Raw genomic sequence first — 115,343 nt, forward strand, 5'->3', positions numbered from 1 at the left:
AATTCCAATCTCTAAAAACTACTTGTCCAGTATCTTCGTTGAGCCATCTTCGGCGTGTGATATGCAGATAAACTTGATGACCTCGAATGGGAAAGTCTTGAACTGTTATCTGGTCAAAAAAACCTTTTGAGCTTAATTTACTCTCCCGATATTCTTTAGGAATAGAATTGATTTCTTTTAAGTATAGATGAAGTATTTCTTGGTCTTTTTCATAAGAAGTTAACTCAAAATAATCCACAATAATCTCTGGTAACAACAACTTGATAAGTTCTTTAAAAGAATCCTGCATTTCTGTATTTTTTAAAATACAAATAACCGGTTTTTAATATTTCCCCACAACTTTCAGACTTGATCCATATTCTTCGGAGAGCGGGGGTTAGACAATGATTTAGATGTTGTAATGTTGGACTTATTTTAGATTGTTGATGAACTTTGTGAGCACGGATTGCAAATCCGCGCTATCGGGTTTTATTATTTAAATCCTGCATTTTTGATTTTAGCGATATCTATAATCTCCTCATCAATCAAAATTTTTGAATTTTCAGGATTTTTATTTGATAAAATAACTTTATAATATCTATTTACACATTGTTCACCTTCAGCATAACTGATATCCTCATAATTTTTAAATTCTACGCCATTGTGATGGTACGAAAAATAGTAATACTTAAAACTTTTATTCCAAGTAAATTTATAAATTTTCCCTACGGTTTCTAATGTATTTAATTCAATATCCTTTTCAGCCTCTCTCTGCAAATAAGTAGATTTGACTGTACAAATAATAGCCATTAAAAACACAATAAGAACAACTATAAATCTAAAAACCTTTCTTTTTTCCATTACCTCCAAATTAAAAACCACCACTTCTTGAAACATTTAACCCCGATCGCTCTGATATGTAATTTAGTCTCTACTATACGATATCGCGAATTTGCAAACCCGATCTCTCGGATATGTAAAATATTTTTAGGAGCGATAGCACGGATTTGCAATCCGTGCCCACAAAGCAAATCTACAGGAAAAGAAAATAAATTAAAACGTTATGATTGTTTTATTTGTAGTCTTTGTTGTATTTCAAGTAAAAAACATCTAAAAAATAGAAAGTAATTTATCTTATATTAAAGACGTACTGTAGGCTTGGTTTCCGCCCTAGCGAGGCTATCTTAGATTTAATAAAGCTTGATGCTGATTACGGATTCGAAGGCGGAGACATTCGCACAGCTTTTGTTTAGACACTTTTCTGAGAGAGTTGTAATTATTAAGAAATCACCATTTGAAAAAGCTGGTGTTTTTGCTTTTTAAAAACCTACAACAACTCTAATTCACTTGACTTTAAATCCAAAATTTGATTCTCGAAAAAAAATTAAAAAAAAAAATGCTTTTTTGAGGTAACAATTAATCTAGTACTGTATCAAAAGGTAAACTTTAAAAAAATATATCTTATGAAAACGAAATCTATTTTAATTATTGCATTATTCCTTTTGATCTCAAAATCTGTTTTTGCTCAAACCGCCTTCAAAGTAGAGGTAAAAGGAAAAGGAGCTCCTGTAATGTTTTTTCCTGGTTTTGGCTGCACCGGTGAAGTTTGGAATGAAACAGTGGCCGAACTTTCTAAAACTAACGAATGTCATATTTTTACTTTTGCGGGATTTGGGAATGTCCCTCCAATTGAAGGTCCTTGGTTGGCTACCATCAAAGATCAGGTCATTTCTTATGTAAAAACAAAAAAAATAAAGAATGCTACATTAGTTGGTCATAGTTTAGGAGGAACTTTAAGCTTGTGGTTAGCCTCTCAGGAAACTAATTTGTTCAAAAAATTAATTATCGTTGATGCTTTGCCTGCAACTGCCGCTTTGATGATTCCTAACTACAAGGGAGAAATTATACCGTATGACAATCCGCAAAGTAAAATGATGCTCAACATGGACCAAAAAGCGTTTTACGGGATGAATTCGCAGTCAACTTCTTTTATGTGCATGAACAAAGAAAAACAAAAAACTATCAATGAATGGATGCGTCTTGTGGATCGAAAAACTTACGTTCACGGTTATATCGACATGCTAAATTTAGACCTGCGAAAAGAAATTTCTAAAATTAAAATTCCTGTTGTAATTTTAGTTGCTTCAAATCCAGATCTTACCACAGTACAAAAAACCTATAAAGCACAGTATGAGAACCTGCCTTCTGTTAAAATTGAGTATGCAGCAAACTCCGCTCATTTTGTTATGTACGATCAACCAGATTGGTTTATGGATAAAGTAAAACTTGAATTAAAATAAAGTGGCTAAAAAAGAACTATTCGACGAGATCTATTACAAGTATTACAATAAAGCATTTCGATTGTGTAAAGGATATTTTTGTGGCGATACCGCATTGGCCTCTGATGCAACTCAGGAAATCTTCATCAAAGTCTGGGAGAAATTAGACACTTTTAGAAATGAATCCAGTATCAGCACTTGGATTTACAGAATTGCAGTAAACACCTGTCTTCTCTATTTAAGAAAATCATCTACAAAGAAAGAAATCAGGACCGATATTCTTCCTCAGGTTGTTGCAGAATCCTATTCGAGCGAAAAAGATGAGCAGCTTAGACAAATGTATCAATGCATACAAAAATTGGAAGAAACGAACAAGATGATCATCCTGATGACTTTAGACGGTTTAGAATATCAGGAAATATCAGAAGTAATCGGGATAACCGAAGAAACCCTTCGCGTTAGAATTCATAGAATCAAAAAAAGTTTAACTCAATGTGTACAAAATGAAAACATTTGAAGAATTACAAAATATCTGGGATCAGCAGACAGCATCTGAATCACAACCAACTGCTACCGAAATTATAAAAAAAGCGGAGTCACATACTAAAAAAATTAAACGTAATCATTTTTGGACCAGAGTAATTTTAAGCTTGACCTCAATAATATTAATCTCCTATTATATTTGGGCTGGTGCTTATAGAAACATACAGTTTAGTATCGGCTTGTGCATTATGATTGTAATGCTTGTGAGCCGCGTAGCTTTAGAATGGATCAGCGTAAAAAAGCTAGCCGATTTAAATACTGATCTCACATTAATAGAATACTGTAAACTAGCACATCAGTTTTACAGTTGGAGAAAAAAAATACATTACATCCTTACTCCTATCATTTACCTCACGTATACTGCCGGGTTTACATTGCTTTTACCAGTTTTTAAAACTATTTTCTCAAGAGGCTTTTATCTTTACATTCTATTAAGCGGATATATTTTTTTATTTCTATTTGCATTTTTTATGATACGATTCATCCAAAAGGAAATAAAACTTTTACACTTCTTGAAAAACATTTCGTAAAGAGAAAAAATAATTGGTATCTATTTTACCGTTTACCACTACTAGAAAAGCTTCAGAGAAATCTGGAGCTTTTTTTTGTTATCTCGTTCAAAGGACAAAAATATTTAGATTGTGCGCACAAAGGAGACCTTTGTCTATTCAATGAAACCCTTAGGATAGCTTGTCCTTTTAGTTAATCATTTCATAATCCCATAAGAAAGTTAACTGTATTGCTATAAATTCGTTCCGTGAATTCGTATGAAATAAGTTATGTTTTAAAAAACGACTCCTTTCAATGGTATCCCAAAACAGATTAGAAAAATAACTTTTATAATAAGAAATTGATTTATACTACACTTTTAAATATCGCCATTTTTCAGGGAATCATCTTGGGATTAGTTATTTTAAGGTCTTCCTTATTTAATAGTAATTCAAATAAACATGTGGCATACTTGCTATTTACACTTTCTATTCTTTTACTGAATTATGTCTTTGAATTAGAAGAAGCTTATACTCCCTATCCTTTTCTACATTTTATTGACAATGTCGAGTGGGCATTACTATTGCCTGCATTCCTATTCCTATATATTGTAAATCGGATTGATGATACTGTAAAAAGCAAACAAAAAATATATTTATGTTTTGTTCCATTTGCATTTTCCGCTGTACTTAACATTACAAACGATCTTGATCGTGTAGCAGGAATTTATACTATTCCAGAGCCAGGAATTATTATCATTGAAATACTGAGTCTATTTCATCTTTTTTTAGTCCTTACATTCATCCCTTTTCTGTTGATTTACTCTTATTTTATGATAAGACATTTAAAGGATTCAGAAGAAAAAAAATGGGTAGTTACGTTATTAACCCTTTTTACATCTTTGTTATTCTCTTGGATTATTACCTGGTTAGTCGGCATATTTCTTCAATATGATATTTCTTCTACTATGAGTATCGTGGCTTTATCTGCAACTTTCATTATTCATTGGACAGCATATGTAGGCATTTACAAGTACAAACTCGCAAAAAACAAGGATGCTATCTATACTTTTCTAAATAACGATTTATCTATTTCCTACAGTAATTCGGAAATTATTGAAAATGACAGCCCAGAAGAATATCGGGAATCGATCACAGTAGATAATCTTTATTTTCAAAAACTTGATCTTCTTTGTAAGGAACATCATATTTATACCGATTGTACCTTGAACAGAGAAAAAATTGCTGAAAAACTAGGCATAAGTGCTGGATATGTTTCACAAATTGTAAATACGGTAACAGGAGACAACTTTGCCAATTACATCAATCAATATCGGGTTGAAGCTGTGAAGGAAATGATCTCTAATTCTGAATATGAAAATTATAATCTATTGACTATGGGACTAGAGTCTGGTTTTACTTCAAAAACCACTTTTTATAAAGCTTTTAAAAAAGCTACTGGTCAAACCCCAAATGAGTATCGGAATTCAAATAAATAAGTACCGATTTATACAATTTGAAGTTTTTGGCACCTTTTCTAGTTCTTCTTGTGTGAGTTTTGCACTTCAATAATTAAAAAACAATTTTTATGAAAAAAATTTTAGTACTAGCTGTTCTTACAGTTTTAGGATTTACAAATGCAAACGCGCAAAAAATTAAATTTGGTGCAAAATTAGGTATTAACATTAGTAACATTACTGGTGATAACACCAGTAGCCTTGAACCTGTTTCTGCCTTTAATTTCGGATTAGTAACTGAGATTCCAATTGCGAAAAAATTTTCTTTTCAACCAGAACTTATGCTTTCCGGTCAAGGTTACAGCTTTAAAGGAAGTGACGGAAACATTGTTGGATTAAATTATTTAAACGTTCCGTTAATGGCAAAATATTATGTAACAAAAGGGTTGAGTCTTGAAGCTGGACCACAAATTGGGTATTTACTTTCGGCCAAAAATGAAAGCACAAACGTAAAAGATACGTTTAAGAAAGTTGACTTAGCTGCTAATTTAGGAATTGGTTACAAACTAGAAAACGGACTTAATTTTGGAGCAAGATATAATTTTGGATTATCAAACATTAATAATTTAGATAATTCTTCTAATAAAAATAGAAACGAAGTATTTCAAATATCTGTAGGTTATTTCTTTTTCTAAAACCAAATAATTCTATAAAAGATTTTACAGACTGAATTGTAAAGATATTAACCTAGCATTGCTGGAAAATTCAAAAATTTTGAATTAATCGTTTTGACAGTTTCAATATCTTTAAATTTTTATAAAACGGTTCGGGAATAATACTATAAGGACTATTAAGAAAACACCAGTTGAAAAAGCTGGTGTTTTTTTGTTTCAGACTACTTTGAAAAAACTCTTTAAATCACGAAATATTTATACAATAGCCTCAAAAGAAGTTATACCTTATCAGATCGTTACCTAAATGCACACTAAAATCCATTTAAAATTATAACAAAAGCATAGAAACTGATGACACGTATTTTAAAACTACTCCATAAAAAAACCTGTAATTGCTTACAGGTTTAATTCAACTACGTTTATTAAATATAAAACCAACTAACTTATTTATTTACTAAACTTTAATCTTCAGATACTATTGCAGAATTTCTGTCTGAAACTACCTTTAAAGCCACAGCCAAACCTTTTTCATTCAGCATAGTCATGTTCATAATATCTAATACTGCTAAATCTTTGGACACAAATCCATTAAATTTATTATAAGATAAATTCATTTCCTTTAATCTATTTAATTTTTTCAATTCCATAGGAACTTGTCCATTCATATTGTTATCAAACAAACTTAAGTTTTCTAAAAAAATCATATTTTCAATCTCTTTACTCAAGCCTCCCACTAATTTATTACTGTTTAGCATTAATGTTTTTAAACCTTTAAGTTCATAAAGTGAGCTAGGAATCTCCCCTGTGATTTCATTATTAAAAAGCGACAAGTTTTCTAACTGTGTTAACAACCCCAACTGACTTGGTAGAATTCCAGATAAATTATTCATATACAATTCAAGAGAACTCAATTTATCTAATTGACACAATGAAGTAGGAATAGGACCAAACAATTGATTGAACGAAAGGTCCAAAATTCTTAATAACTTTAACTTTCCTAAAGATTGAGGTATGTTACCTGAAAGTTGATTTTTGTGTAAATTTAAAACCTGCAAATTCACTAAATTAGAAATTTCATTAGGAATCTTACCTGTTAAATTATTATCCGATAGATCTAACGCAATAACTTTATTATCCTCAATTTTAACACCAAACCATGATGTTTCTGAAGCACTTAAATCCCACTTCACTTTCCATTGTGGACCAGCTGTGACATGGTACAATTTTATCAAAGCCTCTTTTTCCTTTGGAGAGATTGCTGCAATAATTACATTGCTGCTCAAAAGAATCAAAAATAATAGTAAAGCTTTTTTCATACCCTGATTATTATGTTACATATTAACATAAAATTAGTTTCTTTACAGTTGTTCAGCAAATAAATCCGACGAACTACATGTTTTTTAGTTTTTAATAAGACAAAATCTTACATTTATGTAATTTAATTTAGGGAAATACAATTTAAAACAGCCTACATAAAATATTGAACTAATGAAAATTCATTATTCGCAAATCAATTACAGGATTGCATTTATAGCTGTTGCAAGCTGGATGTCTTTAAGTGTTACTCCGCCAGCATCATGTGTACTGAGTTTAAGATGCACTTTATTATAGGAATTTGACCAATCAGGATGGTGATCAAAAGAGGTAGCAATAATACCTACTTGAACGATAAACCCCATTGCTTGAGTAAAATTCTTAAAAACATATTTTTTCTCTAATGCATTCTCTATAAAGTTCCAATCTTGCAATGCAACCAATTCATTTTGAATAGTCGTTTCAGTATATGTTTTCATAAATATTTTATTGATTTATAATCCCTAAAAGTGTACAGCTAAAGGTACAACAATTCTATACCACTGAGTAACAATGTTAAATATTGTTTAAGCATCCCTTTTTAAACTTTTCAAATGAACTTCTGGTTTCCTGTAATAAATTTAGCTATATACGTGGTTCAATTTTTAGAACAATACTTCAATGCTTTAATGTAAATCATTGAAAATAAATAACTAATTTTGTATAAATATTTACACTCAATTTGGATTCATCATATTCGTTCAAAATTTTCGATAATACCACATCTTTACCTGCAAATTGGGATACCCTTGCTAATACGACTGTTTTTTTATCTAAAAAATACCTGCAAGTGCTTGAGACTTCTAGCCCAGCAAATATGAAGTGTAACTATATTGGTATCTTCAACCAAGATGACTTAATTGGGATTGCTATTTCTCAATTTATTGATTTAAATGCACTTGATACTTTTGGGGAACGTGATAAAAGTATCAAGAATAGGATACGGAATTTTGTTTTTAAAAAAATAGCCTCGCATGTACTGATTATTGGTAACAATATGCTTACTGGTCAAAATTCATTTGCATTAAGTGCAGATGCAAACCCTGAAAAAGCAATACATACTCTTAACATAGCTGTCCAGAAATTAAAAAATACTTTTTCCCAACAAGGTATAAAAATACATATTACATCTTTTAAGGATTACAATTCGAAAGAATTTGAACTGTTTAAAGTACCCGCTTTTCGAAAAGATTTCAAGTTTTCTACTCAACCCAATATGATTTTTACAATTGATGAAAATTGGCATCATGAGGTGGATTATATCAATTCATTATCGAAAAAATACAGAGATCAATATAAAAGAGGTCGTAAAAGGGCAAGTGGAATTGAAAAAAGAAAATTGCCTCTAGAGGAAATCATAGTCCTTGAAGACACTATCTACGAATTGTATCTTTATGTGGCTAAAAATGCGCCTTTTAACACTTTTTTTCTACCCAAAAATCATTTTAGTGTTTTTAAAGAGCAGTTTAAGGATAAATTTCTTTTTTATGGATATTTCTTGAACGGAAAACTCATTGGTTTCAACACATTAATAAAAAATGGATCTATTATGGATACCTATTTTTTAGGTTATGATGAAACCATTCAACGAGAAAAAATGCTTTACTTGAATATGCTTTATGATATGATAGCCTATTCTATAAATAAAAAATTTAAATCAATTGTATTTGCCAGAACAGCATTAGAAATAAAAAGTTCAGTAGGTGCTAAACCGGAGATAGTATTTGGTTTGATGCGCCATGAATCTTCTATATTTAATCTTTTATTACCAAAAGTATTCAGATACTTAGAACCCGAAACCATTTGGCAAGAGCGTAATCCTTTTAAATAATTGAGAGATCGGTATAAGGAATAGCCACTTTCATTTGTCCTTTAAGTATTTCAATATTTAATTTGGTTTCTTTACCACAATACTCACCATCTATTTGAAAGTCTGCTGGAACATTAAGTGAAATTTGAGCTTTATTTGTTGATATAATAGCAACATCGTCATCATCAAGAGGCATATTTCCCGTTATTATTTTACCCAACAAGAGTAAATCCATATTTTTCAACACTACTAATTCAAATTTTCCATCATCCATAACTCCATGCGGATTTATAGTAACACCGGTACCATATTTTTGAGAATTAGCTATAACCACCATTCTAGCTTCGCTCACAATAGTTGGAAAATCTCCCGTAATAGTGGCTATAAAAGGATCATCAAGATCCATTAACGTTGACACGGTTTGCAAGGCATATCCCCACATGCCTCTTACGTTACTGCTTTCATAATTTTTTACCAGTGCTGCATTAAGACCAATATCACTTAAATGAATACTTTTTTTTCCGTTGATTGAAATCATATCAATAGCTAAGTAATTATTCAAGAATGCAATTGAAAGATTCTCCTCTACAGTTGTGGGTAAATTGAGATCAACAGCCAAACCATTGGCAGAGCCTGCTGGTAATATTCCTAATATCACATCCTCTTTTTCCATGGCTTCAGCAACCATTTTGATGGTGCCATCACCACCTGCAACGATTATGCGTTCAGGCTTATTGGTAGCATATAAGTCTTTTATATTTTGAATATCGTTTTCACCAGTAGTAGTATAAACTATTAGATTCAAATTTTCTTTTGCGGCAAATTGGGATACAGATTCTATTAAGGCTGATTTATCGATATCTCCAGAAATAGGATTTACAACAAATAAGATATTCTTTTTCAAATTTCTTTTCTTTTTTTCGATTAAAACCTCTACTTTAACTTTTTTCAAAAATACAAAATTTATGAAGCCTATTTTAAAATTATACCGTGGTTATGCAAATGATCAAGAACTAATTGTCATGGGGCATGTGTTTAAACCCACAACTAGAGAAGAGTATAATTTTCAAAAGAAAAACCTCAAAAATGCTACATCGGTAATCAAAATGTTTCAGATGAAAACACAAGCCAATGCCGATGTTTACTTAGAACTAAATGGTTCTAAAATTCACACTAAAACGCTTGATGATGGCTATTTTAAGTTTTGTATTCCACTAGATCCCAACAGCAATTACGGATGGATTGACTATGAAGTAAGCATGACTTATGAAAAAGAAACCATCATAAAAAAAGAAAGCTACATCAGGCCTCACAAGGGAAATCTTGGAATCATATCAGATATTGATGATACCTTTCTTGTTTCCTATACTTTCAATCCTTTATTGAAGTTGTATGTCCTTCTTTTTAAAAATATTAACAAACGTAAAATCTACGATGATGTAGTTACTCATTACCAAGCGTTGAGCACTGCGGGAAGAAATAACGAATCAGAATTCAATGCTTTTTTTTATGTTTCCAGCAGTGAATGGAATCTATACCGTTTTATTATCAATTTTACGGCAATTCACAAACTCCCAAAAGCTGTATTACTATTAAAAGATATCAAAAGTAGTTTAACTGATTTTTTTATGACTGGCAGAGGTGGTCACAATCACAAATTCGAAAAAATTAAACACATTCTTGAATTTTACCCGAATCTAGAATATGTACTGCTTGGTGATGACTCTCAGCACGATCCCTATTTATACGAATCTATTTGTAAAATATTTCCAGTAACAGTAAAAGCGGTTTACATCAGGCAAACAGGCAGTTCAAAAAAAGAAAAAGTCAGTTTAGTTTTAAAAAACCTAACTACACTAAACGTTGCTGTGTGCTATTTTAAGGAAAGTAGCGAGGCGATTTCTCATTCTAAATCAATTGGTATTATCAACTAGAAAAAAGAGCTCCAAAAGGAGCTCTAAGTAACATTATAAATTATCAATTTCTTCTTGAATTATTTCCCAGTCTAATAATAATTGATCTAGATCTGATTTCTTTTTATTATAAGCCGTAAAAAACTTAGCATCTTCAATATGTTTGTCATAATTAGAAGTAAGCATTTTATCGTCCTGCTGAATGTCGCGTTCTAATTGCTTAATTTGACTCTCTATTTTACTCAATTTATTTTGAAGTGCTTTCCCCTTTTTTTGATCTTCATAAGAGGTTTTGTTGCTTTCCTTTGGTGAGGTTGCCTTTTCAATATCTTTTTTCTCCACCTCACGCATATTTTCCAAATTGCGCTGTTCCAAGAAATAATTGATATCCCCTAAATACTCCTTAATTTTTTGATCTTTAAATTCATACACAATATTAGACATTCCTTGTAAAAAATCACGATCGTGAGATACCAATAATAATGTTCCTCCAAATTTTTGTAAGGCTGCTTTTAAAACATTTTTAGACTTAATATCTAAGTGATTCGTAGGCTCATCCATCAACAACACATTGATTGGCTGTAACAATAATTTACAAAGCGCAAGACGGTTGCGTTCACCTCCTGAGAGTACTTTTACTTTTTTCTCAACATCGTCTCCTCTAAACAAAAAAGAACCCAACATATCCCTAACCTTCATACGGTTAGTATCTGCAGCGGCATCTTCCATAGTTTGAAGCAATGTAATCTCACCATCAAGATATTCTGCCTGATTTTGAGCAAAATAACCCAATTGCACATTGTGTCCTAGTTTAATAGTCCCTTGATACTCAAACTCGTTTACGATTGCTTTAATGAATGTAGATTTACCTTGACCATTTTGACCTACAAAAGCTATTTTGCTGCCACGTTCTACTAATAAACTAATGTCTTTTAAAATAGTATTGTCACCATAACTTTTGGTTACATCTTCGGCCTCAATAACAACTCTGCCCGGTTCTTTAGAAACTGGAAAAGAAATATTCATTACGGAATTATCATCTTCGTCAACCTCTATACGTTCAACTTTATCTAATTTTTTTATTAAAGACTGAGCCATCGATGCCTTAGAGGCTTTGGCACGAAATTTTTCGATCAATTTTTCGGTCTCTTCAATTTTCTTGGCCTGGTTTTTTTGAGTAGCCAATTGCTTTTCTCGAATTTCATGACGAAGTTCCAAATATTGTGAATACGGTTTATTGAAATCATAAGCCTTCCCTAGAGAAATCTCAATAGTTCTATTCGTAACGTTATCAAGAAACATTTTATCGTGAGAAACAATTACAACAACACCTGGATAATTTCTTAAAAAACTTTCTAACCAAATGATACTCTCAATATCTAAGTGATTCGTTGGCTCATCGAGTAACAATACATCATTCGCCTGAAGCAATAATTTGGCTAGTTCAATTCGCATTCTCCAACCTCCAGAAAAAGTTTCAGTTTGATTGTCAAAAACTTCTCTTTTAAAACCTAATCCCAACAAGATTTTTTCGGTGTCTCCCACATAATTATATCCTCCTAAAAGTTCAAATCGATGGGTGTAATCTGATAAATCTTCAATAATTTGGCTGTAAGCGTCACTTTCGTAATCTGTCCTAGTAACAAGTAGATGATTTATTTCTTCAAGCTTTTTTTCAACAATTTTAATTTCAGTAAAAGCTTCATACGCTTCTTCAAGAACTGTCCTTCCTTGCTCAAAATCAATATCTTGACGTAAGAAACCCATTCTAATATCTTTCTCTTGTGAAATCACACCAGAATCAGGTGCAAAATCTCTAGCCAACATTTTAAGCATGGTAGACTTCCCCGCTCCATTTTTCCCAACTAGGCCAACTCTGTCCCCAGCACCAAGACGAAAAGTAACTTCTTCAAACAAATAAGTACCACCAAAAGAAACAGATAAATTGTGTATATTAAGCATGTATTATGATTTATTTCCTTAATGAATGTGTAAATTTGTAACAACAAACACTGCTTTTCAAAAAGAAAAAATTAATTTTTTGCAAATGTTAAAAAAAGGATCCAAATTATATAGTATTTTAACAGGAACTTGTCCTAAATGCCAGAATGAGAGCATGTATTTGGAAAAAAATCCATTTCAATTGACAAAAATTCTAAAAATAAAAGAAAATTGTAGTCATTGTGGATTGCGTTACCAAATAGAGCCTTCTTTTTTTTATGGAGCCATGTATGTTAGTTACGGGCTTAATGTTGCTTTAGGAATAGCAGCATTTATCGTCTCTTTTATTTTTTTTAAAACGAATTTAAAAATAGCTTTCGCGGCTATTATAATTACCCTCGTTGTGACTTTTCCATTTGTCCTTAGATGGTCTAGAAATATATACATCAACATGTTTATTTCTTATGATCCAAATGCAGCTACAAAAAAGAATTAAGAATAGTATTTAGCTTCATATCGCTTAATATCAATTACGGGATCTAATATTTTTTGATTTTCAATATGGTTATATAATTCTTGAGCCATAGCAGGTCCCAACATTACTCCACGTGTTCCAAGACCATTTAAAACATGAAAACGCTTGTATTCTGGATGTGTGCCTATAAGTGGTCTCCTATCCTTAACCGTAGGCCTAACTCCTGCAAAATGCGCTTCTATAATAAAATCACAAGATAATATCTCCTTAATCCGATCAATGAGTTCTATTTTACCATCTTCTGTGGGAAAATCATCTTTCTCTCGCCAATTGTAAGTAGCTCCCACTTTGAATAAATTATTTCCTAAAGGCAAAATAAAAACACTGGTATTAATAATTACGTCTAGATCTAGATCACTTGCTTTTATAATAAATAGTTCACCCTTAGTTCCATCTAAAGGTAAATAATTAAAATAAGGATTAGCATGTAACCCAAAACCTTCCGCAAATACAATATGTCTTGCTTTCAAGCCTTTATAAGAAACCCCCTCTTGATCTTGAATTAATTCATTGTAATCAAAACATTCTGGGATAAATACGTCTAGTTTTTTTAAATAAGTACAGAAAGATTCTAAAAAAGAAGCAGTGTCAACATAACCCGTTTGTAAAACTTCTCCATAGCCAAAAGGAGCATCTATTCCATTTACATTTTTATATATCAAATTAGTGGAAAGAAAAGGCTCTAAACCTTTTTTATCTGCCGCTAAAAACCAATTATTTTGTTCTTCAACGGAATAAAACTTCCTTAAAATAGGAGTTTTAAAATCAAATTGTTTTTCGAGTGTTTTTTCTAAAATGGTATAAAATTCATTCATCACATCTAATTGTTGTTGCGCATTCCAAACTTCACTGAATCGCTTTAAAATAACAGGATTATATAAACCACCTGCGATTTTAGATGAGTTTTGAGAATTATTGTCATAAACCATAATAGATTTTTGATTGCGTAAAGCATATTCAGCAAATGACAAACCAGCTAAACCAGAACCAACTATAATATAATCTAACATTTAAATAAAATAAATTTTAAAGAAAAGGGCTTCAAACAAAAAACTCTTACCAAAAGGTAAGAGTTTTTTATGTTTATTGAAAAATACTAGTAGTTCCACATATCTGATTCAAAGTTTCGAATTTTATCTTTCACTCTTTCAGATTCTAATAATTGATTTTGAGCATTGTCTTTCATGTACTCATCAATTCTTCTGTCTCCGTATACATTTTCTTCTTTATATATAAAGGCATTAAAACGTCTTGAGTTTAAAATTTGATCAAATGAAATTGGCAATGCAGAGTTTTTATCATTAAAAGCTTTAGCATCATGTAAAACCTCTCTAGCCGCTGGGAAAAAGATCCAAAACAATTCTATGTAATCTTTCTCGTCACTATTCATGGTGTAAACATCAGGAGTAACAGGACAAATACCTAACAAACGATACTTCAATTCACTTTGACGTTTGTCAAAATACCAATATCCTTTTATTTTGTATTGGGTTACATCTTGAGCAGCAAGATCTTGTCTTAAGATATACTCGTCAGAAACTTTGCTACCTGAGTTTATTTGCTCTCTACCTGCATCCGTTGTATCAATTCTTGTTAAAGATGCCTGAATATCCTGAAGCGATTTTTTAGTATTAAAATAACTATCTGTATATACTTCAGTAATTTTTCCACTTTTAATAGCCTTAGACAAAACATCATACAAAGATCTTCTGTCATTACCTATGTTAGCAGTATCAATAGGGAAATACAAAGAAAAATTAATTTTTTCACTAAGATCTATAATTTCCCACGTTGTTTTACCCATCAACACGTCTCTATCGTGAACATAACCATAAGCAAGTGGCTTATCATTATCCGAGTCAAGTTGCGCAGCTGTTTTTAATCCAATTTGATCTGGAGTTTTCGCATTCAATAAATTGGATTGTGCACTTGACACAAAACAACCCGATAAAGCGACGATTGCGATAAATAAATTTTTGATATTCATAGTGGTATTCTTATTGATATTGAAAAGGATTTATAAAATCCAATTTATTATTGTATTTCAAAAATAACTGGAGCAGTTCTCGGTAATAAATAACTACCAGCACCGTCAAGTTTTGTTTTTATTTCAGAAATGGTAACTTGATCACCTCTACCTGCTTTAGAAAGTACAGCTTTACACTGAGCATTCAATTTATTACCTTGAACAACCACTGTAGGCTGACCAGTAACTTTAAGGTTAAAACCAATAACACTTAAACCTACTTCAAAATCAAAATCAACAAGTTTAGCACCTACTGTAGATACTTCTAAGTTAGATTTAGGCCCTTTAACAACACCCATTTCACCTCTAATCGTACCCGTTGGTCCAGGAATTCCTTTTATTCTGAATACTTTTTTATCAGATGCAACTTTACCATCCGCCATTTTACCAGAAACATTGATGATAACTTCATTACCAGCTCCAGGAGACATCACGTATTTACCGTTACCTACTTTTGACAATCCAGGTGCTGATGCATTTACCTGATTATCTGGAATACCTGCAAATGAAATAGTAATAGGGTTTTGAACACCTCTATAAACCACATTCATTTTATCAGCAGAGATAGTAGCCGAATTAGGTCTAGGAACTACAACATATTTACCAGCGAACTTCAAAGGAATGTTTTTACCATCCTCAAGGAAAGTAAACTGTCCATTAATAGATTGCTCACCCACATTTCCAGCAGTCATCGCAATTACAGCTTGACCATTAACAATTTTACCTGGTCCTGAAAATGAAGTTGGTTTTGTGTTTTCATCATAACGTCCTAAAACTACTTTTCCAGTAACTTGCTCACCTTGAAAATATGCGCTTTTATCTAAAACAACTATTGCTTGATAATTACTATAAGATGCAGCAGCAACAGCAGCTTTTCCTAACAACGTATTATAAACATCAGTCTCCATTTTCTTAACATCATTTTGCCAAGCAGATAATTTGGCCAATGAAGCAACAGCAGGAAAACCTTTAAAATTGTAATCTAAATAAGGAATTGAAATTCCGTCTTTATTTTTCACAGGCAACAAAGAGAATTTAGATTCAACTTCTGAAACAATAGAAGAAAGTTTTTTGTTACTTCCTAATGCAGCTTTCATGTCTGCTTTGTATTGTTCAACTGTTTTTACAACTTCATTCCCTTTTGCAGAATAACCTGCAGGGCTAAACCAAGATTGATCTAAATTATCACCCTTGTCCATAGACTCATAAGGTAATTTACCAGTTTCTGCATCAATTTCAGTTCCTTTTAAAACATCCGTTTTTATATTAGCGATATAATCGTAAAATTTCTTTGTAATCGCTTCTACTTTATGAGCAGTTCCAGATGCAGCAGCAAATTCTCCACCGGCCTCAGCAGCCTTAGCGTCTAAGCTCATCAACATTTGTGCGTTTGATTGCTCAGCAGCACTATTAGAACCTTCAAATTTTTCATTCATTATTCCAAAAGCAGACAATACTTCTTTGGACATATTTAATGCTAACATTGAGATGAAAACCAGGTACATCAGGTTTATCATCTTCTGTCTAGGGGTTAGTTTTCCTCCTGCCATATTTTCTAATAATTAGTTTAAATTAATAATAGTTCGAAACTAATTATCCTTTGTTATTCATTGCAGAAAGCATTCCTCCATAAACTGAATTCAAAGAAGATAAATTTGAAGTCAAAGATTGCATTTGCTCTTTAAGCTTCATATTGTTTTGTGCTACTTCATCATTTATTTGAGCATTTCTAGAAGCGCTTTCTAATTGTACCTTATATAAACTGTTTAAAGATTCCATTTGAGATGCTGCAAGAGTTAACTCTTCACTGTATTTTTTTGTAGAAGCAATAGAATCTACTGTAGGAGCAATTCCTTTAGCAGCTGATTCAAAATTCTTTATACTACTACCTAAACTTGCCATCAATTCACCATCAATTTTAGCATCCTTAAGCATTGCATCTAACTTTTGAGATAATAATCCTTGAGTATCAGCAACAGGTTCAGCTTTTTTAGTGGCAGCTTTAGCTTGACCGTTAGCCAATTCAGGATATACTAAGGTCCAATCTAATTCATCATCGACCGGCTCAAAAGCAGATAATGCAAAGATCAAAGCTTCAACAACAAGACCGATAGTAAGCATCAAATTCCCTGTTATAACACCGAATTCAATGTGAGTAATTTTAAATAATGCTCCAAGGATTACAACTGCAGCCCCCATACCGTAAGCGAAATTCATTGCTTTTTTTCCTAATAATGCCATAATAATAAATTTTAAATTTTAATAGATTGGGTTTTTGTTTAATTTATTTCTTTTTTTTACCGTTACCTGTAGTTTGAAGTCCCATATAATCTTGCACGGTTCTGAAGCCAATATAACTTCTTGCAGAATCAGCATATTCATAATCTCTTGTACTAACTTGTAAGAAGTAAGCAACATCTTTCCATGATCCGCCACGCAACACTTTACGTTTGTTAGAAGCATCTAACACATTAGGATTCATTGAAGAAACGTATTCATAAGCGTTTGAATCATATGCAGAGTCAGTCCACTCTGATACATTTCCAGCCATATTGTATAAATTATAACCATTAGGCTCATAAGATTTAGCCTCAACTGTATACAAAGACTCATCAGCAGCATAATCCCCTCTATTAGGTTTAAAATTAGCTAAAAAACAACCTCTATCATTTTTAGTGTAAGGACCACCCCATGGATAGGTTGCTGATTCTAAACCACCTCTTGCGGAATATTCCCACTCAGCTTCTGTAGGCAATCTAAATTGATTAATTAAATCTTGACCTTTAGTTTTAGATTTTATGTAACTATTTTTATTTAATGTTCTCCAAGCACAAAAAGCTTTTGCTTGCGTCCATTTTACACCTACAACTGGATAATCACCATATGCTTTGTGCCAAAAATAATCATTATGCATAGGCTCGTTATAAGAGTATGCGAAATCTTTAATCCAAACAGTAGTATCAGGGTATACGTTCACCTCTTCTGTTTTAATAAAATCTTTTCTACGACCTACTTTAGCTTTTGCAGCTGCTTGTATATCCATCCAAGAGTAACGAAACTTTAATTTATTAACGTCAATTGTTCTCAAACCATTATATGATTCTTCACTTGGAAGATACATAGAATCCATTACCTCAGTATATGCTGCGTCAGGATATTCTTTCGGTCCTTTAGCAAGCTTTACTTTTCTATTTAATTTTCTACCAGCATATTGATCATCATCAGTACCAATACTATAATAATTGTCATACATATATTTGTCATATGCAGTCATTTTAGTAGTATCTGAATCGCTAAAAGCATAATCAGCTATACTTCCTGATTTACTTCCTTTACCAGATCCTGTTGTAGCAGGTTGACCACTTAAATCAGCCATTATTGCTAATTTAACTCTTATAGTTGAATCTTTAACCCATTCTACAAACTGACGGTATTCACTATTTGTAATTTCAGTTTCGTCCATATAAAATGAACGCACCGTTACTGTTTTTGTAGGAGCATCCTCAACATTCGCTAAATCTGCATCAGATTTACCCATAATAAATGAGCCTCCAGGGACTAAAGTCATTCCGTATGGCTTCTCAGGGTGCCACTTTCCACCATTAATACCAACTAATTCCCCTTTATCACTTGATTTAGCACAGCTAATCAATAGGGTTAAAATCGTCGTAAAAGCTATGAACTTATTCATATAATTTCGGTTATCTATTCATTAAATTTGAGGGTGTAAACCTATTTATTATTTTTAACAAAAACAATTTTTTTATACTAAACAAATCGCTTTTTATAAAAAAATCATATATCTATGTTAAATATCTCTAAATAAGATTTTTTCTTTGTGCTTTCCACCACCTTTCTGGCAATTCATTATTGCATGCAAGAAGGTATTCATCGTATGAACATGGTAATAACGTATTTCTTTTTAATTTATTATTAACATTTGAAATAAATGGTATTTCAATCCACCATCTTTCTGTTTTATCGCTTTTATAAAAAATCAATTCTTCTTCATCTAGTGGCACAATGTACTTTAAATAAGACTCTTTACTGCCAAAAGGATATTCATTTGATCTATATTGAACTCCCTCAATAAAATACCAAATTATTTGCGCAACAAGTATTGATTCTTGATGAGTTCCATTAAAATTAAAAACACCAAAAGAACTTACCTTATCGCTAATGCCAGCATAGCGGGCCAAAGAACATATTTCTTTACCATTAAAACCATTTGGCTGAAACGAAATAAAATTCCCAGAATCCGAAGATTTAACAGCATTTAAATCAATACTTACAAGATCAGCATCCCTAAAAACAGGCTCTGTGATCAAAATATTATTTGAAACCTCACCAAGACGATAGGCATCAAAAAATAATTTTTCGATTAAATCAATTTCTTCCTGAGAGTTAAAATACGTTTGATAGCCTAAATTACTAAAATTAAATAAATTATTTGGCTCATCGACAATAATTTTTGTTAAATACGATGTAGACGATAGTTCTTCTTCATCTTTTCCAAAATCAAACTTACTATCAATGGAAACTATATTAACCATTTGTTCCAACACGTCATAAGCTCTATACAGACCGTAGGTTATATCTTGAGAACCTCCCAAGATAATAGGAATAACTCCTGATTTCAATAGTTCTGATGCAATTTTTTTGACAGCAAAATGTGTATCGGATACTGTATTTCCAGCTAGAATATTTCCTAAATCAGCAATTGACGTTTCCCAGTTGCCAGGGAATAAGCTATAAAGTTCTTTTCTTAAAGAAATTAAACTTATATTTTTAGTTTCAATAGATTGCCCTCTATTATCTAAAACACCTATGATTGCTAATTTGATTTTGTTTACATCTGGAAATTGATCTTGGGTATGCATCACAACCTTACTCCCAAGTTGCTGTGAAGTCAATCCAAAACAATATTCTAGAACCTCATCCTCAACGGGGTTTAAAAAATCAAATTCCATTTATTCTTTTTTCATCTTCACTACACTGTTAACTTAAAATTGTGTAGCGAACAAATTAAATTATTAATTATTTCTTTTTAACGGCCGGTTTTTTAACGGCGGCTTTCTTTGTTGTTGCCTTTGTTGAAGGTGCTTTTTTAACTGCTACTTTTTTAGCAGGTGTTTTTTTAGCAATCATTTCTTGAACTTCTTCAAGTGTTAGTTTTGACGCATCAACATCTTTACTTAACTCGATTTTAATTTTGCCTTTTGTAATCACAGATCGACCCCAACGTGCTTTTTCTACAAGAATTCCTTCCTCTTCCCAATTGTGTAATACTTTATCAATATTTTTTTGAAGCTTATCTTCTATCAAGGCTTCAATATCTGATTGAGATAAATTATCAAAATTGTATTTTTTGCTCACATTGATAAACAATCCACTCCACTTGATAAAAGCCCCAAAACGACCAACACCTTTTTGAACTCCCTCACCTTTATAAACAGCTATAGGCGCATCTGCCAAGGCTTTTTCATCAATTAATTCTTGAGCTCTTTTATAATCAACATCTAATGGATTCTCTCCTTTTGGTAAAGACACAAACGCTGCACCATGACGAATATAAGGACCATAACGACCATTACTCACCTCAACTTCTTCTCCTTTATACTCTCCTAAATTTTTGGGTAACAAAAATAAATTCAAGGTTTCTTCAAGGGTAATGTTACCAATATTTTGATCGTTCATCAAACTGGCGAACTTTTTATCTTCATCATCAGGAGCACCTATTTGAGCCATCGGTCCAAATTTCCCTAAACGAACCGAAACTGGCTTTCCTGTTTTAGGGTCAGTGCCTAGAATTCTTTCGCCACTTTCACGCTCAGCATTCGCTTCTACATCTTTCACCGTTGGATGAAATTGATCGTAAAACTCCTGCATCATTTTGGTCCAAACAATATTTCCCTCGGCAATTTCATCAAAGTCCTGCTCTACTTTTGCCGTAAAATTATAATCTAGAATATTTCCGAAATTCTTGACAAGGAAGTCCGTTACAATGGTTCCGATATCAGTAGGTACTAATTTCCCTTTATCTGATCCAGTATTTTCTTTAAGTGCTTTCTCATCTACCTTACCAGATTGCAAAATCAACTGCGTATAATTACGCTCTTGACCGTCTAAATTTCCTTTTTCAACGTAATTCCTGTTAATAATGGTAGAAATTGTAGGTGCATAAGTAGATGGACGACCTATTCCTAGTTCTTCTAGTTTTTTTACCAAGGAAGCTTCCGTAAAACGAGCTGGAGCTCTAGAATACCTCTCGGTTGCTGTGATATAATTGTTTTGTAATTTTTCGTTCACTTTCATTGCGGGCAATATTCCCTCCTGCTCTTCCTCATCATCATCATGACCTTCCAGATAGACTTTTAAGAAACCTTCAAAAAGCAATACCTCTCCAGATGCGGTGAATATTTCATTGTGATTGCTCGCTTCAATTTTCACATTGGTACGTTCCAATTGCGCGTCACTCATTTGCGAGGCCAATGTTCTTTTCCAAATTAAATCATACAAACGTGCTTGATCACGGTCAATGTCTACCGTATGGCGAGACATATCCGTTGGACGAATTGCCTCGTGCGCCTCTTGTGCTCCTTTACTTTTATTAACAAATGTTCTTGGATTAGAAAACTCTTTACCATAAGATTTGATGATTTCGGCTTGAGCAGCTTCCATCGCATCTTTTGACAGGTTAACACTATCCGTTCTCATGTAGGTAATCAATCCCGCTTCATATAGGCGCTGTGCAAGTTGCATGGTTATACCCACCGGTAAATACAGTTTACGCGCAGCTTCTTGTTGTAAAGTAGAAGTAGTAAAAGGACCTGTTGGAGATTTTTTGGTAGGTTTTGTTTCTAAATCTGCAACCTTATATGTAGAACCAATATTTTTGTTTAAGAAATCTTGAGCTTCTTGTTTTGTATTAAAATTTTTAGGCAATTTAGCCTTGAATATTTTTCCAGACTCGTTTGTAAACTCGGCAACAACTGAGTAGGTTGCAACGGCTTTGAAATTTTGAATTTCTCGTTCGCGTTCTACAATTAAACGTACAGATACCGACTGAACACGACCCGCAGATAAACCACCCTTAATTTTTCTCCACAATACAGGAGATAATTCATAACCAACTAAACGATCTAAAACACGTCTCGCTTGTTGTGCATTAACTAAATTGTAGTCAATCTCTCTAGGATTATCAATTGCTTTAAGAATAGCTGTTTTTGTAATTTCGTGAAAAACAATTCTTTTGGTTTTGTTTTTATCTAAATTAAGCTCTTCGGAAAGGTGCCAAGAAATAGCTTCACCCTCACGATCCTCATCACTTGCTAACCAAACCATATCGGCTTTCTTAGCTAACCCTTTCAGCTTGGTGACCAAGGCTTTTTTATCTGCAGAAACCTCATATTTAGGCTTAAAATTATGATCTACATCTACTCCTATTTCCTTTGAAGGTAAATCAGCTATGTGCCCGTAACTGGACTCCACTTGATAATCTGCACCTAGGAATTTTTCGATTGTTTTTGCCTTTGCTGGGGACTCTACTATAACTAAATTCTTTGCCATTCGTCTATTTTTCTGGGACAAAAGTATCTATTTTTTTTAAATATTAAGCTTTTGAAATAACATTTGAATTAATTGACCCTTAATAATAGTGACTTCCATTTAGTCAATAAACCCTTTTAGGTATGTTTAGTGAATACTACATATATTGCATTTAAGGTTAATCGAATTTAAATTAAACACTAAATAAGTAAGCAAAAAAGGTGGTATTTCCCGTTTAAAATAATCATCAGAGAAAGATCTATTTATTGGCAACCGATAAGAAAAAGAATAAATTGAAAAACTGGAATAGCTATAAAAAATCAAACATAAAATACTGTTAATTCTTAATCTGACAAGTTGTCATATTTATTTGTTTTAGCTTATCTTTGTGCTTTGAAAAAATAGCATGGAAAAGATTATTGAAGAAAGCAAACAAGGCGAAAGTCTTGTTTTAGAAAATAAACCTGAGAATACAAAGAAACTTTTTATAGAAAGCTACGGCTGCGCGATGAATTTTTCGGATAGCGAAATTGTAGCTTCCATTTTATCTGGAAATGGGTATAATACCACACAAGTTCTCGAAGAGGCAGACTTAGTTCTAGTAAACACCTGTTCTATTCGCGATAAAGCAGAGCAAACCATTAGAAAACGTTTAGAAAAATACAATGCCGTAAAACGTATTAACCCTAAAATGAAAGTTGGGGTTTTGGGCTGTATGGCAGAACGTTTGAAAAGTCAATTTCTTGAGGAAGAAAAAATTGTAGATCTTGTTGTAGGTCCTGATGCTTACAAAGATTTACCCAATTTATTACAAGAAGTTGAGGAAGGTAGAGATGCTATAAATGTTATTTTATCAAAAGATGAGACCTATGGCGATATTTCTCCAGTTCGATTGATGAGTAACGGGATTACGGCTTTGGTTTCTATCACTCGTGGTTGCGATAATATGTGTACTTTTTGTGTGGTTCCTTTCACTCGTGGACGTGAACGCAGTCGTGAACCCCAAAGTATCATGGCAGAAGTTCAAGATTTATGGGACAAAGGTTTTAAGGAAATTACGCTTTTAGGTCAAAATGTAGACAGCTACCTGTGGTACGGTGGTGGACTGAAAAAAGATTTTGAAAATGCTAGCGAAATGCAAAAAGCTACAGCTGTTGATTTTGATCAATTGCTTGAGATGGTTGCTGTAGGTTTCCCAAAAATGAGAATTCGATTTTCAACTTCTAATCCACAAGACATGCATGAAAGTGTATTGCATGTTATTGCTAAGCATCCTAATATTTGCAAGCACATTCATTTACCGGTTCAGTCTGGAAGTAATAGAATTCTAAAAGAAATGAACCGTTTGCATACTCGTGAAGAATACATGAATTTGATAGATAGAATTAGGACTATAATTCCGAATTGCTCTATTTCGCAAGACATGATTGCAGGATTTCCAACAGAAACTGAAGAGGATCATAAAGACACAATGAGTTTAATGGAGTACGTGAAGTATAATTTTGGTTATATGTATTCGTATTCGGAGCGTCCAGGGACATTGGCTGGAAGAAAAATGGAAGATGATGTTAACGATGAAACTAAAGCCCGTAGATTACAAGAAATTGTAGATTTACAACAGAAACACGCTTGGTTCCGTAGTGAAGAATTCATAGGTCAAACTGTAGAAGTTTTAGTCGAAAAAGTTTCTAAAAAATCAACAGAAGAATTCTCTGGAAGAAATTCGCAGAGTATAACGGTAGCGTTTCCAAAAGAGAATTACAACATTGGAGATTTTGTTAATGTAAAAATTGAAAGCTGCACCTCTGGAACGTTAAAAGGAATAGCAGTTGGTTTGAGTGAGATGAATTAAGAAAAGTTTGAAAAGTTAAGATTTAAGTTTCATTGTGAAACCTGAAACTTGAAACTAACAAAACTTGAAACAAAAATAAAATGGAATCAGTTCAGTCAATAAAACAGCGCTTTGAGATTATTGGGAATGACCCAAAACTCAATCGTGCCATAGAAAAAGCCATACAAGTTGCCCCTACTGATATCACTGTGTTGGTAACCGGAGAGAGCGGCGTGGGTAAAGAAAATATACCTAGAATCATACACTCACTTTCGCATAGAAAACACGGAAAATACATTGCCGTAAACTGTGGAGCAATTCCCGAGGGAACTATAGATAGTGAACTTTTTGGTCATGAAAAAGGAGCATTTACGGGTGCTACAAGTACCAGAGAAGGCTACTTTGAAGTGGCTGATGGCGGTACCATTTTCCTTGATGAAGTGGGCGAATTACCCCTTACCACACAAGTACGTTTGTTGCGTGTTCTAGAAAATGGTGAGTTTATTAAGGTGGGTTCCTCTCAGGTTCAGAAAACTGATGTTCGAATTGTGGCTGCAACCAATGTCAATTTATTTGATGCCATAGAAAAAGGAAAATTCAGAGAAGATTTATACTATCGTTTGAGTACCGTTGATATCACCTTGCCTCCTTTAAGAGATAGAAAAGACGACATTCACTTATTATTCAGAAAGTTTGTCGCTGATTTTGCACACAAATACAAAATGCCACCACTAAAATTAGAGGAAAGTGCTGTACTAGTGTTGCAAAAATTTCGCTGGAGCGGTAACATTCGCCAGTTAAGAAATGTGGCTGAACAAATTTCAGTTTTAGAGACAAGCAGAGATATTACAGCTACTACATTGCAATCTTACTTGCCAGAACAAGGCAGCAACTTACCATCCGTAATCAAGGATAAAAAAAGTGAAAACGATTTCAGTACGGAAAGAGAAATTTTATACAAAGTCCTTTTTGATATGAAAAGTGATTTGAATGATTTGAAAAAACTGACTTTAGAACTGATTCAGAATGGGAGTTCGAAAGTGCAAGAGACGAATCAAAGTTTGATCAAAAAGATTTACGGATCAAACGAAAATGATAATGAAATAGACTTTGAAGAATCTCCTAGAAACAACCAAATTACAACTTTGAATAACGAAAGTTTGTACCAAGAACCAGAAGAAAACTATTTATTTGCCGAAACAATCGAGGAAGAAGAAACCTTGAGACTAGAGCAGAAAGAAATAGAAATGATCAAAAAATCATTAGAAAAAAACAAAGGAAAACGCAAGGCAGCAGCCGATGAATTAGGAATATCGGAGCGTACTTTATATAGAAAAATCAAACAATTTGACTTATAATTTAATGTTATTAGACTTAACAGGTCAAACAAACAGAAATTAACTATTACTCTTTTACATGAAATACTTAAAATTTATATTTGTCATACTACTCGTTTCCTCGTTACAAGGATGTTCTGTTTACAACTTCACGGGAACCGGTAAAATTGATGCCGAAACGTTTCAGGTAGGTTTTTTTCAAAATAATGCTGAACTTATAGAACCCGGTATTGACAGAACTTTTACACTTGAACTCCAGGATTTAATTCAAAATCAGACTAATTTAAACTTAGTAAAAAATGGTGCCGATTTGACTTATGAAGGAGAAATTGTAGAGTATAGAATTAGTCCAATGACAGCAACTGCTGATCAACGTGCTGCTCAAAACCGATTAACAGTAAGAGTTAATGTGCGTTTTACAAACAAGAAGAAAGAAACAGATAATTTTGAAAAACCATTCTCCTTCTTTTTTGATTATCCCGCAGACCAACAGCTTACCGGAGCAACTTTGAATAATGCCTTGAAAGAAATTTTTGAAAGAATTACACAAGAAATATTTAATGAGTCATTAGCTAAATGGTAAATTAGGATCTATTAAAAAATTAGTTCATAAATCCATTTTGAGCACTGAATAATAACTTTAGCAAAAAAGAGATTACCGAACATTGAACAATTAAAAAATGAATGTAACTGACTTTATCCACATCATAAATAAACCGGATACTATTCATGTGCAACAAACACAAGATTTAGAAAAGGTAATAGATGAATTTCCGTATTTTCAAAGTGCACGAGCGTTACAGCTTAAAGGGCTTTACAACCAAGACAGTTACAAGTACAACAATGCCTTAAAACGAACTGCAGCATATACCACAGACCGAACTATATTGTTTGACTTTATAACATCCGATACTTTTATTTCAATACATACTAGTTTGTATGAAAAGAAAGCTAAAGAAATGCTAGAAATTCAAGTAATTGACAGCGAAACAATTGTTCCTGAAAAAAAATTAGATCAAAAAATTAATACTCTTGAAGAATCGATTTTAACCTCAATTTCTAAATCTAGCACTGTAGCGCCCGAGGAAAGGTCCCATCAAATAGAGGAAAAACTAGCCATAGGAACTCCACTTGATTTTTCAAAACAAGAACAACATTCGTTTCAGGAATGGCTTCAATTATCTCGTACCGAGCCAATAAAACGTGACGAAACAGCACCAGAACCAGAAACTTTAATGGATGAGGAAAAAAGAAAAAAACTAGAACTAATTGACAAGTTTATAGAGACCAGTCCCAAAATCACACCTGGAAAGCATGGTGTATCAATACCCATTACCATTGATATCAATACTACTGATAATTCATCATTAATGACAGAAACGCTCGCACGAGTATATTTAGAACAAAAAAAATATCAAAAAGCAATTCAAGCTTATGAAATATTAATTTTGAAATATCCAGAAAAAAGTAGTTTCTTTGCGAACCGCATTTCGGATATTAAGATTTTACAACATAATAATAATTAAACAATGAGCACATTTTCAATTTTTTTAGTTTTAATAACTATAGTATGTTTTTTATTAATCGTAGTCATAATGGTTCAAAACCCTAAAGGTGGAGGATTATCTTCAAACATTGGAGGTTCTCAAATGCTAGGTGGAGTTCAAAAAACAACTGATTTTTTAGATAAAAGTACATGGACTTTAGCAACGGTTCTTATATTATTGATTTTGTTTTCAAGTTTAAGTTTTACAGGAACGCTAAGTGATACTGATTCTAAAATAATTGAAAACACAAGTACTACTGCGCCTGCTGCACCAGTACAAAACGCTCCAGCAGCTCCAGCTCCAGCAAAATAAATAATATCACATATATATAAAATGCCAGCCTGTCAAAGCTGGCATTTTTTTTAGGAAAATATGTCAGTTCAAGCAAGATGGCACAATTTCTGAAAAACGTTAATCACAACTTTTTAATTTTATATAAAAACATACGACCATGAATTTAAACATTAAACCACTTTCGGATAGAGTTCTAATTGAACCTATGGCTGCTGAAACAAAAACTGCTTCTGGTATCTATATTCCTGATACAGCAAAGGAAAAACCTCAAAAGGGAACCGTTGTTGCAGTAGGAAACGGAACAAAAGAGCATACGATGACAGTGAAAATTGGAGATACCGTACTTTATGGCAAATATGCTGGTACAGAATTGAAACTAGAAGGTGTTGACTACTTAATTATGCGTGAAGACGATATTCTAGCAATAGTATAGACTAGAGAATCCCATAAAGGGAATAAAAAAATTGAAACTTTCAATACTTAAAACAATTTAACAATTTTTGAAAAAATGGCAAAAGATATAAAATTTGATATAGAAGCACGTGACGGATTAAAACGTGGTGTTGATGCATTAGCAAATGCTGTAAAAGTAACCCTTGGTCCAAAAGGACGTAATGTAATCATTGGAAAAGCATTCGGAGGTCCAAACGTAACCAAAGATGGTGTTACCGTAGCCAAAGAAATTGAATTGAAAGACCCATTAGAAAACATGGGAGCTCAAATGGTAAAAGAAGTAGCCTCTAAAACAAATGATTTAGCAGGAGACGGAACTACAACTGCAACTGTTTTGGCACAAGCAATCGTAAAAGAAGGCTTGAAAAACGTAGCTGCTGGAGCAAATCCAATGGACTTAAAGAGAGGAATTGATAAAGCTGTCGAAGCTATCGTTGCCGACTTAGCACAGCAAGCAAAAGTAGTAGGAAGTGATTCTGAGAAAATCAAACAAATTGCTTCTATTTCTGCTAACAATGACGAAGTAATTGGTGAGTTAATCGCTACTGCTTTCGCAAAAGTTGGAAAAGAAGGAGTGATTACGGTTGAAGAAGCTAAAGGCACTGATACGTATGTTGATGTAGTAGAAGGAATGCAATTTGACAGAGGATACCTTTCTCCTTATTTTGTAACTAATTCTGAAAAAATGGAAGTAGAATTAGAGAATCCTTACATCCTTTTATACGACAAAAAAGTTTCTTCACTGAAAGAATTATTACCAGTTCTTGAGCCCGTAGCTCAATCAGGTAAGCCATTATTGATCATTGCTGAAGATGTAGATGGAGAAGCATTATCTACATTGGTAGTAAATAAATTACGTGGAGCCTTGAAAATCGCTGCTGTAAAAGCACCTGGTTTTGGTGACAGAAGAAAAGCAATGCTAGAGGATATTGCTATTCTTACTGGTGGAACAGTAATTTCTGAAGAAAGAGGATACACTCTTGAAAACACTACTATTGAAATGTTAGGTACTTCAAAAAAAGTAACTATCGATAAAGACAATACAACTATTGTAAGTGGTGCTGGTGATGCAGACATGATTAAAAACCGTGTAAATCAAATCAAAGGTCAGATGGAAGCAACAACATCTGATTACGATAAAGAAAAATTACAAGAGCGTTTGGCTAAATTAGCTGGTGGTGTTGCTGTCCTTTACGTAGGAGCTGCATCTGAAGTAGAAATGAAAGAGAAGAAAGACAGAGTTGATGATGCTTTACACGCTACTCGTGCTGCAGTAGAAGAAGGTATTGTTGCTGGTGGTGGTGTTGCATTATTAAGAGCTAAAAATGTTCTAAGCACCATTATTGCAGACAATGCTGATGAAGCTACAGGAATACAAATTGTATCCCGTGCTGTAGAAGCTCCGTTGAGAACTATTGTAGAAAATGCTGGTCTTGAAGGATCTGTTGTAGTAGCGAAAGTAGCTGAGGGTTCAGGAGATTTTGGATATAATGCTAAAACTGACGAATATGTAGATATGCTTGCTGCAGGAATTATTGATCCTAAAAAAGTAACTCGTGTAGCCTTAGAAAATGCGGCCTCAGTAGCTGGTATGATCTTAACTACAGAGTGCGCTCTAATTGACATTAAAGAAGAAAACGCTGGCGGTGGTATGCCAATGGGCGGTGGAATGCCAGGGATGATGTAGTCTTTGTTTAAGAATTATCATTAAAAAACAACTAAATCCGAAGCAAATTGCTTCGGATTTTTTTTAATACAAAGAGAAATGAAAAATATAGTATCTCATAGATTAGAACATACAATTTCAGATAATTTTTATCTGTGGAAATTCTAGAGATTTCTTCTTGAAAATATTAAACTCTTAAACTCCTAAAATTTGAACATAAAAAAAGGATGTAGTGTTCACTACATCCTTTTTTTATTTAAATCAATTGTTGCTAAAGTCCCAATTAAATTACTCTTCTTGAACCTTTGATTTTTTACTAAACTTATAAATAACCGGTACAACTGTTATACCAACTAGTGCTAATACAATCAACTCTATATGCTCTTTTAGATCGATTTGATAATTCTCTAACAGAAAACCATACAAATAATGTCCTGCGAAAATTAAAGTGAATGACCATATAAAAGAACTTACGATGTTATAAAACATAAACTTGTTCTTATCCATAGATACGATTCCTGCCACTATAGGCGCAAATGTTCTGAAAATTGGTAAAAAACGAGCAAAAATAATTGCCTTGCCACCATATTTTTCGAAAAAATCTTTAGACTGAACCAAGTATTTGCGTTTGAACCAAAAGCTATCTTCTTTGTTATACAAATAATAGCCGCTTTTTGAACCAAACCAATATCCCACCACATTTCCTAAAATTCCTGACAACGCAACCAATGTAGATAACAAAACTACATTCAAAAAATCATTGTCAATTATGAATATATTTTCAATTAATTCTCGACTGTAGATCCCAGCCAAAAACAACAAACTATCACCTGGCAGAAAGAAACCTGCAAAAAGACCGGTTTCGGCAAAAACAATAAATAAAACTATATAGATTCCCAACTTGATTCCGTTTATGTCAAAATGGATATAAAAAAGCGGGTCAATTAAATTTTTCCAATCAAATTCGTTCATTCTAAAAATATTTTAAACCTAAATTTATAGTGTGTGAAAGTAAGCATAATAAGTTTCTGGAGCAATATAATGACTTATTTTAAAGTTTTATTAACTATTTAAATTATCTAAATTTACTTTCTTTTATCCGCAATGAAATTTTGGTTTTGCATTTCGAGATTGTAGTCACTTAAAAACATCCTTTTTAAGTGTGAACAACCCTCATTTCTTTCCCCAATATATTTGGGCATTAAAAAAACCAAAGCTTTCACTTTGGTTTTTTATAAAATTATTTTCGTTCGTATTGGCAACAGGTATGAAGCTTTTCATAATCTTCTTGTAACGCCTTGACTTCATTTGTATCATGACCTACTTTTGCAATCGCTTTTTGAATAGTAAGAAGATCGGTTTTCTGCTCGTTCACTATCAAGTATAATGTGCCGCAATCCATATGCCAATCGGCAGATTTCACTCCTGAAACACTCAAAGCCGCTTTCTCGATTCTCTTTTTACACATTTCACAATTCCCACTTACGTGAAATTCAACCTTAGCATTTTTATTTTTTATCTCCTGAGCTTGAACTGTAAATCCAGTAAATACCAGTATCAATACTACTATTATTTTTTTCATCATTTATTTTTTTAAGATTATTTAATTTTAAAACGTAAACCCACATAATACATTTGTCCAAAAACTGGACCATAAACTATTGATGCGTCAAAAGTAGGTCCAAATGGGTTTTCATTACCCAAAATAACATTTTCCTGTTTGTAATTTCCAATATTTTCTCCGCCAACGTACATTTCAAAAGTAGAAGAAAAAGTTCTACTCACTTGAATATTCATCACAGAAAATGACGGCGAAAATTCAGGTAGCCTGTCACCTTCTGGATTTGTTGAACTAGTCGGCAATTGCTGTTTCCCGAGCCAATTAAAAGTATAATCAAACTTCCATTGTTTTCCCTTATCAAGAACATGAGTTTCATATCCTAAATTTCCAAAGAAACGATGTTTTGCCTGCAATGGTCTTTGATAAGCTCCTGATAAATAATCTGTTTGAATGTCATAGAATTTGTATGCTGTTCTCAAATTAAAATGCTTTTTCAGTTCATAATTAAACTCTACTTGCAAACTATTCGCATACGAATTCCCTATTAAGTTATAAAACAAAACCTGTTGCGGACTTTGCAATACATCAACAACAGCTTGATTTTGAAAATCGGTTCTGTAAAAATCAAAACCAACATCAGCACTTTTACCAAAAAGCAAAAAACCCTGCATAAAACTAACTCCGTAATTCCATGCAATTTCAGGATTCAAAACATATATTTTTCCATTCGTATCTAAAAAACTAAACGTTCTTGAACTTGCCAAAAGCTGTTGATTTTCGGCAAAAACATTAGCGCTTCGTTTCCCTCTTCCTGCCGAAAATCGAAAAACTCCTTTCTCCCAAGGATTGTATCGCACATGCAATCTTGGCGTAGCAAAAGTCCCCAAACGATTGTGATTGTCTATTCTACCTCCAAGTACTACGCTAAAGTTATTCGTATTGTCGTACGTATATTCGAAAAAAACACCCGCCGAATTATCAATTCTGCTGTAATCATTTACATTGACAAACTCACCGTATTTATCATACGTGAAGTTCAAACCCGTTGAGAATTCATGTTTCGTATTATTGATAATCGAATTAAAAATCAGATTCGAGTAATAACTTTTTTGTTTAATATTATATTGGTTTAACCCAAAATAAGACTTTTGATCATGGCTATTGAAAGCATTTTGAAAACCTATACTCTGGTAGGGCATCTCCGGAAAAACATATCCTAATTTAGTGGAAACATCAAAACGTTCTGTATTAATTTCGGAACCCCAAGAATTAGTTGTTCCCTTATCCCTCTCTGGATTAAAATTTAATTCTCCCGTTTGTTTTTGATCATTCATATACCGGAAATTGATAAAACTCACCCACCCTTTTGCAGCGTCGGTGTATTGCCAGCGATTCAAAACATTAATTTGTTTTGCTAATGGATTGTCCAGAAAACCATCGTCATTCATATCGTTTTTTGAAACCCTCGTGTTTCCATGAACGAACAAGCTACTGCTCCATTTATCAGAAATTTTCTTGTTGAAATGGGTATTTAATTCAAATCGGGAATCTGTGGAACCATAGAAATTCAGAAAAAATGGAATATCACTGATTGGCTTTATTAATTCGGTATTAATTTGTCCTGAAATACTTTCGAAGCCATTGACTACACTTCCGGCACCTTTGGTAATTTGAATGCTTTCTACCCAAGTTCCAGGCGTAAATGACAATCCATAGGCTTGAGAAGCCCCACGAACCGAAGGAATATTCTCCTCCGTAATCATTAAATAAGGACTTGTTAATCCTAACATTTTTATTTGCTTCGTTCCCGTTAATGCGTCCGAAAAATTAACATCAATTGAAGGATTTGTTTCGAAACTTTCTGCCAAATTACAACAAGCAGCTTTGAGTAATTCTTTGCTTGTCATTGTTGTAGTATTTGCCGTAAGGCTGTATGATTTTTTTAAACTTTTACGTTCATTCTGCACTTTAATCTCCTGCAAAGTATCTTGCGAAAACGAATTATACCCAGAAAATAAGAACAATAAAAGTATTGAAATTTGTTTTTTCATTATTGATTTTTAATGTTTTAAAAAATACAAAACCACAAAAAATATGATTTAACTTTTGTAAAAACATTAAAACTAAGCGTAGAAAATATATTGGTGGTATAATTTAAAAAAAGGAGGCGCATTTGCATCGCAGTAATACGAAGTAAATGCGTTTTTTTTAAAATTTGAAACGAATGAAAACACGGAAGAATTCCATTCATTTGATTGCAAAATAAAATCCGAATGAAAGAGACTGTTTTTTGGATTAAAGTATCTGTTTTCTTTTCAAATTTAACCTCTTTGTCTTTGCAACAATGTGATTCTTTTTCAACAAAACCACAACAATCTTTCTCTAATTCTTTATCTTGAATAGGTGTCTTAAGAGTAACCGAAGTAATATCATTACCACAATAACGAACATTAAATGCGAATCCAATATTGGAAACCAATACGAAAAAAGCAAGAAGTAAACTTATATGTCTATTAAATTTCACCTTGCAAAATTAGTGATTTTATCATATCAAAAAATCAAATTATTATAAAAAAAAGAATCTCACCTTCTCTTTTGATAGTAAAAACCAGCAACAAACAGCAATAAAAAAATCGGTTGTATGATAAATCTCCGAATGTAAAACAGATGCCATTTTTGATTCTCGTACGAAATGTTGGCAACAGTAAAAAAACCAATGATCAAAACCGCAAAAAACAACAAATACAAAACCAAAGATAATTTTACCAATTCAATTTCATTAAATACAAAATAAATAATACCTAATGACAACACAGTATTTATGGCATATCGAAAAAACAACACTATAAAATAAGCATAATTTGAAACATCGGGTAGACTCAAACTAGAAAAATCTTTTTTAAAAAACTCCAACAAAGGATCATTAAACAATTGATTTTCGTAGGCTCTAACTAGAATTATTAGAAAAAGCAATATTACAATGGCTAAGATTCTAAATATTTTATTTTGTTTTTTTTGACGCATACTTTGAATGTTTTTGAACCCAATAAATCCATAAAATAAAAACAACACCATAAATATAAAGCGGAAAAATTACCCCATGCAATAAAGGTTCTTGTTCAGGATAATGAAAAATCAACGAACTTAACAATGCTATTCGTATCACATTGAGTACATAAATAAACAAACTACCCAAGACAATATATAAAATCGTTGGTTTGAATCTTCCTGAAAAAGCAATTATAAATGAGGCAAATAAAATAATGACACTCATAGCATTGCATCCCTCCACAATTTTAGCTACGTATTTTCCACAATAAATCAATTTGATATAATCTTGAGATACATCTTTAATCACATAAGATCCCTCAGTGAATACTTGAAGTATTTGGGCCGTATTTATACTTACAACTCTAGTAAAACCATCAACTTCATTATTTTCATAAGTTCCAAGATAATATTGATAACACAATGTAAAAATCAAATAACTTATAAAAAACAAACCTAAGAATTGTAAAAAGGGTTTGTAGCGTTCTAAATATTTTTTCAAAATAAAATTTTTAACAAATTTATGTAAAATAAAGAAATCTCTTTAAATACTTTTGTACTAACTAAAATTTAAGAAAAATGACATTTCAAGATTTAAAACCAAAAGTAACCGAAATCATAGCACGTCCTGAACAAACAAGAGACGAAAAATTATTAGAAATTTGCCAATTATTAAGTAGCTCTATTTCCTACTATAATTGGGTTGGATTTTATTTTGCTAATCATGAAGCCAAAACTTTACATTTAGGCCCTTATGTAGGCGCAGAAACAGATCATACTGTAATCCCTTTCGGAAAAGGAATTTGCGGACAAGTGGCTGAGTCAAATGCTAATTTTGTAGTACCCGATGTAAGCGCTCAAGACAATTATATTGCTTGTAGTTTTACCGTAAAATCTGAAATTGTTGTACCCCTTTTTGTAAACGGACAAAACATAGGTCAAATTGATATTGATAGCCATGTTATAGATCCTTTTAGTGAAGAAGATGAACGTTTCTTGGAATTTGTAAATCAAGAAGTGGCTAAATTGTACTAAAATAACTATATTAGCTTTTATTAAACTCCTATATGTCTAAAAATCTATTCATTGTAGTACTACTTTTAATAACTTTCAGTTCATTTTCACAAAAATCTAAAGACGGAAAAGTGTTTTTAGATTCAACCTGGAATGAGACTACTGAAGCAAATCATAAATATTTTAGAATAATCAAGGATTATTATTCTGACAAAGACAACTACAGTATCTCTGATTATTACAAATCAGGGAAATTACAAATGAATGGCACCTCAAAATACAAAGACCGTTTAATAAAAGAGGGGCAATTTGTATATTATTATGAAAATGGTAAAAAAAAATCTTTAGAGAACTATGTTAACGGCTTACAAATTGGCAAACAATATAATTGGTATCAAAACGGACAAGTAAAATCAGAAACTGAAAATTTCATAGATGAAAACGATCATTATCCTAATTACAAAATTATTCAATTTTGGGATTCCGATGGTAACCAAAAAATAATTGACGGAAATGGTGAATATGAAACTAAAAATAATGAATTCTATGAAATCGGCAAAATAGAAAATGGTTTAAAACACGGAATTTGGCAGGGCGCTATTAAATCATCTAATCTTACTTTTCAAGAAACTTATGACAAAGGAAAACTTATAAAAGGAACCAGTACTGATTCTCAAAATATAAAATACGAATATACAGCGATATCAAGCATGCCAGGACCCAAAAAGGGAATAAAACACTTTTATCAATTTTTTGGTTATAATTTTAAAATATCTAATGAAGCGAGAAATAAAAATATTATTGGACGACTGCTATTAACTTTTAATATAGAAGGCGATGGGAGCGTTTCTGAAATAAAAGTTATAAATGGATTAGGTTACGGATTGGATCAAGAGGCGATTCGATTAGTCAAGCTTTACAAGGAATGGACACCTGCTAAAAGCAGAGGTATTGGATATAAAGTACCGTATACTCTTCCCATTAGTATTCAATAAAAATAAAATTACATCTACCAAACTAATATGTGATTCAATCCTTATTAAAATAAATACCGATTATTGTTTCCTTATTGATAAATATTTTTTACTTTTGCACCCGTCTACCAATAGATGGCAGACATACATAAGAATCATTAAATAATATTGGAATGTATTTAACTAAAGAGATTAAAGAAGAAATCTTCGCACAACACGGAGAAAAAACGAATACTGGAAAAGCTGAAGCGCAGATTGCTTTATTCACTTTCAGAATTAGCCACTTAACGGAGCACTTGAAAAAAAATCGTCATGATTATAACACAGAGCGCTCATTAGTATTACTAGTAGGTAAAAGAAGATCGTTGTTAGATTACTTGAAAAAGAAAGAAATCAACAGATACCGTGAAATTATCAAAGTATTGAATATCAGAAAATAATCAATAGAAAAGAGGTGCGAAAGTGCCTCTTTTTTTATTTTATATATTATTGTCTTAAATCACTTCAGAAGTCCTGACACAAAAGGGATTAGAGCTAAGACAAAATCACACAATCAATTCATTTGAATTGATCATTAAAAAAAGTTTGGTTTTTCATTGGGTTTTAGGCATTAACTACGCAAAACAACAACTACAACACAACTAGAACCCATGTTTAACTAAAAAATTAAATTTATGATTCCACAATTATTTGTAGAAAGTATCGATTTAGGTGATGGCAGAAGCATCACAATCGAGACAGGTCGTTTAGCCAAACAAGCTGATGGATCTGTAGTAGTAAGAATTGGAAAAACTGTTATTTTAGGTACAGTTGTTTCCGCAAGAAAAGCAAGTCCTGGTATTGATTTTTTACCATTAACGGTAGATTATCGTGAAAAATTTGCCGCAGCAGGTCGTTTTCCTGGAGGTTTCTTTAAAAGAGAAGCACGCCCTAGTGACAACGAAGTATTAACCATGAGATTGGTAGACCGTGTTTTACGTCCGCTTTTCCCAGATGATTACCATGCTGAAGTTCAAGTTATGATTCAATTGATGTCTCATGACGAGGATGTGATGCCAGATGCATTAGCAGGATTAGCAGCTTCGGCAGCACTTGCATTGTCTGATATTCCATTTGAAACTTTAATTTCTGAGGCTAGAGTTGGACGTATTGATGGTAAATTCATTATCAACCCTTCTCGCGCACAATTAGCATTGTCAGACATTGACATGATGATTGGAGCTTCAACCGATTCTATCGCCATGGTAGAAGGTGAAATGAAAGAGATTTCAGAAGCAGAAATGCTAGAAGCAATTAAATTTGCTCATGAACACATCAAAGTACAAATTGCTGCACAAGAAAGATTAGCTGCCGCTTTTGGAAAAAAAGAAGTGCGCACTTACGAAACTGAAAAATCTGATGAAGCTATTTACGCTAAAGTAAAAGCTGCGTCTTACGATAAAATATATGCTATTGCAAGCAAAGGTTCTTCTAAACAAGAACGTACTGCTGCATTTGCAGAAGTAAAAGAAGAAGTAAAAGCTTTATTTACTGAAGAAGAATTGGCTGAAAATGGAGATTTAGTTTCCAAATATTTCTACAAAACCAATAAAGAAGCAGTTCGTAACGTAACCCTAGATTTAGGAACTCGTCTTGACGGAAGAAAAACAACTGAAATCAGACCAATCTGGTGTGAGGTAGATTATTTACCATCAGTACACGGATCTGCATTGTTTACACGTGGAGAAACACAAGCTTTGGCTACAGCTACTTTAGGAACTTCTAGAGAAGCTAACCAAATTGACTCTCCATCTGAACAAGGTGAAGAAAAATTCTACTTGCATTACAACTTCCCTCCTTTCTCAACTGGTGAAGCTCGTCCTTTAAGAGGAACTTCAAGAAGAGAAGTTGGTCACGGAAACTTGGCACAACGCGCCTTGAAAAACATGATTCCTGCTGATTGTCCTTATACAATTCGTGTAGTTTCTGAAGTATTAGAATCGAATGGTTCGTCTTCTATGGCTACCGTTTGTGCTGGTACATTATCATTAATGGACGCTGGTATCCAAATGATTCGTCCAGTTTCTGGAATTGCAATGGGATTGATTACTGACGGAGAACGTTTTGCTGTATTGTCTGACATTCTTGGTGATGAAGATCATTTAGGAGACATGGACTTTAAAGTAACTGGAACTTCTGAAGGAATTACCGCTTGTCAAATGGACATCAAGATTGATGGTTTGAAATACGAGATTATGGAAGCTGCATTAGCTCAAGCTCGTGACGGTCGTTTGCATATTCTTGGAAAATTAATTGAAACTCTTGCTGCTCCAAAAGAAGATGTGAAACCATACGCTCCAAAAATCATCACCAGAACTATTCCTGGTAACTTTATTGGTGCATTGATTGGACCTGGTGGAAAAGTGATTCAAGAATTACAAAAAGCTACTGGAACAACTATCGTAATCAACGAGGTAGACGAGCAAGGTGTAATTGAAATTTTAGGTACTGATCCTGCTGGAATTGAAGCAGTATTGGCTAAAATTCAATCTATTACCTTCAAACCACAAATGGGTGAAGCTTACGAAGTGAAAGTAATTAAAATGCTTGATTTTGGTGCCGTAGTAGAATATACAGCTGCTCCAGGAAATGAAGTATTGTTACACGTATCTGAACTAGCTTGGGAAAGAACTGAAAACGTTACTGATGTTGTAAACATGGGCGATGTGTTTCAAGTGAAATACCTAGGACTTGATCCAAAAACTAGAAAAGAAAAAGTATCTCGTAAAGCACTTATCGCTAGACCTCCACGCGAGGAGAAAAAAGAGTAATCAGATCTTAGTTTACTAAAGGTTTATTTATAGAAAATCCCGTTCGCAATGCGAACGGGATTTTTGTTTTAGGATTGAATTTATAAATAAAAAACCCAGAGCAAGTCTGGGTTTATCTTATTTTTTTATAGTGCAGCACTAAAGCAAATGAATAGTAGGGCACTTAATAGGGTGCAAAGATACAAATAAAACTTTATTTTGTTACAATAATTATCATTAATATTGGTAACCTACCTTATTAATGATAATCTCTTTGATTGCCTCGTTTTCAGAATGCTTAAAAAACAAAGCATTCAAATCATTTTCTAAATCATTTTTTCTCTCGTTAGAAATTGATTTCAAAACAAATGAAATTATTTTTATGGCGGAATCTAATGAATGTCTATTATTACCATTAAAACTTATACTTGGCAATAACGCAATTCCTTTTGGTGTCATAAAATCAAATAACACACCTCCGTGCGCACATGTATTCCTCACATACACAATGGTATCAAACAAATTTATAAATTTTGATAAATTCAAAACACCGTATTGATTAGCAATTTTTAATTTTAACTCATTATCAAGTAATGATTTGAAAGTTTTGAGTACTGCACCAAATGTAAAAAACTCTAATGTTTTCCAAGCAGGTGCATACAAATCATTTATATTATTTGAATGGTGCAATTTTATAGTTTTATTTGTTCTTTTAAAATCATCATTGTAATATTTTCCAATTGTTTTGATATAACTGTGATTGATAACTCTAGGATTGATAAACCAAGTTGGAGAAGATTTGTATTTATTAGAAACATAATAAACTAATTTTGTCCTAAAATTAATTTCTATTCTGTTCAAGTATTTCAAAAGTAAATTTCTCAAATCGACATCCAAGTAATATAAAGTAACAGCATTAGAGAATAAAGTACCTTCTTGAAATTGATGGCTTGCATTTATTTCAAAAGGATGCCAATAAAATCCTAATCGATAATAACCAATATCCAGCAAAATTTCTTTCACTTTTTCAGGCTCTAAATCTAAAATCATTCCTCTTTCTTGAAGTTTTAAAATCTGATTATCAACATCTGTCGCAATACCTGCCATCGTTTTTTCTCACAAAGATGGACTTTATTTTGATAATAAATAATCAAACTTATACACAAATAAACCTAGTTTTTAACAATGCATTCTTTTTATTACACTTTTAAAAAACTATATTTGTTACATAACTAAAATCAGTATTGAAAAGATAAATAGATAATATATAACAACATATAAAAATTAGCGTTTAGCGAAAATTCCTGTATCTGAAATCGACCAAATTTTAAATACCTACAGGAGAGTTTAAGTTAACGTTCATGCCAAAGGCGTGGGCGTTGCTTTACTTTGTAGGTAGGGTTCTTGGTCGGACCTCAGATACGAGTATTGCAATTAGCCTACGCTTCTTTTTTGTTACTCCAACAAAAACATGAAACTATACGCAACGGTCGAATCCCTCTTAAAAAATGAACCCAATTTTGTAACCGATGACGGTGACTTGAAAAAGTGGGTCATCATTAGCAAAGCACAAAATTGCGATACAGAATTAATCTCCTTATTACTGGAAAATCCAGAAATTAAAACTCGTTTTTTTATTCCTGTTAAAGATATCATGGTTTTTAATCAAGCCTTATTTATTGAATTTATGGAGCAAAAGAATTATCTGAACGATAGTTTTACGGCTTATAAAAACAAAATAGGATTAACAATTGACGGCAAATTCTTAAACCAACGAAACGAAGTAGCTTTAGTCTGGCCTTATAAAGATTGTATTCTCGAAGGAGGACAAAGTCGAGAAGAAGACAAACGAGAAGAAATTTTCTTTAATGAAATCTTGGCACAAGACGAAATCAACCAATTGTTAGACCCAAAAGTTTTTACCAATGCCAAAACGTATAGCCCTCTAACCCCCGAAGGGGGAATCTTTGAAGGATTTACAAGAAATGAGCAAGGTACCATAACCGATAATTTGATTATAAAAGGGAATAACTTGTTGGCTTTGCATTCTTTAAAAGAAGAGTTTGCTGGAAAAGTAAAGCTCATTTATATCGACCCACCCTATAATACAGGTAGTGATAGTTTTGGGTATAATGACAATTTTAATCATTCTACTTGGTTGACTTTTATGAAGAATCGATTGGAAGTTGCGAAGTCTTTATTAAGTTCTTCGGGTATTTTTCTTGTTCAATGTAGTTTTCATCAATTTGCCTATTTAAAAGTATTAATGAATGATATTTTTGAAAAGCATTTATGTGATTTTAATATTCAAGTTAGACATCCAGATAGAGCATTGACAGGAGATAAAGAATATAATGATGTAGTTGAATATTTACTTATCTATTCTAATGATATTCAGCGTAAAATGCCTTTCCAAGAAGTCCTAAAAACTATTGATGATTATACTTTAGAAGTTATTATTAATGACGATGTTGTTCCTGAAATAATTAAATGTGATAACAAACTAGTTGAAGTTTATTATCCCAATCAATACAAAGTAAATAATATTAATGCGAACGAAAATGGATTAAAAAAAATTAGTATTAGGGGATCAATAAGAGAAAAAAATAGTAGTGGTAGATTTTTTGTTAAACATCTAGAGCATTTAAAAGGCTATCCATCAGAAACATTATTTAAAGTTCCTGATATGGGAGATGATGCTGTTAGTTATAGGTATTTCTATTCAGCACCAGATAAAAAGAAAAATGGAGGTTATTTTCAAGGAATGCCAACGAGTTCAAATATTACAAAGAAACAATATTCCAATTTCTATAATTTTGAAAAGGAATATAATAATGTTTCTAAACAAGGAGGGGTGGAATTTAGAAATGGTAAAAAGCCAGAAGAATTATTGAAATTCATAATTGAACTTTTTACAAACACAGATGATTTGGTTTTAGATTATCATTTAGGAAGTGGAACTACTGCTTCCGTTTGTCATAAATTGAATAGGCGATACATCGGAATTGAGCAAATGCAAAATCAAATTGATTTGTCTCTTACAAGATTAAATAATGTGATTTCTGGAGACTCAACTGGAATTTCAAAATCCGTCAATTGGCAAGGTGGTGGTTCTTTCACTTATATAGAACTCAAAAAATACAATCAAACTTTTTTAGATAAAATTGTAGAAGCTAAAGACAGCAAGACTTTGTTAGAGATTTGGGAGGAAATGAAAAACAAATCTTTTTTGAATTACAATATCGCTATTCAAAAACAAGAAGAACACATAGAAGACTTCAAAAAATTGGAGTTCTCAGCACAACAAGCACTCTTAATTTCTTTATTGGATAAAAATCAATTGTATGTTAATCTTTCTTCTTTAGAAGATAAAGATTTTGAGTGTACAGAAAGTGAACTCAAGGTAACTAAAGATTTTTATCAACTGAAAAAGTAACCCAATATTGATATTTCGACAAAGGAGAAATCACATCCGATTGATTAGTGTGATGAGATTCCTCCTTCGTCGGAATAACAAAACAACAACAATCATTTATGGCTTATTTATACGATACATTAATAGAAGAGTTTGGCAAAAGAGCTATTACTAAAATTGAAATCCCTAATTATATTTCTGGTAATCTTAAACCCAGTTATGGAGAAAGAGAGTATCAAAAAGAAGCTTTTCAGCGTTTTATACTTTTTTATAACGAAGATTTTGAAGGTAAGCCCAGAAAACCATTTCACTTGATGTACAATATGGCGACAGGAAGTGGTAAAACACTTATTATGGCTGGATTAATGCTTTATCTGTATGAAAAAGGATATCGTAACTTTTTGTTTTTTGTGCATTCTAATACCATTTTGGATAAAACAAGAGAGAATTTTTTGAATGCTTCGGCTAGCAAATATTTATTCAATCAAGATATTGTTGTCAATGGACAGAAAGTATATATAAAAGAAGTCAGAAACTTTGATGAAGCCGATGATAGAAATATCAATATTCATTTTACTTCGATTCAAAAACTACATTCGGACTTGGTGCAAAGCGAGAAAGAAAACGCTTTGAGTTTGGAGGATTTTAAAAATAGAAAAATAGTTTTATTAGGAGACGAAGCGCATCATTATAATGCCAATACACAAAGCCAAACGCAATTGTTTCAAAGTTGGGAAAAATTAATCGAAGATATTCATCAGGCAGATTTGAATAACATATTGTTAGAATTCACGGCTACTTTAGATTATGAAAAATCAGATATAGTCAAGAAATATGAAGACAAAGTGCTTTTTAAATATGATTTAAAACAGTTTCGATTGGATAAATTTTCAAAGGAAATTAATTTAATTCGATCTAATTATGATGAAAAAGAGCGCATCATTCAAGCCATTATTCTCAATCAATACCGACAGGAATTAGCAACCAAACAAAATATCAATTTAAAACCTGTAATTCTTTTTAAGGCAAAACAAACCATAAAAGAGTCAGAACAAAACAAACAAAATTTTCATCGATTGATTGAAAGTTTAGATGGAGTTAGTATTGATGCGATTCGAGAAACTTCAACGGTAGCGATTGTTCAGAAAGCTTTTTCTTTTTTTGATAAAATTAATTTGTCTTCAAACGAATTGGCTAAAAGGCTAAAATCCAATTTTCGTCCAGAAAATTGTTTGAGTGCTAATGATGAAAAAGAGGCCGAAGCCAATCAGATAAAATTGAATACACTTGAGGATGCCAATAATCCGATTCGAGCCATATTCGCTGTTCAAAAATTAAATGAAGGTTGGGACGTTTTGAATTTGTTTGACATTGTGCGTTTGTATGAAGGACAAAATTCGGGAGGATCCAATAAAACTTTCGGAAAAACGACTGTTGCCGAAGCCCAGTTAATAGGTAGAGGAGCACGATATTTTCCATTTACCTTAGATATCGACCAAGACAAATACAGAAGGAAATATGATGATCAAATAGATAATGATTTTAAGGTTTTGGAAGAATTATATTATCATACAAAAGACGAAAGCAAATATATTTCGGAACTCAAAAAAGCATTAGAGCATTTTGGCAGCACAGAGAAAGAAGAGGATATGATTCAATTATCCCTGGAATTGAAAGATGCTTTCAAAACAACTGATTTTTACAAAACAGGAACGGTCATTTTTAATAAGAGAAAAGAAAAGAGCTACGCCAATGTGAAATCATTTGCTGATTTGGGAGTTGTGAAAAAAAATTATGAATACATTTTGTCTTCTGGAAGTGGTAGAATGTCAGGAATGTTTTCTAACGATTATGAAATTTTAGACGATAAAAATATTGCAAAAGATGTCAAGCTGAATGAAATAGAAAATCAACATATTATCAGAACTGCATTAGCACAAAATCCATTTTTTCATTTCGATAAATTATCAAAATATTTTCCAAATATTGAGTCAACAAGTTTTTTTATCAATAACAAAGACTATTTAGGCAATCTTGAAATCGCTTTTATCGGAAATAAAAACCGACTAGAAAACATTTCAAATAAAGACTATTTGCTAGGAATTCAAGGATTATTGTCAGCCATTGAAATTGAAATAAAAGCAAATTTGACTCAATATGAAGGTTCAGATTATATTCAGAAAAAAGTACATGAAGTTTTTAGAGACAAACCTTTACGAATAAACAAATACGACGAAAGAGCTAATGGGCAGGAAAGCCTAATAATCAACGAACCGTGGTATGTTTACAATGCGAATTATGGAACAAGCGAAGAGAAAGATTTTGTAACAATGTTTGCTAAGAGATTTGAAACTTTAAACAAAAAATTTGATAATATCTTTTTGATCAGAAATGAAAGAGAGATAAAAATCATTGATAAATTAGGTCGTGCTTTTGAACCCGATTTTCTTTTATTTTGCAAGCAAAAAGAAGGAGAAGAATTGACTTTTCAAGTGTTTATTGAACCCAAAGGAGGACATTTAATTTCTCACGATAAATGGAAAGAAGATTTTCTTAAAGAAATAGAAGTTGAAAAAAGAACGATAAAAATTAATACCGATAAATATAGAATAACAGGTGTTCCATTTTATAATAATCGAGTGGAAAATGATTTTAAAAAATCATTAGAAAGCGTTCTAGAGGTTTGATAAAATAGAATTCAATTCTAGCATCGTTTGCATTAGGGATAGCAGTGGAAATCCTTTTATGCGCCGCGGCGAATAAAAAGATTGTAACGTATAGGAAGATTCGTCGCAGCGAAAATGCCCAAAAAAATCTTTTTAAAATAAAATTTAAAAATAAATGTAACTTTTTTGCAACTCCTTACGTATAACAATTTGTACACTTTAAAATTGAGGAGACAACACCATGAGACAACTTAAAATTACCAAGCAGGTAACGAATCGTGAAACTGCATCATTAGACAAATACTTACAAGAAATTGGAAAAGTTGATCTTATCACGGCTGATGAAGAGGTAGAGTTAGCACAAAAGATTAAAGCTGGTGACCAGCGCGCCTTAGAGAAATTAACAAAAGCCAACTTACGTTTCGTAGTATCGGTGGCAAAACAATATCAAAACCAAGGTTTAACCCTTCCCGATTTAATTAACGAAGGAAATCTTGGACTTATAAAAGCAGCACAACGTTTTGATGAAACACGTGGTTTTAAATTCATTTCATATGCTGTATGGTGGATTCGTCAATCGATTTTGCAAGCTTTGGCTGAGCAGTCTCGTATTGTACGTTTGCCATTAAACAAAATTGGTTCTATCAACAAAATCAACAAGATGTACGCGTTATTAGAGCAATCTAACGAGCGTCCGCCATCTGCTGAGGAAATTGCAAAAGAACTAGACATGACCGTAAATGATGTAAAAGAGTCTATGAAAAACTCTGGTCGTCACTTATCCATGGATGCTCCACTTGTAGAAGGTGAAGATTCTAACCTGTACGATGTATTGCGTTCTGGAGAGTCTCCAAACCCAGATAGAGAGTTAATTCACGAGTCATTACGCACCGAAATTGAGCGTTCTCTTGAAACTCTTACACCTCGTGAGGCTGATGTAGTTCGTTTGTATTTTGGTCTTGGAGACCAACACCCAATGACTTTAGAAGAGATTGGAGAAACTTTCGACCTAACTCGTGAGCGTGTACGTCAAATCAAGGAAAAAGCAATCCGTAGATTAAAACATACTTCTAGAAGTAAAATTTTAAAAACCTATTTAGGATAACTATATTTGTTTCAAGTTTAAAGTTTCAGGTTGCTCAAAACATCTTGAAACCTTAAACTTGAAACTTTTTTAAAGCAAACAACAGTCTGATTAACTGTTCGTTTTTTGATTGATGATTGAAACCTCGGCTGATTACCGAGGTTTTATTTTTTTCAATAAAACCTCAGTCTGTTCTCCGCCGCGGCGGATCGGGTGTCCGAGGTTTTATTTTTTTTTAATAAAACCACAAATCTTAAATCACTATTTACTGAATACTGATAACTGAATACTGATAACTCCCACTGCGTAACCCTCCGTAAAAACTTCGGGTCGAGCTATTCGCTATATCTCTTCGTTGCACTACGAGGATGCCGCTGCTATCCCTTACGCAATCTTATTTACTAAAAGTCGTTGTTTCTTCTTAATGAAAAATTACTGCAATTGGTCTAAAAAAACTATTTTTGCACCAACAACAACTTAAGAATCTGAAACAAATTCAGATTAAACAACTACACAATGAAAAATACACTTATTGCTCCATCAGTATTAGCAGCTGACTTTGGAAACCTACAGCGCGACATTGAAATGATTAACAACAGTGAAGCCGATTGGTTTCATATAGACATCATGGACGGCGTTTTTGTACCTAACATTTCATACGGAATGCCAGTACTTGAAGCCATTGCTAAACACGCCACAAAAACTATTGATGTCCATTTAATGATTGTAGATCCAGATCGCTACATCAAAACATTTGCTGGACTTGGAGCCAATATCCTTAGCGTACATTATGAAGCTTGCACACATTTGCACAGAACGCTACAAGCCATAAAAGCAGAGGGAATGAAAGCGGGAGTTGCCATTAACCCGCATACATCAATTGATTTGTTAGAAGATGTGATTAATGACATTGATTTGGTTTGTATCATGAGTGTAAATCCTGGTTTTGGCGGACAATCTTTCATTGAAAACACCTATTCTAAAATTGAAAAACTAAAAGCCTTAATTACAAGAAAAGGTGCCAACACCCTAATCGAAGTTGATGGAGGTGTAACTAGTGCTAATGCAAAACAACTTGTTGAAGCAGGAGCGAATGTTCTTGTTGCAGGAAGTTTTGTTTTTAAAGCAACAGACCCAGTACAAACAATTCAAGATCTAAAAAAGCTTACTACTTTTTAATACAAAATGGCGCCTAGTGCGCCATTTTTATTGATTTTCTTTATAGTTTATCATGGTGACAACATGATCATACAAATCTGGATTTACGGTTTTAAATTGAGCTGGTGTTTCAAAGAAATTTTCTAAAACTACTGCCAAGAATTCAAATTGATTTTCATACGCATACGGTCTAAAATACTGAGTATCGCTTAATGAAGAGCTTAAAACCGAATCAGAAAAATACTTGACTACTTCATTAAAGGCATCAAAAAAGATAATAGAACTGGGATCGTTATTTTTCATACAATGAAAATGCAGTACATGCGTAAATTCATGTAATCCTAGATTCAAATTATCATTTGAACTTAAATGACCTAAGATAAAATCCTCCCAAGAAAAAACAACTGCTTTCATCATGGGATTAAACTCGCCTTTGTGAAAAACTTCATTTTCGGTTGAGAAGTATGCCGTAGGATAAATTACAATTCGCTTGAACAACGGAACAAGATAATTACGCATCCCAAAGGTAAACATAACATAAGTAGCTGCTATTAGCAATCGCATTTGCTCTGTAACTACAATATCTTTACCTATAAATTGATATTGTTTCGTGAACATTAGAATTCTATGTTCAAAATACTCTTTTCTTTTAGCCGACAAGATACTGTAATAAGGAAAATCGTCTGATAAAATTTTTCGCTGATGTGGCTTCAGCCGTTTAGAGAAAGGATACCAATGTACGAACAATGGCTTATTAAAGAACATCATATAAGATGGTTCAATAACTTTAAACAGTATAAATAAAAGAAAAAAAAGACCAATGAAAACTGTTAAAACTACTTGGACAACCATATTAAAGTAATTCATTAAAAAAATGCCTCAAAAAACTCAAGATAACTTGTGATTTTTTGAGGCATTTAAAAGTTAAAAAGTGGCCGCGACAGGGTTCGAACCTGCAACCCTCAGAGTCGAAATCTGATATTCTATCCAGTTGAACTACACAGCCATTATATTATTATTTTTTCTTTTAAAAATTCTCTTCCACTTCCTGTTTTAAAAAATTTTTCACGAATAACCGCTTCGTCTCTTGTTTTAAAAGTTTCCAAATAAACCAATTTCCATGGTTTAAAACCTTTGGTAGATTTTGTCTTACCTGAATTATGTTCTATTATTCTTTTATCTATGTTATTGGTCTGACCTTTATAAAGTCTTCCATCAATCTCACTTTTTAAAACATACACAAAATATTCCATTTATTGTCAAAATCTAATATTCCCTGCCGGCAGGCAGGTATCCAGTTGAACTACGCAGCAATTTTCGATATGGAATTGAGCGATTAATGAAATAATACGCGTCGTTCAATCGCTTTTTATGTAAGTAGTTTTTTAACTATTGTAGAAATGGTTTTACCCTCAGCAGTTCCACCAAGTTTTGCTGCTGCTAATCCCATAACTTTACCCATAGACGCAATACCTGTTGCTCCGGTTTCGGCAATAATTGCAGCAATCACTGTTTCTACTTCTGACTCACTCAATTGAGCTGGTAAAAATTTCTCAATAACTGCTATTTGCGCTAATTCTGGTTCAGCAAGATCTAAACGGTTTTGCTCTGTGAAGATTCGGGCACTTTCTTTACGTGTTTTTACAAGTTTTTGTAATAACTTAACTTCATCGTCTTCTGAAATTTCTTCTTTAGATCCTGTTGCCGTTTGTGCTAGTAATATTTCTGATTTTATTGCTCTTAATGCTTCAAGCGCAACGGTATCTTTGGCTCTCATGGCGGTTTTCATTTCGTCCATGATTAATGTTGATAAACTCATATCTTATGTCTTTGTTTTTTCAATTATGATGAAACAGCAATTACGGTGCACTGTTGTTTATTGCCCCAGATGGTCGTGAAAAGCCTTTTTAGAGCAAAAGGAATTTTTTCTTGGGCTTAAAAAGCGACTGAAAGAAGCTCTTTTAAGACCTTAGAAAAAAGCGTTTTGCACAAAAAGCTTGCAACAACAGCTGGATTTAGGCCCAACAAAATTACAGTATTTTAACGGGAATAGCAACTGCTATATGGTGGATTGTAGTAAAAAAAGAAACCCGAAAATCATATTAATTTTCGGGTTCCCTTGAATTAATTTTTTCCTTAATCTACGTTATCGTGTAAATACGAATTATTAGAACGCAATTGTAAATCATTGTTGCTATCCGTACCAACAGATATCCTAGAATTTACTGTATTCATTTGATTGTTTGAAATGTCAATTCCTAATCTTTTGTATGCAGGTTCTTTCTCATATTCATCAATTTTAGAAACATTGTTATGAAACTTGTAATTGAACTCTTTTAATTTCTTTCTACGCTCATCAGCTCTCATTCGTAATGACTCTTCAATAGTCATTTCTGTAGGAGCAATGCTTTCAAAATCTATATTCACAGCATTTGACGTATTAACTTGCTTCAAGGTAATATTCAATTCTGCAGGTGTAATTACTTCTGGGGTTTTTACTACAGCTTTTGGTAAAAAATCTGGCTCTTCATCCATATACTCTTCCAGTGAGTATTTGATAATTCCATTATCTGAAAGTTCTGTTACTGGTACAAATTGAACTGCTTCATTCACTTTAATTTCTTTTGTCTCATTAGTCAATTCAAAAATCACGTTATTATCTAATTTTTGTTCTGAGACTTCTGATTTAAAAAGAGGTAAGTCAAATGAAAATGATGCTTGCTCTTGTTTTTCTGTTGTTTTTGCTTGTACCAATTGTGGCTCTACTGCTGGTGATGAAACTATAAAATCAATATCAGTTATAGGTGATACTATCTCGAATGTTACATCTAAATTGTTTATAAAGTCAGACATTTCAACCAAGTCCTCATTATTAATAGTAGGTGTGCTCACAACTGGAGTTTTGACAACTACTTCATCCTCCATTAAATCAAATACAATTCTATCATTGGCAGAAGACGCTTTTGGAGTTTCCATATTTAAGTCAAATGCAGTTACAGAATTGTTTATTAAATTGAAAACACTTTTTTGCTCATCGCCTAGAGTATGAATTATTTTTTTTGGTTCTGTGTTTACAATCTCATTTTGCTGTTCTATATCAAAACCCGTTGCAATAATAGTTACTGCGATAGCATCTCCAAGAGACTCATCTTCACCAACACCCATGATGATATTAGCATTATGTCCCGCTTCGTTTTGAATGTGGTCATTGATCTCTCCAATTTCATCAATAGTAATTTCATTTGTTCCAGAAACGATAAGCAACAATACGTTTTTGGCACCACTAATTTTGTTATCATTTAGTAAAGGTGAATCTAGAGCAGCAATAATAGCTTCTTTAGCTCTGTTTTCACCTGATGAAACAGATGAACCCATAATTGCGGTTCCACTATTATACAAAACCGTTTTAGCATCTCTTAAATCGATATTTTGAGTATAGTGATGCGTAATTACTTCGGCAATTCCACGTGAAGCAGTTGCCAAGACTTCATCCGCTTTTGAAAATCCTGCTTTAAAACCAAGGTTTCCATAAACTTCTCTAAGTTTGTTATTGTTAATAACTATTAAGGAGTCAACTTGCTTACGTAATTTTTCTATTCCAATTAAAGCTTGTTCTTGACGCACTTTCCCTTCAAAAAGAAACGGTAGCGTAACAATACCTACTGTTAAAATATCTCTTTCCTTAGCTAATTGGGCAATTACTGGCGCTGCACCTGTTCCTGTTCCACCACCCATACCAGCTGTGATAAAAACCATCTTGGTATTTTGATCCAACATCTTTTCGATCTCAGAAATACTCTCTATAGCTGATTGTTGACCCACATCTGGATTAGCTCCTGCACCTAATCCTTCGGTAAGATGAACTCCTAATTGTATTTTATTTGGCACTGAACTGCTGTGTAAAGCTTGAGAATCTGTATTACACACTATAAAATCCACGCCTTTTATTCCTTGCTTAAACATGTGGTTGATGGCGTTACTTCCGCCTCCACCGACCCCTATAACTTTTATTACATTTGATTGATTTTTAGGTAAATCAAATGAAATACTTCCAAATTCTGTGTTGCTTGGCATAATTTTGGGTTTTTTGAAAATTGTTATTAATTCTTAGCTTCTTTTTTGAGTTTTATTCTGCATTATCAAGAAATTCTTTGATCCTATCCACATAACGATCAAAGAAGTTTTTTTGAATTCTAGTTGCGGTAGAATCCTGCTTCTCTTTAATATTATATTCTTCTTCTACTGCAATTTCAGGAACTTCATTTACAAAAATTTGCGCCGTAGCCACGGGCGCTCTATAAACAGGCTGCTCTTTTACTGGAGCAGCAAGATCCAATCGTATTGCACTATGTGTTTTATTTTCTATACTTTTCATTACTAGTCCCACAGCGGTTGCATATAAAGGACTTGAAATTTCCTCATCTGAATTCCCTGCTAGGTGCTCATTTGGATATCCTATTCTGGTATCCATTCCTGTAATATATTCTACTAATTGTTTTATATGTTTTAACTGGGCCCCACCACCAGTTAAAACAATTCCAGCAATTAATTTCTTTCGAGGGTCTTCATGACCGTAGGCTTTAACTTCGGTAAAAACCTGTTCAATTATTTCAACTACACGTGCGTTTATAATTTTAGATAGATTTTTTAACGAGATCTCTTTAGGCTCTCTTCCTCTTAATCCTGGTATAGAAACAATTTCATTGTCACGGTTTTCTCCAGGCCAAGCAGATCCAAACTTTACTTTCAAAAGCTCAGCTTGCTTTTCAATAATAGAACATCCTTCCTTAATATCATCTGTAATGACATTACCCCCAAAAGGAATAACAGCTGTATGACGAATAATTCCATCCTTAAAAATGGCTAAATCAGTGGTTCCTCCACCTATATCAATTAAGGCAACACCAGCCTCTTTTTCTTCTTGACTTAAAACCGCATCAGCAGACGCTAATGGCTCGAGTGTAAGTCCAGAAAGCTCAATACCCGAACTTTGAATGCAACGCCCAACGTTTCTTATAGATGCCGCTTGCCCTACAACCACGTGAAAGCTAGCTTCAAGTCTTCCACCATACATTCCTATCGGTTCTTTAATCTCTGATTGGCCATCAATTTTAAATTCTTGAGGCAAGACATGGATAATTTCTTCACCCGGTAACATGGCTAATTTATTCACTTGATCTATGAGCAATTGTATGTCACTCTCTCCTATTACCTCTTCTGGATTATGCCTGCTTATATAATCTGTATGTTGAATACTACGTATGTGCTGACCAGCAATACCTACTACTACATCTTTAATTTTAAAACCTGAATTATTTTCGGCATCTTGAATTGCTTGTTGGATAGATTGTATGGTTTGTGTAATATTATTAACCACACCTCTAGCCACACCAAGACTTTTAGATTTACCTAAACCTAAAATTTCCAGTTTACCATACTCATTTTTTTTACCTATCATGGCAACTATCTTAGTTGTCCCAATATCTAGTCCTACTGCAATCTTCTCTTTTTCCATTATCAATTATTTAGTGCAAACTACTTGATCCGTAAATCGGAGGTCAATTTTTTTATATTTATACAAAGAACCATCCAAAACAGCCTTTTGAAAAAAAGCTTTATAATTCCTAAATTTTAACACAGCAAAATTTAGACTACCAAAATCTATTTGATAATCATAATTTCTATTGAGCATAATTAAGCTACCGTTTGGCATTATTTGTATTCCAATGATGTTCTTTTTCAAAAATTCATCATCGTAAATAACTCGAAATAAATTTATTAATTCTTCACTATTTTTTTTATTTATCGCCCCTGAAACAAGCGGAACTCTAGCTGTAAAGTTATTTGACAAAGGCATCCTAAATCCTTGATAGTCAATGTAAAAAGAACTATTATTATCAAACACTCTAGCAACTGGAGTCTTTTGTTCTACCACTGCTTTTAACACGCCATCAATGGTCACATATACTTCTGATTTTTTTATCATAGCATGTGAATCAATAGTTGTTTCCAGTTTGTTCAAATCTAAATCAACTTTTTGAATACTTCTTACGTTGTCACTATTTTCTATCAACAATTTATTAACTATTTCTTGTTTAACAAATGGCGAATTAACTCCCACAAATGTTACTGTAGATTGCTTCAGTTTTCTATTTTCATTTCGTTTTGATGTGAATGAAAACAAAAAAATCACCAGTACAAACATGAGTACTAATCTTATATTTGTCCAATTAAAGAGTTTCATCTAATGCTTTTTTAATTGTTGGAATCCATTCTCCTATATCTCCCGCACCAATTGTTACAATAATTGCTGCATCACTACTTACAATCTTTTGAACTAAATCTTTCTTTTCAACTAATTCTTTATGCTCATTAGTCATTTTTTGCAACAACCAATCTGATGTTATCCCTGGCATAGGCAATTCTCTTGCAGGATAAATATCCAAAAGCAAAATTTCATCAAAAGCCGATAAACTTTTGGCAAAATCATCCCCAAAATCATGAGTTCTACTAAATAAGTGTGGCTGAAAAATTGCCAACACTTTTTGGTTAGGATACAACTCTCTTACTGCTTGATGCACTGCATTAATCTCAGTAGGATGGTGAGCATAATCATCTATATAGACTTTATGATCCGTTTTTATTTGATATGAAAATCTTCTTTTTATACCCTTGAATGATGCAATAGCTTTTGCAATAGCATCTTGAGGAGTTCCATAAATATTTGCCATAGCAATTGCCATCAAAGCATTCATGAGATTATGTTTTCCAGGAAGTCCAAAGTGCAAATCCTGCATCACACCAGATGGCGTTTGAACATCAAAAACATAACTTCCGTTTCCTACACGTACGTTAAACGCTTTATAAACAGCATCCTCATTTACGGCGCAGGTAATTCCCTTTAATGGTAAATCCTTTGTTATGAAAAGATTACTCTTATCTTCTATTTTAGAGGCAAACTCTACAAACGACTCTTCAATTGCTGCACTTGTCCCATAAATATCTAGATGATCCGCATCCATAGAGGTAATGCAAGCAATATTGGGGTGCAAATGTAAAAAAGAACGATCAAATTCATCTGCTTCTACTACAGTAATTGTTTTACCGTTGCCTATTAAATTTGAATTGTAATTCTCAACAATTCCACCTATGAAAGCTGTCACATCAGCACCGCTTTCATTTAAAATATGTCCTAAAATCCCAGATGTCGTTGTCTTGCCATGTGTTCCTGCTACTGCAAAACAAAACGTATTTTCGGTTATCAAACCTAAAACCTCTGCTCTCTTTTTTATTTCATATCCTTTTTCTAAGAAAAAATTCCACTCTAAATGCGTTTTTGGCACAGCCGGAGTTACTACTACAAGTGTATTACTTATCAAGAAATCTTTTGGAATCAATTGAACATCATCTTCAAAATGAATTGAAATTCCAGACGCTATTAATTCACTTGTAAGACTTGAAGGGGTTTTATCATATCCAGAAACTTGCTTTCCTAATGTTTTAAAATAACGAGCAAGATTGCTCATCCCGATTCCTCCGATTCCTATAAAATAAACGTTATGTATGTTATTTAAATTCATTTTTGTTGTATTCTGATAGTATTAAACTACTTTATCTCTCTTTTATTTTAACAATGATACAATGGCATCCACAATGTCTTTTGTTGCATTAGGTTTAGCCAATTTTTTCATGTTATTACTCAAATTTATTTGAAGTTGATGATCATGAATAAGTTTATTGAAAACAGACTCAAACTTTGTATCTAACTCACTTTCCTTAATGAGCAAAGCTCCACCATTATCTACAATTGCTTTACCATTTTTGGTTTGATGATCTTCGGCTACATTTGGCGATGGTATAAAAATTGTGGGTTTAGCTACCAAGCACAATTCAGATACTGATGATGCACCTGCACGCGAAATCACAAAATCAGCAGCAGCATAAATTAAATCCATCCTGTCAATAAACGAAACTACTTGAACGTTTTCTCTATCAGAAAAGTGTTTGTACTCTGCCATGTAAAAATTACCACATTGCCAAAAAACTTGTACTCCTGAGGCAATTAAAAAATCAAGTTCATTTTCAATAAGCTGATTAATACGTCTTGAACCTAAACTCCCTCCTAAAACGAGAAGTGTTTTTTTATTATCGTCTAGATTAAAATAAGACAAAGCTTCACTTCTTTTTGAATCAATATCCAAAAGATCTTGACGCACCGGATTTCCTGTTAGAATGATTTTGTCTTGTGGAAAAAACCGTTCCAGATTTTCGTATGCAACACAAATTTTACTAGCTTTTTTACTCAATAATTTATTTGTAATTCCTGGAAAGGAATTTTGTTCTTGAATCAAGGTAGGAATACTACTCATCCCTGCGGCTTGCAATAATGGTCCACTTGCAAATCCACCAGTACCAATGACAACATCTGGCTTAAACTCTTTTATAATTGATCTAGAGCGCCACAGGCTAGAAAGTACTTTTACAGGAAACAAAATATTATCAAGAGTTAATCTACGTTGTAATCCTGAAATCCATAATCCTTTTATAACATAACCTGCTTGAGGTACTTTTTGCATTTCCATCTTGTCCTGAGCTCCAACAAATAAAAATTCAGCATCTGGAAAACGCAATTTTAATTCATTAGCAATAGCAATGGCCGGATAAATATGTCCGCCAGTTCCTCCGCCGCTAAGTATGAATTTATATTGTTTCATTTTAAAAAAATTTCGAATCCTATTTATTAAACACTGCCTTCATAGGATTTGTAGCTTTATCCTCTATCGAATAATCCTGCACCAATTCGTACTCCTCATCAAGCTCTCTATCAATAAGTTTTTGCAACGCTTCTTCTCTTTTTGCAGCATCCTTTTTTTCTTCTGCTATTTCTTCTTCTTTTTTGGTCACGCTAATAATGATTCCTAATGCAAAACATGTCATCCAAATGGAGCTACCTCCACTACTTATAAGCGGCAACGTTTGCCCTGTAACAGGCAATAGTTCAACAGCAACTGCCATATTTACCATGGCCTGAAAAACCATTGGAAAACCTAAACCTACGACCAGTAATTTCCCAAAAAGAGTATTTGCTTTGTGAGAAGCAACAACAAAACGAAATAGCAACAACAAGTACAAGACAATTACTCCAACTCCGCCCACAAGACCATATTCTTCAATAATAATTGCATATATAAAATCAGATGAAGATTGCGGTAAAAAGTTTTTTTGGACACTTTTACCTGGCCCTAAACCGTACAGCTTTCCTGATGCGATTGCAATTTTTGCTTTCTCTATTTGGTAATCATCTTCTCCAGGTTTATCACTGGTGAAATTTTCAACTCTACTAATCCACGTATCCACACGGTTGGGAAATGCATCAGGAAAAGTCTTTGCGATAATCATGAAAAAAGCTAACATCACAACTCCAGAACCAATAACAATACCCATGTATTTCAATGGATATTTGCCTATAAAAACTAGCATCAACACCATAGAAAAAATAAGGGCTGTTGTACTGAAATTTGCAGGCAAAATAAATATTAACGTTATAAAAACCGGCAACCATAGCTCCCACACAGAGGCTTTAAATGTTAAGAGCTCAGTTCTTTTTTTTGATAAAAAACGAGCTACAAATATAAACAACACCATGGAGGCAAGAGTTGAGGGCTGAAAAGTAACACCAATGAAAGGAATTTGAATCCATCTACTAGCATTAGCACCTGCAATTACTGTGCCTTTGAATAATGTAAACGCTAAAAGCAACCAAACAAAGTACAAGGACCCCTTTGCAATAGCTTTGAAATAATGATAAGGTACTTTGTGCACCATAAAAATTATTGTAAATCCTATTGCAATATGAACAATGTGTTTTACCAGATATCCTAGCGTATTCCCATCTCCTTTTCCTATGTAAGCCAAATTACTACTCGCACTAAAAACAGGCATAAAAGACAACAAGGCTAATAAGGCCACAAATGACCAAATCCCTTTATCCCCTTTTAAATTGCTTATTAGTTTTTTCATTTTCATTCTTTGTTACCAATTCTAATCCTTTTATAGCAGAGGAATAAACTGCCCTTTACCACTTTAAAACACTATTTGCTTACAAACTTTTAACTGCTTGTTTAAATTGTTTACCCCGATCCTCATAGCTTTCAAATAAATCAAAACTAGCACAAGCAGGAGACAATAATACAGTATCTCCTTTCTCTGATAAGCGCTGTGCCATTCGAACAGCATCGCTCATAGAAGTTACCTCAACCATCATGTCTACTACATTACCAAATGCGTCTATAATTTTTTTATTATCAACTCCAAGACACACAATTGCCTTAACTTTTTCTCGAACTAAAGACATTAATTCATTGTAATCATTCCCTTTATCAACACCACCAACAATCCATACTGTGGGTGCATTCATACTATCTAAAGCAAAAAAAGTAGCATTTACATTTGTAGCCTTAGAATCATTAATGTATTGAATGTTTTGAATCTTCAAAACCTTTTCTAAACGGTGCTCAACTCCTTGGAAATTTGACAAACTTTCACGGATAGTAGCTTTTCGAATTTGCATTAATTTTGCTACTGAAGTGGCTGCCATTGCGTTTTTCATATTATGTTTTCCCTCTAAGGCGATATGCTCTGTATCCATTGAAAAATCCTCTCGGTTAATTTTAATTTCCATTTTATTTTGTATTATGTAAGCTCCTTCGTTGAATGTTTTTGTCAATGAAAAAGGAATTAATTTTGCTTTTGTTTGATGAGTTGTTAACCAATTACTGATCGCTTCGTCATCTGCGTCATAAATTAGATAATCCCCCTCTGTTTGATTCATTGTTATTCTAAACTTTGAATCGATATAATTTTCATATTTATATTCGTATCGATCTAAATGATCTGGACTAATATTCGTAATTATTGCAATGTGTGGCTTGAAATTAAACACACCGTCTAGTTGAAAGCTGCTCAATTCAAGCACATAATAATCAAACTTATTATCCGCTACTTGCCAGGCAAAACTTTTACCTATATTTCCTCCTAAACCTACATTTACTCCAGCTGATTTCAACAAATGATACGTAAGCATGGTTGTAGTTGTCTTTCCATTACTACCCGTAATTCCTATAATGGTAGCATTTGTAAAAGGAGCAGCAAACTCAATCTCTGACATTACCGAAACACCTTTTTCTACTAGTTTTTTAACAATAGGAGATTTATCAGGAATACCAGGGCTTTTCATAACCACATCGGCATTCAAAATCAAATCCTCAGTATGCTTTTCTTCTTCCCACGGAATTGAATTGAGAGATAAAACCTCTTTATAATTCCCTTTTATTTTACCAAAGTCAGATACGAAAACGTCGTACCCTTTCTTTTTTCCTAAAATTGCAGTTCCAATACCGCTTTCTCCTCCACCAAGAATAACTAGTCTCATGTAATTTTAATTAAAAATTGAGAATTAAAAATTAAAAATTTGTTAGCAACTCCACGGAATTAGCTCTATAACTTCAATTTTATGACACACAATTAATTATTTAACTATTTCTATATTTTCGATTTCAACGTTATTATAATCTTTGCAACTATTTTGCAAATTTCCTCTGCTTCAGAACATATACTTTCAAATTCATGAAGAGAGATGTAATCTGTTTCTTTTAATAATTTCAACCAATATATCGTCTCTCTAGTTTCTTTATAAGCGATTTCTAACTTAAACAAAAACTCTTTATCAGATCTCCCTCCTATAGACTCCTCAATATTTGCTCCTATTGATGTCCCACTTCTCAAAATCTGTTTACTTAACACAAACTCCTTTTTTATCGTAGTTAAGTACTTATATAAATTAACTATCCTAACTGCAAAAAGAAATGATTTTTGTTGAACAATATTTTCTTTCATTAGAGAATTTTAATTTTTAATTCTGCATTTTTAATTGGAACCTATCTCAATTTTAATGTAACTATGGACAGAATGGCTAACATGATGGCTACAATCCAAAAACGGGTAACTATTTTACTTTCATGATATCCCTTCTTTTGATAATGATGATGTAATGGGGACATCAAAAATATTCTTCGGCCTTCGCCAAAACGTTTCTTGGTATACTTAAAATAACTCACCTGAAGTACTACCGAAAAATTTTCGACCAGAAAAATTCCGCATAACAATGGGATTAGCATTTCCTTACGAACTGCAATTGCTAGTACAGCAATAATACCCCCAATAGTCAAACTTCCCGTATCTCCCATAAATACCGATGCTGGATACGAGTTATACCAAAGAAACCCAATTAAAGACCCTACAAATGCCGCTATAAAAACCGTCATTTCTCCCGAATTGGGGATGTACATAATATTCAAGTAATTGGAAAAAATAATGTTTCCCGAAACAAATGTAAAAATACCCAACGCGAGCACTGAAATGGCCGATGTTCCTGCAGCAAGACCATCTATACCATCTGTTAAATTAGCACCATTTGAAACAGCTGTGATAATAAAAATTACCACCGGGATAAAAATTAACCACGCCCATTTCTCATATCCTTCTCCTGTCCAAGCTAAAACTTCAGCGTAATCAAACTCATTATTTTTAAAAAACGGAATTGTAGTTGCTGTTGATTTCTCTTCAATAGGTGCTGGCAACACAACAGTGCTAGTAGGTGCTCTAAAAATATCTGATGTAGACGTATCTGTACGTACAGTAACACCCGCATGAAAATAAAGAACTGTCCCTACTATTAATCCTAAACCTACTTGTCCTATTACTTTAAAAATTCCTTTTAAACCTTGCTTGTCTTTTTTAAAAATCTTAATGTAATCATCAATAAACCCTATTGTTCCCATCCAAAGCGTGGTAACAATAAGCAATACAATATAAATGTTATGCAGTTTTGCAAAAAGTAAAACCGGAACAAGCGTTGCAAATATGATAATCAAACCACCCATGGTAGGGGTACCCGCTTTTTCATTTTGACCCGCTAAACCAAGCTCTCTAACCGTTTCTCCTACTTGCTGTTTTTGTAAAAAGCGAATGATTCGTTTACCATAAATAGTAGACAATAATAGCGATAACATTAAGGCTAATGCTGATCTAAAAGTAATGTACTGAAAAACTCCTGTTCCAGGAACATCCATCATTTTGTCTAAATATTCAAATAAATAATACAGCATATATCTTTGTTTATCTGGTTAACTGTTATTTTGTTTTTTCTTATGGATCGTTTTAAATACTAAACGATGTGAAATTATTTTCCTAATTGTTCTAATAGTTCTTTTACTATTTTCATATCGTCAAAATCATGACGAACACCATTAATTTCTTGGTATGTTTCATGACCTTTACCTGCAATCAAGAGTATATCATTAGGCTGTGCTAACTGACACGCTGTTTTAATTGCTTGCATTCTGTCTGTAATAGAAATTGTTTTCTTAAAATGATGTGGAGCTACTCCCTTTTCCATTTCATAGATAATTTCTAATGGATCTTCACTCCTTGGATTATCCGAAGTGAAAATAGCTTTGTCACTTAAGCTTGCAGCAATATCAGCCATTACTGGTCTTTTTGCTTTATCCCTGTCACCCCCACAACCCACAACCGTAATCAGCTGCTCGTTTTGAGTACGAATGGTGTTTATTGTTTTCAAAACATTATCAAGAGCATCTGGTGTATGAGCATAATCTACTATAGCAGTCACATTAGAATTCGATACTATATATTGAAACCTGCCTGAAACACTTTCTAAATTAGATAACAACCTAAGAACTTCTAAACTATCAAGTCCTAATTCTACAGCGGTACCGTAAATTGCAAGCAAATTATACGCATTGAAATCTCCAATCAATTTAACCCAAACTTCATGACCGTTTATTTTTAATAACAATCCTGATAATTGATTTTCTAAAATTTGTGCTTTATAATCGGCATAGGTTTTTAAGGCGTACGTTTTTTTATTAGCAACGGTATTTTGTAACATGACAGATCCGTTTTTATCGTCAGCATTGGTGAGGGCAAAACCAGTTTTTGGCAAACTATCAAAAAAAGCTTTTTTAACATCTCTGTATTCAGCAAATGTGGGGTGATAATCTAAATGATCATGAGACAAATTGGTGAAAACCCCACCTGTAAAATGCAATCCTTCTGTTCTCTTTTGATGAATTCCATGCGAACTCACTTCCATAAAACAATATTCAACACCACTTTCTATCATTTCATTTAAGTAGTGGTTTATTGTTAACGAATCTGGAGTGGTATGAGTAGCTTTATACTCTTTCTCATTCACCATGATTTTTACTGTAGAAAGCAATCCTACTTTATACCCAGCATTTTTAAACAATTGGTATAATAAAGAGGCAATAGTGGTTTTACCATTAGTACCTGTAATACCAACTAATTTTACTTTTTGCGAAGGCGAATCATAAAAATTTGCAGCCATGCAAGCCAATGCTGAATTTGTATCTTGAACCTTTATAAACGTTACTCCTGGCGCAAGTACTAGTGGCAATATTTGACAAACTATTGCAGTGGCTCCCTGTTGGATAACTTTGTCAATATAATCATGACCGTTTGAAACTGTACCGTAAATAGCAACAAACACATCTCCTGCAAGAATCTTTCTAGAATCGAATTCTATTTTATTCACAGGAATATCTGTAAGACCCGTTACCGAATCTATAGCTACTTTGTATAATATGTCTTTTAGTACTTTCATGATAACTCTAATAATATTGTTGCATTTTTCACTACATTTTCACCTGCTTGCAACGACTGTTTTTTTACTTTTCCTACACCTACAACTTTTACTTTCATCCCTAAATTTCCAAGAAGCGCTACAGCATCCATGCCTGACATTCCTTTAAGATTAGGAACTACTTTCTGCTTTTTCTGAACTTTTGAATAGTAGGCCTCATAGCTTTGTTCTTGCTTATCAATTTTCCTGTCAAGATTTTTTATGGTATTGGTTGAAGGAGCATCGGTAAATATTTTTTGTGCAATTCTTTTAAAAACTGGCCCAGCCACATCAGCACCGTAATAATTATTAAGCGCAGTATTGGGCTTATGCACCACCACTATACAAGAATACTTAGGATTATCAGCTGGAAAATAGCCCACAAAAGAGGAGGCGTAATACATTCCTGTTCTTCCTGCTTTACCATAGTTTACCTGTGCCGTACCGGTTTTTCCTGCCATTGAAAAATCTTTAGAAAACAATTTAGATCCCGTTCCTTTTTTCACCACATTAGCCAAGACTGCTTTGAGTTTAACAATGGTTTCCTTAGAACAAATTTTAGGGTTCAAAACTTCTTTCTCGTATTTTTTTATGGTTCTATTCCACTCTTTTATTTCAGATACAAATTGTGGTTTTACCATTTCCCCATCATTTGCAACGGCATTATAAAAAGCTAATGTTTGCATTGGTGTAATATGCACTCCATATCCAAAAGCCATCCAAGGCAATGATATTTTAGACCAACTCCTATCTGTAGGTTGAGGCACATAAGGAATTCCTTCCCCCTTTATTGAAAGTCCTAATGTTTTATTAAGTCCATAATTATTAAGGTGATTTACAAACTGTGACGGATTTTCTTTGTATGCATTATAAACCGCTTGAACTAATATTGTATTAGATGAAACCTCAAAACCTCTAGCCAGAGAAATTTTGCCGTATCCACCTTCATGAGAATCTTCTACTTTTTTTCCAAAATAAGTTATCACCCCGTTTTTACTATCATAAATTGCACTTGTATCTACTTTTTTATCATCTAACAATGCCATTAACCCTGCTAATTTATATGTAGAACCAGGCTCATGAGACTCTGCTACAGCGTAATTTGTAGTTTCATAATAAGTTCCGTCATTGGCTCTTCCTAAATTAGAAATTGCTTTAATATGACCCGTTTTAGTCTCCATAACTACTACTGATCCATGATCTGCTTCATAAGACTCCAGTTGTTTCAATAAAGCGTGATGTGCTATATCCTGAATATAAACATCAATAGTTGAGATCACATCATAACCGTCTTGAGGATCAACTTCATTAACATCTCTAATTGGTTTCCACTGTCCTTTAGCAATTTTTTGTTTTAAAATCTTGCCGTCTTTCCCATTCAAATATTTTCTAAAAGCCCATTCTATCCCTTTTCCATCAACAGATTGACCATTATGAGTACGTTCGTACCCTACTGTTCTTTCGGCAATTTTACCTATGGGATGCTCCCTAACAGTTTCTTGCTCTATAATAATCCCGCCTTTATAAGCTCCCAAATTAAATAATGGAAAACCTTTAATTTTAAAATAAGAAGTATAACCTAGTTTACGACCTATTAAATAATATCTATTCTTGTTGGCACGTGCTTTTCTTAATTCATTTTCAAAATAGCTAGATGTTTTACCCAAGACTGTTGCTAAAGAGTCTGAAAGCGATTTTACATTCTTTTCAAAGACTTCGGTTTTGGGTGCAACGGCATCAAAACGTATTTCATAATTAGGAATTGACGTAGCCAATAGACTGCCATCAGCCGAATAAATATTTCCTTTATTTGCTGGTATTACAAAGTTCCTTACCGTTCTTTCTTTGGCTAATTTGCGATAATAATCTCCCTCAACCCATTGAATATTGGTTAATTTAATAGTAATAGCCACTGCAATCACAAAGATGAATGCAGCAACCAGATAAATTCTGTAGGATATATTTTTATCGTCTACTCCCATATTTTTTTGAAAAAGTTTTTTTCTTCTTCTTTGACTACTTTTATTTTTACTGGTGGCACTGTGGATGGATAAATTTGTCTTTGCAACATTTTATCAGATATAGTGGACTCCAATTTTAATTTCATTAACTCTGATCTTCTATCAATAAACTCTGATCGCAATTCTTTCACCTGATTTGATAGTGCTGTTATTTCAAAAACTTTTTGATCAAATCTTTGTGTACTTGCAATCATAATAATAGCTAGTACAATTACAAAAACAATGAATCGCCAGTTTTTTACAGCATCATCGTTTACAAGAAACTTTGCTTTCAATAAACTGTAAACCCCGTTTTTCATTTTTTATCTTTTTTCAGCAATTCTTAATTTGGCACTTCTTGCTCTATTATTCTCTTTAATCTCGTTAGCATTGGGAACAATTAATTTTCCAATGGTTTTAAATGGAACCGAAAAATTTCCAAAAAAATCTCGTTCTGGCTCTCCATCAAACATTCCGTTTTTTACAAATCTTTTTACCAATCGGTCTTCAAGTGAATGATAAGAAATAACACTCAAACGCCCTTCTGGTTTTAAGATCTCTAAAGATTGCTCTAAGAATTCCTTTAAAACATCCATCTCTTGATTCACCTCTATCCTTATAGCTTGATATATCTGAGCTAGTATTTTATTCTTAACTCTTTCTGGCAAATACCTTGACAAAACCTCTTTTAACTCATCAGTAGTTTTTATTGGATATTGTGTTCTGGCTTCCACTATAGTTCTTGCCAGTACAGGAGCGTTTTTTAACTCTCCATAATCCAAGAAAACTCTTTTTAAATTTGCTTCATCATATTCGTTTACCACCTTGTAAGCACTCAATTCATTTTTTTTGCTCATTCTCATATCTAAGTCAGCATCAAAACGAGTTGAAAAACCTCTTTCAGGAACATCAAACTGATGAGAAGAAACACCCAAATCACCTAAGATACCATCAACACTCTTTACTCCATAAAAACGCAAAAACCGTTTTATAAAACGGAAGTTTTCATTTATCAGGGTAAATCTATCATCAACTAATGCGTTGGCTAATGCATCTTCATCTTGATCAAAGGCAAACAACTTCCCATTTGGCCCCAGCCGTTTCAAAATTTCTTTTGAATGACCTCCTCCTCCAAAAGTTACATCTACATATACTCCATCAGGATGAATATTTAAACCATCTACTGATTCCTGGAGCAAAACAGGATTATGATATTCCATTGTTGTCGTCATTTAAATTCCCCATTACTTCTTCTGCTAAATCTGCAAAATCCAAATCATCTCCACTTATTGATTTCTCATACAAATCTTTATCCCAAATTTCTACCATATTAATAGATGACGAGAAAACAACATCTTTAGTAATACTAGCAAAAACCGCTAAGTCCTTTGGCGCCAGTAACCTACCTAGCGCATCAATCTCTACAACTTTTACTCCTGCTGTAAACCTTCGGATAAAATCATTATTCTTTTTCACAAAGCGATTGAGCTTGTTAATTTTTGCCATCATTACATTCCACTCTTGCATAGGATACAACTCCAGACATGGCTGAAACACAGAACGCTTCAAAACAAACCCGTCTTGAAGTGATGAAGCCAATTGCTTTTTAAGAGGTGCTGGTAGTAGCATCCTGCCTTTTGCATCAACTTTGCATTCATATGTTCCTACAATTGTGTCCAAACAAAAAGTATTAAATGATGTAGAGCAAAAATATAAAAAAATCTACCACAATTTACCACTTACTACCACTTTGTTAATAAGTTTAACCACTTTCTAGCCAAAATCCTTAATTTATATACTGTCAACAGGTTAGCCTCATTTTTGTTAATTCACTATTCAAGAATAAAAACCCTAGCAGGATTGTTCAAAATATGGAAATATCAGGCAATTAAAAAGATATTTTCACGTAAAAAAAACACTAGTATTTTACTACATAAAAAGGATTGTTTATGACGCGCTAGTGATAATTTTACAATTAAAAATTGTCTTAAAAATTCATTTTTATTTATTAAATCCTATATTTGTCAAAATTGAAAATAGGGATTAAAAAAAAATGGAAAAACACTATAAAAAAGAGGGAAGATACAGCTATTATGAAGCAGGTGAAGGGACTCCAATTGTCATTTTACACGGACTTATGGGCGGACTTAGTAATTTTGATGCTGTTGCTGATCACTTTTCTTCAAAGGGTTACAAAATTATCATTCCAGACTTACCCATTTACACACAAAACATTTTAAAGACTAATGTAAAAAGTTTTGCAAAATACGTTAAAGATTTCATCACCTTTAAAGGATTAGAGCGTGTTATTTTACTTGGAAATTCCCTAGGAGGACATATTGCATTGTATCACACCAAAATGTATCCTGAAAAAGTAGCTGGACTTGTAATTACAGGTAGTTCTGGTCTTTACGAAAGCGCCATGGGTGACAGTTACCCAAAAAGAGGTGATTACGAGTATATAAAAAAGAAAGCCGAAGACGTATTCTATGATCCAAAAGTTGCCACAAAAGAACTTATCGATGAAGTATACGAATCCGTAAACGACCGTATCAAATTAATAAAAACGCTTACGATTGCAAAAAGCGCTATACGCCATAATATGGCCAAAGATTTACCTAAAATGCATGTACAAACTTGTATTATTTGGGGAAAAAATGATAAAGTAACACCTCCAGATGTTGCCGAAGAATTTCATAAATTATTACCAAACTCTACTTTGTACTGGATTGATAAATGCGGTCATGCTGCAATGATGGAGCATCCAGAAGAATTCAACCGCCTGCTAGAAGAATGGCTTACCAATACGCATCTTGCCATACATTAAGGTAAAGTTTGCATTTTACACCTTTAGAACATGAAAATTAATACCGCCGAATTTGTTATCAGTAACTCCGATGTATCAAAATGTCCCAAAGACTTTTTACCGGAGTATGCTTTTATTGGCCGATCTAATGTGGGAAAATCATCCTTGATTAACATGATTACCAACCACAAAAAATTAGCTAAAACATCGGGACGCCCAGGAAAAACCCAATTAATAAATCATTTTTTGATTAACAACAACTGGTTCTTAGTTGATTTACCCGGCTATGGTTATGCTAAAGTATCAAAAAAAACCAAGTCTATATTTCAAGAATTCATTACTGATTATTTTGAAACAAGAGAACAACTTGTTTGCGCTTTTGTGTTAATTGATATTAGGCATGAAGCACAAACGATAGATGTTGAATTCATGTCATACATGGGCGAAAGTGAAATTCCGTTTTGTATTATTTTCACTAAAGCTGATAAGATTAGTAAAGTGAAAATTGACTCCCACATTGCTGCCTATAAAAAGAAAATGTTTGCCAATAACTGGGCAGAAATGCCTCAATATTTTGTTACATCAGCAACAGAATCTACTGGAAAGGAAGAGTTATTGACCTATATAGATGAAGTAAATCAAGAAGTTTTTAAAAACAACAGTCAATTTTAGAACTAATTTTTCAATGAATTCAAACAGTAGGAGCATCTTTTTTAAAGTAGGAATCCTTTTAATTACCCTGACTTCCTGTAAATCAAATACCTACCTACTTACAAATCATGATTACAAAACAGGTGTAGATTTTACCCAAGGAAAATGGCTCTTAAACACGGTCTACAGCGCTAAAGAAAACCGAGAAAAACTCACTGAGGAAGCAACATCGTTTTTTGCTGAAAATATAGGTAACCGTTATCATTTTCGGACTGATGCTAAGGGCTTGCTCCTTCCTGAAAACATACCCCTTAACCCCAACAAAGAACAAATCAAATCACTACAAGCAGGTACCGGATTTGATTACTTTATCAATGTATCATCCAAAAAAAATAAGGATGAACTAGGAACAATCTCTTTATATGACGATGAGCACTCAACAGAGGAAAACAATGCTGAAGTAACTCTAGAAATATACGATTTGAATTTACATCAAATTATATATGCCCAAAAAGTAATAGGTAGGGATCGAGCAGTTCAACAGAAGTCAATGTGGGAAACCAAAAAATCAAACAAACTAATTGATAACATCAATTTTCATAAAAGCTCCAATAAATTAGTATTAGGGAGTCTAAAAAAGATATTGAAAGATCTTAAAAAGAAATCTATCCAAAAAAAATAAGAGCTGCAGGAACAGCTCTTATTTTTTTTATTTTTTGGTTAAGTCCAGTTTTTCTGCAAAATAATCACAAAAATCTTTCATCGTAGCCGACATTTTTTCATCATTGGTAGCTCTGTGAAACGTCTCAGACATGGCTACTAAAGTTTGATGGAAGAAAATTTTCATTTCATCTACAGGCATGTCCTTTGTCCACAAATCAATTCTCATACTTTCTTTAGCTTTACTATCCCAGATTGATAGCATTATAGCTTTAGCCTCTTGTTGCTCTACACCACCATCTTTGGCAGTCCACATTAGTTTTTCTGGAACGCGATTTTCATCTAGTTCAACTAAAAATTTTATTTCTGATGTATTGGTATTTGACATTATTTTTTGGGTTTGTATTTTGATTTAACAAAGATCTCTTTTGCGTCTGTTTTAAACAATTCTTCTAGTGAAGCGCCACTGTTTTCCATGTAAGCTCTAACAATTTGCCATCCTACCCATACCCCTACTTGACCAGGAGAATCGTTATCAATTTCTAAATAAAATTTTGAGAACGGTGCTGGGTTGATAAACCTAAGTGCTAATTTTTGCTCACTACTATAGAGCATTTCCTTCTCTAAAAAATAGCGCCACATGTAGCTTTCGTTTTCTTCACACCATTTTATTTGTTCAGGAGTGTATCCTATTTTCTCAGCATCAGTGTAAGTTGGCAGCAATACATCTTTCAAATAAAGCTGCTTACCCCAATAAACCATTTGAGACAACAACTCTTTTTGAGTTCCCGGAGGAATTTTACGCATGGCAAAACTTGACACTACATCAGGTGCAATTTGTCTTTCTTCAAAATTTTGTTTTAGGTAATTGGGAAATTGATAAAATTTATGATCCTTTCCTAAGTACAATTCGAGAGAAATGATTACCAAAGAGTCTGCATAAATTGCTTTGGTATTGTAATCCATTTCAGAAATCACAGTGATCACTTTTGGGGTTCTTGTTTTTGGAAAATGATATTTTATTTGCTTAAATAAATCATCTAACTCTTTCTTTACTGGTTCTATGTTGGCATACTTTTTTTGAACCTCTGTGTAAAGTTCTCTCCAAAGAGGATTTTGCATTTTCTCTATCCACACGGTATTATCATTGCCAGCTGGGAAAAAATAAGGATACTGTTTTTTAACCTTGTCCAAATTTTCTGGCTTGGTTCCAAAAAAAAGTTTATCAAATCTTTCAATCTTTAAATCCACAGGAATCTCTGTAACTTCTTGCTCTATTTTTGATTTTTTCTCACAGGAGATTAAAACTAGACAAAAGACAGCAGTTAAAAGGTATTTTTTCATATAAATTAATTAAATTTGTGTATGTAAACTTGGGAATTAGTGCACTACAAATTGCTTTTGCAAATATACATCCCTCCTTTTTAAAACGTGAATTATTATGACTAAAAAAAGTATTTTTGAAGCCGAAAAAGTGAATATGCATATTGTAAACTGGTTAAAAGCCTATGCCGAAAATGCAAATGTTAATGGTTTTGTCATAGGAATTTCGGGTGGTGTAGACTCTGCAGTAACCTCAACCTTATGTGCCCAAACAGGTTTACAGGTTTTGTGCGTAGAAATGCCTATTCATCAAGCCGAAAGCCATGTTAAGAGAGCCCAAGAGCATATTGAGCAATTAAAATCTAGATTTTCAAACGTACAAAGCGTGCAAACTGATTTGACTGCTGTATTTGAAACTTTTAAACAAAGTGTTCCTCACAGCATTGATGAGACAAAGTTCAACCTTTCACTAGCAAACACGCGTGCCCGTTTACGCATGACTACATTGTATTACCTTGCAGGCATACATGGATTGCTAGTTGCTGGAACTGGAAACAAAGTTGAAGATTTTGGTGTAGGATTTTATACAAAATACGGCGATGGGGGTGTTGACTTAAGTCCAATTGCTGATTTAATGAAATCTGAAGTGTACGAATTGGGGCAGTATTTAAAAATTCCAACTTCGATTCAAAAAGCATCCCCTACAGATGGCCTTTTTGGCGATGACAGAACAGATGAAGACCAACTAGGTGCTAGTTATGACGAATTAGAATGGGCAATGTTAGCTAATGAATCTGGAAAAAAAGCATCTGATTTTGAAGGACGACAAAAAAATGTATTCGAAATTTACAAACGTTTAAACACTGCAAACCGCCATAAAATGGAGCCTATTCCAGTTTGTGAAATAAAAATTTAATAAAAAATTAAATTTTTATGTTGATTTACAATTAATTACAGAATTTATTTATTAATTTTACATTTCCAATAACAAACAATTCAAAAAAATTTAAAATTATGATTAAAGTATGTATAGCCGATAATTATCCTGTTGTGCATTTTGGAGTAAAATCTTACTTTAAAGATAATGCTGACATCTCCATTGTAGCCAATGTGGGCAATTTCTTGATGGTACGAGATATACTTCAAACCAAAGACATTGATGTATTAGTACTAGATTTGGACCTGGAAGGACTTTCAAGTATCTTCGAGATCAAAACAATCTTGAAAGATTTCCCAAAAACAAAAGTGATTTTATACAGTGGTCTATCTGAACAGATTTATGCACCAAATGCCATTAAAGCCGGAGCATCTGGCTTTGTGCACAAATCCGAAAAGTTAGAAACACTAGGAATTGCTATTGTAAAAGTATCACAAGGTAAGATCATCATGAATGAAACCGTGAAGAAAAACTTAGCCTTGATTGCAAAACAAACTAAAAGTGAGCGTTTGTATCGCAAACTTTCTAACCGTGAAGTTGAAGTATTACGCTACTTGAGTGGAGGGAAAAAGAATCACGAAATTGCTGATATCTTAAACCTGAATGAAAAAACAATCAGTACTTACAAGTTACGTTTATTAACTAAACTAAATGTAACCAATCTGGTTGATCTAGTAGACAAAGCAAAAAAATTAGAAATCGTTTAGTAATATCTTGACATTACACGACCTAATTTTTTTGAAAAAGAATGGATTAAAATATTATAATCCATAACTAATGATAAAGGCTCTGTATTATCTGAATTTGGTTCAGATGATATAGAGCTTTTTAATTCTTCTATAATACTTCCTACAAGATACCAACGAAGCGTTAAAATAGTCTCTGAAACCTCTTGACCTATTGTTTCATTTTTAGTTTTTGGAAAAATATTTTGACCTACCCAATCATGAAGAACGAGTTGCTCATCTTCCATTAAAATATCTGTTACTTCTTGAGCAAAGTCAACATCCAAGCGCATTAAATACTGTTCCATACTAAAGGATTCATTCTCATTATAAAACGCTATAAGATCATTGTAAATTGCTCTAAATAATGGATTAGCAAGTTGCACCTCATCCTCTTGCAAACTGAGGTAAATACGTTGGTAAACCTTATAATTTCTTTTTTCTGAAACAGTTTCAATTTCTCCTTCTGCATTTGTACGCAAAAAAACATCTTCAAATTCTTCTTCTAGATTGCCATACAACAGTAAAATTTCAATTATTTTACGTTCCAATCGATTTAACACATCAACTTTAACGGCAGCAATTGGATTTTCGTTTTTAACAATTTCAAAAGCTTGTTGCTCTTGTTTTTGTTTTTTTCCAACCTCGGCAACTTCTTTTTGAGATAATTGTGCCAGAGTACTTTGTAATACTTGCTCTGAAATATCCATAATTCGGGAACATTCCTGAATGTAAATTTCGCGTTGAATTCGATCTGGAATTTTAGATATACTCCCTACCATATCCCGAATCAGGTCGGCTTTTTTTACTGGATCGTTTTTGGCTTCATTCATTAAGAGCGATGCTTTGAACTGGATGAAATCTTTAGAATTATTTTCAAGATAATAGACTAAATCATCATACGACGTTTTTTTTGCAAAACTATCCGGATCTTCCCCATCGGGAAAAGTACATACTTTGACATTCATACCTTCTTCAAGTATCAAATCAATCCCTCGCACAGAGGCGCGCAATCCTGCTGCATCACCATCAAATAAAACGGTAATGTTTTTTGTCAATCTATTTATCAGTCTAATTTGATCTGGCGTCAAGGCAGTTCCAGATGAAGCTACCACATTCTCAATACCTGATTGATTGAATTGTATCACATCCGTATACCCTTCCACAAGGTAGCAATTGTTTAATTTTGCTATAGCTTGTTTGGCTTGATAAATACCATACAACACTTTACTCTTGTGGTAAATTTCACTTTCAGGTGAGTTTAGGTATTTTGCTGCTTTTTTATCATTGGTTAAGATACGACCTCCAAAACCTAAAACACGTCCAGACATGCTTTCAATAGGAAACATCACACGGCCCTTGAAGCGATCAAAAGGTCTGTCCTCTTTCGGAATTGTAAGTCCTGTACTTTCCAGAAATTCTAATTTATACCCTTTACCAAGAGCTTCTTTTGTAAACGCATCCCAACTTTCAGGTGAATATCCAAGGCTGAATTTTTTGATGGTTTCATTTGTAAAACCTCTTTCCTTAAAGTAAGAGTATCCAATAGCTTTTCCCTCTTCGGAATTTAAAAGTGTATTGTGGAAATACGTTTTGGCAAATTCCGAGACCAAATACATGCTTTCTCGAGTATCTGTGAGGGCTTTTTCTTGATCTGTTTGCTCTGTTTCTTCAATTTCAATATTATACTTTTTGGCTAAGTATCTAATGGCTTCTGGATACGTAAAATGAGAGTGCTCCATCAAGAAAGCAACAGCATTTCCACCTTTTCCAGAACTAAAATCCTTCCAGATTCCTTTGGCCGGAGAAACCATAAATGATGGTGAACGCTCTTCAGAGAAAGGACTTAACCCCTTATAGTTACTTCCTGCTCTTTTTAAATGAACAAATTCACCAATAACCTCCTCTACACGAGCAGTTTCATAAACAGTATCAATTGTAGCTTTTGAAATCAAGTTTAATAAAATATTTAGGGATTGAAAATGTAAAATTACACAAATCAAATTGGATAATTCACAATCTAAAAAACAAAAAAACACTTCTTTACAAAGTGCTTTTTTATGCTGCTAAAATGCCATCAGCAATTAATTAAAATCAAAACGCAAACCTAATGAAACATTGTTTTGCTTGACAGCATTGTCTTTAAACAATGGGTTTAAATCGTATTTCAAGTATAAACTTGTAGCTTTATATCCTACATAAGTGCTCAATCCATAGACAAAATCACTAGTGTTAAAATCTCCTTTTGTTTTTTCGGTTGATTTTAAATCTGAATTTTCATATTGTAAAATTTGTTTTGTTTTCACGTTTACTCCTGCGTACCCGCCTAGTCCTACTCTAACACTCTGATGAGATTTAAAATAGGTCTTATCGTTCTTAACCTCTGGCTTTTTAAAATCAAATTCTAAATGTAACGGAAATACCAAGCTCACATTTCTAAATCTAGAATCTTTTAATTCAATAGGATTCACTGTCAAATTGGTTTGATTGCCATTCACCTCAAAACTACGGTTGTTTGTAGGGCGAAGGTTATTGTACATAACTGATAAACCGTACTTGGCATGCAATAGGTTAGAATTGTTTAAAAGTCTAGAATTATAAGAAACGCCAATTTCATAAAAATGAGATCCTAAATACCTGAAATCTGATTTTTCAACTTCGCCATCAGTAACAACATTGTTCAATCCTGCAGCAAAAACAAATTGTGAAGTTGTCCTTTTGGATTGGCGTTCATCCTTATCAGATTGTCCGTTGTACACTTTTAAAGAGGAAATATTAAATTCGGTTTGATTTGGTCCAAGCTCTTCAGAATTAGTCCCAAAAATAACCATTCTGCCACCACTTCTAGTGTCTTTAGCGTCCTGCACTTTTCCATCCACTTTATCTTGTACCAACTGGTTGAGTTTCTCTTCTTGAACACTAACTTTAGAATCAATATTTGCGGCGTGAACGGCTGCTTTCTTTAACTTTAAATCATCCGCTTGTTCCTTCGTAATTACTTTATTATCGAGATCTTTATCAATTTTTTCAATCTCTTTTTTTAACGCATTTTTTTCTGAACTTGTTATTGATTTAATTTCGTTACCAATAGCTTTAGCTCTGGTCTCAAATGGAATTGATTGATGGTCTCTTCCCTTAGTTAGTCCCGTTTCAGGTGTAGTATCATCAACTATTTCCAATGCAATGTCTTTAAACCACACCTGACCTGTATCATCTAATAAAACTCCGTAAGAAATTGAAGTTGCATCTGCTGGTACGTGCAACACAATTTCATATTTTGTCCAGTCTTTTGTGCCTTTTATGGGATTTCTTCGCATGTTATCAAACGCTAAAACAGCCACATCATAGTAATCCACACGCATCCATAAACCAGCCCAAGATTTAATATTATCACATTTTATATATCCTGACATTTTAACTGTTTTCCCAAGATACATTGATGGTTCTATCGTTTTCATCATAGTCCCAAAACCATTGATATTCTTTTTTAAAGATTTAATTTGATATTCGCTACTGTTATTTTGCGACGAATTTGCAATTGGACCCATTTCATAATCTTTTGGTTTTGAACCTCGATAAAACCAATCGCGACTATTTTTACTAGCTTCTACTCCTTGTGCATTTACTCTACTATAAAAAGCAAGTACTGCCATAACTGTGATTAAAATAATTTTTTGCATGATGTTCGATTTTTGATTGATGATTGATTATTCTTTTTCGTAATTTCTATTGGCCAAAACTGTTTTTATGGCGTTGTAATTTTTATTAAACTTGCTTATGGCCGACTCTCTAAAGGTTTGATTCATCTCTGTTTCTACATCCGACAATAAATTTTGAGGATTAACCGTGGTGCTTTTTATCGGTTTTGGATTGACTTGCAAATTAGTTGATGACTCCAGTTGTGTATTACTCACTTCTGCTAACAATCCAGATGCTGAAACATACCTGTTTTTAGTACCCTTTTTTAGATTATTATTTTCTACTAAAATGGTTAAACTATCATTTTTAGAATTCTTAATTTGGACTGCAGCCAGTTCATTCTTTTCTAATTTCAATGATTTTTGCTGCGTTGAAGCTTGGTATTGAGGAGTAACAATGCCTTTTTGAACGTTAGGTTTTAAAGCATTTGACAGTGTATTTGTATTTTGTAACGAATCGGCTGTAGTAAAGTTATTTTCTTGTTTTTTCGAATCTTGAAATACAACTCCATTGTCTTGATTTAAATTCACACTTTCTTTTTGATCAAAAAATAGGGTTCCAATAAGTAGAAAACCAACAAAACTTGCCGCCACATACAACCATGGAAATTTAGTTTTTTGTTTTTCTGTCTCAGAAAGCATTGTGTCGAGTTTATCCCAAGCCATCGCCGAAGGTTTGATTTCTCTAGCATTCAACTGCTCTTTTATTTGTATTTCAAATTTATTCGGTTCCATACTCATAATTTTTTATTGTACTAATTTGTACTTGCAGCATTTTTCTAGCATGAGATAATTGCGACTTTGATGTTCCTTCATTAATTCCCAACAGGGTTGCAATTTCATGGTGTTTAAATCCTTCTATCGCAAATAAATTGAAAACCATTTTATAACCATCTGGTAAATTATCTATCAAGGATTGAATGTCGTCTACTGATAATTGACTTTCAATAGCATTAAAACTTTCCTCATCGCGACCGATTACGAAATCATCTTCGATGTATTTAATTTTTTTATTTACTCTGATAAAAGAAATACATTCATTGACCATAATCCGCCTTATCCAGCCTTCAAAACTTCCTTTGTGTTCGTAATTTTTAAGATTGGTAAAAACCTTCATAAAAGCGGTAATCATAACGTCTTCGGCCTGATGCATATCTTTTATGTATTGACGGCAAACACTTAGCATTTTTGGAGAAAACTGGGTATAAATTTGCTGTTGCGCTTGTCGATTATTATCGACAGCCAACCGGATTAATTCCTTTTCCTCGTGATGTAAGTTGATTACTTTCATAAATAATTTCAATGGCAAAAATCAATATCAATGTCAATACATTTTAGTGCTGATGCAATTAAATCTTGATATTGAACCTCATCTCTATTTACATAGACGCTTTTCGATATAAAAAGGTTGCATGACATCTGATTTTTTTTTGATTTTGAACTTTGCAAATCAAAAAAACTAGTAAAATAAGGCGTTTAGAAGATGAAATATTTTAAAAAAGATTATTTCTTTCTTTCAATAACGTAATTGACCATTAAAATTAGGGCGCTTTTATAATCTGATTGAGGGAAATCTTGAAGTAATAAAAGTGCTTCATGTTGAAAAGCAACCATTTTTGCTTCAGCATAAACCAAACCATTGTTGTTTTTCACAAATGCAATAACCTCTTTAACGCGTTTTTTGTCTTTGTTGTGATTTTTTATCGAATTGATAAGCCAACTTTTCTCTTTTGGGGTACAAGTATTTAAAACATGGATAAGAGGCAAAGTCATTTTTTGCTCTTTGATATCAATTCCGGTTGGTTTACCAATGGCTTCATCAGTGTAATCAAATAAATCATCTTTGATTTGAAAAGCCATACCTATAAGTTCTCCAAACTTTCGCATTTTCTCGACTTGCAGCTCATCTTCAATAACAGATTTTGCTCCAAGAGCACAACAAGCAGCTATAAGAGTAGCTGTCTTTTTTCGAATAATTTCGTAATAAATATCTTCAGTGATATCCAGTCTACGGGCTTTTTCAATTTGAAGTAATTCCCCTTCGCTCATTTCGCGTACAGCGACAGAAATGATTCTAAGTAAATCAAAATCACCGTTATCAATAGAAAGCAACAAGCCTTTTGACAACAAATAATCACCTACTAAAACAGCAATTTTATTTTTCCATAATGCGTTTAAAGAGAAAAAACCTCTTCGGCGATTACTATCATCCACTACATCATCGTGAACCAGTGTAGCAGTATGTATAAGCTCTATCACACAAGCACCACGATAAGTGCGCTCATTTACCAAGCCATTTGCAACCATTTTTGCAGTAAGAAAAACAAACATAGGACGCATTTGTTTCCCCTTTCGGTTTACTATATAATAGGTAATTCTATTGAGTAAAGCCACTTGCGAAGTCATAGATTCATAGAACTTTTTTTCAAAAAGTTCCATTTCTTTTAAGATGGGCTGTTTTATTTGAGAGGTGACATTCATTAAGAAATCAAAGTTACGTCTTTTAGTAAATATAAATACGCTAAAAACTAATTTTAGTATTCCAATTCTAAAAAAAACGTACTCCTAACATTGCTAACCTATCCTTAATCCTATTACGGTTTTTGTTAAAGTTACCTTAATCTCTTGACGATCCCTCCCTTCTAAGTTTGCAAAACAAAATAAAACAACACACCAATGAAAATTTTAAGAAAAAATCTGCTCTTTCTTTTACTTCTATTTTGCGCACATATTACTACTGCACAAACTAATGCAATATCAGGAAAAGTAACCGATTCATCCGGATTCCCGCTTACTGGGGCAACTGTTTTAGTTAAAGGAACTAAAACTGCAGCCACCGCAAATGAAAATGGAAACTACACTATTAATACCGAACTAGGCAAGACATTAGTTTTTAGCTACATGGGCTTTATTACTAAAGAGGTTGTGGTGACCTACCAACAAAATATGAATGTTACATTGCAAGAAGATTCTATATCACTTGGAGAAGTTGTTGTAACTGCTTTAGGAATTAAAAGAGATAAACGTGCTTTAGGATATGCTTCCCAAGAATTGAAATCAGAGGATATCAATAAAGTAAACTCGGCAAATTTTGTATCTAACTTAACAGGTAAAATATCAGGAGTACAAATTACTGGCTCTGGAAACGGAATCATAAGTTCTTCAAGAATTACTATCCGTGGAGACAAATCTTTGAACATCAATAATAACGGACCTTTGTTTATAGTTGATGGTATTCCAATCAATAATAATGTATATGGTATAGGAGGCGGTCCCACTACTCAGACTAACCTACCAACTGATTATGGCAATGGTGCTTCTGAAATTAATCAAGAAAACATTGAAAGCGTAAACGTACTAAAAGGTGCAGCCGCATCGGCACTTTATGGCTCTAGAGCAGCAAATGGTGTTATTGTTATTACTACTAAATCTGGCAAAAAAGGCAAAGGATTTGGTGTTTCAATCGCTTCTTCTTTCATGACAAGCGAAGCATTGCGCTTACCTGAAATTCAAGGTGTTTATGGTGCGGGATCAAAACAAGTATACGATCCTGGAGCAGATACAAACTTAGGTCCACGTTTTGACTCAGGAGTATCTTTATTACAGAATGGAAGTCCAGGATATTCAATAGGACTAGGACAAGTTTTACCATTTGAATTCAGATACAACTTAAATGACTTTTTTAGAAAAGGAAACTCGATTTCAAACTCAGTATCGATTTCTGGATCAGATGAAAAAACTAATTTCAGGCTAAGCTATGGAAAAACTTCCAGCGAGGATATCGTACCTAATTCTAATTTAAAAAGAGAAAACATAAATCTCAACCTTAATTACTCTATTTCAGACAAATGGAAAATTAGCACAGTAGCTACTTACACAAAAAGTGCTAGTGATAATACTCCTGTAACCGGTTACGGAAGTCAAGGAATTATGTACAATTTACTTTGGAATCATACCAATGTAGACTTAGATTGGCTTAAAGATTACTGGATTGTTAAAGATGTGAGACAAAACAGCATGTTTGGTTGGGGAGACAATCCATTTAAAATTGCGTATGAAAATATTAATGCATTTAAAAAAGGGCGTCTTTTTGGTAACATTTCTTCTACTTATGAAATCGATGAAAACTTTTCGTTTATGGCTAGAATAGGAATGGACAATTCTAATGATTTTAGATGGTCAAGACGACCAATTGGATCTTCAAGATATGTTTCTGGAATGTACCGCGAACAAACGATTGGTTTTACAGAATACAATGCTGATATGTTGCTAAGTTACGATCATAATTTTGGGGATTTTTCGGTTAAAATATCCTACGGAGCAAACAGCATGAACCAATACACATCTGAAAGTAAAATTGAAGGACAAGGAATCAGTATTCCTGGAATTTACAATTTGCAAAACATTAATGTTATGCCTATTTCATCAAGAGATATTTACAAAAAACGCATTAACAGCATGTATAGTTTTGCAAATATTGGATACAAAGATTATCTATACTTAGATCTAACAGCAAGAAATGATTGGTCTTCTACTCTTCCAGCAGACAATAATTCTTACTTCTATCCTTCTGCTTCATTAAGCTTTATTCCAACTTCATTATTAGAAATGAATGAGAATATTGATTTCTTAAAACTGAGAGTCAACGCAGCTTCTGTAGGGAACGACACTGATCCTTACAAATTAGTTAAAACATACAACAATGGAACTTTAGCGGGTACATTGACTAATCCTAGCACTATTTTAAATAGTAATTTAAAGCCTGAAATTGCAACATCCTATGAAGTAGGTGTTGAAGCTCAGTTTTTCAAAAAAAGAATTACGCTAGATGCTAGTTATTACATCACCGATTCTAAAAATCAAATCGTAGGTTTAGATGTGTCACAAGCCTCTGGATTTAATTCGAATGTAATCAATGCAGGTAAAATACAAAACAAAGGAATCGAGATAGGATTAGGAATCACGCCTGTTCGAACAGAAAATTTTGAATGGTCACTTAACGCTAATTTTACTCAGAACCGTGGTACTGTAAAAGAATTGACTCCAGGAATTAACAATTACATCATTGCTCAAGGTCCAAATGGTGGCACAATTGAAGCACGTGTTGGCGAGAGAATGGGAGACATGTACGGTCGTGGTTATTTAAGAAGTCCTGACAATCAAATTGTATTCGATGCTAATGGTTCTCCAATTTTAGATACAAAAATCAAAAAAATAGGAAACTACAATCCAGATTGGATGTTGGGCCTTAGCACCAATCTTAAATATAAAAACTTCAATCTTAATGCATTATTAGATGTACGCCACGGTGGTAAAATATATTCAATGACCAATTCAATTGGGATGGAAAGTGGCATCCTTGCCGTTTCATTACCTGGTAGAGAAACAGGAATTATTGGTAACGGAGTTGTTCAAAACACAGACGGAACATACAGACCAAACACAACTTCTGTGAGTGCAGAAAACTGGTATTACTACAATTCTTATCGTAGAGATAATATTGAGGCTAATTCATTTGACGCTTCTTATGTAAAACTGAGAGAGGTAAGTTTGAATTACAAACTATCTGACAAATGGACCAAAGCGGTAAAAATGCAAAACTTAAGTATTGGATTAGTTGGAAACAATCTAGCCCTTTGGACAAAAGTTCCAAACATTGACCCAGAAACTCAAGCAATAAGTGGCGGTACATTACTACCTGGATTCGAAGTATTGCAACTCCCATCATCCAGAAATTATGGAATCAAATTAAATGCTTCATTCTAAAAAAATTATCATGAAAAAAATCTTAGCCTTTATAGTACTATTAACTCTTAGTATTTCTTGCACCGATGGGTTTGAAGAAATCAACACTAATAAAAATCAACCCACTGCTTCACAACCTAAGCAAATGCTTCCCAACGTTATTTTTAACTTGGCCAATAGTAACGTGACAAACTCCTACGATTTTGGCGACATCGTAGCTCAATATGGTGGTTTCTATGAGTACAACCAACTAGATATTTATGATTGGGGAGCTGACAACCGTTTTTGGGGATTGTACAAATGGCTTAACGATATCTATGACATTAAAAAACAAGCCATTGCATTAAATGACAAAAATTACGAAGCCATTAGTCTTGTTCTTGAAACATATACGATGAGTCTTATTACAGACACTTATGGTTACGCTCCCTATTATGAAGCTTCAAAAGGAGAATCTGGAATATTAAAACCTAAGTATGATTCTCAAGAAGCTATCTACAAACAACTGCTTTTAAATTTAGACAATGCAAACGCTTTGATAAATGTTAAATCAAAAGTAGAAGGAGACTTACTATATGGTGGAGACATGTTAAAATGGAAAAAATTCTGTAACTCGCTACATGTTCGTCTCTTGATGCGAATTTCCAACAAGGTCAATGTTAGCGCTAAATTAAATGAGATTATTACTAAACCAGCACTATATCCATTGTTCCAATCGAATATTGACAATGCAAATTATGTTTACTCAGGAAGCTACCCTAATATTTCACCTATGAGTGATGGAGTGAACAGATTGTACGGTTACAATATTGTGATTCCTTCCACAAATTTAGTGAATACATTAATTGCAAATAATGACCCTAGACTAGACGAATGGATTGATCCTATTGCAGGAACAACGAATCATTTAGGATTAAAACCTGGATTACCGCTAGATCAAATTGGGGAACCAACAAAATATTCTAGAAGAGCAGAAGATTATTTTTATGGGAAAACAAAAATATCTTCTCTATTCATGACCTATAGTGAATTGAACTTCTTGCTGGCTGAAGCGAGCCAACGCAATCTTATTACAACTGGATCAGCCAAAATGTACTATGATACCGCAGTAACAGCTTCTTTCGGGCAATGGAATGTAACGATGCCAAATAATTACTTGACAGTTACAGCACCATATAACGCTACAAATGAAGTGCTATATACCCAAAAATGGCTAGCTTTATACCACACAGGAATTGAATCTTGGTTGGACTGGAAAAGAACTGGAAAACCAAGTTTTATTCAAGCAGGTCCAGGAGCTAAAAACAATGGTAAAGTACCTAGAAGAATCTTATATCCAAGTTTAGAGCAATCTGTAAACAAAGAAAATTACAGCGAGGCGATACAAAAAATAGGAGGAAGCGACAATATTAACGCGAAAGTATGGTGGGATAATTTTTAATAAAAAATGAAAATGAAAAAAATATTATTAATTCTGATCCTTCTTGTTGCGGTGAATTCCCAAGCCCAAAAAGCAGAGAACATCATTATCATCACCACTGATGGATTTAGATGGCAAGAGGCTTTCAAGGGAATGGACGAAGCTTTAGCTAAGGACAAAAAATTCAATCAGAACGACAGTACTTATATTTATAAAAAATATTGGGCTGAAAATATAAACGAGCGAAGAGAAAAATTAATGCCTTTTATGTGGTCTGTTCTGGCTAAAAAAGGACAGATTTATGGCAACAGAACCCTTGGTAACAAGGTAAATAATGCCAATCCCTATTGGTTTAGTTATCCTGGTTATAACGAAATCATGACAGGCTACGCTGATACTTTAATCAATTCAAATAAGTATCCTGCAAATCCAAATATTACTATTTTAGAATTCTTAAGCAAACAAGCTAAAATAAAAGGCAAAGTTGCTGCTTTTGGGGCTTGGGATGCTTTTGATAATATCCTAAATGAAAAAAGAGCAGGTTTTCCAGTGGTATCTGCTTTTGATAAGGTAGGAGGAAAAACACCAACAGAGAGACAAAAATTAATTAATGCTATGCTAGCAGATTCATTTAAACCTTTTCACGAGGAGGAATGTCTGGATGTATTTACACATTATGGCGCTCTTGAAGAATTGAAAACAAACAAACCAAAAGTATTATACATCTCTTATGGCGAAACGGATGAGTGGGCTCATGCTGGATTTTATCGTTCCTATTTAGATGCAGCACATCAAGTGGATGCTTGGATCAAAGAGATTTGGGACTTTGTACAAAACGATCCTCAATACAAAGACAAAACGGCTTTAGTATTTACAACAGATCATGGCAGAGGCGATCTCACAAAAGCAGAATGGACGAGTCATGGACCACAAATAAAAGACGCTTCAGAAATTTGGTTTGCTGCTATGGGACCAAAAATTGAAGCAAAAGGGGAAATAAAAGAGGAAAATCAATTGTATCAAGATCAATTTGCACAAACTATAGCTAAGATTATGGGTTATACATTTGAAGCCAATCATCCTATTGCGAAAGAAATCCCTTCGGTACTAAAATAAAAATAATATTTCAAATAAAAAGCTGTCCAAAAGTACTTTTTCGGACAGCTTTTTTTATGCTTCTTTATTGGCCAATTGTCCACAAGCAGCATCAATGTCTTTACCTCTACTTCTACGCACTTTTACAACAATTCCGGTTGCTTCAAGTGCTTTTATATAAGCATTTATAGATTCTTCAGATGCTTGTTGAAACTCCCCATCATCAATTGGGTTGTACTCGATAAGATTCACTTTACAAGGAACATATTTACAAAATTTGACTAATGCATCTACCGCTTCTTTATTGTCGTTGATACCTTTCCAAACTACATATTCATAGGAGATTTTTGATTTTGTTTTTCGGTACCAATATTCTAATGATTCCCGTAATTCAGCCAAAGGAAAATTAGCACTAAAAGGCATAATTCTTGCGCGAACTTCATCTATTGCCGAGTGTAATGACACGGCTAGTTTGAATTTCACATCGTCATCGGCTAGTTTTTTAATCATTTTAGGAACTCCAGAAGTGGAAACCATAATTCTTTTTGGAGACATCCCTAATCCTTCCTGGGAAGTAATCATTTCAATAGCCTTCAAAACATTGTTGTAATTCATCAACGGCTCTCCCATTCCCATGAAAACAATATTCGATAACGGATGATTGTAATACAAGCGACTTTCTTTATCAATAGCAATTACCTGATCATAAATTTCAGCAGGTTCTAGATTTCGCATTCTTTTTAATCGCGCTGTAGCGCAAAAGTTACAATCCAAACTACACCCAACTTGACTAGAAACACAAGCGGTAGTTCGTGTATTTGTAGGTATCAAAACCGACTCTACTACTAAACCATCGTGTAACCGAACCGCATTTTTTACGGTTCCATCTTCACTACGTTGCATGGTATCTACTTTGATGTGATTGATTACAAAATGCGTTTCCAGCATAGTCCTAGTTTGTTTCGAAACATTGGTCATGTCCTCAAAACTGTGAGCTCCTTTGCTCCACAACCATTCATATACCTGATTTCCTCTAAAGGCTTTGTCATTATTGGCAACAAAAAAATCACGCAATTGTTCTTTTGAAAGGGATCTTATATCTTTTTTTTCGATTTCCATGCTGCAAAGTTAATAAGTATTTTGAGGTTTTCGTTATTTGTGAATTTGGTTATTTGTAATTTTGTGAAAAATTTAAAATAATGCATTTCATTTCTCCAGAATTAGAAGATTACATTGAGCAACATTCTGAAAAAGAGCCTGCTTTACTAGCAGCATTAAATAAAGAAACCTACCAAAAGATTTTGCTTCCGCGAATGTTGAGCGGGCATTTTCAAGGCAGGGTTTTGAGCATGTTGTCAAAATTGATTCGACCTCTGAATATTCTGGAAATTGGAACCTATACTGGTTATTCAGCGTTGTGTTTGTGTGAAGGCATGCAAGAAAACGGACAATTGCACACGATTGACATCAAAGAAGAATTAGTTGATTTTCAACGCAAGCATTTTGACAAATCTCCTTGGGGAGAACAAATTGTTCAACATCTCGGCGAAGCGGTTGACATTATCCCAACGATTGACTTAAAGTTTGATTTGGTTTTTATTGATGCAGATAAAGAAAACTACTTGAACTACTTTGAATTGATCTTACCCAAAATGAATAAAGGAGGGATTATTCTCTCTGATAATGTTTTATGGAGCGGGAAAGTTTTGGAACCACTAAATCCTAAAGATTTGAGTACGAAAATATTACTAGAATATAATCGTTTATTAGCAACGGATCCAAGAGTAGAGACCGTTTTACTGCCTATTCGTGATGGATTAACGGTAAGTAGAGTTCTTTAGTTTAAAAATTCTGCTGAAAACAACTGCCCTAGCCCTGATAGAAGCGGCATCTCCCGGTCTTAAAAAACAAGGCTCTTTTTGCCGTAGTTTTTTAGATCGGGAATACAGCGGATAGCAGGAAATAGCTCCTAAATAAAAAGAGTTATGAAAGCTCCTGAGGGAAATATTTCTTTTGTGCTTTTTTGTATAAAAGGTGCATTAGATACCCAAAAACAAAGCCGAAGAAATAGCCCGTGAGTATGTCTAATGGATAATGCAAGCCTAGATAAATCCTACTGTACGCGAAAACCAAAGGCCAAAGAAACAAGAATCCAAGATACTTGATTCTACTTTTGAATACAAAGTATAAAAAGCTAGCAACAGCCATAGAATTTGCGGCATGTCCTGAAAAAAAGCTATAAGAACTTCTGGATTGAACCACCCTGATAAAGGTATTAATATCTGGATTGTTACAAGGGCGCAAACGCTGAAAACCATTTTTGAAAGCGTTTGTAATTTGATCTGTAAAGGTAATTAATAGCGCTACAAATAGGAGTAAATACAAGGTTTGTTTGCTTCCTATTTTTTTGTAAACCAAAAACAATAGCAATAAAAAAAAGGGAAGCCAGTTGATTTGTTTGGTCAAAAATAACCAAGTTGCATCAAAGGTTTCATTGCCAAGGCTATTGAGATAAATAAAAAGTTCTACATCAAGTGCACGTAGTTTTTCTAGCATTACATTTGTCGTTTTATAGGTCCTGTAATTTCATCTTCAAGTGAAGAAGTTGCCTCTTCAACAGGTTTTGTTTCGGCAAGTAAACTATCTTTTACTTTTGTAATTTCATCCTTTACACCTGATGTAATAGAATCAAATGGAGAGATGTCTCCCAAGATAGATTCTTTTGCTTTATTAATTTCGCTATTGATCGATCCTGTCAAACTAGAAATAGATTTGGTATCAAAACCATTTGTTTCTGCTCCTTTTTGAATTTCACTTTTTATATCATTTGTAGCATTTTTTAGCTGCGCCATTGCTTTACCCATGGTTTTAGCAATTTCTGGTATCTTATCTGAACCAAAAAGCATAAGTACAATAAACATGATAAAAATTAATTCGCCTCCTCCTATACCAAACATAATTTTATATTTTTTATGATTACAAAGATATTACTTTTTGAATGGTTGACTTTTAATTATTTCATAAAAATACCCCCAAAGAGCAGTTGCTTTTGGGGGTATTGTATTTTATTTTAAAAGTAATTAATCAAATTTTGATTTCACTTCTTCTTTTGGCCAAGTATTATTAGTTACATCAATATCAGCCGTTTCTAATTTTGGATCTACAATAATTTTTTTGATCGCTTTATCTGTTGCGTATACTTTCTTAGCAGTGTCATTGTTTTTTCTCCAAATTTGAGCTGGGTATTTAAACGTTTCTTTTGAGTCATCCTCATACGTTAACTCCACAATGATTGGCATTAACATTCCTCCTGGCTTATTAAACTCTACTTCGTAAAAATATTTTGGTGCTTTTAATGTTGATTTTTCCTCAGCAGTAAAGTTTTTTTCTACGTACTCAGATAATAAACTTACCTCGTTAATAGCCAATGCTTTTTTATCTTTAGCGCTTAACTCCTCACTTGTAGCAGGAACTAAGTATACGAATGGTCCTTTTTCTTGACCAAAACGCCCTCTACGAACTACTGCATCTTTCAACTCTTTTGTTGCCGTTTCAGATACATAATATTGTTTTACCTCTTTTACACCAATGTCTACAAAATCAGTGGAGTAAAACCATCCTCTGAAAAACCAGTCTAAATCAACTGCCGAAGCATCTTCCATAGTTCTAAAAAAGTCCTCAGGAGTTGGGTGCTTGAATTTCCATCTGTTAGCGTAAACCTTAAACGCATGGTCAAACAATTCTCTACCCATAATGGTTTCTCTAAGAATGTTTAATCCTGTAGCAGGTTTTCCATAGGCATTAGCTCCAAATTGCACTATGGTTTCAGAATTTGACATGATTGGCTCTAAGAATTTTTGATCACCACTCATGTAAGGAACTATTTTACTTGCTGGTCCGCGGCTTGAAGGGAAATTAACATTCATTTCTTGCTCAGCCATGTATTGCATGAAAGTATTCAATCCTTCATCCATCCAAGACCATTGACGCTCATCAGAGTTTACAATCATTGGGAAAAAGTTGTGTCCTACTTCATGAATTACCACACCTATCATTCCGTTTTTAGTACGCTCACTAGTAACTCCTTTTTCATCAGGACGCCCGTAATTCCAGCAAATCATTGGGTATTCCATCCCCTGATCTTCTGCTGAAACCGAAACTGCTTTCGGGTAAGGATAATCAAAAGTATGTGCTGAATAGCTCTTTAAAGTGTGCGCTACTGTTCTAGTTGAAGTTTCTCCCCACAATGGATTGGATTCTTTTGGGTAAACCGAAACAGCCATTACCGTTTTCTCATTTAGTTTCACCGCCATGGCATCATAAATGAATTTTCTAGAAGTTGCAATACCAAAATCTCTAACATTTTTAGCACTGAATTTCCATGTTTTCTTTTTATCTGAGAAACCTTTTTCAGCCGCTTCAGCTTCTGCCTGCGTTACAATAACCACTGGCTTATCATATGATTTTGTTGCTAGTTCATATCTTTTCACTTGCTCTGCAGTAAAAACTTCGCTTCTATTGGTTAACTCTCCTGTTGCTTCCATCACGTGATCAGCAGGAACTGTGATATTTACATCAAAATTACCAAACGGCAATGTAAACTCTCCTGTGCCCCAAAACTGCATGTTTTGCCATCCTTCAACATCATTGTATACCGCCATTCTTGGGTAAAACTGAGCAATTACATATAGTTTGTTGCCTTCTTTTTCAAACAATTCATATCCAGAACGACCGCCTTCTAGTCTGTAATTATTAATGTTGTACCACCAGTTGATAGAAAAAGAAAATTTTTCTCCCGGTTTTAATGGTGATGCCAAGTTAATACGCATCATGGTTTGATTTATCGTGTAGGATAAAGGATTTCCTTTAGCATCCTTAACTTGTTCAATATTAAAACCGCGTTCTGCTGGCTCTTTTAAAAACTTAGTTGCAAAACTTCCTGCTGGAAAAACTTGCTCCATTCTTTGGCTGTCTGCCAATGGTGTCTGCGAGTTTTTAGCAGCTTGATTTTGATCTAATTGAACCCATAAATACTCTAACGTATCTGGTGAGTTGTTGGAATAAGTCACGGTTTCTGAACCTGTCAATCGTGATTTTTTATCGTCTAATTCAATGTTAATTTTATAATCGGCTTGTTGCTGGTAGTAAGCAGGTCCGGGAGCTCCAGAAGCAGTACGAAACATGTTTGGCGTTGCCAAAACATCATACATCTGGCTAAATTTGTTGTTGTCATATCTCCCTGTTTGCTTAGGAGTTACAGGTGCGGTTTTCTCTTGAGCAAATAGCATTGCCGGAAGCAGCAAGAATAAGGATAATTTTTTCATAGTTGGAAATCTGGTTATTTCAATGGGTGAAAATAATATTTTTTTTGTTTAAAAAAGCACTAATTAATATTTTAACACTCCTTTTGATGTTGATGTCGTAAATAAAAGTGTGTTTTTGACCCCCAAAACATTAAAATGCATAATATTTTGTTGCTCAGCATTATTTTGTGTCAATACTGCATTGTATATATCTAGTGCCTTCATTTTTTTGATTTCTTTGATACTCAAATAACAAATAAGCACATCCCCTTCCATCTCTTTGCTAACAAAATTTATAACTTTGGTTTGTCCATCTACTTTCACAATAAACTTCTCATTAAGATATTTTTTTAATAGCAGGACATCGTCAGCTGTCTCCATTTCTGAACCTATATTTACTTTTCTATTATGCTTTTTTTCCAAGGCATTATTCAAGTCGTCTACAAAAATACGAGCAGTGATTTGAATCATTTTTTTCTCAGAAACATAATTTACTTGAAACAGGGCAACATAAAATTTGTGCGCCGCAAAAGATGACATAGAGAGAATGAGTACTACAAAAAGAACTCTTGTAATTATTTTTTTCATTTTTCAAAAGTAGTGAATCTTTTAAATTCTTTGTTCTTGTTAACCAAAAAATCCATTAGTAAAAAGGTATCCGTATGGTCTAAATACTTACTTGAAGCAGCATCGTTTTTACAATAATCTAAAAACAAGTTGACTTCATCAGGTTCTAGTTTTAATGTATGCGAAAAAAAATAGCCATCAATTCGGGACAACACCATTTCTGGAAATTGATCTGTATTGTTGCTTTTCAATTCATCTAAATTCTTCTTTGTGAATGCTTTTTTTAGCATTTTAAAAACGCGTACAAAATCTAATCCGTTTTCAATGGATCTATCCGATGGCATGGCGCTATTCTTGACAGCTGATTTTTCATCGCTTATGAATTTCATATCAACTATTTTTTGGGTGTTAGGCAAAGAAGGCTTTGGGTCTAACTTTCCTTTGACCACAACTTCTTTTAAGGCCGTCAACTGCGATTCCATATCAAATAAAGCGAGCGGCTTTAAAAAATCGTTTTCAGAAACAATGATTTTTCTCGACTTAAAATTTAAACTGGAAATGAGCAACGTATCTTTGGCTTGAGCCAAAATATCAAAGAAACCCTGCTTGCTGATAAACGTTTTGGTCTTGGCATTCAAATTAAAAACATACCCATTATCTACTAGGGTAAAATCATTGATCAATCGCGCATGCAATGGCTTTCTATCTTTATTTTGAGCCCATAAAACGTTTCCAAAAAGGATAAAAATAAGTAAGAGCTGCTTCATATTATTGTTTTTTCAAAATTGCTATTTCAGTTGCCTTGTAATTTATCTTTATATTCTTGTGCCAAGGGTATCATGCTAAAAATAATTTGATCTTTGTCCCGAGTGAGTAGTGTTTTTGTAAAGTTTTCATTTTCAACCAAATAATACTTGAACCCACTGATATATTCCTGTTTAATCCCTAATTGATTTGTAAAAAAATCATCTTGAAACTCCTCGGAAATCCATTTGATATTCAGCTCTTTTCTTTCAAGAACGATCAATTTTTTTAAGCGTTTGGTTCTTCCGTTTATTTTATTAATCAAGGGATCTAATTCCATTGAACCACCTAATAATCCCAACAGCATGATAGGTTTCCAATCTCCCGCTGTTTGTAACTTTCGTTCTGCAGGAGTGAACTTTTTAGTGTTTTTTGACGCTATTCCTAAACTGTAGGCATCTATCTTTTTACCATTAACAACAACTTCTTTCAACACCGTGTTCTTAAGTTGCATCTCTATTACAGCATCTTCTTTTTCTAAATCAGCATCTAAAATTATTATTTGTTTCTTTTGCAAATGAACGGCTTCAAAAACAAGAGTATCTTTGACATGAACTACTATGGAAAAAAAGCCATCTTGGTTGGTATTTACTTGCAGACCTGTTTTTTTATTGGTAATGGTTACACCTGCTGTAAACTGATTGCTTACTATTACTTTTCCAGTATAAACCTTCTCAACAGTAGATTGGCCAAATGCAATTTGGAATAAAAAAAGAACACAAACTACTATTTTAAACTTATTGCGACGCATTCATTTCATTATAAATTTCGGCGAGCTTTACAATTCTGAACATTAATTTCCACTTGTTATTGCTTTTTAGAGACGCACTAAATTCTGCATCTTCTATACAATAATACTGAAACCCTTTGATGTAATCTTTGTCGATTTTTAAGGTTTCAACATAATATTTATCCTGAAAAACACCATCAAGTCTATTTAATGCTGCTATATTCCGTTCTACTTTAAGAGCATTATCAAGCGCTGGATTTTTACCAGTTATCATTATTTTTATTGCTTGCAGCGGTCCATTAGGCTGGGAATATCTACCGCGTTCCGCTGCCGTTACAACTTTTTGATTTTTAGGAATTACACCTAATGCTCTAGCATTAATTCCGGGATGAGCATTAACATAAACCACTTGCAATTCAATTGCTTTTGTTAACATCTCAATATCTAAACGTTTTTGATGCATATCCTCTTCATCAATGCTTCGCCTATGGATTTCTAAATTTGGTGCTGTAAAAACCAAAAGATCGTCTGGTTTTGCCATAATATTAAAAACACCCAAACTATCACTTACCGTTTCTTTTTCATTAACAATATTCAAGACATGAACACCAGCTGCAGGCTTTGCATTTGCTATAATTTTACCTGTTAGGAGTTTTTCATTTATAACCTGTCCCTGAGCACAAATACTCAGTAATGTTGCTATTAGTGCTATGCTATTATTTTGTTTCAAGAGCTATGATTTCGTTATAATTTTGAGCTAATTTGGATATTAAAAACATGGCCTTCCATTTATTTTTAGTAGTAAGTGCTGCTGCAAATTCAACATCATCAACACAGTAATACTGGAATCCTAAGATATATTCCTGAGGGATTTTCAGGGTCTCTACATAATATTTATCTTCAAAAAAGTTGGCAAACCTGGCCAATAGTTGTTCCTTTTTCTCCACAATCATTTCTTTTTTCAGCATAGCCTTGCGTCCAGATATGGTGTTAAGTAACCCATCTATTCCTCCACCGGAGGTTGCCGTATACATCTTTCGCTGTGCGGGAGTGTACTTTTTTTGACCGTAAGGAATAATTCGCAAACTTTCTGCCGAAATACTATTATCATTGACAATAACCTCCCTTAAAACAATACTTTTAGGATTCATTTTTACCAACAAAAGCGTTTGCTCAAGATCTTGTTTCTCTATTTTTTTTCGTAGTCCTTCTAAATTAACGGCTGTAAAAACAAGTACGTCACCCTCTTTTGCAGGAATTGTAAAAAAACCGTTGCCATCAGATATTGTTGCTTTCTCCGTGGTAAGATTAACAATATTAATTCGGTCTACAGCAACAGAATCTGCTACAATTTTACCCCGAATCTCTTTTACGGGCACATCTTGACTGTACATTGATTGCACCATCATAAACAGCACTAACAATAATGTATTTTTAATTTTCACGAGCTATTATTTCTTTATATTTTAATGCTAAATCTCCCATCAAAAACGCAGCTAAAGCAACATTTTTTGACTTTAAAGCAACTATAAAACTATCATTTTCAATACAATAATATTCAAATCCTTTTACGTACAAAACCGGAATCTTCAATTTAGTAACAAAATATTCTGGAGTAAATAAATTCTCTATTTGTAAAATATAAAATTGATTTTTCTCTGCATTCAACTCCTTTTTCAGCATTTTTGTTCTGCCGGAAATCCAGTTTAGCAATGGATCCACCGAGACTGAACCACCAGCCATTGATCCTGCATTAAAAGAAGCATTCAAGTCAGTTGCAGTATATAATTTTCTTTCTGCGGGAGTGTACGTTTTTTGCCCTTTAGGAATAATTCCGAGTGCTCTAGCATTGATTCCGTTTTGAACTACAACTTCCTTTAATTGATACGAGCGTAAGTTTGCTTGTACCGAAATAAATCCTTGTAGAAATTGCTGGGCCTGTACTAACCTATAAATATCTTTTATTTGCAATCCTGTAAAAACCAAAGTATCTCCAAACGCGGCAAGTATCGAAAAATTTCCTTGAGCATTAGTACGAGTGGTTTCTTTAGTCTTTTTGTTCACAACATCAACACCCTCTAAAACATCATCTTGCACCATTACCGAACCCTTTAGAGCAATTCTAGGCATTTCTTGCGACTCCATTTGTGTAGTCATCAAAATAATAAGCAAGCACAGCACTTTAAACATTCGTTAAAAAAGAAGTATTGATTCGTTGTAAAAGTATCGTAATGCTTTGCAAATTAATTACTAATAGGATGGTAAAAAAATGTTAATTAAAAATCACAGTTAAAAAAGACGGTTTTAATATCTTTATAAAAAAAATAACACCTTAACAATGAAAAATATGATTATTGCAAGTACCTCAACACTTGCTCATCAAAGTTACTTAGAATATCTATTGCCTACCCTAACCAAACATTTTAAGGATTGTAGTAACATCCTTTTTATTTCATATGCTAGACCTGGCGGTATTACCCACGAGGAATACACAGCAATTGTTAGATTGGCTTTCGCCAAAATTAATATTACTGTAAAAGGAATTGAGGAATTTGAAAATCCCGTGCAAGCCGTACAAGAAGCATCTGGAATTTTTACCGGCGGCGGAAATACCTTTGTATTAGTATCTCAATTGTACAAAAATAATATCGTGCAACCACTTGCTGATGCCATTAGAAAAGGCACACCATATTTAGGTACAAGTGCTGGTAGTAATATATGCGGACTTAGCATGCAAACTACAAATGACATGCCTATTGTTTATCCGCCTAGTTTTAAAACTTTAGGAATGATTCCGTTTAATTTAAATCCGCATTACCTTGATCCAGATACAACATCTACTCACATGGGTGAAACGCGCGAAACTAGAATTAAGGAATTCCACGCATACAATTCGGTTCCCGTTTTAGGATTACGAGAAGGCAGCTGGCTGGAAGTTATAGGAGATAAAATAACTTTGAAAGGCAATTTAACCGCAAGATTGTTTGGTCAAAATCAACTTCCCAAAGAGCTTGAAACAGAAACCGACTTGAGTTATATTAAATAATTTAAAGAAACATATGAAACAAAAAAAGCCGAAACATAAAGTTTCGGCTTCAAAGACCGAAATACGAGGCTTCCCGTATCACCTCGTTCACGGGATAAACTTCTCGCACAACCTTAAAACAAAAAACCCCAAACAAAAGTTTGAGGTTTTAGAGCGAAAGACGAGGCTCGAACTCGCGACAACCAGCTTGGAAGGCTGGAGCTCTACCAACTGAGCTACTTTCGCATTATAACAGTAAAAAAATTTCTAAGTAAAACTTGAAACTTAGAGCGAAAGACGAGGCTCGAACTCGCGACAACCAGCTTGGAAGGCTGGAGCTCTACCAACTGAGCTACTTTCGCATTAACAACGGTGCAAATATACTTAATAAGTTTCCTTTAATGCAAGTTTTTTTTAGAAAAAGTCAAAGCTACCAACCGTCAAACCTTTATACAAACCCAAATTTAAAACCCTAAATAATTTAATATGAATTTATTATAACGCTTGAAAGCTTTTAAAAAAATTATAAAAAATATTTTAAAAACACCTGTTTTAAGCACTAATAAGATAAAAAAACACTAATCAATAAGGTTCCTACCTGTTTTTATGAAGCCTTACGAAATGCTTCTACTTCCAAAAACTGTTGCTCTTGACGGATGATAAATAAAAAAACAAGATTTATTTTGTATCGTAGTGATGATCTCTTTAGACATTTCTGCGGGAACTGCCGGACATCCTTGGCTACGGCCTAAGCGTTGATTGTTTTTTATAAAAGAATCAGATACGTAATCAGCGGCATGCATGACAACACCTCTTGCGCGGGCATTATCATTTACTCCTTTTTCTAAACCATCCAAACGCAGTGACATACCGTGTTTTCCGGTATAAATTTCGCCCGTGGCATAGAAACCCAAGCTGCTTTTATACGATTCTGACGCATTAGAAAATTGAGAAGCATATTCTTCTCCAGTGTTGCGACCATGTGCTACAAGCGAGTGAAATAAAATTTCACCTGTATCAATATTAATAACCCAAAGTCTTTTAACATTAGACGACAAACTAAAATCAATGATAGTAAGAATGTCTTTTTGGATTACCCCTTTCTCTTTTAATGAATAATATCCTTTGAGAGCCTCAGAGAAACTTTCCAGTTTTGGCAATGAAAATTTGTCCGAATTTAATCTTCGGTACACTTCTTCCATTTTTGATTCTTCGGTAGGTACAGCATTATTTGCATATACGTTGTGACTGCTTGGGGTTTTATCAACAAAACGTGGTTTTTCTGTCAATGAAGTAAATAAAAGCAATAAAATAGTAGGTAGCATCGTATAAATCATTCGAGTCTATTAGATTATAATTTGATTTGGAGTCGCAAAATTACACATAATAACATGTCATTCAACGGGTTTAACATAATTTTATTTAAAAATTACTTGATAATGAATGTTTTAAATCGCGTATACCTCCGCTACCACTACTCTACACCTACTTGAATTTGTATTGTTTTAAAAGTTTTAGTTCTTCCTAATGTCCATGTTTCACGAGGCAATCAAACATTTAATGATTATTTGTTTTAAGAAAGTGTAACAATACTATAAAAAATAAGTCTATTATGACAAACTATGGATTTATACAGAAAACATTACTGTAAAAGCAATGGTTTTACACATCAATCATTTTATAATCACTGCATGAAGAATCTATTTTTATTTTGTTTCATTACTTTCTCTTTCATTGGCTATAGCCAAAAGAAAACATTACAAACCAAGTTCATTTCTGAAAAAATAGAAATTGACGGTAAACTAAATGAAGCTATTTGGAACTCTGCAGCTGTAGCGGGTGATTTCATCACATTTGAACCTGATAATGGAAAACCCATCCCCGAAAACAAAAAATCAGAGGTTCGGGTTTTATATGATAATGACGCCATTTACATAGGCGCAATGCTGCATGATGAAAATCCTGATAAAATTTTAAGAGAAATCACACAGCGAGATGATTTTGGGACTTCGGATATTTTTGGGGTGTTTATAAATGGATTTAATGATGGTCAACAAGATTTTCAATTTTTTGTAAATGCTGCTGATGGTCAAGCTGATTGTATTACAACCGATTCAAATGGAGAGGATTATTCTTGGGACGCAGTCTGGGAAAGTAAGGCTGTTATTACTGATAAAGGCTGGGTTGTAGAAATGCGAATCCCATATGCTGCACTTCGCTTTTCGGCAGAAAACAAACAAACTTGGGGACTGAACTTTTTTAGAGAAGTAAGAAGAGATCGATATAAATATTCTTGGAATTTTATTGACTCAAAACTAGGGACTTTTACACAGCAAAACGGAACACTAGAGGGTATTGAAAACATCAAACCTCCCGTTAGGCTTTTCTTATTGCCGTACTCCTCTTTTTATGTAAATGCCAATGCTAAACAAAAAACATATGGCACACTTAAAGGCGGACTGGATTTGAAATACGGTATCAACGATGCTTTTACGCTAGACATGATTTTGATACCTGATTTTGGACAAACAAAATTTGACGATCAAATCTTGAATTTGGGTCCGTTTGAACAGCAATTCAATGAAAACAGACCTTTTTTTACAGAAGGAACGGATTTGTTTAGCAAAGGAAATTTACTGTATTCGAGACGTATTGGCGGAAGCCCAAGCACTAGACCTAACTTAGCAACTAATGAAGTTGTTGATGCTAGTCCAGCCACTGTAAACCTAATTAATGCCTTTAAAATTTCGGGTAGAACTAAGGGCGGACTGGGTGTGGGAATATTGAATGCCGTTACCGAAAAAACAACCGCATCGATTCGTAATACTGAAACTGGCGCTAGACGAGAAGAGCTTATTGAACCCCTAGCCAATTACAATGTACTCGTGCTAGACCAACGCTTTCGCAAAAACTCCTCAGTTGCATTCATAAACACTAATGTTACTAGAAATGGGAATTTTAGAGATGGGAATGTTACTGCACTAGCATGGGATTTAAACACTAAGAAAAACACCTATAATTTAGCTGGAGATTTTAAGTACAGCTACATTAACACTACAGAAGATAAGAAAGGAATCAATTCTCAACTTAATTTTTCCGAAACTAGTGGTAAATACAGATACGGTATTGGGGCTGATATTATGACAAAAGATTTTGACAACAATGACCTGGGAATCAATTTTCAAACCAATTATTATAGTGTATATGGAAATGCAAGTTATAGAATTTTAAATCCTACTAAGTATTTTAACTCTTTTAATGCCAGGATTAATGGCTATACACAATTTCAAAAAGAAACAGGAAAAATTCAATCCAACAACCTCAATATTCAAATCAACTCTGATACCAAAAAAAACCATTATATCGGTTTTGGCATCAATAGTAACCCACTAGAATCCTACGATTATTACGAACCAAGAGCTGAGAATAGATTTGTAATCATACCGGAGCGCGTAGGTGGATTTCTTTATGTATCTTCTAATTACAACAACCGTTTTGCAATTGACTTGAATCCATCGTATACAGTTTTTAACGAAAAAGGAAGAGAAAATTATGGTTTTGCCATTGGACCACGATATCGTTTCAGTGACAAATTATCCTTGAATTACAACTTCAATTTTTTTAGACAAAACAACAATAAAGGATATATTGACACCTATATCAATCCTGACCCAAGTAGTAATTCAAATCAAACTATTGTATTTGCCAATAGAAATGTAGTAACGTATTCAAACACCTTGTCAGGAAAGTATGCCTTGAACAGTCAAATGACTTTCAATGTTGCAATGCGTCATTACTGGTCTTATGCCGAAAATAAAAACACATTATCCTTAGAACAAAATGGCAGGCTTACAGATTTTAAAGATTATACCGCAAACAAAAATTCAAGTTTTTATTCTTGGAATGCTGATTTGTCATACACCTGGTGGTTTGCGCCAGGAAGTCAATTGACCGTCTTGTACCGAAATAATGCTGGTGCTTTTGAACGAAATATCAACAAAGAATTCAACAGCAATGTAACTCGACTACTCAATAATGATGCTTTGAGCCATGTATTTTCGATCAGCATGCGCTATTTTATCGACTACAATCAGGTGAAGAATACATTTTGAATGCATTAATTACAAAAATAGACACCTCTCATAATTAAATAGTCATTTTTTGTATGCGTTCCCCTTTTAATGTATAATAGTTATTTCTGAAGATTTGAACCTTTTTAGAAATACTTTATCTTTGTTTAAAAGACACGATAATGAATAAAAAAGTAATTCTTATGATATTGGATGGTTGGGGAAAATCACCAGATCCAAAAGTTTCAGCTATTGATAATGCAAATGTCCCATTTATAAATAGTTTGTATCAAAATTATCCTAGTGCTCAACTAAGAACAGATGGCTTAAATGTAGGTCTTCCAGAAGGACAAATGGGTAATAGCGAAGTGGGTCACATGAATCTGGGTGCAGGACGAATTGTGTACCAAGATTTAGCCAAAATTAACTTGGCGGTAGCTCATAGAACGTTAGCCCAAGAACAAGTGCTTGTAGATGCATTCACTTATGCTAAAATTAATAATAAAAAAGTACATTTTCTGGGTTTAGTATCAGATGGAGGTGTACACTCACATACTTCGCATTTACGAGGATTGATTGATGCATCGCAAGAATATGGTTTAGAGAAAGTATATGTTCATGCATTTACAGATGGCCGTGATGTTGACCCAAAATCAGGAAAAAATTACATTCAAGATTTACAAGAATACATTAGCAACACTTCTGTTAAAATAGCATCGGTTATTGGTAGGTATTATGCTATGGATAGAGACAGACGCTGGGAAAGAGTCAAACTTGCTTATGATTTACTGGTAAACGGAAAAGGAACTGCTGCCACTAATGCTGTACAGGCTATACAAGAAAGTTATGAGGCAAATATTACAGATGAATTCATAAACCCAACCGTAATCACTACCTACAATAAGGAACCAATTGCAGTAATTGAAGATGATGACGTAGTTATTTTCTTTAACTTTAGAACAGACCGAGGTAGAGAATTAACAGAGGTACTATCACAAATGGATTGTCATGAGCAAAACATGCACAAGCTTAATTTGTATTATGTTACCCTTACCAATTACGACGAAACGTATCAAAACGTAAAAGTAGTTTACAATAAAGATAACATCACTGAAACACTGGGTGAAGTTTTAGAAAAAGCAGGCAAAAAACAAATTAGAATTGCTGAAACAGAGAAATATCCACACGTTACATTCTTCTTTTCAGGCGGTAGAGAACTTCCATTTATTGGCGAAAGCCGAATTTTAAAAAATTCTCCAAAAGTAGCTACTTACGATTTACAACCCGAAATGAGTGCGAATGAACTAACGGAAGCACTTATTCCAGAACTTGAAAAAGAGGAAGTTGATTTTGTATGCTTAAACTTTGCCAATGGAGATATGGTAGGGCATACAGGTATCATGAGCGCGGCAATAAAAGCTTGTGAAGCAGTTGACCAATGTGTTGAAAAAGTTATCACTACAGCACTTGCTCACAATTACACCACTCTTGTAATTGCTGATCATGGTAATTGCGAAACAATGATTAACCCTGATGGAAGTCCAAATACGGCTCACACCACTAATCCAGTTCCGTTAATTCTAGTAGATAAAAACTTAACGATGATTAAAAACGGTGTGCTAGGTGATATAGCCCCTACAATACTTGAATTGATGGGTGTTGAAAAACCTGAGGTAATGACTTGTAATTCTCTACTATGAAAAAGTATATGATTGTGCTATTAACTATAACTTTATATAGTTGCAGCTCATTAGGAACAGGACATAACGGCAGCCCTGGTGAGAATGGCTCAAATGCAATAGGAAACGAGAATGGGAAAAGTGGCGCTCCTGGTAAAAACGGTAAGTCCCACTATAACTAACAATAATTAATAAGAAAGAGGCTTTCAAAAGTATTTTTGAACAGCCTCTTTTTTTGTTAAGAATACTCTCATATCTGAATAGTATTCACATCTTAAATTAAAGTTAAATAAACAATAGCAATAGTATTACTATTAATTATACTGTACTTTTGCTTGAATTAAAAATTCTTTTTATGAAAACATACTTTACAACTGTCCTTGTTCTTCTTATTTCAACTAGTTTGTGGAGTCAAATTAAGTATGAAAAAAATAAAGAATTCAATAATTTAAATGATGCTTTGAAAAATCCTGAGCTTATTTATCGATTGAATTTAAGCAATCAAAACATAAAACTCGATGCAGTGGATTGGTCTAAATTTATAAATCTAGAATACTTAAGTTTAAAAAACGACCATTTAAAAGAAATTCCAAGCGGTATTTCAAACATTAAAACATTAAAATCTATTGACTTAAGCGGGAATGATTTTGATGTCCTTCCTAGTGATTTCTCAAATCTAAAATTACTTGAAGAAGTACGATTAAACGATGAAAGTAAGATGAACTTACCCAAAACACTTGATGTTTTAGCTAAATTACCAATGCTTAAATCTTTGTACTTGGAAAATGATCAGCTCAAAACGCTACCAACTGAATTATTAAAAATAAAAAATCTTGAAAATTTATATCTTGGAAACAATGAAATTGAGAAGGTTCCAACTTTAAAAAAATTAGACCATCTTAAATATTTAGACTTAAAAGACAACAAAATCAAAAATGACTTGCAAGACATGAAAAATTTGAATTTTGGACTGAAAGTAAATTTCTAATAAGATAAAATTAAAACAGATTATAAATACAAAATTGAGCTTAAACAAAAATTATGGACGCTATTTTATCAAATATAAGTATTGCTATTAACGAGAAGTTGTACGTTAAAAACCCCGAAACCTCCACTCTAGGCAAGAAAATAATAGAAAACAGTATCTTAATTATTGATGAAATTGGCTTTGATAATTTTACCTTCAAAAAATTAGGAGAACGAATTGGGTCTAACGAAAGTTCTATATACCGCTATTTTGAGAACAAACATAAACTCCTTTTATACTTATCGTCTTGGTACTGGGGATGGATTGAATATAAACTAGTATTTGCCACTAATAATATTCTTATACCCATTGATAGATTGAAAAAAGCAATTACAATCGTAACCGAAAAAATTGAGGATGATTATGCTACAACTCACATCAATGAAAACATCTTGAACAAAATTATTATTGCAGAGTTTACTAAAACCTTACTCACTAAAGAAGTAGACGAAGAGAATAAAGAAGGCTTTTTCTTAGTTTACAAAAGAGTCATAAACCGCTTAATTGAAATGATAGTTGCTATAAACCAAGAGTACCCTTTTGCAAAAAGCTTGGCCTCATCAATAGTTGAAGGAGCCTTGCACCAACATTTTTTAAAAGACCATTTAAAAACCATAACAAATTGTAACGAAACCATTTCGCCAACAGATTTTTACATAGATCTAGTAGAAAGAATTGCAAAATAAATACTATGAAAAACACACCTTTAAAACGATTTTACAACTTACTTACATTAGATAGAAAAGATGTTTACCAAATTTTCTTCTATGCTATTTTTGCAGGATTAATAAGTTTATCACTCCCATTAGGCATTCAAGCCATTACAAATTTTATACAATCAGGACGCGTGAGTGCTTCATGGATTGTGCTAATTGTATTAGTTGTTTTTGGGGTAGCTTTAGTAGGGCTTTTATCTTTAATGCAGCTCCGAATTACGGAAAACTTACAACAAAAAATATTTGTGCGTTCCTCATTTGAATTTGGTGCTCGTTTACCCAAAATAAAAATAGAAGAACTCTACAACACCTATCCCCCAGAACTTGCCAATCGTTTTTTTGATACTTTAGCAATACAAAAAGGAACGTCTAAATTGCTGATTGACTTTTCGGCTGCCTTACTTCAAATTATTTTTGGTATTATATTGTTGTCTTTATACCACCCTTATTTTATTGTATTTGGAGCATTACTGTTTTTATTGCTTTATTTTATATTCAAATTTTCATACAAAGCTGGACTTGAAACAAGTTTAAAAGAATCTAAGTTTAAATACAAAGTGGCTAGTTGGATTCAAGAAATGGCTAGAAACAGCTACAGTTTTAAAAACGATTTAAATTATAATTTTGGGTTACAAAAAAACGACAATCTCGTGAGTGATTACTTGTCTTACAGAGAAAAGCATTTCAAGATTATTCAAAGACAATTCAGTCAATTGATTATTTTTAAAATAATAATTACAGCTAGTTTACTCTCCATTGGTGGTTTTTTAGTGCTGTCACAACAAATGAACATCGGTCAATTTGTGGCTGCAGAAATTATTATTCTATTGGTCATCAACTCTGTTGAAAAAATTATTTTGGGCCTTGAGACATTTTATGACGTATTAACATCAGTTGAAAAAATAGGGCAAGTAACTGATTTAGAACTTGAGCAGGAAATGCCTTTTACGAGTGATACCTGTTACAATAAAATTTCACTTGAAATGGAGGGAATGAGTTTTAAATTCCCTGATTCAACAAAAGAAATTTTAAATGGCATAACATTAAAAATTGACCAAGGGGAACACATAGCAATAGATGGTGAAAATGGATCTGGCAAGTCTACATTAATCCGAATTTTATCGGGTTTACTAGAGCCTACATCGGGTGCTTTATATATAAATGATGATACTTTCAAAAAAATAAACATAAAACAATATCGATCTCAAATAGGATCTATCATTACTGGAGAAACCCCATTTGAAGGTACTCTACTCGAAAACATTACCTTTAATGATAAATTCATAAGCACTGAGGATCTAAGATGGGCAATAGATGGTGTCCAACTCACTTCATTTATAAAATCACTACCTAAAGGACTTGATACTAACATATTACCCGAAGGAAAACAACTTTCGTCATCGAATTGCCAAAAGATTTTATTGGCCCGAAGCATCATTCATAAACCTAAAATTTTGTTTTATGAAGATCCAACTGACAAAATGGATACCACTGTTGCAAATGAAATTATAGATTTTATAACGTCCGAGAAACACAAATGGACCATCATAGTTTCGTCAAAAAATCCATATTGGAAAACCAAGTGCTCCCGAGTAATCATTATGAATAACGGTGTAATCGAACAAGATTTAAAAAAATAATTAGCCATGCTAAACATATCCGAAAATAATACAAGACTTCCTTCATTTGATCGTTTCACTACGGTACATAACCTTGCTAATAGACCTCATTATAAGATTTTAAATAAAATTATAGCGGCCGTTTCAATTATAGGAATAATCGCTTTGTTCTTACCTTGGACACAAAATATATCTGGAAGCGGTAGCGTAACCACTTTAAAACCAAATCAAAGACCCCAATCCATACAAAGTGTAATATCTGGTAGACTTGAAAAATGGTATGTACAAGAAGGTGATTATGTAAAAAAAGGGGACACAATTGTTTTTATCTCAGAGATAAAAGAAGACTACATGGATCCCAACTTGGTACAGAACACTAGAAATCAAATTAACGCTAAGAAACAATCCTTAGAATCCTATAGCTCAAAAGTAAGTACATTAACCGGACAAGTAGAAGCTATTGAAAGAGAAAAGGATTTAAAACTGGAGCAAGCTCAAAATAAAATTAAACAATCTGTTTTAAAAATTAAAAGTGATAGTATTGATTTGGTAGCTGTAAAAACGCAACTAAAAATTGCGACAACACAATTCAACCGTTCTGTTGCGTTAAACAAAGAGGGATTAAAGCCATTGACTGATATCGAAGAAAAAAGATTGAAATTACAAGAAGTTGAGGCTAAGATAATCACTCAGGAAAATAAATATCTTACTAGTAAAAATGAATTTATAAATGCCAAAGTTGAAATAAATAGAATAAGTGCTGAGTATGCTGAAAAAGCATCCAAAGCTAATAGTGATAAGTATACCGCATTGAGCAGCCAGTTTGATACAGATGCACAAGTTAACAAACTAGAAAATCAGTATGCTAATTACAGTATTAGAAACGGTATGTATTATATCAAAGCATCACAAAATGGATATGTAAATAGAGCTTTACAATCTGGTATTGGCGAAACCATAAAGGAGGGAACTCCAATAGCTACGATTATGCCTTCAGAATATGATATTGCTGTTGAAACCTTTGTTAATCCTATTGATTTACCCCTTTTGAGTAAAGGTGAAAAAGTACGTGTTTGGTTTGATGGATGGCCCACTATTGTATTTTCGGGTTGGCCTAACATGTCCTACGGAACCTTTGGTGGAAAAATTGTGGCGATTGAGAATTTTATCAGTGCAAACGGTAAATACCGAGTGCTAATTGCTCCTGATGAAAACGAAGACAAGTGGCCAAAACAATTAAGCATAGGTGCAGGAGCACAAACTATTGCCCTACTGAACAATGTACCAGTGTGGTTTGAACTTTGGAGAACACTTAACGGTTTTCCACCTAATTATTACAAAACAGCAGATCAACCTACAAAAGATAAGAAGTAATGAAACAAATACTAGTAGCGTTTTTATTTTTTGGCATCTCATTATCCGCGCAAACTACGGTTACAAAGGAGTTCTCCTATACTGAATTTTTAGGTTACGTAAAAAAATACCATCCTTTGGTGAAAAATGCTAACCTAGAAATAAACAAAGCGCAAGCCAACTTGATGATGGCTAGAGGTGGTTTTGATCCGAAAATTGAAGTCGATTTTAGCAAAAAACAATTCAAAGACAAAGAGTATTATTCTATTTTAAACAGCAGTTTCAAAATACCAACTTGGTACGGTATCGAAATTAAGGCTGGATTTGATAACAATGAAGGCATATACCTGAATCCCGAAAACACAGTACCTAATCAAGGGCTAACATCTCTGGGAGTTACTGTTCCGCTTGGACAAGGCTTATTAATTAATCAAAGAATGGCTGATGTTCGAAAAGCAAAAATGCAAATAAAACTAAGCGAAGCAGAGCGAAAACTGCAAGCCATTGCTGTGCTTTATGACGCATCAGTGGCGTATTTTAACTGGAAAAAAAACTTCAATGAAGTACAACTCTACGAGGAATACAATCAAAATGCGCAAATACGATTTAAAGGAATACAATCCCTAATCAATCAAGGAGACAAACCTGCAATAGATAGTGTTGAGGCAGGAATTATTGTAAAAAATAGAGCTTTAAGTCTTGAAGATTCTAAATTAAAACTTACCAAAGCCAAATTAGAACTTTCTAATTATTTATGGCTTGAGAACAACATTCCACTCGAACTAGCTGAAGATTTAATTCCAGAAATTCAATTGGAGTTTACCATTCAAGAAAGTTTAAGAACAAATGATCTGGTTAATCAAGACTTTTCGATTACCAGTCATCCAAAAATAAACGCGCTTGAAAGTAAAATCGACATGTTAACTGTAGATCAAAAACTGAAAGCCAATATGCTTTTACCCAAAATTGACATCGGTTATTCCTATTTATCTGAACCGAGCTATATAGACAATTACCGCTTTGAAGATTATAAGATTGGATTGAATTTTTACTTTCCGCTATTTTTAAGAAAAGAAAGAGGAAGTCTTAAATTAGCTAAATTCAAAGTACAAGAAACAGAATTTGCCTTGAATCTTGAAAAAGTACAATTGACGAACAAGATTAATGCTCAAAAAATAGAAATTGAATCCTTATTAAAACAAAAGGAATTAATAAAAGGTTTGGTAAAAGACAATCAAACCATGTTGAACTCTGAGGAACGCTTGTTTTCTTTTGGCGAAAGCTCACTGTTTTTAATCAATACTAGAGAGAACAATTTAGTGAGTGCACAACTATCAAAAATAGCATTGGAAAACCGCTTTTACATTTCAAATTCGGAGCTTTTTAAAATTATGGCCAATCCGGATTAAATAATTATAAAATCGTACTTTTGCCAACTGAAAATTCGAAATTATGATTATAGCAAAGTCACGTGAAGAAATAGAATTAATGCGCGAAAGTGCCTTAATCGTATCCAAAACATTAGGAATGATTGCCTCCGAGATCAAAGAAGGAGTAACAACATTATACTTAGACAAACTTGCCGAAGCCTTTATTCGTGATCACGGCGCAGTACCAAGTTTCTTAGGATTGTACGGTTTTCCAAATTCACTATGCATGAGTCCTAACTCACAAGTAGTTCATGGAATCCCAAACAACAAACCATTAGAAAGCGGTGATGTAATTTCGGTGGATTGCGGTGCTTTCAAAAACGGATATCATGGTGATCATGCGTACTCTTTCGAAATTGGAGAAGTGGCACCAGAAACAAAAAAATTATTACAAGTTACAAAGGAATCCTTGTACGTAGGAATTCGCGAGCTTCGACTTGGAAATCGTGTGGAAGATGTGGGAAATGCTATTCAAAAATATACCGAAGCACATGGATATGGTGTAGTACGTGAGCTTGTAGGTCACGGCTTAGGCCAAAAAATGCATGAAGATCCCGAAATGCCAAATTACGGTAAAAAAGGTCGTGGTAAACTTTTTATTGAAGGTATGGTGGTTGCCATAGAACCGATGATCAATATGGGAACCCGCAACATCAAACAACACAAAGACGGCTGGACTATTACTACTGCCGATGGAAAACCAAGTGCCCACTTTGAACACGATGTGGCCATTATTGATGGAAAACCTGAAATTTTATCCACTTTTGCTTACGTTTATAAAGAACTGGGAATTGTGAGCAATGATGAAGAAGAGTTTAGAAAAGTGCCTTTGGTTATTTAAACACGAATTGCACGAATTACCACGAATCTAAAACTTATGAAAATTTCAGAAATAATGCCCTTGATTATTTAACCAATAACATACAAAATGCATGAACTTTATTTGAAAGAAGAAGCTTATTCAATAATCGGAATTTGTATGGAAGTTCACAAAATTCTGGGAAAAGGACACAGTGAAAAGGTTTATGGTGATGCATTAGAATATGAATTTAAGAAAAATAACATCCCTTATTCCAGAGAATCCAAATTCAATATTGAGTACAAAGAAATAATTTTACCAACTTATTATTTTGCTGATTTTTTGGTCTTCGACGAAATCATACTCGAAATTAAAGCAATACAAGAATTGAGTAAAAGTGAAATTAAACAAACACTTAATTACTTAGCAGCATCAAAAAATAAACTCGGAATTTTGATCAACTTTGGTGAAGATAGCCTTAAATATAAAAGAATAATCCTGTAACAAACACGCACTTTTTGGCTTTCAAAACAAAATCAACTTTTGTAATTAGTGCAAATTCGTGAAATTCGTGTTTTAATTAATATGTAAATGAAATCTGCTTTTAAACTTATCCTAAATACCATTCCGCGTCCGCTTTTAATTCGTTTGAGTTATGTGGCTCGACCAATAATAGCCTTTACTTTAAAAGGTGATAAATTCACTGATCCTATTGATGGTAAAAGCTTCAAATCGATGTTGCCGTATGGATATGAAACACAGCGTAACAACGTGCTTTCGCCAAGTACGCTTTCTTTAGAGAGACACCGTTTGTTGTGGTTGTTCCTCAACGAGCAAACTGATTTTTTTACTGCGCCCAAAAAAGTATTGCATTTTGCTCCTGAACAAGCTTTTTATAAATTGTTTCGAAAGCAAAAAAACTTAGATTACACCACTACTGATTTGTTTTCGCCTTTGGCAGATGTGAAAGCAGATATTTGCAATTTGCCTTTTGAAGACAATCAATACGATGTCATTTTGTGCAACCACGTTTTGGAGCACATTCCAGATGATACCAAAGCGATGCAGGAATTGTATCGTGTTTTGAAACCTGGTGGAATGGCCATTTTACAAATTCCGCAGGACTTAAAAAGAGACGTAACTTTTGCAGATGATAGCATTACCGACCAAAAAGAACGTGCCAAAATATTTGGACAATACGATCACGTTCGCATTTATGGCCGTGATTATTTTGACAAATTAAGAAGCATAGGTTTTACAGTTGTTGAAGAAGATTATACCAATAAAATTGCACCTGAATTGGTAGAGAAATACTGTTTAGCCAAAGGCGAAATTATCCCAGTTTGTTTTAAATAATATTTAGTAGATTAAAATCCAACACAGATTCCACAAATTTGCACAAATTAATCTGTGTAAATTTGTGGAATCTGTGTCTATATAACCTAACAATCAAATAACGTTATACTTTTGGAACCCGAAAATCATTTCCAGTTTTGCTTTGATCTTAGTTTTGAAGCGAAACTCAATTACTATATCCCTACTTCGTATGTGGTTGGACATGTGGATACCATCACGTATTTAGAAAAAAAAGCAAGTTCAGAAGTGCTGCAAAGTATGGGCGTTGAGACAAAACAACTCCCACTTGCAGCGCAAAAAATACTTAGCATTTGCGAAAGCCTGCAGCCAGAAGTCTTGTTTAAAAAATACAGAACAAAAAGTAAAGCTGCCAAGAAGATTGAGGACTTATTGCAAGACGAGAAATTAAAATTCGGAATTACACAATTCATACAACTGCAATTAGCATCCTTTTATGCTTTAGTTCGCGAACATGATTTTCCGCTTTCGTTTCAATTAGGTAAAGAAAAAGATTTTCGCATTAGTCGTATTGGCACTCAAAATCCAGCTTTAGAAACCAAACTGCATTTTGATAAACACGAAAACGGAATTTCATATACTTTAAAACTCAAGGAAAATGACCTTGCTTTTTATCCCTCGAACACAAAAGTAACATTGTTGTTAGACGAACCGGGATGGTTGGTTTCACACCATAAACTGTATGCGTTAAAAAGCATCAATTCCAAAAAAGTAACCCCTTTTTTAAATAAAAAAACGGTCGAAATTCCTTCGAAATTAGTTCCCGATTATTTTGAAAAATTCATTAAAGACATTGCCAAAAAAGTAGACATAAGCGCCACGGGTTTTGAAGTAATAACCCAAACCGCTATACGTTCTTGCAACCTACAATTGGTACATGACTTTTTTAAAAACACCTATTTCATTAGCCTTACTTTTGATTATAACGGATACGTTTTTGATGCCACTAAAACCAAAAACACGCATACAGAAATTGATTTAAAAGACTTAGAGAACATAAAACTAATCCAATACAAGCGTAGTCAAGCTGAGGATACATTTATTGAATCCTTTGAAGAACTTGGAGTTAGCAAACAAGAAAATCAGCTTTTTGGACTATTACAAAAAACAGAACAAAAAGACACCTACGCTTGTGTGCAATGGGCATTAGAAAATCGTGTGAAATTAGAATCATTAGGTTTTTCGTTAGAGAATCTCAAAATCGACGGAAAAAATATTGATAATAACGCAGTTACCATTACATTCTCCAACACCATTCAAAACGATTGGTTTGATATTAAAATGACTGTACTTTGTGATGATTTTGAATTCAATTTCAGCGACTTGATTCCGAATATAAAAAGCCAAAATCGCTTGTTTCTCTTACCCAATGGGAATTATTTTTTGATTCCGATTGAATGGATGACGCGCTATGCAGCCATGGCCAAACTGGCTAAAATCAACAACGGAACTATGGCAGTGCTCAAAAGTAATTTTGCCGTTTTTGAAGAAATTCCGCAATTAAAACAGACCTTGCATGTAAAAGAAACGGTTCAATACCAACCTTCGGATTTGGTTAAAGCTACGTTGCGACCTTACCAAATTGAAGGCGTACAATGGCTTCTAGAACATTACAATAACGGTTTAGGCGCTTGCTTAGCCGATGATATGGGATTGGGAAAAACATTGCAAACCCTATCAACACTAGTCGCCGTTCAAGAAAAATTAGATTTTGAAAAAGCCGAAAACATTCAACTCGATTTATTCGGCAACGAAATTCCTGTTGCCAAAGAATATCTAAAAGCCTTGATTGTACTTCCCTCCTCTTTGGTGTTCAACTGGTACAACGAAGCTAGAAAGTTTACGCCTCATTTTCGAAGAATTCAATATGTGGGACAAGATCGAAAACTAATTTCTAAAAAATTAGAAAAATACGACTTGATCTTTACGAGCTATGCGGTGGTGGCGAGAGATCTTTCTATTTTAGAAAAGTACCAATTTCGTTTTTTAATTTTAGACGAAAGTCAATACATCAAAAATAAGAACTCGAAAATTTTTAAGGCTATAAATGAACTGCAAACCACTCATAAAATCTCATTGAGCGGAACTCCTATCGAAAACTCATTGGACGATTTGTGGTCACAAATGCAATTTATCAATCCGAATATTTTGGGGAGTTACGCTTTTTTTGCGGAGCATTACAAAGTTCCTATTGAAAAAAAGCAAGACGAAACCAGCCTGCTGGAACTCAAAAACCTAGTCAGTCCGTTTATTTTACGACGCACGAAAGAACAAGTTTTAAAAGACTTACCGGAGCTCTCGGAACAAGTTTTTTATTGTGATATGGAACCCGAACAAGAGAAATTGTACGAAGAAGAAAAGTCGAAAGCAAGAAACGCACTTTTAAAAACCGATGGTTCTGGCATTGACAAAATCAATATTATCAATACGTTGATGCGCTTAAGACAATTGAGCAATCACCCTAAAATGATTGATAAAAAATCAGAACTTGATTCGGGAAAATATATTGCAGTGACGCGATATTTGGAAACCTTAGTACAATCCAATCAAAAAACGATCGTGTTCAGTTCGTTTGTGTCTAACTTGGAATTTTATAAAAAATGGAGCATCGAAAACAAAATCGATTTTTGTGAATTGACTGGCGCAACGCCACAAAATGAACGCGCGTATCAAGTGCAAAAATTTCAAGAACAAGAGCGCTCCAAATTGTTTTTCATTTCCTTAAAAGCGGGTGGCGTGGGACTAAATATTACCAAAGCCTCTTATGTTTTGTTTTTAGACCCTTGGTGGAATCCCTTTGCTGAAAAGCAAGGAATTGGTCGCGCGCATCGTATTGGACAGTTGAACAAAGTAAATGTCGTTCGATTCATTACCAAGAATACCGTTGAGGAAAAAATCATTCGTTTGCAGGAAAACAAAAAACTGCTTTCGGATGCGTTGCTTGATGAAAACCACATCAGCCCTGATATTGAAGAAAATTTAGATTTTATACTAGCATAAAAAAAACCTGCTACTTCAATGAAATAGCAGGTTTTAGTTTTAAGACTAAAAAAATTATTTTTTCTCTGGCATCAAAATACCTATCACTTTATCTTTTGTAAGATATTGTTTGGCTATGTTTTGAATGTCTTTAGCAGTAACTGCATTTACCATTTCTTCAAATTTAAAAACATCCTCTGTACTGTATCCATTGATGTATGATCTTGTTAGATTAGACAACCAGTATCTATTTTCTTTACTGTCTTTTCTAAAATCAGCAAGTTCACCTTCCTTGAATTTAGCAATATCTTTCTCATCTGGTCCTTTGTCAATAATGTTTTGAAGTTCTTTCAATGCAGATGCAGTTAACCTCTCAGCATTTTCTGGTCCACAAGGGAAACCTATCGAAAAATTATATGATCCGTATGGCATTTTGCTGATGCTTCCTCTTGCATTTACACCATACACACCACTTTCGTTTTCACGCAATTGCTCTGTCAGTTTAATAGTAAGAACTTCGCCTAAAGCTTGTATACTCATAGCGTCTTTAGCAGAATATTTAGCATCCCCATAAAACATGATGGTAACGTTACTCTTTGGATCTGCTCCTTTATTTACTACTTTTTTCAAGTCTCCTTTTAGCAATCTGTAACCTAAATCTACTGCTTTTTCTTTTTTATCATTAGCTGGTAATGAAGCTATGTATTTTGCTGCGAATGCTTCGATTGTTGCATCATCAACGTTTCCAACAAAATAAAATTCGAAATCAGCAGCATTTGCAAAACGCTCTTTGTATTTTTCATACGCTACTTTATAATCCGTATCTGCCCAAGATTTATCAGTTGGCATCACTCCGTTGAATCTTGGATTCTCCTTATTCAAGTAAGTATAAAACTCTTGTTGAAAATAGTTTTGAGGTGTAGAAGCCATGTTTTTGAAAAAACTAGACTGCTTTTGCTTAAAGCCTTCAAAAGCTTCTTGATCAAAATTTAAATCTGTAAAATAAGCATAAGTCATTTGGAAAAGATATTCTAAATCCTTAGGTGTTGAAGAACCACGTAAACCTTCGGTAGTAGCACCAATGTACGGATTTACTCTTGCTATTTTACCCGTCATGAATTTATTGATATCGTTCAATTTTAATCCTGAGAAACCTGCCTCTGCAAGTGCTCCATTGGCAAACTGAACTTTTTTCATTTCTTCATTCGAATATAAATTCGAACCACCTAAACTTACTGCCTCAAAAAGAACCTCATCATTTTTAAAATCAGTATTCTTGTAAGTTACCTTGGCACCATTAGACAAAACAAGTGTTTTTGTACCTAATTTTGCATTGCTTTCTCTGCTTACAATAGTTCCTGGTTTTACTTCGTTTCTTAGTAAACTAGTAGCAACGGCAGCATCTTCGTACGGTTTTAATTCGTCAGTATTCACTTTTATTGCAGCTAATACTTCTTGCTCTGTTACTTTTTTCAAGCCTTCTTTTTCAGGACCAGTTAGAATAATAACTCGGTTATCCTCTTTAACGTACTCTTTAATTAACCCATTTACATCTTTAAGATCAATCAACGGTAAGATTTGCTTGAAGGTTTGAAAGGTCCATTCAATTCCTGGAGCAGGTTCGTTTTCAAGGAAATTTGCTTGAAACTCCCCAACAAAGTTCTCTGAATTCGTTTTACTTCTATCATTGTATGCTTTTTCAATAGAAGCCATAAATTCAGACTTAGCACGATCTAATTCTCCTTGTGTGAATCCAAATTTCTTAGCACGCTCATTTTCTGTTACCAATACTTTTAAGGCGCTTAGTTGCTTATCTTCTTGAGACATTGCAACGGATTGATATGCTTTTTTGGTTCTTGCAAACGTTCCACCATAATAGGAATACCCGTAAGTAAATGGTGGTGTAGAAGAATTGGTCAACTCATTTAGTCGCGTATTTAAAAGCGTTGCAAATAAATTCTCGATCATGTAATTTTTAAAATCACCTAAATTTACCATTTTCTTAGGTCCAGCATAATCTTTGTACAATAATTGTACTTGAGTACTTGAGGCTTCTTTGTCACTTTCTACAGCTACAAAAGTTTCTTTGTGATTAGGAACCTCAAATACCTTTCTTGGTTTTTCATTTGAAGGATTTTTATAAGCAGAGAAGTGAGAAATAATTTTTTTCTCCATTTCGGCTACATCAATATCACCTACTACAATAACACTCATCAAGTTAGGGCGGTACCAATCTTTGTAAAAATTAATTAAAGACTGATGTTTGAACTTTTCTAATACCTCTTTTTGACCAATTGGTAAACGAGTAGCATATTTAGAATCATGCATCATTTTAGAAAGATAACGACCCATCATTCTTTTTCCAGCACCTAAACCTAAACGATATTCTTCTAATACTACGCCTCTTTCTTTATCAATTTCTTCTGGTGTCAAAACAGTGTTGAACGCCCAGTCCTCAATAATTTGGAATCCTTTTTCTAATTTTTCAGGATCATCTGATGGAATTGGTAAAAAATAAACCGTTTCATCAAAACCAGTGTAGGCATTTAAATGTTGACCAAATTTTACACCAATGCTTTGTAAGTAATCCACCAATTGGTTTTTAGGAAAACGCTTGGTTCCATTAAAACACATGTGCTCAATGAAATGCGCTAATCCTTGTTGATCATTTTCCTCGAGAATAGAACCCGCGTTAACAACCAGTCGCAAATCTACCTTCTTTTCTGGTTTGGCATTTTTCTTGATGTAATACGTTAACCCGTTTGGTAGTTTTCCTGTTTTTACCGAAGGGTCTAAGGGAATTGCTGTTGAAAAATCCATTTGCTGTGCAAAAACAGCCGCTGGAAACAACATAATCCCTAGTACTAATTTGTTTAATTTTTTCATAAGTTTTGTTTGTTTGCAGTAAAAATAGCACCCAAAACCTTAATACATTACAACATTATGCTTTTTTTAACAGAATTTACATACGTAAAACATACTATAGGTGAATAAATAAATCTGCAACAAAGAGCAGTAATCCTTATATTTACACAATCTTAAGCATCCCATAATGAGTACCTTCTTTTCTAAAATAGTTCTACTTATCACTGCCATTAGCTTCAGCAGCGTAACATTTGCGCAGGCAGAAAAAGAGATCACACCACCTTTTAACATCAAAACAATTTCCTTTATTCAGAATGATCAAAATATCATTCCATTTTTAAAATTAGGCGAAGGATTTCAATTAGAATTTGATGATCTGTATGGCAATGAAGCCAATTACTATTATGAAATAATTCATTGCGACTACAACTGGGTTCCCACCCCTATTCCCAAAAATGAATACCTCGAAGGTTTTGACAATCAAAGAATACAAGATTATACAAATTCCTTTAACACGCTTCAGATTTATTCGCATTACAAATTAGCGATACCCAACCAGTTTACGCAACAACTCAAAATCAGTGGTAACTACATGATAAAGGTATTGGACGAAAACAAAGAGGTTGTTTTTTCTAGAAAATTCATTCTTTACGAAGACCTTGTTACAGTTCCCTTGCAAATAAAAAGAGCAAGAACAGTACAAAGCAATGATGCAAAACACAATCTTGATTTTAGCATTAAATCTAGCAGCATTACTTTTCAAAATCCAATTAAGAACGTGAAAGTTCTTATTTTACAAAACGCACAGTTTAAAACCGCATTAAAAAATATTAAACCTCAATATACAATAGGAAATGACCTGATTTACAAATACGATATTGAGACGCAGTTTTGGGCAGGTAATGAATTTTTATTTTTCGAAAACAAAGACATTCGCTCAGCAAGCAATAATGTGGCCCGAATTGATTCTAGCACACCTATTTATGGCACTTTTTTACACACAAATGCCGCTCGTGCAAATTTCCCGTATACTTTTACTCAAGATGCCAATGGTGCCTTTGTTACGAAAAATATAAACACTATAAAAAGTGAAATAGAAGCTGATTATGCTTGGGTATACTTCAACCTATCTGCTCCAACTTTCAGAATGAACAAAAATGTGTACGTAACAGGAATGTTCAATAACTACGCCTTAACTCCAGAATATCAGATGGAGTATAACCCAAAAAATGGCAGGTATGAAAAAGCTATTTTAATGAAACAAGGATTCGCAAATTTTCAATATACAATTGCCAATGATACTGGCATAATTGACCAAGAAAACAGCATTGATGGCAACTTTTATCAAACCGAAAATGAGTACACCATATTGGTCTATTACAAAGAAAGTATTGATCGGTACGAGCGCGTGGTTGGTAAAGGCGTAGCGAGTTCCTTGAACATTATTAACTAGAAAAAACTTTTTATAGAATGGACTGATTTAAGACCATTTTTTTGTAAATTTGTCAATAATAAACACATATTCACTCTTTTAATATGGTTTCTCAAATAACAAGAGGCATAAAAATTTCAGTATTAACTAGTTTTGAAGGTACTTACTTCAAAAACTATAAGATTCACTTTGCCTTTAGTTATGTAATTACAATTGAAAATCACAGTAAGGATTCAGTACAATTAATCTCACGTCATTGGGATATCTTTGATTCTCTTAACGATATAGAAATTGTGGATGGCGAAGGTGTTATTGGAAAAAAACCAGTATTAAAACCTGGCGAACAACATACTTACAGCTCAGGTTGCTTATTATCCTCACCGTATGGTGCTATGAAAGGATACTT

General features: G+C 33.5%; 102 protein-coding genes, 3 tRNA genes and 1 pseudogene (1 of these 106 running past the window's edge). 47 read left to right on the forward strand and 59 right to left on the reverse strand.

Annotation, left to right across the window (positions count from 1 at the left end; genetic code table 11):
* Both IQ05_RS01660 and IQ05_RS01665 read right to left on the reverse strand, forming a co-directional pair.
* Positions 1–289 (reverse strand): ISAon1 family transposase N-terminal region protein (locus IQ05_RS01660; protein ID WP_144889210.1); only part of this gene is annotated, 289 nt, incomplete at its 3' end.
* Between the two features lie 182 nt (positions 290–471).
* Positions 472–840, reverse strand: coding sequence for a hypothetical protein (locus IQ05_RS01665; RefSeq protein ID WP_144889212.1), 369 nt, complete (start codon positions 838–840; stop codon positions 472–474).
* Between the two features lie 602 nt (positions 841–1,442).
* On the opposite strand from IQ05_RS01665, the gene IQ05_RS01670 reads away from it, so the two are divergent.
* The 5 genes from IQ05_RS01670 (at position 1,443) to IQ05_RS01690 (ending at position 5,441) form a co-directional block, all read left to right on the forward strand.
* Complete coding sequence (locus IQ05_RS01670) at positions 1,443–2,279, forward strand: alpha/beta fold hydrolase (protein ID WP_144889215.1); 837 nt, start codon at positions 1,443–1,445, stop codon at positions 2,277–2,279.
* A 1-nt stretch (position 2,280) separates the two neighbouring features.
* Positions 2,281–2,775, forward strand: a complete 495-nt coding sequence (locus IQ05_RS01675) for an RNA polymerase sigma factor (RefSeq protein WP_144889217.1) — start codon at positions 2,281–2,283, stop codon at positions 2,773–2,775.
* A complete protein-coding gene (locus tag IQ05_RS01680) occupies positions 2,762–3,331 on the forward strand; it encodes a hypothetical protein (RefSeq protein ID WP_144889219.1) in 570 nt (189 codons plus the stop codon). Before IQ05_RS01675 ends, IQ05_RS01680 begins: the two co-directional genes overlap by 14 nt.
* Positions 3,332–3,753: 422 nt before the next feature.
* A complete protein-coding gene (locus tag IQ05_RS01685; protein ID WP_244289511.1) occupies positions 3,754–4,788 on the forward strand; it encodes a helix-turn-helix domain-containing protein in 1,035 nt (344 codons plus the stop codon).
* Between the two features lie 89 nt (positions 4,789–4,877).
* Positions 4,878–5,441 (forward strand): porin family protein, encoded by a 564-nt coding sequence (locus IQ05_RS01690; RefSeq protein ID WP_144889223.1) that lies wholly within the window; start codon positions 4,878–4,880, stop codon positions 5,439–5,441.
* Between the two features lie 440 nt (positions 5,442–5,881).
* On the opposite strand, the gene IQ05_RS01695 is transcribed toward IQ05_RS01690, so the two are convergent.
* On the reverse strand, positions 5,882–6,736 hold the full coding sequence (locus IQ05_RS01695; protein ID WP_144889225.1) for a leucine-rich repeat domain-containing protein: 855 nt from the start codon (positions 6,734–6,736) through the stop codon (positions 5,882–5,884).
* 198 nt (positions 6,737–6,934) lie between these two features.
* Positions 6,935–7,213 carry a 4a-hydroxytetrahydrobiopterin dehydratase gene (locus IQ05_RS01700; protein WP_144889227.1) on the reverse strand — a complete coding sequence of 93 codons (279 nt, stop codon included), beginning with the start codon at positions 7,211–7,213 and terminating at the stop codon, positions 6,935–6,937.
* 242 nt (positions 7,214–7,455) lie between these two features.
* On the opposite strand from IQ05_RS01700, the gene IQ05_RS01705 reads away from it, so the two are divergent.
* On the forward strand, positions 7,456–8,604 hold the full coding sequence (locus IQ05_RS01705; protein WP_144889229.1) for an 8-amino-7-oxononanoate synthase: 1,149 nt from the start codon (positions 7,456–7,458) through the stop codon (positions 8,602–8,604).
* On the opposite strand, the gene IQ05_RS01710 is transcribed toward IQ05_RS01705, so the two are convergent.
* On the reverse strand, positions 8,597–9,535 hold the full coding sequence (locus IQ05_RS01710) for a diacylglycerol/lipid kinase family protein (RefSeq protein ID WP_317133631.1): 939 nt from the start codon (positions 9,533–9,535) through the stop codon (positions 8,597–8,599). The two genes, IQ05_RS01705 and IQ05_RS01710, sit on opposite strands and share 8 nt — an antisense overlap.
* 13 nt (positions 9,536–9,548) lie before the next feature.
* On the opposite strand from IQ05_RS01710, the gene IQ05_RS01715 reads away from it, so the two are divergent.
* Entirely contained in the window at positions 9,549–10,517 is a 969-nt protein-coding gene (locus IQ05_RS01715) for an App1 family protein (protein ID WP_144889230.1), read from the forward strand.
* A gap of 33 nt (positions 10,518–10,550) precedes the next feature.
* On the opposite strand, the gene IQ05_RS01720 is transcribed toward IQ05_RS01715, so the two are convergent.
* Complete coding sequence (locus IQ05_RS01720) at positions 10,551–12,458, reverse strand: ABC-F family ATP-binding cassette domain-containing protein (RefSeq protein ID WP_144889232.1); 1,908 nt, start codon at positions 12,456–12,458, stop codon at positions 10,551–10,553.
* Positions 12,459–12,543: 85 nt separating this feature from the next.
* On the opposite strand from IQ05_RS01720, the gene IQ05_RS01725 reads away from it, so the two are divergent.
* Positions 12,544–12,933: a DUF983 domain-containing protein gene (locus IQ05_RS01725; RefSeq protein WP_144889234.1), complete on the forward strand. Its 390-nt coding sequence runs from the start codon at positions 12,544–12,546 to the stop codon at positions 12,931–12,933.
* Here the strand turns inward: IQ05_RS01725 and IQ05_RS01730 are convergent.
* The 7 genes from IQ05_RS01730 to topA form a co-directional block, all read right to left on the reverse strand.
* Entirely contained in the window at positions 12,930–13,982 is a 1,053-nt protein-coding gene (locus IQ05_RS01730) for an NAD(P)/FAD-dependent oxidoreductase (protein ID WP_144889236.1), read from the reverse strand. The genes IQ05_RS01725 and IQ05_RS01730 overlap by 4 nt on opposite strands.
* An 86-nt stretch (positions 13,983–14,068) precedes the next feature.
* On the reverse strand, positions 14,069–14,959 hold the full coding sequence (porN, locus tag IQ05_RS01735) for a type IX secretion system ring subunit PorN/GldN (RefSeq protein ID WP_144889238.1): 891 nt from the start codon (positions 14,957–14,959) through the stop codon (positions 14,069–14,071).
* Between the two features lie 47 nt (positions 14,960–15,006).
* A complete protein-coding gene (gene porM / locus IQ05_RS01740; RefSeq protein ID WP_144889241.1) occupies positions 15,007–16,548 on the reverse strand; it encodes a type IX secretion system motor protein PorM/GldM in 1,542 nt (513 codons plus the stop codon).
* 43 nt (positions 16,549–16,591) lie between these two features.
* The gene (gene porL / locus IQ05_RS01745) at positions 16,592–17,239 is read right to left on the reverse strand and encodes a type IX secretion system motor protein PorL/GldL (protein WP_144889243.1); all 648 of its coding nucleotides are present in this window, start codon (positions 17,237–17,239) and stop codon (positions 16,592–16,594) included.
* Positions 17,240–17,282: 43 nt separating this feature from the next.
* Positions 17,283–18,689, reverse strand: a complete 1,407-nt coding sequence (gene porK, locus IQ05_RS01750; RefSeq protein WP_144889245.1) for a T9SS ring complex lipoprotein PorK/GldK — start codon at positions 18,687–18,689, stop codon at positions 17,283–17,285.
* A 127-nt stretch (positions 18,690–18,816) separates the two neighbouring features.
* On the reverse strand, positions 18,817–19,968 hold the full coding sequence (locus IQ05_RS01755) for a formimidoylglutamase (RefSeq protein WP_144889247.1): 1,152 nt from the start codon (positions 19,966–19,968) through the stop codon (positions 18,817–18,819).
* Positions 19,969–20,035: 67 nt separating this feature from the next.
* Complete coding sequence (gene topA, locus IQ05_RS01760; protein ID WP_144889249.1) at positions 20,036–22,567, reverse strand: type I DNA topoisomerase; 2,532 nt, start codon at positions 22,565–22,567, stop codon at positions 20,036–20,038.
* Positions 22,568–22,952: 385 nt separating this feature from the next.
* Between topA and miaB the strand changes: the two genes are divergently transcribed.
* From miaB to groL, 7 genes are all read left to right on the forward strand, one after another.
* Entirely contained in the window at positions 22,953–24,398 is a 1,446-nt protein-coding gene (gene miaB / locus IQ05_RS01765; RefSeq protein ID WP_144889251.1) for a tRNA (N6-isopentenyl adenosine(37)-C2)-methylthiotransferase MiaB, read from the forward strand.
* Positions 24,399–24,478: 80 nt separating this feature from the next.
* A complete protein-coding gene (locus IQ05_RS01770; RefSeq protein ID WP_144889253.1) occupies positions 24,479–25,735 on the forward strand; it encodes a sigma-54 interaction domain-containing protein in 1,257 nt (418 codons plus the stop codon).
* 58 nt (positions 25,736–25,793) lie between these two features.
* Entirely contained in the window at positions 25,794–26,297 is a 504-nt protein-coding gene (locus IQ05_RS01775) for an LptE family protein (protein WP_144889255.1), read from the forward strand.
* A 97-nt stretch (positions 26,298–26,394) separates the two neighbouring features.
* Positions 26,395–27,240: a tetratricopeptide repeat protein gene (locus tag IQ05_RS01780; protein WP_144889257.1), complete on the forward strand. Its 846-nt coding sequence runs from the start codon at positions 26,395–26,397 to the stop codon at positions 27,238–27,240.
* A 3-nt stretch (positions 27,241–27,243) separates the two neighbouring features.
* The gene (gene secG, locus IQ05_RS01785) at positions 27,244–27,573 is read left to right on the forward strand and encodes a preprotein translocase subunit SecG (RefSeq protein WP_144889259.1); all 330 of its coding nucleotides are present in this window, start codon (positions 27,244–27,246) and stop codon (positions 27,571–27,573) included.
* 139 nt (positions 27,574–27,712) lie between these two features.
* Positions 27,713–27,988 carry a co-chaperone GroES gene (locus tag IQ05_RS01790; protein WP_144889261.1) on the forward strand — a complete coding sequence of 92 codons (276 nt, stop codon included), beginning with the start codon at positions 27,713–27,715 and terminating at the stop codon, positions 27,986–27,988.
* A gap of 75 nt (positions 27,989–28,063) precedes the next feature.
* The gene (gene groL, locus IQ05_RS01795) at positions 28,064–29,695 is read left to right on the forward strand and encodes a chaperonin GroEL (RefSeq protein ID WP_144889263.1); all 1,632 of its coding nucleotides are present in this window, start codon (positions 28,064–28,066) and stop codon (positions 29,693–29,695) included.
* A gap of 267 nt (positions 29,696–29,962) precedes the next feature.
* Here groL and IQ05_RS01800 read toward each other — a convergent pair whose 3' ends face one another.
* The 6 genes and pseudogenes from IQ05_RS01800 to xrtF form a co-directional block, all read right to left on the reverse strand.
* Complete coding sequence (locus IQ05_RS01800) at positions 29,963–30,646, reverse strand: DedA family protein (RefSeq protein WP_144889265.1); 684 nt, start codon at positions 30,644–30,646, stop codon at positions 29,963–29,965.
* A gap of 268 nt (positions 30,647–30,914) precedes the next feature.
* On the reverse strand, positions 30,915–31,259 hold the full coding sequence (locus tag IQ05_RS01805) for a heavy-metal-associated domain-containing protein (protein WP_167496922.1): 345 nt from the start codon (positions 31,257–31,259) through the stop codon (positions 30,915–30,917).
* Positions 31,260–31,273: 14 nt separating this feature from the next.
* Positions 31,274–33,286: a TonB-dependent receptor plug domain-containing protein gene (locus IQ05_RS01810; protein WP_144889269.1), complete on the reverse strand. Its 2,013-nt coding sequence runs from the start codon at positions 33,284–33,286 to the stop codon at positions 31,274–31,276.
* A 72-nt stretch (positions 33,287–33,358) separates the two neighbouring features.
* A pseudogene (locus IQ05_RS01815) lies at positions 33,359–33,759 on the reverse strand (HYC_CC_PP family protein).
* A 59-nt stretch (positions 33,760–33,818) separates the two neighbouring features.
* On the reverse strand, positions 33,819–34,259 hold the full coding sequence (locus IQ05_RS01820) for an exosortase F system-associated membrane protein (protein ID WP_158634566.1): 441 nt from the start codon (positions 34,257–34,259) through the stop codon (positions 33,819–33,821).
* The gene (gene xrtF, locus IQ05_RS01825) at positions 34,237–34,785 is read right to left on the reverse strand and encodes an exosortase family protein XrtF (protein WP_144889273.1); all 549 of its coding nucleotides are present in this window, start codon (positions 34,783–34,785) and stop codon (positions 34,237–34,239) included. Before xrtF ends, IQ05_RS01820 begins: the two co-directional genes overlap by 23 nt.
* Before the next feature lie 77 nt (positions 34,786–34,862).
* On the opposite strand from xrtF, the gene IQ05_RS01830 reads away from it, so the two are divergent.
* The 4 genes from IQ05_RS01830 (at position 34,863) to IQ05_RS01845 (ending at position 39,081) form a co-directional block, all read left to right on the forward strand.
* Positions 34,863–35,318, forward strand: coding sequence for a GAF domain-containing protein (locus tag IQ05_RS01830; protein WP_144889275.1), 456 nt, complete (start codon positions 34,863–34,865; stop codon positions 35,316–35,318).
* A 32-nt stretch (positions 35,319–35,350) separates the two neighbouring features.
* Positions 35,351–36,292 carry an energy transducer TonB gene (locus IQ05_RS01835; protein WP_144889277.1) on the forward strand — a complete coding sequence of 314 codons (942 nt, stop codon included), beginning with the start codon at positions 35,351–35,353 and terminating at the stop codon, positions 36,290–36,292.
* Positions 36,293–36,444: 152 nt separating this feature from the next.
* Positions 36,445–36,711: a 30S ribosomal protein S15 gene (gene rpsO, locus IQ05_RS01840; RefSeq protein ID WP_144889279.1), complete on the forward strand. Its 267-nt coding sequence runs from the start codon at positions 36,445–36,447 to the stop codon at positions 36,709–36,711.
* A 234-nt stretch (positions 36,712–36,945) separates the two neighbouring features.
* On the forward strand, positions 36,946–39,081 hold the full coding sequence (locus IQ05_RS01845; RefSeq protein WP_144889281.1) for a polyribonucleotide nucleotidyltransferase: 2,136 nt from the start codon (positions 36,946–36,948) through the stop codon (positions 39,079–39,081).
* A 216-nt stretch (positions 39,082–39,297) separates the two neighbouring features.
* Here the strand turns inward: IQ05_RS01845 and IQ05_RS01850 are convergent, their stop codons facing one another.
* On the reverse strand, positions 39,298–40,167 hold the full coding sequence (locus IQ05_RS01850; RefSeq protein ID WP_144889283.1) for an Abi family protein: 870 nt from the start codon (positions 40,165–40,167) through the stop codon (positions 39,298–39,300).
* 364 nt (positions 40,168–40,531) lie between these two features.
* Between IQ05_RS01850 and IQ05_RS01855 the strand changes: the two genes are divergently transcribed.
* From IQ05_RS01855 to rpe, 4 genes are all read left to right on the forward strand, one after another.
* A complete protein-coding gene (locus IQ05_RS01855) occupies positions 40,532–42,496 on the forward strand; it encodes a DNA methyltransferase (protein WP_144889285.1) in 1,965 nt (654 codons plus the stop codon).
* 98 nt (positions 42,497–42,594) lie between these two features.
* Entirely contained in the window at positions 42,595–45,162 is a 2,568-nt protein-coding gene (locus tag IQ05_RS01860) for a DEAD/DEAH box helicase family protein (protein WP_144889287.1), read from the forward strand.
* A 220-nt stretch (positions 45,163–45,382) separates the two neighbouring features.
* Positions 45,383–46,246, forward strand: a complete 864-nt coding sequence (locus tag IQ05_RS01865) for a sigma-70 family RNA polymerase sigma factor (RefSeq protein ID WP_026707723.1) — start codon at positions 45,383–45,385, stop codon at positions 46,244–46,246.
* A gap of 495 nt (positions 46,247–46,741) precedes the next feature.
* Positions 46,742–47,404, forward strand: a complete 663-nt coding sequence (rpe, locus tag IQ05_RS01870; RefSeq protein WP_144889289.1) for a ribulose-phosphate 3-epimerase — start codon at positions 46,742–46,744, stop codon at positions 47,402–47,404.
* A 27-nt stretch (positions 47,405–47,431) separates the two neighbouring features.
* Here the strand turns inward: rpe and IQ05_RS01875 are convergent, their stop codons facing one another.
* The 18 genes from IQ05_RS01875 to IQ05_RS01960 all read right to left on the reverse strand — a co-directional run bounded on the left by IQ05_RS01875 (position 47,432) and on the right by IQ05_RS01960 (position 65,785).
* Positions 47,432–48,250 (reverse strand): zinc-dependent peptidase, encoded by an 819-nt coding sequence (locus IQ05_RS01875; RefSeq protein ID WP_144889291.1) that lies wholly within the window; start codon positions 48,248–48,250, stop codon positions 47,432–47,434.
* A gap of 65 nt (positions 48,251–48,315) precedes the next feature.
* Positions 48,316–48,389: transfer RNA gene (locus IQ05_RS01880), tRNA-Arg, on the reverse strand.
* Between the two features lies 1 nt (position 48,390).
* Entirely contained in the window at positions 48,391–48,636 is a 246-nt protein-coding gene (locus tag IQ05_RS01885) for a GIY-YIG nuclease family protein (protein ID WP_144889293.1), read from the reverse strand.
* A 116-nt stretch (positions 48,637–48,752) separates the two neighbouring features.
* On the reverse strand, positions 48,753–49,202 hold the full coding sequence (locus tag IQ05_RS01890; protein ID WP_144889295.1) for a GatB/YqeY domain-containing protein: 450 nt from the start codon (positions 49,200–49,202) through the stop codon (positions 48,753–48,755).
* A gap of 317 nt (positions 49,203–49,519) precedes the next feature.
* Positions 49,520–51,457 carry a cell division protein FtsZ gene (gene ftsZ, locus IQ05_RS01895; protein WP_144889297.1) on the reverse strand — a complete coding sequence of 646 codons (1,938 nt, stop codon included), beginning with the start codon at positions 51,455–51,457 and terminating at the stop codon, positions 49,520–49,522.
* 52 nt (positions 51,458–51,509) lie between these two features.
* Positions 51,510–52,898, reverse strand: coding sequence for a cell division protein FtsA (gene ftsA / locus IQ05_RS01900; RefSeq protein WP_144889300.1), 1,389 nt, complete (start codon positions 52,896–52,898; stop codon positions 51,510–51,512).
* Between the two features lie 6 nt (positions 52,899–52,904).
* The gene (locus tag IQ05_RS01905) at positions 52,905–53,627 is read right to left on the reverse strand and encodes a cell division protein FtsQ/DivIB (protein ID WP_144889302.1); all 723 of its coding nucleotides are present in this window, start codon (positions 53,625–53,627) and stop codon (positions 52,905–52,907) included.
* The gene (gene murC / locus IQ05_RS01910) at positions 53,614–54,963 is read right to left on the reverse strand and encodes a UDP-N-acetylmuramate--L-alanine ligase (protein WP_144889303.1); all 1,350 of its coding nucleotides are present in this window, start codon (positions 54,961–54,963) and stop codon (positions 53,614–53,616) included. Before murC ends, IQ05_RS01905 begins: the two co-directional genes overlap by 14 nt.
* A gap of 42 nt (positions 54,964–55,005) precedes the next feature.
* Positions 55,006–56,097 carry an undecaprenyldiphospho-muramoylpentapeptide beta-N-acetylglucosaminyltransferase gene (murG, locus tag IQ05_RS01915; protein WP_144889305.1) on the reverse strand — a complete coding sequence of 364 codons (1,092 nt, stop codon included), beginning with the start codon at positions 56,095–56,097 and terminating at the stop codon, positions 55,006–55,008.
* A gap of 19 nt (positions 56,098–56,116) precedes the next feature.
* The gene (locus IQ05_RS01920) at positions 56,117–57,403 is read right to left on the reverse strand and encodes an FtsW/RodA/SpoVE family cell cycle protein (RefSeq protein ID WP_144889307.1); all 1,287 of its coding nucleotides are present in this window, start codon (positions 57,401–57,403) and stop codon (positions 56,117–56,119) included.
* A gap of 79 nt (positions 57,404–57,482) precedes the next feature.
* Positions 57,483–58,814, reverse strand: a complete 1,332-nt coding sequence (gene murD, locus IQ05_RS01925) for a UDP-N-acetylmuramoyl-L-alanine--D-glutamate ligase (protein WP_144889310.1) — start codon at positions 58,812–58,814, stop codon at positions 57,483–57,485.
* Positions 58,815–58,924: 110 nt separating this feature from the next.
* Positions 58,925–59,278 carry a four helix bundle protein gene (locus IQ05_RS01930; RefSeq protein ID WP_144889312.1) on the reverse strand — a complete coding sequence of 118 codons (354 nt, stop codon included), beginning with the start codon at positions 59,276–59,278 and terminating at the stop codon, positions 58,925–58,927.
* Positions 59,279–59,319: 41 nt separating this feature from the next.
* The gene (gene mraY / locus IQ05_RS01935) at positions 59,320–60,549 is read right to left on the reverse strand and encodes a phospho-N-acetylmuramoyl-pentapeptide-transferase (protein WP_144889314.1); all 1,230 of its coding nucleotides are present in this window, start codon (positions 60,547–60,549) and stop codon (positions 59,320–59,322) included.
* Between the two features lie 74 nt (positions 60,550–60,623).
* Positions 60,624–62,087: a UDP-N-acetylmuramoyl-L-alanyl-D-glutamate--2,6-diaminopimelate ligase gene (locus IQ05_RS01940; RefSeq protein WP_144889316.1), complete on the reverse strand. Its 1,464-nt coding sequence runs from the start codon at positions 62,085–62,087 to the stop codon at positions 60,624–60,626.
* Positions 62,084–64,087 (reverse strand): penicillin-binding transpeptidase domain-containing protein, encoded by a 2,004-nt coding sequence (locus tag IQ05_RS01945; protein WP_144889318.1) that lies wholly within the window; start codon positions 64,085–64,087, stop codon positions 62,084–62,086. Before IQ05_RS01945 ends, IQ05_RS01940 begins: the two co-directional genes overlap by 4 nt.
* The gene (locus tag IQ05_RS01950; RefSeq protein ID WP_086453019.1) at positions 64,078–64,425 is read right to left on the reverse strand and encodes an FtsL-like putative cell division protein; all 348 of its coding nucleotides are present in this window, start codon (positions 64,423–64,425) and stop codon (positions 64,078–64,080) included. The genes IQ05_RS01945 and IQ05_RS01950 overlap by 10 nt, the downstream gene beginning before the upstream one ends.
* Positions 64,426–64,428: 3 nt before the next feature.
* A complete protein-coding gene (gene rsmH, locus IQ05_RS01955; protein WP_208653341.1) occupies positions 64,429–65,337 on the reverse strand; it encodes a 16S rRNA (cytosine(1402)-N(4))-methyltransferase RsmH in 909 nt (302 codons plus the stop codon).
* Positions 65,312–65,785 (reverse strand): division/cell wall cluster transcriptional repressor MraZ, encoded by a 474-nt coding sequence (locus IQ05_RS01960; protein ID WP_086453018.1) that lies wholly within the window; start codon positions 65,783–65,785, stop codon positions 65,312–65,314. Before IQ05_RS01960 ends, rsmH begins: the two co-directional genes overlap by 26 nt.
* A gap of 373 nt (positions 65,786–66,158) precedes the next feature.
* Here IQ05_RS01960 and IQ05_RS01965 point away from each other — a divergent pair, with 373 nt between their 5' ends.
* From IQ05_RS01965 to IQ05_RS01975, 3 genes are read left to right on the forward strand one after another with little or no spacing between them, the layout of a single operon-like run.
* Positions 66,159–66,932: an alpha/beta fold hydrolase gene (locus IQ05_RS01965; RefSeq protein WP_086453017.1), complete on the forward strand. Its 774-nt coding sequence runs from the start codon at positions 66,159–66,161 to the stop codon at positions 66,930–66,932.
* Between the two features lie 30 nt (positions 66,933–66,962).
* The gene (yihA, locus tag IQ05_RS01970) at positions 66,963–67,583 is read left to right on the forward strand and encodes a ribosome biogenesis GTP-binding protein YihA/YsxC (RefSeq protein ID WP_144889323.1); all 621 of its coding nucleotides are present in this window, start codon (positions 66,963–66,965) and stop codon (positions 67,581–67,583) included.
* A 13-nt stretch (positions 67,584–67,596) separates the two neighbouring features.
* Positions 67,597–68,244, forward strand: coding sequence for a hypothetical protein (locus tag IQ05_RS01975; RefSeq protein ID WP_144889325.1), 648 nt, complete (start codon positions 67,597–67,599; stop codon positions 68,242–68,244).
* A 27-nt stretch (positions 68,245–68,271) separates the two neighbouring features.
* On the opposite strand, the gene gldC is transcribed toward IQ05_RS01975, so the two are convergent.
* Both gldC and gldB read right to left on the reverse strand, forming a co-directional pair.
* Entirely contained in the window at positions 68,272–68,610 is a 339-nt protein-coding gene (gldC, locus tag IQ05_RS01980) for a gliding motility protein GldC (protein WP_144889327.1), read from the reverse strand.
* Positions 68,610–69,566 (reverse strand): gliding motility lipoprotein GldB, encoded by a 957-nt coding sequence (gene gldB / locus IQ05_RS01985; RefSeq protein ID WP_144889329.1) that lies wholly within the window; start codon positions 69,564–69,566, stop codon positions 68,610–68,612. The genes gldC and gldB overlap by 1 nt, the downstream gene beginning before the upstream one ends.
* A gap of 97 nt (positions 69,567–69,663) precedes the next feature.
* Between gldB and nadE the strand changes: the two genes are divergently transcribed.
* Entirely contained in the window at positions 69,664–70,461 is a 798-nt protein-coding gene (gene nadE / locus IQ05_RS01990) for an NAD(+) synthase (protein ID WP_144889331.1), read from the forward strand.
* 98 nt (positions 70,462–70,559) lie between these two features.
* Complete coding sequence (locus tag IQ05_RS01995) at positions 70,560–71,189, forward strand: response regulator transcription factor (RefSeq protein WP_086453011.1); 630 nt, start codon at positions 70,560–70,562, stop codon at positions 71,187–71,189.
* Here IQ05_RS01995 and dnaG read toward each other — a convergent pair.
* The 5 genes from dnaG to IQ05_RS02020 all read right to left on the reverse strand — a co-directional run bounded on the left by dnaG (position 71,186) and on the right by IQ05_RS02020 (position 77,386).
* Positions 71,186–73,162, reverse strand: coding sequence for a DNA primase (gene dnaG / locus IQ05_RS02000; RefSeq protein WP_144889333.1), 1,977 nt, complete (start codon positions 73,160–73,162; stop codon positions 71,186–71,188). The two genes, IQ05_RS01995 and dnaG, sit on opposite strands and share 4 nt — an antisense overlap.
* A 129-nt stretch (positions 73,163–73,291) precedes the next feature.
* Positions 73,292–74,887 carry a hypothetical protein gene (locus IQ05_RS02005; RefSeq protein WP_144889335.1) on the reverse strand — a complete coding sequence of 532 codons (1,596 nt, stop codon included), beginning with the start codon at positions 74,885–74,887 and terminating at the stop codon, positions 73,292–73,294.
* 27 nt (positions 74,888–74,914) lie between these two features.
* A complete protein-coding gene (locus IQ05_RS02010; protein ID WP_144889337.1) occupies positions 74,915–75,640 on the reverse strand; it encodes a hypothetical protein in 726 nt (241 codons plus the stop codon).
* On the reverse strand, positions 75,627–76,196 hold the full coding sequence (locus IQ05_RS02015) for an RNA polymerase sigma factor (protein WP_144889339.1): 570 nt from the start codon (positions 76,194–76,196) through the stop codon (positions 75,627–75,629). Before IQ05_RS02015 ends, IQ05_RS02010 begins: the two co-directional genes overlap by 14 nt.
* Positions 76,197–76,408: 212 nt before the next feature.
* Complete coding sequence (locus tag IQ05_RS02020; protein ID WP_144889341.1) at positions 76,409–77,386, reverse strand: polyprenyl synthetase family protein; 978 nt, start codon at positions 77,384–77,386, stop codon at positions 76,409–76,411.
* 195 nt (positions 77,387–77,581) lie between these two features.
* Between IQ05_RS02020 and IQ05_RS02025 the strand changes: the two genes are divergently transcribed.
* Genes IQ05_RS02025 through IQ05_RS02035 form a run of 3 tightly spaced genes read left to right on the forward strand, consistent with a single transcriptional unit; the run spans position 77,582 to position 83,186 of the window.
* Positions 77,582–80,671 carry a SusC/RagA family TonB-linked outer membrane protein gene (locus IQ05_RS02025; protein ID WP_144889343.1) on the forward strand — a complete coding sequence of 1,030 codons (3,090 nt, stop codon included), beginning with the start codon at positions 77,582–77,584 and terminating at the stop codon, positions 80,669–80,671.
* A 10-nt stretch (positions 80,672–80,681) separates the two neighbouring features.
* Complete coding sequence (locus IQ05_RS02030) at positions 80,682–82,091, forward strand: SusD/RagB family nutrient-binding outer membrane lipoprotein (protein ID WP_158634568.1); 1,410 nt, start codon at positions 80,682–80,684, stop codon at positions 82,089–82,091.
* A 12-nt stretch (positions 82,092–82,103) separates the two neighbouring features.
* Positions 82,104–83,186 (forward strand): alkaline phosphatase family protein, encoded by a 1,083-nt coding sequence (locus tag IQ05_RS02035; protein ID WP_144889347.1) that lies wholly within the window; start codon positions 82,104–82,106, stop codon positions 83,184–83,186.
* 54 nt (positions 83,187–83,240) lie between these two features.
* On the opposite strand, the gene rlmN is transcribed toward IQ05_RS02035, so the two are convergent.
* A complete protein-coding gene (rlmN, locus tag IQ05_RS02040) occupies positions 83,241–84,284 on the reverse strand; it encodes a 23S rRNA (adenine(2503)-C(2))-methyltransferase RlmN (protein WP_144889349.1) in 1,044 nt (347 codons plus the stop codon).
* 80 nt (positions 84,285–84,364) lie between these two features.
* On the opposite strand from rlmN, the gene IQ05_RS02045 reads away from it, so the two are divergent.
* A complete protein-coding gene (locus tag IQ05_RS02045) occupies positions 84,365–85,006 on the forward strand; it encodes an O-methyltransferase (RefSeq protein ID WP_144889351.1) in 642 nt (213 codons plus the stop codon).
* Between the two features lie 142 nt (positions 85,007–85,148).
* Here the strand turns inward: IQ05_RS02045 and IQ05_RS02050 are convergent, their stop codons facing one another.
* From IQ05_RS02050 to IQ05_RS02090, 9 genes are all read right to left on the reverse strand, one after another.
* Positions 85,149–85,721, reverse strand: coding sequence for a phosphatase PAP2 family protein (locus tag IQ05_RS02050; protein ID WP_144889353.1), 573 nt, complete (start codon positions 85,719–85,721; stop codon positions 85,149–85,151).
* Positions 85,721–86,122 carry a Sec-independent protein translocase subunit TatA/TatB gene (locus tag IQ05_RS02055; RefSeq protein ID WP_144889355.1) on the reverse strand — a complete coding sequence of 134 codons (402 nt, stop codon included), beginning with the start codon at positions 86,120–86,122 and terminating at the stop codon, positions 85,721–85,723. The genes IQ05_RS02050 and IQ05_RS02055 overlap by 1 nt, the downstream gene beginning before the upstream one ends.
* A 123-nt stretch (positions 86,123–86,245) precedes the next feature.
* Positions 86,246–88,489 (reverse strand): M1 family metallopeptidase, encoded by a 2,244-nt coding sequence (locus IQ05_RS02060; protein WP_144889357.1) that lies wholly within the window; start codon positions 88,487–88,489, stop codon positions 86,246–86,248.
* A 63-nt stretch (positions 88,490–88,552) separates the two neighbouring features.
* Positions 88,553–89,056 (reverse strand): DUF6702 family protein, encoded by a 504-nt coding sequence (locus tag IQ05_RS02065; RefSeq protein ID WP_144889359.1) that lies wholly within the window; start codon positions 89,054–89,056, stop codon positions 88,553–88,555.
* Positions 89,053–89,802 carry a hypothetical protein gene (locus tag IQ05_RS02070; protein WP_144889361.1) on the reverse strand — a complete coding sequence of 250 codons (750 nt, stop codon included), beginning with the start codon at positions 89,800–89,802 and terminating at the stop codon, positions 89,053–89,055. Before IQ05_RS02070 ends, IQ05_RS02065 begins: the two co-directional genes overlap by 4 nt.
* 26 nt (positions 89,803–89,828) lie before the next feature.
* On the reverse strand, positions 89,829–90,590 hold the full coding sequence (locus tag IQ05_RS02075; protein WP_144889363.1) for a peptidase associated/transthyretin-like domain-containing protein: 762 nt from the start codon (positions 90,588–90,590) through the stop codon (positions 89,829–89,831).
* Complete coding sequence (locus IQ05_RS02080) at positions 90,577–91,299, reverse strand: hypothetical protein (RefSeq protein ID WP_144889365.1); 723 nt, start codon at positions 91,297–91,299, stop codon at positions 90,577–90,579. The genes IQ05_RS02075 and IQ05_RS02080 overlap by 14 nt, the downstream gene beginning before the upstream one ends.
* Positions 91,286–92,014, reverse strand: coding sequence for a carboxypeptidase-like regulatory domain-containing protein (locus IQ05_RS02085; protein WP_244289513.1), 729 nt, complete (start codon positions 92,012–92,014; stop codon positions 91,286–91,288). Before IQ05_RS02085 ends, IQ05_RS02080 begins: the two co-directional genes overlap by 14 nt.
* Complete coding sequence (locus IQ05_RS02090) at positions 92,004–92,726, reverse strand: hypothetical protein (RefSeq protein ID WP_244289514.1); 723 nt, start codon at positions 92,724–92,726, stop codon at positions 92,004–92,006. Before IQ05_RS02090 ends, IQ05_RS02085 begins: the two co-directional genes overlap by 11 nt.
* Positions 92,727–92,907: 181 nt before the next feature.
* Here IQ05_RS02090 and pepE point away from each other — a divergent pair, with 181 nt between their 5' ends.
* Complete coding sequence (gene pepE, locus IQ05_RS02095) at positions 92,908–93,615, forward strand: dipeptidase PepE (RefSeq protein WP_144889369.1); 708 nt, start codon at positions 92,908–92,910, stop codon at positions 93,613–93,615.
* Between the two features lie 152 nt (positions 93,616–93,767).
* On the opposite strand, the gene IQ05_RS02100 is transcribed toward pepE, so the two are convergent.
* The 3 genes from IQ05_RS02100 to IQ05_RS02110 form a co-directional block, all read right to left on the reverse strand.
* Positions 93,768–93,840, reverse strand: a tRNA-Gly gene (locus IQ05_RS02100).
* 43 nt (positions 93,841–93,883) lie between these two features.
* Positions 93,884–93,956: transfer RNA gene (locus tag IQ05_RS02105), tRNA-Gly, on the reverse strand.
* A gap of 252 nt (positions 93,957–94,208) precedes the next feature.
* Positions 94,209–94,931 carry a murein L,D-transpeptidase catalytic domain family protein gene (locus IQ05_RS02110; RefSeq protein WP_144889371.1) on the reverse strand — a complete coding sequence of 241 codons (723 nt, stop codon included), beginning with the start codon at positions 94,929–94,931 and terminating at the stop codon, positions 94,209–94,211.
* Between the two features lie 354 nt (positions 94,932–95,285).
* Between IQ05_RS02110 and IQ05_RS02115 the strand changes: the two genes are divergently transcribed.
* The 12 genes from IQ05_RS02115 to IQ05_RS02165 all read left to right on the forward strand — a co-directional run bounded on the left by IQ05_RS02115 (position 95,286) and on the right by IQ05_RS02165 (position 110,661).
* Positions 95,286–97,706 (forward strand): DUF5916 domain-containing protein, encoded by a 2,421-nt coding sequence (locus IQ05_RS02115; protein WP_144889373.1) that lies wholly within the window; start codon positions 95,286–95,288, stop codon positions 97,704–97,706.
* A 140-nt stretch (positions 97,707–97,846) separates the two neighbouring features.
* Positions 97,847–99,364: a 2,3-bisphosphoglycerate-independent phosphoglycerate mutase gene (gpmI, locus tag IQ05_RS02120; RefSeq protein ID WP_144889375.1), complete on the forward strand. Its 1,518-nt coding sequence runs from the start codon at positions 97,847–97,849 to the stop codon at positions 99,362–99,364.
* Between the two features lie 8 nt (positions 99,365–99,372).
* Positions 99,373–99,525, forward strand: a complete 153-nt coding sequence (locus tag IQ05_RS15335) for a hypothetical protein (protein WP_158634569.1) — start codon at positions 99,373–99,375, stop codon at positions 99,523–99,525.
* 173 nt (positions 99,526–99,698) lie between these two features.
* Positions 99,699–100,331, forward strand: a complete 633-nt coding sequence (locus tag IQ05_RS02125) for a leucine-rich repeat domain-containing protein (protein ID WP_144889377.1) — start codon at positions 99,699–99,701, stop codon at positions 100,329–100,331.
* A 53-nt stretch (positions 100,332–100,384) separates the two neighbouring features.
* Complete coding sequence (locus IQ05_RS02130; protein WP_144889379.1) at positions 100,385–101,056, forward strand: TetR/AcrR family transcriptional regulator; 672 nt, start codon at positions 100,385–100,387, stop codon at positions 101,054–101,056.
* A gap of 5 nt (positions 101,057–101,061) precedes the next feature.
* Complete coding sequence (locus IQ05_RS02135; RefSeq protein WP_144889381.1) at positions 101,062–102,726, forward strand: peptidase domain-containing ABC transporter; 1,665 nt, start codon at positions 101,062–101,064, stop codon at positions 102,724–102,726.
* A gap of 6 nt (positions 102,727–102,732) precedes the next feature.
* Positions 102,733–104,079, forward strand: a complete 1,347-nt coding sequence (locus tag IQ05_RS02140) for an HlyD family secretion protein (protein WP_144889384.1) — start codon at positions 102,733–102,735, stop codon at positions 104,077–104,079.
* A complete protein-coding gene (locus IQ05_RS02145; RefSeq protein ID WP_144889386.1) occupies positions 104,079–105,467 on the forward strand; it encodes a TolC family protein in 1,389 nt (462 codons plus the stop codon). The genes IQ05_RS02140 and IQ05_RS02145 overlap by 1 nt, the downstream gene beginning before the upstream one ends.
* A 43-nt stretch (positions 105,468–105,510) precedes the next feature.
* Positions 105,511–106,329, forward strand: coding sequence for a type I methionyl aminopeptidase (gene map / locus IQ05_RS02150; protein WP_144889388.1), 819 nt, complete (start codon positions 105,511–105,513; stop codon positions 106,327–106,329).
* An 87-nt stretch (positions 106,330–106,416) separates the two neighbouring features.
* Positions 106,417–106,791 carry a GxxExxY protein gene (locus IQ05_RS02155; RefSeq protein WP_144889389.1) on the forward strand — a complete coding sequence of 125 codons (375 nt, stop codon included), beginning with the start codon at positions 106,417–106,419 and terminating at the stop codon, positions 106,789–106,791.
* 87 nt (positions 106,792–106,878) lie between these two features.
* Positions 106,879–107,643, forward strand: coding sequence for a class I SAM-dependent methyltransferase (locus IQ05_RS02160; protein WP_144889391.1), 765 nt, complete (start codon positions 106,879–106,881; stop codon positions 107,641–107,643).
* A gap of 111 nt (positions 107,644–107,754) precedes the next feature.
* Positions 107,755–110,661, forward strand: a complete 2,907-nt coding sequence (locus IQ05_RS02165; protein WP_144889392.1) for a DEAD/DEAH box helicase — start codon at positions 107,755–107,757, stop codon at positions 110,659–110,661.
* Between the two features lie 54 nt (positions 110,662–110,715).
* Here IQ05_RS02165 and IQ05_RS02170 read toward each other — a convergent pair whose 3' ends face one another.
* Positions 110,716–113,526, reverse strand: coding sequence for a M16 family metallopeptidase (locus tag IQ05_RS02170; protein WP_144889394.1), 2,811 nt, complete (start codon positions 113,524–113,526; stop codon positions 110,716–110,718).
* Positions 113,527–113,692: 166 nt separating this feature from the next.
* On the opposite strand from IQ05_RS02170, the gene IQ05_RS02175 reads away from it, so the two are divergent.
* Positions 113,693–114,958, forward strand: a complete 1,266-nt coding sequence (locus IQ05_RS02175) for a type IX secretion system plug protein (protein WP_144889396.1) — start codon at positions 113,693–113,695, stop codon at positions 114,956–114,958.
* Positions 114,959–115,041: 83 nt separating this feature from the next.
* On the forward strand, positions 115,042–115,343 hold the 5' portion of the coding sequence (gene apaG, locus IQ05_RS02180; protein WP_144889398.1) for a Co2+/Mg2+ efflux protein ApaG. It continues 85 nt past the right edge of the window; only the first 302 of its 387 coding nucleotides appear in the window; its start codon is at positions 115,042–115,044; its stop codon lies beyond the right edge, outside the window.

The sequence above is a fragment of the Flavobacterium tiangeerense genome (assembly GCF_007830355.1).
GTDB lineage: Bacteria > Bacteroidota > Bacteroidia > Flavobacteriales > Flavobacteriaceae > Flavobacterium > Flavobacterium tiangeerense.

Bases quoted from the DNA above. Each gene is read 5' to 3' on its own strand.
- yihA (WP_144889323.1), top strand. From the start codon at position 66,963: ATGAAAATTAATACCGCCGAATTTGTTATCAGTAACTCCGATGTATCA.
- IQ05_RS01945 (WP_144889318.1), bottom strand. From the start codon at position 64,087: ATGGGAGTAGACGATAAAAATATATCCTACAGAATTTATCTGGTTGCT.
- IQ05_RS02145 (WP_144889386.1), top strand. From the start codon at position 104,079: ATGAAACAAATACTAGTAGCGTTTTTATTTTTTGGCATCTCATTATCC.
- IQ05_RS01905 (WP_144889302.1), bottom strand. From the start codon at position 53,627: ATGAAACTCTTTAATTGGACAAATATAAGATTAGTACTCATGTTTGTA.
- IQ05_RS02035 (WP_144889347.1), top strand. From the start codon at position 82,104: ATGAAAAAAATATTATTAATTCTGATCCTTCTTGTTGCGGTGAATTCC.
- IQ05_RS01695 (WP_144889225.1), bottom strand. From the start codon at position 6,736: ATGAAAAAAGCTTTACTATTATTTTTGATTCTTTTGAGCAGCAATGTA.
- IQ05_RS02160 (WP_144889391.1), top strand. From the start codon at position 106,879: ATGAAATCTGCTTTTAAACTTATCCTAAATACCATTCCGCGTCCGCTT.
- IQ05_RS01800 (WP_144889265.1), bottom strand. From the start codon at position 30,646: ATGAACGAATTTGATTGGAAAAATTTAATTGACCCGCTTTTTTATATC.
- IQ05_RS02055 (WP_144889355.1), bottom strand. From the start codon at position 86,122: ATGTTTGGTATAGGAGGAGGCGAATTAATTTTTATCATGTTTATTGTA.
- miaB (WP_144889251.1), top strand. From the start codon at position 22,953: ATGGAAAAGATTATTGAAGAAAGCAAACAAGGCGAAAGTCTTGTTTTA.
- IQ05_RS01775 (WP_144889255.1), top strand. From the start codon at position 25,794: ATGAAATACTTAAAATTTATATTTGTCATACTACTCGTTTCCTCGTTA.
- murC (WP_144889303.1), bottom strand. From the start codon at position 54,963: ATGAATTTAAATAACATACATAACGTTTATTTTATAGGAATCGGAGGA.
- pepE (WP_144889369.1), top strand. From the start codon at position 92,908: ATGAAAAATATGATTATTGCAAGTACCTCAACACTTGCTCATCAAAGT.
- IQ05_RS02110 (WP_144889371.1), bottom strand. From the start codon at position 94,931: ATGATTTATACGATGCTACCTACTATTTTATTGCTTTTATTTACTTCA.
- gldB (WP_144889329.1), bottom strand. From the start codon at position 69,566: ATGAAAAAATACCTTTTAACTGCTGTCTTTTGTCTAGTTTTAATCTCC.
- IQ05_RS01835 (WP_144889277.1), top strand. From the start codon at position 35,351: ATGTCTAAAAATCTATTCATTGTAGTACTACTTTTAATAACTTTCAGT.
- IQ05_RS01920 (WP_144889307.1), bottom strand. From the start codon at position 57,403: ATGAAAAAACTAATAAGCAATTTAAAAGGGGATAAAGGGATTTGGTCA.
- IQ05_RS02075 (WP_144889363.1), bottom strand. From the start codon at position 90,590: ATGCGTCGCAATAAGTTTAAAATAGTAGTTTGTGTTCTTTTTTTATTC.
- IQ05_RS02155 (WP_144889389.1), top strand. From the start codon at position 106,417: ATGCATGAACTTTATTTGAAAGAAGAAGCTTATTCAATAATCGGAATT.
- IQ05_RS02125 (WP_144889377.1), top strand. From the start codon at position 99,699: ATGAAAACATACTTTACAACTGTCCTTGTTCTTCTTATTTCAACTAGT.
- map (WP_144889388.1), top strand. From the start codon at position 105,511: ATGATTATAGCAAAGTCACGTGAAGAAATAGAATTAATGCGCGAAAGT.
- nadE (WP_144889331.1), top strand. From the start codon at position 69,664: ATGACTAAAAAAAGTATTTTTGAAGCCGAAAAAGTGAATATGCATATT.
- rsmH (WP_208653341.1), bottom strand. From the start codon at position 65,337: ATGACGACAACAATGGAATATCATAATCCTGTTTTGCTCCAGGAATCA.
- IQ05_RS01755 (WP_144889247.1), bottom strand. From the start codon at position 19,968: ATGGAATTTGATTTTTTAAACCCCGTTGAGGATGAGGTTCTAGAATAT.
- gldC (WP_144889327.1), bottom strand. From the start codon at position 68,610: ATGTCAAATACCAATACATCAGAAATAAAATTTTTAGTTGAACTAGAT.
- IQ05_RS01950 (WP_086453019.1), bottom strand. From the start codon at position 64,425: ATGAAAAACGGGGTTTACAGTTTATTGAAAGCAAAGTTTCTTGTAAAC.
- IQ05_RS01865 (WP_026707723.1), top strand. From the start codon at position 45,383: ATGAGACAACTTAAAATTACCAAGCAGGTAACGAATCGTGAAACTGCA.
- IQ05_RS15335 (WP_158634569.1), top strand. From the start codon at position 99,373: ATGATTGTGCTATTAACTATAACTTTATATAGTTGCAGCTCATTAGGA.
- IQ05_RS01665 (WP_144889212.1), bottom strand. From the start codon at position 840: ATGGAAAAAAGAAAGGTTTTTAGATTTATAGTTGTTCTTATTGTGTTT.
- IQ05_RS01725 (WP_144889234.1), top strand. From the start codon at position 12,544: ATGTTAAAAAAAGGATCCAAATTATATAGTATTTTAACAGGAACTTGT.
- IQ05_RS01805 (WP_167496922.1), bottom strand. From the start codon at position 31,259: ATGATGAAAAAAATAATAGTAGTATTGATACTGGTATTTACTGGATTT.
- mraY (WP_144889314.1), bottom strand. From the start codon at position 60,549: ATGCTGTATTATTTATTTGAATATTTAGACAAAATGATGGATGTTCCT.
- murD (WP_144889310.1), bottom strand. From the start codon at position 58,814: ATGAGACTAGTTATTCTTGGTGGAGGAGAAAGCGGTATTGGAACTGCA.
- IQ05_RS02005 (WP_144889335.1), bottom strand. From the start codon at position 74,887: ATGCAAAAAATTATTTTAATCACAGTTATGGCAGTACTTGCTTTTTAT.
- IQ05_RS01850 (WP_144889283.1), bottom strand. From the start codon at position 40,167: ATGGCAGGTATTGCGACAGATGTTGATAATCAGATTTTAAAACTTCAA.
- IQ05_RS01845 (WP_144889281.1), top strand. From the start codon at position 36,946: ATGATTCCACAATTATTTGTAGAAAGTATCGATTTAGGTGATGGCAGA.
- topA (WP_144889249.1), bottom strand. From the start codon at position 22,567: ATGGCAAAGAATTTAGTTATAGTAGAGTCCCCAGCAAAGGCAAAAACA.
- IQ05_RS02115 (WP_144889373.1), top strand. From the start codon at position 95,286: ATGAAGAATCTATTTTTATTTTGTTTCATTACTTTCTCTTTCATTGGC.
- porL (WP_144889243.1), bottom strand. From the start codon at position 17,239: ATGGCATTATTAGGAAAAAAAGCAATGAATTTCGCTTACGGTATGGGG.
- IQ05_RS02025 (WP_144889343.1), top strand. From the start codon at position 77,582: ATGAAAATTTTAAGAAAAAATCTGCTCTTTCTTTTACTTCTATTTTGC.
- IQ05_RS01715 (WP_144889230.1), top strand. From the start codon at position 9,549: ATGAAGCCTATTTTAAAATTATACCGTGGTTATGCAAATGATCAAGAA.
- porN (WP_144889238.1), bottom strand. From the start codon at position 14,959: ATGAATATCAAAAATTTATTTATCGCAATCGTCGCTTTATCGGGTTGT.
- IQ05_RS02135 (WP_144889381.1), top strand. From the start codon at position 101,062: ATGAAAAACACACCTTTAAAACGATTTTACAACTTACTTACATTAGAT.
- IQ05_RS01855 (WP_144889285.1), top strand. From the start codon at position 40,532: ATGAAACTATACGCAACGGTCGAATCCCTCTTAAAAAATGAACCCAAT.
- rlmN (WP_144889349.1), bottom strand. From the start codon at position 84,284: ATGGAAATCGAAAAAAAAGATATAAGATCCCTTTCAAAAGAACAATTG.
- IQ05_RS01790 (WP_144889261.1), top strand. From the start codon at position 27,713: ATGAATTTAAACATTAAACCACTTTCGGATAGAGTTCTAATTGAACCT.
- IQ05_RS01720 (WP_144889232.1), bottom strand. From the start codon at position 12,458: ATGCTTAATATACACAATTTATCTGTTTCTTTTGGTGGTACTTATTTG.
- IQ05_RS02010 (WP_144889337.1), bottom strand. From the start codon at position 75,640: ATGGAACCGAATAAATTTGAAATACAAATAAAAGAGCAGTTGAATGCT.
- IQ05_RS01940 (WP_144889316.1), bottom strand. From the start codon at position 62,087: ATGAAAGTACTAAAAGACATATTATACAAAGTAGCTATAGATTCGGTA.
- rpsO (WP_144889279.1), top strand. From the start codon at position 36,445: ATGTATTTAACTAAAGAGATTAAAGAAGAAATCTTCGCACAACACGGA.
- IQ05_RS01680 (WP_144889219.1), top strand. From the start codon at position 2,762: ATGAAAACATTTGAAGAATTACAAAATATCTGGGATCAGCAGACAGCA.
- IQ05_RS02070 (WP_144889361.1), bottom strand. From the start codon at position 89,802: ATGAAGCAGCTCTTACTTATTTTTATCCTTTTTGGAAACGTTTTATGG.
- murG (WP_144889305.1), bottom strand. From the start codon at position 56,097: ATGAAACAATATAAATTCATACTTAGCGGCGGAGGAACTGGCGGACAT.
- IQ05_RS01780 (WP_144889257.1), top strand. From the start codon at position 26,395: ATGAATGTAACTGACTTTATCCACATCATAAATAAACCGGATACTATT.
- IQ05_RS01965 (WP_086453017.1), top strand. From the start codon at position 66,159: ATGGAAAAACACTATAAAAAAGAGGGAAGATACAGCTATTATGAAGCA.
- groL (WP_144889263.1), top strand. From the start codon at position 28,064: ATGGCAAAAGATATAAAATTTGATATAGAAGCACGTGACGGATTAAAA.
- IQ05_RS02130 (WP_144889379.1), top strand. From the start codon at position 100,385: ATGGACGCTATTTTATCAAATATAAGTATTGCTATTAACGAGAAGTTG.
- IQ05_RS02090 (WP_244289514.1), bottom strand. From the start codon at position 92,726: ATGACTACACAAATGGAGTCGCAAGAAATGCCTAGAATTGCTCTAAAG.
- IQ05_RS02060 (WP_144889357.1), bottom strand. From the start codon at position 88,489: ATGAAAAAATTATCCTTATTCTTGCTGCTTCCGGCAATGCTATTTGCT.
- IQ05_RS02015 (WP_144889339.1), bottom strand. From the start codon at position 76,196: ATGAAAGTAATCAACTTACATCACGAGGAAAAGGAATTAATCCGGTTG.
- rpe (WP_144889289.1), top strand. From the start codon at position 46,742: ATGAAAAATACACTTATTGCTCCATCAGTATTAGCAGCTGACTTTGGA.
- IQ05_RS02020 (WP_144889341.1), bottom strand. From the start codon at position 77,386: ATGAATGTCACCTCTCAAATAAAACAGCCCATCTTAAAAGAAATGGAA.
- IQ05_RS01820 (WP_158634566.1), bottom strand. From the start codon at position 34,259: ATGCGTCAAAAAAAACAAAATAAAATATTTAGAATCTTAGCCATTGTA.
- IQ05_RS01730 (WP_144889236.1), bottom strand. From the start codon at position 13,982: ATGTTAGATTATATTATAGTTGGTTCTGGTTTAGCTGGTTTGTCATTT.
- porM (WP_144889241.1), bottom strand. From the start codon at position 16,548: ATGGCAGGAGGAAAACTAACCCCTAGACAGAAGATGATAAACCTGATG.
- IQ05_RS02045 (WP_144889351.1), top strand. From the start codon at position 84,365: ATGCATTTCATTTCTCCAGAATTAGAAGATTACATTGAGCAACATTCT.
- IQ05_RS01700 (WP_144889227.1), bottom strand. From the start codon at position 7,213: ATGAAAACATATACTGAAACGACTATTCAAAATGAATTGGTTGCATTG.
- IQ05_RS01670 (WP_144889215.1), top strand. From the start codon at position 1,443: ATGAAAACGAAATCTATTTTAATTATTGCATTATTCCTTTTGATCTCA.
- IQ05_RS01875 (WP_144889291.1), bottom strand. From the start codon at position 48,250: ATGAATTACTTTAATATGGTTGTCCAAGTAGTTTTAACAGTTTTCATT.
- ftsA (WP_144889300.1), bottom strand. From the start codon at position 52,898: ATGGAAAAAGAGAAGATTGCAGTAGGACTAGATATTGGGACAACTAAG.
- IQ05_RS01810 (WP_144889269.1), bottom strand. From the start codon at position 33,286: ATGAAAAAACAAATTTCAATACTTTTATTGTTCTTATTTTCTGGGTAT.
- IQ05_RS02140 (WP_144889384.1), top strand. From the start codon at position 102,733: ATGCTAAACATATCCGAAAATAATACAAGACTTCCTTCATTTGATCGT.
- IQ05_RS01770 (WP_144889253.1), top strand. From the start codon at position 24,479: ATGGAATCAGTTCAGTCAATAAAACAGCGCTTTGAGATTATTGGGAAT.
- IQ05_RS02030 (WP_158634568.1), top strand. From the start codon at position 80,682: ATGAAAAAAATCTTAGCCTTTATAGTACTATTAACTCTTAGTATTTCT.
- IQ05_RS02065 (WP_144889359.1), bottom strand. From the start codon at position 89,056: ATGAAAAAAATAATTACAAGAGTTCTTTTTGTAGTACTCATTCTCTCT.
- IQ05_RS02175 (WP_144889396.1), top strand. From the start codon at position 113,693: ATGAGTACCTTCTTTTCTAAAATAGTTCTACTTATCACTGCCATTAGC.
- IQ05_RS01885 (WP_144889293.1), bottom strand. From the start codon at position 48,636: ATGGAATATTTTGTGTATGTTTTAAAAAGTGAGATTGATGGAAGACTT.
- secG (WP_144889259.1), top strand. From the start codon at position 27,244: ATGAGCACATTTTCAATTTTTTTAGTTTTAATAACTATAGTATGTTTT.
- IQ05_RS02050 (WP_144889353.1), bottom strand. From the start codon at position 85,721: ATGCTAGAAAAACTACGTGCACTTGATGTAGAACTTTTTATTTATCTC.
- porK (WP_144889245.1), bottom strand. From the start codon at position 18,689: ATGAATAAGTTCATAGCTTTTACGACGATTTTAACCCTATTGATTAGC.
- IQ05_RS01930 (WP_144889312.1), bottom strand. From the start codon at position 59,278: ATGAAAGAAAATATTGTTCAACAAAAATCATTTCTTTTTGCAGTTAGG.
- IQ05_RS02170 (WP_144889394.1), bottom strand. From the start codon at position 113,526: ATGAAAAAATTAAACAAATTAGTACTAGGGATTATGTTGTTTCCAGCG.
- IQ05_RS01860 (WP_144889287.1), top strand. From the start codon at position 42,595: ATGGCTTATTTATACGATACATTAATAGAAGAGTTTGGCAAAAGAGCT.
- IQ05_RS01890 (WP_144889295.1), bottom strand. From the start codon at position 49,202: ATGAGTTTATCAACATTAATCATGGACGAAATGAAAACCGCCATGAGA.
- IQ05_RS01830 (WP_144889275.1), top strand. From the start codon at position 34,863: ATGACATTTCAAGATTTAAAACCAAAAGTAACCGAAATCATAGCACGT.
- IQ05_RS01995 (WP_086453011.1), top strand. From the start codon at position 70,560: ATGATTAAAGTATGTATAGCCGATAATTATCCTGTTGTGCATTTTGGA.
- IQ05_RS01975 (WP_144889325.1), top strand. From the start codon at position 67,597: ATGAATTCAAACAGTAGGAGCATCTTTTTTAAAGTAGGAATCCTTTTA.
- IQ05_RS01690 (WP_144889223.1), top strand. From the start codon at position 4,878: ATGAAAAAAATTTTAGTACTAGCTGTTCTTACAGTTTTAGGATTTACA.
- ftsZ (WP_144889297.1), bottom strand. From the start codon at position 51,457: ATGCCAAGCAACACAGAATTTGGAAGTATTTCATTTGATTTACCTAAA.
- gpmI (WP_144889375.1), top strand. From the start codon at position 97,847: ATGAATAAAAAAGTAATTCTTATGATATTGGATGGTTGGGGAAAATCA.